The organism is Modestobacter sp. VKM Ac-2984, assembly GCF_026967985.1.
Lineage (GTDB): Bacteria > Actinomycetota > Actinomycetes > Mycobacteriales > Geodermatophilaceae > Modestobacter.
Genome location: NZ_JAPVBJ010000005.1, coordinates 82,564 through 194,230, shown reverse-complemented (window position 1 = coordinate 194,230; position 111,667 = coordinate 82,564). Strand labels below are relative to the sequence as shown.

At 73.3% G+C, this 111,667-nt stretch carries 107 protein-coding genes and 4 tRNA genes (1 of these 111 cut by a window edge); 26 read left to right on the top strand and 85 right to left on the bottom strand.

All coding sequences use genetic code 11. From position 1 onward, the window contains the following. From rplV to rpsL, 11 genes are all read right to left on the bottom strand, one after another. On the bottom strand, positions 1-410 hold the 5' portion of the coding sequence (gene rplV, locus O2W16_RS12595) for a 50S ribosomal protein L22 (protein WP_442928911.1). The gene continues 58 nt to the left of window position 1, outside the view; only the first 410 of its 468 coding nucleotides appear in the window; the start codon lies at positions 408-410; its stop codon lies beyond the left edge, outside the window. A 28-nt stretch (positions 411-438) separates the two neighbouring features. Continuing rightward, positions 439-720 (bottom strand): 30S ribosomal protein S19, encoded by a 282-nt coding sequence (gene rpsS / locus O2W16_RS12590; RefSeq protein WP_036334275.1) that lies wholly within the window; start codon positions 718-720, stop codon positions 439-441. 23 nt (positions 721-743) lie between these two features. Beyond that, on the bottom strand, positions 744-1,577 hold the full coding sequence (gene rplB, locus O2W16_RS12585) for a 50S ribosomal protein L2 (RefSeq protein WP_036334274.1): 834 nt from the start codon (positions 1,575-1,577) through the stop codon (positions 744-746). Positions 1,578-1,631: 54 nt separating this feature from the next. Then, positions 1,632-1,934: a 50S ribosomal protein L23 gene (gene rplW, locus O2W16_RS12580; protein WP_014742856.1), complete on the bottom strand. Its 303-nt coding sequence runs from the start codon at positions 1,932-1,934 to the stop codon at positions 1,632-1,634. Further along, the gene (rplD, locus tag O2W16_RS12575; protein ID WP_269159159.1) at positions 1,931-2,695 is read right to left on the bottom strand and encodes a 50S ribosomal protein L4; all 765 of its coding nucleotides are present in this window, start codon (positions 2,693-2,695) and stop codon (positions 1,931-1,933) included. Before rplD ends, rplW begins: the two co-directional genes overlap by 4 nt. Before the next feature lie 20 nt (positions 2,696-2,715). Then, on the bottom strand, positions 2,716-3,381 hold the full coding sequence (gene rplC / locus O2W16_RS12570; protein WP_269159158.1) for a 50S ribosomal protein L3: 666 nt from the start codon (positions 3,379-3,381) through the stop codon (positions 2,716-2,718). A 14-nt stretch (positions 3,382-3,395) separates the two neighbouring features. Further along, the gene (gene rpsJ / locus O2W16_RS12565) at positions 3,396-3,701 is read right to left on the bottom strand and encodes a 30S ribosomal protein S10 (RefSeq protein WP_014742859.1); all 306 of its coding nucleotides are present in this window, start codon (positions 3,699-3,701) and stop codon (positions 3,396-3,398) included. A 119-nt stretch (positions 3,702-3,820) separates the two neighbouring features. After that, positions 3,821-5,014: an elongation factor Tu gene (gene tuf / locus O2W16_RS12560; RefSeq protein ID WP_269159157.1), complete on the bottom strand. Its 1,194-nt coding sequence runs from the start codon at positions 5,012-5,014 to the stop codon at positions 3,821-3,823. 94 nt (positions 5,015-5,108) lie between these two features. Further along, the gene (gene fusA, locus O2W16_RS12555) at positions 5,109-7,208 is read right to left on the bottom strand and encodes an elongation factor G (protein WP_269159156.1); all 2,100 of its coding nucleotides are present in this window, start codon (positions 7,206-7,208) and stop codon (positions 5,109-5,111) included. A gap of 87 nt (positions 7,209-7,295) precedes the next feature. Next, a complete protein-coding gene (gene rpsG, locus O2W16_RS12550; RefSeq protein WP_269159155.1) occupies positions 7,296-7,766 on the bottom strand; it encodes a 30S ribosomal protein S7 in 471 nt (156 codons plus the stop codon). Beyond that, positions 7,766-8,140: a 30S ribosomal protein S12 gene (gene rpsL, locus O2W16_RS12545; protein ID WP_036334266.1), complete on the bottom strand. Its 375-nt coding sequence runs from the start codon at positions 8,138-8,140 to the stop codon at positions 7,766-7,768. Before rpsL ends, rpsG begins: the two co-directional genes overlap by 1 nt. Positions 8,141-8,781: 641 nt before the next feature. Here rpsL and O2W16_RS12540 point away from each other — a divergent pair. The 3 genes from O2W16_RS12540 to O2W16_RS12530 all read left to right on the top strand — a co-directional run bounded on the left by O2W16_RS12540 (position 8,782) and on the right by O2W16_RS12530 (position 11,200). After that, the gene (locus tag O2W16_RS12540; RefSeq protein WP_269159154.1) at positions 8,782-9,762 is read left to right on the top strand and encodes a hypothetical protein; all 981 of its coding nucleotides are present in this window, start codon (positions 8,782-8,784) and stop codon (positions 9,760-9,762) included. A 93-nt stretch (positions 9,763-9,855) separates the two neighbouring features. Further along, on the top strand, positions 9,856-10,071 hold the full coding sequence (locus O2W16_RS12535) for a hypothetical protein (RefSeq protein WP_269159153.1): 216 nt from the start codon (positions 9,856-9,858) through the stop codon (positions 10,069-10,071). Positions 10,072-10,159: 88 nt separating this feature from the next. Then, the gene (locus O2W16_RS12530; RefSeq protein WP_269159152.1) at positions 10,160-11,200 is read left to right on the top strand and encodes an LLM class F420-dependent oxidoreductase; all 1,041 of its coding nucleotides are present in this window, start codon (positions 10,160-10,162) and stop codon (positions 11,198-11,200) included. A gap of 112 nt (positions 11,201-11,312) precedes the next feature. Here the strand turns inward: O2W16_RS12530 and O2W16_RS12525 are convergent, their stop codons facing one another. The 9 genes from O2W16_RS12525 to O2W16_RS12485 all read right to left on the bottom strand — a co-directional run bounded on the left by O2W16_RS12525 (position 11,313) and on the right by O2W16_RS12485 (position 23,692). Continuing rightward, positions 11,313-15,212 carry a DNA-directed RNA polymerase subunit beta' gene (locus O2W16_RS12525; RefSeq protein ID WP_269159151.1) on the bottom strand — a complete coding sequence of 1,300 codons (3,900 nt, stop codon included), beginning with the start codon at positions 15,210-15,212 and terminating at the stop codon, positions 11,313-11,315. 96 nt (positions 15,213-15,308) lie between these two features. Next, positions 15,309-18,818, bottom strand: coding sequence for a DNA-directed RNA polymerase subunit beta (gene rpoB, locus O2W16_RS12520; protein WP_269159150.1), 3,510 nt, complete (start codon positions 18,816-18,818; stop codon positions 15,309-15,311). A 602-nt stretch (positions 18,819-19,420) separates the two neighbouring features. Then, positions 19,421-19,810, bottom strand: a complete 390-nt coding sequence (gene rplL, locus O2W16_RS12515; protein ID WP_269159149.1) for a 50S ribosomal protein L7/L12 — start codon at positions 19,808-19,810, stop codon at positions 19,421-19,423. A 17-nt stretch (positions 19,811-19,827) separates the two neighbouring features. Then, positions 19,828-20,460 carry a 50S ribosomal protein L10 gene (rplJ, locus tag O2W16_RS12510; protein ID WP_269159148.1) on the bottom strand — a complete coding sequence of 211 codons (633 nt, stop codon included), beginning with the start codon at positions 20,458-20,460 and terminating at the stop codon, positions 19,828-19,830. A 328-nt stretch (positions 20,461-20,788) separates the two neighbouring features. Beyond that, entirely contained in the window at positions 20,789-21,508 is a 720-nt protein-coding gene (gene rplA, locus O2W16_RS12505; protein WP_269159147.1) for a 50S ribosomal protein L1, read from the bottom strand. Positions 21,509-21,635: 127 nt separating this feature from the next. After that, positions 21,636-22,064, bottom strand: a complete 429-nt coding sequence (gene rplK / locus O2W16_RS12500) for a 50S ribosomal protein L11 (RefSeq protein ID WP_036334253.1) — start codon at positions 22,062-22,064, stop codon at positions 21,636-21,638. Positions 22,065-22,151: 87 nt separating this feature from the next. Next, positions 22,152-23,048: a transcription termination/antitermination protein NusG gene (gene nusG / locus O2W16_RS21680; RefSeq protein ID WP_269159146.1), complete on the bottom strand. Its 897-nt coding sequence runs from the start codon at positions 23,046-23,048 to the stop codon at positions 22,152-22,154. A 40-nt stretch (positions 23,049-23,088) separates the two neighbouring features. After that, complete coding sequence (secE, locus tag O2W16_RS12490; RefSeq protein WP_269159145.1) at positions 23,089-23,553, bottom strand: preprotein translocase subunit SecE; 465 nt, start codon at positions 23,551-23,553, stop codon at positions 23,089-23,091. Positions 23,554-23,616: 63 nt separating this feature from the next. Then, positions 23,617-23,692: transfer RNA gene (locus O2W16_RS12485), tRNA-Trp, on the bottom strand. Between the two features lie 226 nt (positions 23,693-23,918). Here O2W16_RS12485 and O2W16_RS12480 point away from each other — a divergent pair. Further along, entirely contained in the window at positions 23,919-25,172 is a 1,254-nt protein-coding gene (locus O2W16_RS12480; protein ID WP_269159144.1) for a pyridoxal phosphate-dependent aminotransferase, read from the top strand. 14 nt (positions 25,173-25,186) lie between these two features. Here the strand turns inward: O2W16_RS12480 and O2W16_RS12475 are convergent, their stop codons facing one another. The 8 genes from O2W16_RS12475 to O2W16_RS12440 all read right to left on the bottom strand — a co-directional run bounded on the left by O2W16_RS12475 (position 25,187) and on the right by O2W16_RS12440 (position 31,966). Beyond that, on the bottom strand, positions 25,187-25,609 hold the full coding sequence (locus O2W16_RS12475) for a MaoC family dehydratase (protein WP_269159143.1): 423 nt from the start codon (positions 25,607-25,609) through the stop codon (positions 25,187-25,189). Beyond that, the gene (locus tag O2W16_RS12470) at positions 25,606-26,052 is read right to left on the bottom strand and encodes a MaoC family dehydratase N-terminal domain-containing protein (RefSeq protein WP_269159142.1); all 447 of its coding nucleotides are present in this window, start codon (positions 26,050-26,052) and stop codon (positions 25,606-25,608) included. The genes O2W16_RS12475 and O2W16_RS12470 overlap by 4 nt, the downstream gene beginning before the upstream one ends. Positions 26,053-26,083: 31 nt before the next feature. Further along, entirely contained in the window at positions 26,084-26,248 is a 165-nt protein-coding gene (gene rpmG / locus O2W16_RS12465; protein ID WP_014742879.1) for a 50S ribosomal protein L33, read from the bottom strand. A 114-nt stretch (positions 26,249-26,362) separates the two neighbouring features. Beyond that, positions 26,363-26,436, bottom strand: a tRNA-Met gene (locus O2W16_RS12460). A 58-nt stretch (positions 26,437-26,494) separates the two neighbouring features. Continuing rightward, a tRNA-Thr gene (locus O2W16_RS12455) sits at positions 26,495-26,567 on the bottom strand. Between the two features lie 102 nt (positions 26,568-26,669). After that, positions 26,670-29,108 (bottom strand): putative bifunctional diguanylate cyclase/phosphodiesterase, encoded by a 2,439-nt coding sequence (locus tag O2W16_RS12450; RefSeq protein WP_269159141.1) that lies wholly within the window; start codon positions 29,106-29,108, stop codon positions 26,670-26,672. 540 nt (positions 29,109-29,648) lie between these two features. Then, positions 29,649-31,688: a hypothetical protein gene (locus O2W16_RS12445; RefSeq protein WP_269159140.1), complete on the bottom strand. Its 2,040-nt coding sequence runs from the start codon at positions 31,686-31,688 to the stop codon at positions 29,649-29,651. Continuing rightward, positions 31,685-31,966 carry a hypothetical protein gene (locus tag O2W16_RS12440; protein WP_269159139.1) on the bottom strand — a complete coding sequence of 94 codons (282 nt, stop codon included), beginning with the start codon at positions 31,964-31,966 and terminating at the stop codon, positions 31,685-31,687. The genes O2W16_RS12445 and O2W16_RS12440 overlap by 4 nt, the downstream gene beginning before the upstream one ends. 165 nt (positions 31,967-32,131) lie before the next feature. Here O2W16_RS12440 and O2W16_RS12435 point away from each other — a divergent pair, with 165 nt between their 5' ends. Then, positions 32,132-32,569: a pilus assembly protein TadG-related protein gene (locus O2W16_RS12435; protein ID WP_269159138.1), complete on the top strand. Its 438-nt coding sequence runs from the start codon at positions 32,132-32,134 to the stop codon at positions 32,567-32,569. Positions 32,570-32,616: 47 nt separating this feature from the next. On the opposite strand, the gene O2W16_RS12430 is transcribed toward O2W16_RS12435, so the two are convergent. Beyond that, positions 32,617-32,698, bottom strand: a tRNA-Tyr gene (locus O2W16_RS12430). Positions 32,699-32,787: 89 nt separating this feature from the next. Between O2W16_RS12430 and O2W16_RS12425 the strand changes: the two genes are divergently transcribed. Beyond that, complete coding sequence (locus tag O2W16_RS12425; protein WP_166754900.1) at positions 32,788-33,279, top strand: YajQ family cyclic di-GMP-binding protein; 492 nt, start codon at positions 32,788-32,790, stop codon at positions 33,277-33,279. Positions 33,280-33,316: 37 nt separating this feature from the next. Here O2W16_RS12425 and htpX read toward each other — a convergent pair whose 3' ends face one another. After that, the gene (gene htpX / locus O2W16_RS12420) at positions 33,317-34,180 is read right to left on the bottom strand and encodes a zinc metalloprotease HtpX (RefSeq protein ID WP_269159137.1); all 864 of its coding nucleotides are present in this window, start codon (positions 34,178-34,180) and stop codon (positions 33,317-33,319) included. Positions 34,181-34,392: 212 nt separating this feature from the next. Between htpX and O2W16_RS12415 the strand changes: the two genes are divergently transcribed. Both O2W16_RS12415 and O2W16_RS12410 read left to right on the top strand, forming a co-directional pair. Continuing rightward, on the top strand, positions 34,393-36,366 hold the full coding sequence (locus O2W16_RS12415; protein WP_269159136.1) for a 2-oxoacid:acceptor oxidoreductase subunit alpha: 1,974 nt from the start codon (positions 34,393-34,395) through the stop codon (positions 36,364-36,366). Then, positions 36,363-37,502 carry a 2-oxoacid:ferredoxin oxidoreductase subunit beta gene (locus tag O2W16_RS12410; RefSeq protein ID WP_269159135.1) on the top strand — a complete coding sequence of 380 codons (1,140 nt, stop codon included), beginning with the start codon at positions 36,363-36,365 and terminating at the stop codon, positions 37,500-37,502. Before O2W16_RS12415 ends, O2W16_RS12410 begins: the two co-directional genes overlap by 4 nt. 69 nt (positions 37,503-37,571) lie before the next feature. On the opposite strand, the gene pdxR is transcribed toward O2W16_RS12410, so the two are convergent. Beyond that, entirely contained in the window at positions 37,572-38,939 is a 1,368-nt protein-coding gene (pdxR, locus tag O2W16_RS12405; protein WP_269159134.1) for a MocR-like pyridoxine biosynthesis transcription factor PdxR, read from the bottom strand. Positions 38,940-39,032: 93 nt separating this feature from the next. Here pdxR and O2W16_RS12400 point away from each other — a divergent pair, with 93 nt between their 5' ends. After that, positions 39,033-39,731 carry a pyridoxamine 5'-phosphate oxidase family protein gene (locus O2W16_RS12400; RefSeq protein ID WP_269159133.1) on the top strand — a complete coding sequence of 233 codons (699 nt, stop codon included), beginning with the start codon at positions 39,033-39,035 and terminating at the stop codon, positions 39,729-39,731. On the opposite strand, the gene O2W16_RS12395 is transcribed toward O2W16_RS12400, so the two are convergent. The 23 genes from O2W16_RS12395 to O2W16_RS12285 form a co-directional block, all read right to left on the bottom strand. Then, complete coding sequence (locus O2W16_RS12395) at positions 39,715-40,899, bottom strand: PQQ-dependent sugar dehydrogenase (RefSeq protein ID WP_269159132.1); 1,185 nt, start codon at positions 40,897-40,899, stop codon at positions 39,715-39,717. The genes O2W16_RS12400 and O2W16_RS12395 overlap by 17 nt on opposite strands. Before the next feature lie 48 nt (positions 40,900-40,947). Beyond that, entirely contained in the window at positions 40,948-42,024 is a 1,077-nt protein-coding gene (locus tag O2W16_RS12390) for a polyprenyl synthetase family protein (RefSeq protein ID WP_269159131.1), read from the bottom strand. An 81-nt stretch (positions 42,025-42,105) separates the two neighbouring features. Beyond that, positions 42,106-43,650 carry an NADH-quinone oxidoreductase subunit NuoN gene (gene nuoN / locus O2W16_RS12385; protein ID WP_269159130.1) on the bottom strand — a complete coding sequence of 515 codons (1,545 nt, stop codon included), beginning with the start codon at positions 43,648-43,650 and terminating at the stop codon, positions 42,106-42,108. Then, positions 43,650-45,314 (bottom strand): NADH-quinone oxidoreductase subunit M, encoded by a 1,665-nt coding sequence (locus O2W16_RS12380; RefSeq protein ID WP_269159129.1) that lies wholly within the window; start codon positions 45,312-45,314, stop codon positions 43,650-43,652. The genes nuoN and O2W16_RS12380 overlap by 1 nt, the downstream gene beginning before the upstream one ends. A gap of 40 nt (positions 45,315-45,354) precedes the next feature. Beyond that, positions 45,355-47,271: an NADH-quinone oxidoreductase subunit L gene (gene nuoL, locus O2W16_RS12375; protein WP_269159128.1), complete on the bottom strand. Its 1,917-nt coding sequence runs from the start codon at positions 47,269-47,271 to the stop codon at positions 45,355-45,357. A gap of 19 nt (positions 47,272-47,290) precedes the next feature. Next, a complete protein-coding gene (gene nuoK, locus O2W16_RS12370) occupies positions 47,291-47,590 on the bottom strand; it encodes an NADH-quinone oxidoreductase subunit NuoK (protein ID WP_166754891.1) in 300 nt (99 codons plus the stop codon). After that, positions 47,587-48,507, bottom strand: a complete 921-nt coding sequence (locus O2W16_RS12365; protein WP_269159127.1) for an NADH-quinone oxidoreductase subunit J — start codon at positions 48,505-48,507, stop codon at positions 47,587-47,589. Before O2W16_RS12365 ends, nuoK begins: the two co-directional genes overlap by 4 nt. Then, complete coding sequence (nuoI, locus tag O2W16_RS12360) at positions 48,504-49,172, bottom strand: NADH-quinone oxidoreductase subunit NuoI (protein WP_269159126.1); 669 nt, start codon at positions 49,170-49,172, stop codon at positions 48,504-48,506. Before nuoI ends, O2W16_RS12365 begins: the two co-directional genes overlap by 4 nt. Continuing rightward, a complete protein-coding gene (gene nuoH / locus O2W16_RS12355) occupies positions 49,165-50,604 on the bottom strand; it encodes an NADH-quinone oxidoreductase subunit NuoH (RefSeq protein ID WP_269159125.1) in 1,440 nt (479 codons plus the stop codon). Before nuoH ends, nuoI begins: the two co-directional genes overlap by 8 nt. Beyond that, the gene (locus O2W16_RS12350) at positions 50,601-53,120 is read right to left on the bottom strand and encodes an NADH-quinone oxidoreductase subunit G (RefSeq protein ID WP_269159124.1); all 2,520 of its coding nucleotides are present in this window, start codon (positions 53,118-53,120) and stop codon (positions 50,601-50,603) included. Before O2W16_RS12350 ends, nuoH begins: the two co-directional genes overlap by 4 nt. After that, positions 53,120-54,445 carry an NADH-quinone oxidoreductase subunit NuoF gene (gene nuoF, locus O2W16_RS12345; RefSeq protein ID WP_269159123.1) on the bottom strand — a complete coding sequence of 442 codons (1,326 nt, stop codon included), beginning with the start codon at positions 54,443-54,445 and terminating at the stop codon, positions 53,120-53,122. The genes O2W16_RS12350 and nuoF overlap by 1 nt, the downstream gene beginning before the upstream one ends. A gap of 1 nt (position 54,446) precedes the next feature. Further along, complete coding sequence (gene nuoE / locus O2W16_RS12340) at positions 54,447-55,451, bottom strand: NADH-quinone oxidoreductase subunit NuoE (RefSeq protein WP_269159122.1); 1,005 nt, start codon at positions 55,449-55,451, stop codon at positions 54,447-54,449. Next, complete coding sequence (locus tag O2W16_RS12335; RefSeq protein ID WP_269159121.1) at positions 55,448-56,770, bottom strand: NADH-quinone oxidoreductase subunit D; 1,323 nt, start codon at positions 56,768-56,770, stop codon at positions 55,448-55,450. The genes nuoE and O2W16_RS12335 overlap by 4 nt, the downstream gene beginning before the upstream one ends. Then, positions 56,767-57,486: an NADH-quinone oxidoreductase subunit C gene (locus O2W16_RS12330; RefSeq protein WP_269159120.1), complete on the bottom strand. Its 720-nt coding sequence runs from the start codon at positions 57,484-57,486 to the stop codon at positions 56,767-56,769. Before O2W16_RS12330 ends, O2W16_RS12335 begins: the two co-directional genes overlap by 4 nt. Beyond that, positions 57,483-58,151 carry a NuoB/complex I 20 kDa subunit family protein gene (locus O2W16_RS12325; protein WP_442928910.1) on the bottom strand — a complete coding sequence of 223 codons (669 nt, stop codon included), beginning with the start codon at positions 58,149-58,151 and terminating at the stop codon, positions 57,483-57,485. The genes O2W16_RS12330 and O2W16_RS12325 overlap by 4 nt, the downstream gene beginning before the upstream one ends. 66 nt (positions 58,152-58,217) lie before the next feature. After that, on the bottom strand, positions 58,218-58,580 hold the full coding sequence (locus O2W16_RS12320) for an NADH-quinone oxidoreductase subunit A (RefSeq protein WP_373286324.1): 363 nt from the start codon (positions 58,578-58,580) through the stop codon (positions 58,218-58,220). A gap of 254 nt (positions 58,581-58,834) precedes the next feature. Then, entirely contained in the window at positions 58,835-58,987 is a 153-nt protein-coding gene (locus O2W16_RS12315) for a hypothetical protein (RefSeq protein WP_269159119.1), read from the bottom strand. Between the two features lie 155 nt (positions 58,988-59,142). Continuing rightward, positions 59,143-59,505: a hypothetical protein gene (locus tag O2W16_RS12310; protein ID WP_269159118.1), complete on the bottom strand. Its 363-nt coding sequence runs from the start codon at positions 59,503-59,505 to the stop codon at positions 59,143-59,145. A gap of 60 nt (positions 59,506-59,565) precedes the next feature. Continuing rightward, the gene (locus O2W16_RS12305) at positions 59,566-60,492 is read right to left on the bottom strand and encodes a hypothetical protein (RefSeq protein WP_269159117.1); all 927 of its coding nucleotides are present in this window, start codon (positions 60,490-60,492) and stop codon (positions 59,566-59,568) included. A gap of 274 nt (positions 60,493-60,766) precedes the next feature. Continuing rightward, positions 60,767-61,630 carry a hypothetical protein gene (locus O2W16_RS12300; protein WP_269159116.1) on the bottom strand — a complete coding sequence of 288 codons (864 nt, stop codon included), beginning with the start codon at positions 61,628-61,630 and terminating at the stop codon, positions 60,767-60,769. A 258-nt stretch (positions 61,631-61,888) separates the two neighbouring features. Continuing rightward, positions 61,889-62,953, bottom strand: a complete 1,065-nt coding sequence (locus tag O2W16_RS12295; protein ID WP_269159115.1) for a NosD domain-containing protein — start codon at positions 62,951-62,953, stop codon at positions 61,889-61,891. A gap of 53 nt (positions 62,954-63,006) precedes the next feature. After that, complete coding sequence (locus O2W16_RS12290) at positions 63,007-64,722, bottom strand: right-handed parallel beta-helix repeat-containing protein (protein WP_269159114.1); 1,716 nt, start codon at positions 64,720-64,722, stop codon at positions 63,007-63,009. After that, entirely contained in the window at positions 64,719-65,978 is a 1,260-nt protein-coding gene (locus O2W16_RS12285) for a glycosyltransferase (RefSeq protein WP_269159113.1), read from the bottom strand. The genes O2W16_RS12290 and O2W16_RS12285 overlap by 4 nt, the downstream gene beginning before the upstream one ends. A gap of 343 nt (positions 65,979-66,321) precedes the next feature. Here O2W16_RS12285 and O2W16_RS12280 point away from each other — a divergent pair, with 343 nt between their 5' ends. Continuing rightward, positions 66,322-67,641 carry a UDP-glucose dehydrogenase family protein gene (locus tag O2W16_RS12280; protein ID WP_269159112.1) on the top strand — a complete coding sequence of 440 codons (1,320 nt, stop codon included), beginning with the start codon at positions 66,322-66,324 and terminating at the stop codon, positions 67,639-67,641. 52 nt (positions 67,642-67,693) lie between these two features. After that, positions 67,694-68,572, top strand: coding sequence for an aminoglycoside phosphotransferase family protein (locus tag O2W16_RS12275; RefSeq protein WP_269159111.1), 879 nt, complete (start codon positions 67,694-67,696; stop codon positions 68,570-68,572). A gap of 243 nt (positions 68,573-68,815) precedes the next feature. Here the strand turns inward: O2W16_RS12275 and O2W16_RS12270 are convergent, their stop codons facing one another. The 3 genes from O2W16_RS12270 to O2W16_RS12260 all read right to left on the bottom strand — a co-directional run bounded on the left by O2W16_RS12270 (position 68,816) and on the right by O2W16_RS12260 (position 70,811). Then, complete coding sequence (locus O2W16_RS12270; protein WP_269159110.1) at positions 68,816-69,418, bottom strand: hypothetical protein; 603 nt, start codon at positions 69,416-69,418, stop codon at positions 68,816-68,818. Between the two features lie 304 nt (positions 69,419-69,722). Continuing rightward, complete coding sequence (locus O2W16_RS12265; RefSeq protein ID WP_269159109.1) at positions 69,723-70,082, bottom strand: hypothetical protein; 360 nt, start codon at positions 70,080-70,082, stop codon at positions 69,723-69,725. A gap of 12 nt (positions 70,083-70,094) precedes the next feature. Further along, positions 70,095-70,811, bottom strand: coding sequence for a demethylmenaquinone methyltransferase (locus tag O2W16_RS12260; protein WP_269159108.1), 717 nt, complete (start codon positions 70,809-70,811; stop codon positions 70,095-70,097). Positions 70,812-70,849: 38 nt separating this feature from the next. On the opposite strand from O2W16_RS12260, the gene O2W16_RS12255 reads away from it, so the two are divergent. The 3 genes from O2W16_RS12255 to O2W16_RS12245 all read left to right on the top strand — a co-directional run bounded on the left by O2W16_RS12255 (position 70,850) and on the right by O2W16_RS12245 (position 75,273). Continuing rightward, a complete protein-coding gene (locus O2W16_RS12255; protein ID WP_269159107.1) occupies positions 70,850-72,124 on the top strand; it encodes an isochorismate synthase in 1,275 nt (424 codons plus the stop codon). 113 nt (positions 72,125-72,237) lie between these two features. Then, complete coding sequence (locus O2W16_RS12250; RefSeq protein WP_269159106.1) at positions 72,238-74,952, top strand: putative bifunctional diguanylate cyclase/phosphodiesterase; 2,715 nt, start codon at positions 72,238-72,240, stop codon at positions 74,950-74,952. Positions 74,953-74,967: 15 nt separating this feature from the next. Next, positions 74,968-75,273 carry a hypothetical protein gene (locus tag O2W16_RS12245; RefSeq protein ID WP_269159105.1) on the top strand — a complete coding sequence of 102 codons (306 nt, stop codon included), beginning with the start codon at positions 74,968-74,970 and terminating at the stop codon, positions 75,271-75,273. Here the strand turns inward: O2W16_RS12245 and menD are convergent. Further along, entirely contained in the window at positions 75,270-77,012 is a 1,743-nt protein-coding gene (gene menD / locus O2W16_RS12240) for a 2-succinyl-5-enolpyruvyl-6-hydroxy-3-cyclohexene-1-carboxylic-acid synthase (RefSeq protein WP_269159104.1), read from the bottom strand. The genes O2W16_RS12245 and menD overlap by 4 nt on opposite strands. Next, complete coding sequence (locus tag O2W16_RS12235; protein ID WP_269159103.1) at positions 77,009-77,971, bottom strand: o-succinylbenzoate synthase; 963 nt, start codon at positions 77,969-77,971, stop codon at positions 77,009-77,011. The genes menD and O2W16_RS12235 overlap by 4 nt, the downstream gene beginning before the upstream one ends. A 135-nt stretch (positions 77,972-78,106) precedes the next feature. Between O2W16_RS12235 and O2W16_RS12230 the strand changes: the two genes are divergently transcribed. Genes O2W16_RS12230 through O2W16_RS12215 form a run of 4 tightly spaced genes read left to right on the top strand, consistent with a single transcriptional unit; the run spans position 78,107 to position 81,415 of the window. Continuing rightward, positions 78,107-78,808 (top strand): CDP-alcohol phosphatidyltransferase family protein, encoded by a 702-nt coding sequence (locus O2W16_RS12230; protein ID WP_269159102.1) that lies wholly within the window; start codon positions 78,107-78,109, stop codon positions 78,806-78,808. Continuing rightward, on the top strand, positions 78,801-79,358 hold the full coding sequence (locus O2W16_RS12225; RefSeq protein WP_269159101.1) for a hypothetical protein: 558 nt from the start codon (positions 78,801-78,803) through the stop codon (positions 79,356-79,358). The genes O2W16_RS12230 and O2W16_RS12225 overlap by 8 nt, the downstream gene beginning before the upstream one ends. A gap of 27 nt (positions 79,359-79,385) precedes the next feature. Then, complete coding sequence (gene menE / locus O2W16_RS12220) at positions 79,386-80,546, top strand: o-succinylbenzoate--CoA ligase (RefSeq protein ID WP_269159100.1); 1,161 nt, start codon at positions 79,386-79,388, stop codon at positions 80,544-80,546. Beyond that, positions 80,546-81,415: a 1,4-dihydroxy-2-naphthoate polyprenyltransferase gene (locus O2W16_RS12215; RefSeq protein WP_269159099.1), complete on the top strand. Its 870-nt coding sequence runs from the start codon at positions 80,546-80,548 to the stop codon at positions 81,413-81,415. Before menE ends, O2W16_RS12215 begins: the two co-directional genes overlap by 1 nt. 61 nt (positions 81,416-81,476) lie before the next feature. On the opposite strand, the gene O2W16_RS12210 is transcribed toward O2W16_RS12215, so the two are convergent. Together O2W16_RS12210 and O2W16_RS12205 are read right to left on the bottom strand one after the other, a co-directional pair. Continuing rightward, the gene (locus tag O2W16_RS12210) at positions 81,477-81,800 is read right to left on the bottom strand and encodes a DUF4229 domain-containing protein (RefSeq protein WP_269159098.1); all 324 of its coding nucleotides are present in this window, start codon (positions 81,798-81,800) and stop codon (positions 81,477-81,479) included. Continuing rightward, positions 81,793-82,305: an Lrp/AsnC family transcriptional regulator gene (locus O2W16_RS12205; protein ID WP_269159097.1), complete on the bottom strand. Its 513-nt coding sequence runs from the start codon at positions 82,303-82,305 to the stop codon at positions 81,793-81,795. Before O2W16_RS12205 ends, O2W16_RS12210 begins: the two co-directional genes overlap by 8 nt. A 54-nt stretch (positions 82,306-82,359) precedes the next feature. Between O2W16_RS12205 and O2W16_RS12200 the strand changes: the two genes are divergently transcribed. Beyond that, positions 82,360-82,614, top strand: coding sequence for a hypothetical protein (locus O2W16_RS12200; protein ID WP_269159096.1), 255 nt, complete (start codon positions 82,360-82,362; stop codon positions 82,612-82,614). Positions 82,615-82,734: 120 nt separating this feature from the next. On the opposite strand, the gene O2W16_RS12195 is transcribed toward O2W16_RS12200, so the two are convergent. From O2W16_RS12195 to O2W16_RS12130, 14 genes are all read right to left on the bottom strand, one after another. Next, positions 82,735-83,121: a hypothetical protein gene (locus O2W16_RS12195; protein ID WP_269159095.1), complete on the bottom strand. Its 387-nt coding sequence runs from the start codon at positions 83,119-83,121 to the stop codon at positions 82,735-82,737. 149 nt (positions 83,122-83,270) lie between these two features. Continuing rightward, complete coding sequence (ccsB, locus tag O2W16_RS12190) at positions 83,271-84,245, bottom strand: c-type cytochrome biogenesis protein CcsB (RefSeq protein ID WP_269159094.1); 975 nt, start codon at positions 84,243-84,245, stop codon at positions 83,271-83,273. Continuing rightward, entirely contained in the window at positions 84,242-85,894 is a 1,653-nt protein-coding gene (gene resB / locus O2W16_RS12185) for a cytochrome c biogenesis protein ResB (protein WP_269159093.1), read from the bottom strand. Before resB ends, ccsB begins: the two co-directional genes overlap by 4 nt. Next, positions 85,891-86,775: a cytochrome c biogenesis CcdA family protein gene (locus O2W16_RS12180; RefSeq protein WP_269159092.1), complete on the bottom strand. Its 885-nt coding sequence runs from the start codon at positions 86,773-86,775 to the stop codon at positions 85,891-85,893. The genes resB and O2W16_RS12180 overlap by 4 nt, the downstream gene beginning before the upstream one ends. A gap of 3 nt (positions 86,776-86,778) precedes the next feature. After that, entirely contained in the window at positions 86,779-87,354 is a 576-nt protein-coding gene (locus O2W16_RS12175) for a TlpA family protein disulfide reductase (protein ID WP_269159091.1), read from the bottom strand. Continuing rightward, positions 87,347-87,982, bottom strand: coding sequence for a histidine phosphatase family protein (locus O2W16_RS12170; RefSeq protein ID WP_269159090.1), 636 nt, complete (start codon positions 87,980-87,982; stop codon positions 87,347-87,349). The genes O2W16_RS12175 and O2W16_RS12170 overlap by 8 nt, the downstream gene beginning before the upstream one ends. Before the next feature lie 73 nt (positions 87,983-88,055). Continuing rightward, positions 88,056-89,420, bottom strand: coding sequence for a glutamate-1-semialdehyde 2,1-aminomutase (gene hemL, locus O2W16_RS12165; RefSeq protein ID WP_269159089.1), 1,365 nt, complete (start codon positions 89,418-89,420; stop codon positions 88,056-88,058). A gap of 106 nt (positions 89,421-89,526) precedes the next feature. Further along, a complete protein-coding gene (gene hemB, locus O2W16_RS12160; RefSeq protein WP_269159088.1) occupies positions 89,527-90,558 on the bottom strand; it encodes a porphobilinogen synthase in 1,032 nt (343 codons plus the stop codon). Beyond that, entirely contained in the window at positions 90,555-92,114 is a 1,560-nt protein-coding gene (locus O2W16_RS12155; RefSeq protein ID WP_269159087.1) for a uroporphyrinogen-III synthase, read from the bottom strand. Before O2W16_RS12155 ends, hemB begins: the two co-directional genes overlap by 4 nt. 88 nt (positions 92,115-92,202) lie before the next feature. Next, a complete protein-coding gene (gene hemC, locus O2W16_RS12150; RefSeq protein WP_269159086.1) occupies positions 92,203-93,141 on the bottom strand; it encodes a hydroxymethylbilane synthase in 939 nt (312 codons plus the stop codon). Next, positions 93,138-94,556, bottom strand: a complete 1,419-nt coding sequence (locus tag O2W16_RS12145; protein WP_269159085.1) for a glutamyl-tRNA reductase — start codon at positions 94,554-94,556, stop codon at positions 93,138-93,140. The genes hemC and O2W16_RS12145 overlap by 4 nt, the downstream gene beginning before the upstream one ends. Further along, positions 94,553-95,242 (bottom strand): redox-sensing transcriptional repressor Rex, encoded by a 690-nt coding sequence (locus O2W16_RS12140; RefSeq protein WP_269159084.1) that lies wholly within the window; start codon positions 95,240-95,242, stop codon positions 94,553-94,555. Before O2W16_RS12140 ends, O2W16_RS12145 begins: the two co-directional genes overlap by 4 nt. 265 nt (positions 95,243-95,507) lie before the next feature. After that, positions 95,508-95,768 carry a glutaredoxin family protein gene (locus O2W16_RS12135; RefSeq protein WP_269159083.1) on the bottom strand — a complete coding sequence of 87 codons (261 nt, stop codon included), beginning with the start codon at positions 95,766-95,768 and terminating at the stop codon, positions 95,508-95,510. Next, complete coding sequence (locus tag O2W16_RS12130) at positions 95,761-97,479, bottom strand: AMP-binding protein (protein ID WP_269159082.1); 1,719 nt, start codon at positions 97,477-97,479, stop codon at positions 95,761-95,763. Before O2W16_RS12130 ends, O2W16_RS12135 begins: the two co-directional genes overlap by 8 nt. A 157-nt stretch (positions 97,480-97,636) precedes the next feature. Between O2W16_RS12130 and O2W16_RS12125 the strand changes: the two genes are divergently transcribed. Together O2W16_RS12125 and O2W16_RS12120 are read left to right on the top strand one after the other, a co-directional pair. Continuing rightward, complete coding sequence (locus O2W16_RS12125; protein WP_269159081.1) at positions 97,637-98,299, top strand: sigma-70 family RNA polymerase sigma factor; 663 nt, start codon at positions 97,637-97,639, stop codon at positions 98,297-98,299. An 83-nt stretch (positions 98,300-98,382) separates the two neighbouring features. Then, positions 98,383-99,294: an HAD family hydrolase gene (locus O2W16_RS12120; RefSeq protein WP_269159080.1), complete on the top strand. Its 912-nt coding sequence runs from the start codon at positions 98,383-98,385 to the stop codon at positions 99,292-99,294. A gap of 239 nt (positions 99,295-99,533) precedes the next feature. On the opposite strand, the gene O2W16_RS12115 is transcribed toward O2W16_RS12120, so the two are convergent. The 5 genes from O2W16_RS12115 to proC all read right to left on the bottom strand — a co-directional run bounded on the left by O2W16_RS12115 (position 99,534) and on the right by proC (position 103,417). Further along, positions 99,534-100,442: a lysophospholipid acyltransferase family protein gene (locus O2W16_RS12115; RefSeq protein WP_269159079.1), complete on the bottom strand. Its 909-nt coding sequence runs from the start codon at positions 100,440-100,442 to the stop codon at positions 99,534-99,536. Then, positions 100,435-101,565, bottom strand: coding sequence for an NAD-dependent epimerase/dehydratase family protein (locus tag O2W16_RS12110; RefSeq protein ID WP_269159078.1), 1,131 nt, complete (start codon positions 101,563-101,565; stop codon positions 100,435-100,437). Before O2W16_RS12110 ends, O2W16_RS12115 begins: the two co-directional genes overlap by 8 nt. Positions 101,566-101,575: 10 nt before the next feature. Further along, the gene (locus O2W16_RS12105; RefSeq protein ID WP_012854759.1) at positions 101,576-101,674 is read right to left on the bottom strand and encodes a 30S ribosomal protein bS22; all 99 of its coding nucleotides are present in this window, start codon (positions 101,672-101,674) and stop codon (positions 101,576-101,578) included. Positions 101,675-101,930: 256 nt separating this feature from the next. Continuing rightward, on the bottom strand, positions 101,931-102,284 hold the full coding sequence (locus tag O2W16_RS12100; RefSeq protein WP_269159077.1) for a helix-turn-helix domain-containing protein: 354 nt from the start codon (positions 102,282-102,284) through the stop codon (positions 101,931-101,933). Between the two features lie 302 nt (positions 102,285-102,586). After that, positions 102,587-103,417, bottom strand: coding sequence for a pyrroline-5-carboxylate reductase (gene proC / locus O2W16_RS12095; RefSeq protein ID WP_269159076.1), 831 nt, complete (start codon positions 103,415-103,417; stop codon positions 102,587-102,589). A gap of 72 nt (positions 103,418-103,489) precedes the next feature. Here proC and O2W16_RS12090 point away from each other — a divergent pair, with 72 nt between their 5' ends. Beyond that, entirely contained in the window at positions 103,490-104,035 is a 546-nt protein-coding gene (locus tag O2W16_RS12090; protein WP_269159075.1) for a type 1 glutamine amidotransferase domain-containing protein, read from the top strand. A 9-nt stretch (positions 104,036-104,044) separates the two neighbouring features. Here the strand turns inward: O2W16_RS12090 and O2W16_RS12085 are convergent, their stop codons facing one another. Together O2W16_RS12085 and O2W16_RS12080 are read right to left on the bottom strand one after the other, a co-directional pair. Further along, positions 104,045-105,049 carry a hypothetical protein gene (locus tag O2W16_RS12085; RefSeq protein WP_269159074.1) on the bottom strand — a complete coding sequence of 335 codons (1,005 nt, stop codon included), beginning with the start codon at positions 105,047-105,049 and terminating at the stop codon, positions 104,045-104,047. Continuing rightward, the gene (locus O2W16_RS12080; protein ID WP_269159073.1) at positions 105,049-105,993 is read right to left on the bottom strand and encodes a Ppx/GppA phosphatase family protein; all 945 of its coding nucleotides are present in this window, start codon (positions 105,991-105,993) and stop codon (positions 105,049-105,051) included. Before O2W16_RS12080 ends, O2W16_RS12085 begins: the two co-directional genes overlap by 1 nt. Before the next feature lie 89 nt (positions 105,994-106,082). Here O2W16_RS12080 and O2W16_RS12075 point away from each other — a divergent pair, with 89 nt between their 5' ends. Then, positions 106,083-106,922, top strand: a complete 840-nt coding sequence (locus O2W16_RS12075) for a hypothetical protein (RefSeq protein WP_269159072.1) — start codon at positions 106,083-106,085, stop codon at positions 106,920-106,922. Here the strand turns inward: O2W16_RS12075 and O2W16_RS12070 are convergent. After that, complete coding sequence (locus O2W16_RS12070; protein ID WP_269159071.1) at positions 106,818-107,903, bottom strand: helix-turn-helix domain-containing protein; 1,086 nt, start codon at positions 107,901-107,903, stop codon at positions 106,818-106,820. The two genes, O2W16_RS12075 and O2W16_RS12070, sit on opposite strands and share 105 nt — an antisense overlap. A gap of 81 nt (positions 107,904-107,984) precedes the next feature. Between O2W16_RS12070 and O2W16_RS12065 the strand changes: the two genes are divergently transcribed. Further along, positions 107,985-108,209 carry a hypothetical protein gene (locus O2W16_RS12065; RefSeq protein WP_269159070.1) on the top strand — a complete coding sequence of 75 codons (225 nt, stop codon included), beginning with the start codon at positions 107,985-107,987 and terminating at the stop codon, positions 108,207-108,209. Positions 108,210-108,219: 10 nt separating this feature from the next. Next, complete coding sequence (locus O2W16_RS12060; RefSeq protein ID WP_269159069.1) at positions 108,220-108,438, top strand: DUF3072 domain-containing protein; 219 nt, start codon at positions 108,220-108,222, stop codon at positions 108,436-108,438. A 269-nt stretch (positions 108,439-108,707) separates the two neighbouring features. On the opposite strand, the gene O2W16_RS12055 is transcribed toward O2W16_RS12060, so the two are convergent. Both O2W16_RS12055 and O2W16_RS12050 read right to left on the bottom strand, forming a co-directional pair. Then, on the bottom strand, positions 108,708-109,388 hold the full coding sequence (locus tag O2W16_RS12055; protein ID WP_269159068.1) for a response regulator transcription factor: 681 nt from the start codon (positions 109,386-109,388) through the stop codon (positions 108,708-108,710). Further along, positions 109,385-110,689, bottom strand: coding sequence for a sensor histidine kinase (locus tag O2W16_RS12050; RefSeq protein WP_269159067.1), 1,305 nt, complete (start codon positions 110,687-110,689; stop codon positions 109,385-109,387). Before O2W16_RS12050 ends, O2W16_RS12055 begins: the two co-directional genes overlap by 4 nt. Positions 110,690-110,949: 260 nt before the next feature. Here O2W16_RS12050 and phoU point away from each other — a divergent pair, with 260 nt between their 5' ends. Next, positions 110,950-111,618, top strand: coding sequence for a phosphate signaling complex protein PhoU (gene phoU / locus O2W16_RS12045; RefSeq protein ID WP_269159066.1), 669 nt, complete (start codon positions 110,950-110,952; stop codon positions 111,616-111,618). Positions 111,619-111,667: the final 49 nt, after the last annotated feature.

Here is a 111,667-nt window from a genome sequence, read left to right as displayed (position 1 = left end):
CCGGTCTCCCGACGTGCCTTGCGCGACCGCAGGGCCAGCTCAGCGCTCGAGCTCACCTCGGCCACCTCGACGGTGATGTGGCTGGTCCGCTTGTTGATGCGGAACGCCCGGCCCTGGGCGCGCGGACGGATCCGCTTGAGCGTGGGGCCCTCGTCGACGAACGCGGCGCTGACGACCAGCGCTGCGGGGTCCAACTGCAGGTTGTGCTCGGCGTTGGCGACCGCGCTGGCGACGACCTTGGCCACCGGCTCACTGGCGGTCTGCGGCGTGAAGCGCAGCAGTGCCAGGGCCTCGTCGGTCGGCAGGTAGCGGATCATGTCCACCACCCGGCGGGCCTTCATCGGGGTGACGCTGACGAACCGGGCCGTGGCCCGGGCGACCGGCGTCTCCTGTCCCAACTGGGAAGTCATCTGGGTCTCTTCTCTACCTGGTCGTCGCTCAGCCGCGCCGCGACCGGCGGTCGTCCTTGACGTGCCCACGGAAGGTGCGCGTGGGCGCGAACTCGCCGAGCTTGTGCCCGACCATCGCCTCGGTGACGAACACCGGGACGTGCTTGCGGCCGTCGTGCACGGCGATCGTGTGCCCGAGCATGTCGGGGATGATCGTCGAACGCCGCGACCAGGTGCGGATGACGTTCTTGGTGCCCTTGTCGTTCTGGACGTCCACCTTGGCGAGCAGGTGGTCGTCGACGAACGGGCCCTTCTTGAGGCTGCGTGGCATGTCTGTCGGACTCCTCTACCCGCTCAGCGCTTCTTGTTCGTGCGCCGGCGGCGCACGATCAGGGCATCACTGGCCTTGCGCTTGCGCGTACGGCCCTCCGGCTTGCCCTTCGGGTTGACCGGGTGCCGGCCACCGGACGTCTTGCCCTCACCACCACCGTGCGGGTGGTCCACCGGGTTCATGGCGACACCGCGGACGGTCGGGCGCTTGCCCTTCCACCGCATCCGGCCGGCCTTGCCCCAGTTGATGTTCGACTGCTCGGCGTTGCCGACCTCACCGATGGTGGCGCGGCAGCGGACGTCGACGTTGCGGATCTCGCCCGAGGGCATCCGCAGCTGGGCGAAACGACCCTCACGGGCGACCAGCTGGACGCTCGTGCCGGCCGAGCGCGCGATCTTCGCCCCGCCACCGGGCCGCAGCTCGATGGCGTGGATGACCGTGCCGACCGGGATGTTGCGCAGCGGCAGGTTGTTGCCCGGCTTGATGTCGGCCGCCGGGCCGCACTCGACCGTGTCGCCCTGCTTCAGCTTCGCCGGGGCGATGATGTAGCGCTTCTCCCCGTCGGCGAAGTGCAGCAGCGCGATGCGCGAGGTGCGGTTCGGGTCGTACTCGATGTGCGCGACCTTGGCCGGCACACCGTCCTTGTCGGCCCGGCGGAAGTCGATGAGACGGTAGGCCCGCTTGTGCCCACCGCCCTGGTGACGAGCAGTCACACGCCCGTGGACGTTGCGCCCGCCACGACCGTGCAGCGGTCGGACCAGCGACTTCTCGGGATGGTCGCGGGTGACCTCGGCGAAGTCGGCGACGGACGAGCCGCGGCGGCCCGGCGTCGTCGGCTTGTACTTACGGATGGCCATGGTTCCTCAGAGTCCCTGTCTGTTCTCTCTGGTCCGATCGGTGGTCACCGGCGCTCAGGCGCCGGGTCCACCGAAGAGCTCGATGCGGTCACCGGGGGCAACGGAGACGATGGCGCGCTTGGTGTCCTTGCGCTTCCCCATCACAGCGCCCTTGGAGCGCTTCCTCTTCCCCTGGCGGTTGATCGTGTTGACGGCGAGGACCTTCACGTTGAAGACCTGCTGCACAGCGATCTTGATCTGGGTCTTGTTCGCGTCGGGCCGGACGATGAACGTGTACTTGTTCTCGTCCAGGAGCCCGTAGCTCTTCTCCGAGATGACCGGGGACAGCAGCACGTCCCGGGGGTCGCGGACGCTCATGCCTTCTCCTCGGTCGTGTCGGTCGTGGTGGCCGGCGCGATCGAGGGCACGTCGCCGTCGATCTCGTGCGTCTCCAGGTCGGGGAGCTCGGCCGAGGAGGCCGCGCCCTTGCCGCCGCGGGCCGGGCCGGTGACGTACTCGTCCAGCGCGGTCTCGGTGAAGACGACCTCGTCGGACACCAGCACGTCGTAGGTGTTGAGCTGACCGGCCTCGATCAGGTGGACCCGCGGCACGTTGCGCAGGCTCACCCAGTTGAGGACGTCGTCCCGGTCGAGGACGACCAGCACGCGCTTGGCGGTGCTGATCGCGTCCAGGACCTTCAGCGCGGCCTTCGTCGAGGGGGCGTCCCCCTCGACGAACGCCGAGACGACGTGCACGCGGCCGTCCCGAGCCCGGTCGGAGAGGGCACCGCGCAGGGCGGCGGCCTTCATCTTCTTGGGCGTCTTCTGCTCGTAGTTGCGCGGCTGCGGGCCGTGCGAGATGCCACCGCCGGTGAACTGCGGCGAGCGCAGCGAACCCTGACGGGCACGACCGGTGCCCTTCTGGCGGTACGGCTTGGCGCCGGTGCCGCTGACCTGGGCGCGCGTCTTGGTCGAGTGCGTGCCCTGGCGGGCCGCGGCCAGCTGGGCCACGACGACCTGGTGCAGCAGCGAGACGTTGGCCGGGGCGTCGAAGAGCTCGCCGGGCAGCGTGACGCTGCCGGAGGTCTCCCCCGCCGGCGTCCGGACGTCGACCTGCCGGTCGGACCGGGTGTCGGTCACGCCAGCGGATGTCGATGTGGTCACTTCGCGTCACTCCCTACGGGGCCACCCTTGACCGCGGAACGGACGAGCAGCAGCCCGCCGCGCGGACCGGGAACGGCGCCCTTGATGAGCACCAGGCCCTTCTCCGTGTCGACCTGGTGGACCTTCAGCGACAGCGTGGTCGTGGTGACCGCGCCCATGCGTCCGGCCATGCGCACGCCCTTGAAGACGCGACCCGGGGTGGAGGCCCCGCCGATCGAGCCTGGGGCGCGGTGCTTGCGGTGGGTGCCGTGACCCGCGCCGAGGCCCTTGAAGCCGTGACGCTTCATGACGCCGGCGGTGCCCTTGCCCTTGCTGGTGCCGATGACGTCGACCTTGGCCACGTCGGAGAAGACCTCGGCGGTCAGCTCCTGACCGACCGTGTAGTCAGCGGCGTCCTCGGTGCGCAGCTCGACCAGGTGCCGGCGGGGCGTGACCCCGGCCTTGGCGAAGTGCCCGCCCTCGGGCTTGTTCACCTTGCGGGGGTCGATCGCACCGAAGCCGAGCTGGACGGCCGAGTAGCCGTCCTTCTCGGGAGTGCGCACCTGGGTGACCACGCACGGGCCCGCCTTGATGACGGTCACCGGCACGATGCGGTTGTTCTCGTCGAAGACCTGGGTCATCCCCAGCTTCTCGCCGAGGAGACCACGGAATGTGCTCGCCATGTCTGGGACAGCCCTTACTGGATGTTGACGTCGACCGAGGCCGGCAGGTCGATGCGCATCAGCGCGTCGACCGTCTTCGGCGTCGGGTCGAGGATGTCGATGAGCCGCTTGTGCGTACGCATCTCGAAGTGCTCGCGCGAGTCCTTGTACTTGTGCGGCGAGCGGATGACGCAGTACACGTTCTTCTCCGTCGGCAGCGGCACTGGGCCGACGACGCGCGCTCCGGTCTTCGTCACCGTGTCCACGATGCGCCGAGCCGAGGCATCGATGGCCTCGTGGTCGTAGGCCTTCAGCCGGATGCGGATCTTCTGTCCCGCCATCGGTTGTCTTCGCTCCTGCCGATCGGTTGTGAAAGTACAAGTGGGTCTGCTGACCCTGGGTCGGTTTCCCCGACCCGGCTGACGGGCGGCGGCCGATCCGGCCGCCGCCCGTCAGGGTGTCACTGGTTGATCTTGACGACCCGACCGGCGCCGACGGTGCGGCCACCCTCGCGGATGGCGAAGCGCAGGCCCTCCTCCATGGCGATCGGCTGGATCAGCTCGACCGACATCTCGGTGTTGTCGCCCGGCATGACCATCTCGGTGCCCGCAGGCAGCGTGACGACGCCGGTGACGTCCGTGGTCCGGAAGTAGAACTGGGGACGGTAGTTGTTGAAGAACGGCGTGTGGCGGCCGCCCTCGTCCTTCGAGAGGATGTAGACCGAGCCCTCGAAGTTCGTGTGCGGGGTGATCGAACCCGGCTTCACGACGACCTGGCCGCGCTCGACGTCCTCGCGCTTGATGCCACGCAGCAGCAGACCGACGTTGTCACCGGCCTGACCCTGGTCGAGCAGCTTGCGGAACATCTCGACGCCGGTGACGGTCGTCTTGGTCGAGGTCGGGCGGATGCCGACGATCTCGATCTCCTCGGAGACCTTGACGATGCCGCGCTCGACGCGACCGGTGACGACCGTGCCACGACCGGTGATCGTGAAGACGTCCTCGACGGGCATGAGGAACGGCTTGTCGATCTCACGCTCGGGCTCGGGGATCGCCGTGTCGACGGCGTTCATGAGCTCCATGAGCTTGTCGCCCCACTCGGCGTCGCCCTCGAGCGCCTTCAGCGCCGAGACGCGGACCACGGGGACGTCGTCGCCCGGGAACTCGTACTCGGACAGCAGCTCACGGACCTCCAGCTCGACGAGCTCGAGGATCTCCTCGTCGTCGACCATGTCGGCCTTGTTCAGCGCGACCACGATGTAGGGGACACCGACCTGGCGGGCCAGGAGCACGTGCTCCTTGGTCTGCGGCATCGGGCCGTCGGTGGCCGCGACCACGAGGATGGCGCCGTCCATCTGCGCCGCACCGGTGATCATGTTCTTGATGTAGTCGGCGTGCCCGGGGCAGTCGACGTGCGCGTAGTGCCGGTTCTCGGTCTGGTACTCGACGTGGGCGATCGAGATCGTGATGCCGCGGGCCTTCTCCTCGGGCGCCTTGTCGATCATGTCGAAGGCGGACGCCTCGTTGAGGTTCGGGAACTTGTCGTGCAGCACCTTGGTGATCGCCGCGGTCAGCGTCGTCTTACCGTGGTCGATGTGCCCGATGGTGCCGATGTTGACGTGCGGCTTGGTCCGCTCGAACTTGGCCTTGGCCACTGGGATCCTCTCTCCGTGTCTTCGCAGTCGTGCTCGTGTCTGGGGTGGTCCGTGCTCGGGGGGCGGGCCCGGGGTACCCGGGCCCGCCGTCCCGTTACTCGCCGGTCGCCTTGGCGATGATCTCCTTGGCAACGTTGGCCGGGACCTCGGCGTAGGTGTCGAACACCATGGTGTAGCTCGCCCGCCCCTGGGTGCGGCTGCGCAGGTCGCCCACGTAGCCGAACATCTCCGACAGCGGCACCAGGGCCCGGACGACGCGAGCGCCGGAGCGCTCCTCCATCGCCTGGATGGTCCCGCGGCGGGAGTTCAGGTCGCCGATGACGTCGCCCATGTTCTCCTCAGGGGTGACGACCTCGACCGCCATCATCGGCTCCAGCAGGGCCGGGCTGGCCTTGCGGGCAGCCTCCTTGAAGGCGATCGAACCGGCGATCTTGAAGGCCATCTCCGAGGAGTCGACCTCGTGGTACTGGCCGTCCAGGAGCGACGCCTTGACGCCGACCATCGGGTAGCCGGCGAGGATGCCGTACTGCATGGCGTCCTGCATGCCGGCGTCGACCGACGGGATGTACTCCCGCGGGATGCGCCCACCCGTGACCTTGTTCTCGAACTCGTAGGTCGCCGAGTCGCCGCTCATCTCCAGCGGCTCAAGGGCGATCTGCACCTTGGCGAACTGGCCGGAGCCACCCGTCTGCTTCTTGTGCGTGTAGTCGTAGCGCTCGACGGCCTTGCGGATCGTCTCGCGGTAGGCCACCTGCGGCTTGCCGACGTTGGCCTCGACGCGGAACTCGCGCCGCATGCGGTCGACCAGGATCTCCAGGTGCAGCTCGCCCATCCCGGAGATGACCGTCTGACCGGTCTCCTCGTCCAGCTTGACCTGGAAGGTGGGGTCCTCCTCGGCCAGCTTCTGGATCGCCGTGCCGAGCTTCTCCTGGTCGCCCTTGGTCTTGGGCTCGATCGCCACCGAGATGACCGGCGCGGGGAAGGTCATCGACTCGAGGATCACCGGGCTCTGCGGGTCACAGAGGGTGTCGCCCGTGGTCGTGTTCTTCATCCCGTTGACGGCGACGATCTCGCCGGCGCCCACGCCCGCGCGCTCTTCGCGCTTGTTGGCGTGCATCTGGTAGATCTTGCCGACCCGCTCCTTGCGGTCCTTGGTGCTGTTCAGCACCGGGGAACCCGCGTCGAGCTTGCCGGAGTAGACCCGGATGTAGGTCAGCTTGCCCAGGTGCTGGTCCGTCTGGATCTTGAAGGCCAGTGCGGAGAACGGCTCGTTCTCGTCAGCGTGCCGCAGGACCTCGGTCTCGCCGTCCAGCGCGGTGCCGACGATCGACTCGACGTCCAGCGGGCTGGGCAGGTAGTCGACGACCGCGTCGAGCAGGGGCTGCACGCCCTTGTTCTTGAACGCCGTGCCGGTGAGCACCGGGTTGACCTGGCCGGCGATGGTGGCCTTGCGGATCGCGGCCTTGAGGCGCTCGGGGGCGATCTCCTCGCCGCCGAGGTAGTCCTCCATCAGCGAGTCGTCGAAGTCCGCGATGTTCTCGAGCAGCTTCTCGCGGTACTCGGCGGCCTGGTCGGCGAGCTCCGCCGGGATCTCCTCGATGGAGTAGTCCTCGCCCATCTTGGTCTCACCGCGCCAGGTGAGTGCGCGCATGAAGACCAGGTCGACGACGCCGATGAAGTCGGCCTCGGCCCCGATCGGCAGCTGCAGCACCAGCGGGTTGGCCGCGAGGCGCTCGATCATCATCTCGACGCAGCGGAAGAAGTCGGCACCGGTGCGGTCGAGCTTGTTGACGAAGCACATGCGCGGAACGCTGTACTTCTCTGCCTGCCGCCAGACCTGCTCGGTCTGCGGCTCGACGCCGGCCACACCGTCGTAGACGGCGACCGCCCCGTCGAGGACCCGCAGCGACCGCTCCACCTCGACGGTGAAGTCGACGTGACCCGGGGTGTCGATGATGTTGATGTCGTGATCGGCCCAGGAGCACTTCGTCGCGGCGGACGTGATCGTGATGCCGCGCTCCTGCTCCTGCTCCATCCAGTCCATCGTGGCCGCGCCGTCGTGGACTTCACCGATCTTGTAGTTGATACCGGTGTAGAAGAGGATCCGCTCGGTCGTGGTCGTCTTGCCGGCGTCGATGTGCGCCATGATCCCGATGTTGCGGGTCTTGGCGAGTTGGGCCTCGTTCTGGGCCATTACGTCACTCCTCTTCTGTCTCGTCCGTGCGCGGCGCCCGGGGGTCGCCCGGGTCCACCGCGGGCAGCGGCTGCTGAGGGACTGTCGTCACCAGCGGTAGTGCGCGAAGGCCTTGTTCGACTCGGCCATCTTGTGCGTGTCCTCGCGGCGCTTGACCGCGGCACCGAGACCGTTGCTCGCGTCCAGCAGCTCGTTCATGAGGCGCTCGGTCATCGTCTTCTCGCGGCGCGCCCGGCTGTACTGGATGAGCCAGCGCAGGCCGAGGGTGGTGCTGCGGGAGGGGCGGACCTCGATCGGCACCTGGTAGGTGGCACCACCGACGCGGCGGCTGCGCACCTCGAGGGCGGGCTTCACGTTGTCCAGCGCACGCTTGAGCGTGACGACCGGGTCGGTGTCGTTCTTCGCCCGGACGCCCTCGAGGGCGCCGTAGACGATCGCCTCGGCGATGGAGCGCTTGCCGTCGACGAGCACCTTGTTCACCAGCTGGGTCACCAGCTGGGACTGGTACACCGGGTCGGCGACGAGCGGACGCTTCGGCGCGGGGCCCTTGCGCGGCATTAGCTCTTCTCCTTCTTCGCGCCGTAGCGGCTGCGAGCCTGCTTGCGGCCGCGGACGCCCTGGGTGTCCAGCGATCCGCGAATGATCTTGTACCGGACGCCGGGGAGGTCCTTCACCCGGCCGCCGCGCACGAGCACCATCGAGTGCTCCTGCAGGTTGTGGCCGACGCCCGGGATGTAGGCGGTCACCTCGACGCCACTGGTGAGGCGGACGCGAGCGACCTTGCGCAGCGCCGAGTTCGGCTTCTTCGGCGTCGTCGTGTAGACGCGCGTGCACACGCCGCGGCGCTGAGGGGATCCCTTCAACGCCGGGGTCTTGGTCTTCTCGACCTTGTCCTCGCGGCCCTTGCGGACCAGCTGCTGGATCGTGGGCATGGGTGGCCTGGATCTCCTGCCTGCGCTGGGTCGTGCTGTGGATGTGGTGCACTGCTGTGGTGTGCCCGGTCGCCCGGCCCTTCGAGTCTGCCCGCGACCCACCCTCCGACCCCCGCGTTCGGGCGTGTCGCCCTTCGCGAGAACCGGTCAGTTGATCGAACCGGACTCATCGCCCCTCGCGACTCGGCACCGGCCACACCACCTTGCAGTGGGCCCCGTCTGTGACGGGAGTGGCCCCCAGCATCCGGTCGATCCGAGGACCGATGGACACCCAGGTGCACCGCGAACGGGAGCAGGCCCAGTCATCCTGGGCACAGCTGACCACAGTACCCGGCCCGGCCGGACCGGTCAAAGCCGGGTCGACTTGTGGGCTGCGCACCGGGGTCAGCCGGTCTGTCCTGCACCAACTGGCGGCGTACCGGGCACATTCCCGGGCGCTGGCACGCAGCTGCCCGAGGGGTCGTGCCGGCAACGTACCCGAATCGGACGGCGGCGGGCAGGTGCACCGACACCCGTGGGGCGGCACGTCCCGCGTCGCTTCTGTCGGACTCCCGCCCTACGGTCGGTGCTGACCCGCTCACGTCCCGCACCCAGTCCATCCGGCACCCGGTCATCGGTGCCCCTGCCGCCCGGAGGTAGCCGTGCTCCCCGACAACGCCCGCGAACTGAAGGCCCGGTTGTCCAAGCGGCTGAGCGAGGTACCGCCGTCCAGCGTCGTCGCCAGCTCGGTCGACGGGCCTGGTCGGTGGAGCGGGGTCGCCCTGGGCCTGACCCCGGTCACCGGGGGTCAGGTGCACCTGGCGATCCGGCTGATCGAGCCGGCCGACGCCGAGGTGGTGCTCGCCGGGCTGGACGCCGGCGCCCGGGACGAGGTCGACGTCCGGGTCATCGGCCCGGTCCGGCCACTGAGCTCCCCCACCTCCGAGGAGCTGCGCAGGCGCGGCCGTCCGTTGCGGCCAGGATCGTCGATCAGTCATCGGGACGTCACCGCCGGGACCCTCGGCGGGTTCGTCCGGCGCGCCGGCCGGGACGAGCTGCTGGTGGTGAGCAACAACCACGTGCTGGCCAACAGCGACGCGGCCACGGAGGGGGACCCGGTGCTCCAGCCAGGCGTCGCCGACGGCGGCCTCGAGACCGACCGGATCGGCGAGCTGACCTCCTTCGTCCGGTTCCGGAGCCGGCCGGGGAACCTCGTCGACGCCGCGGTCGCCGCCCTGGACCCGGGGATGGCCGTCGATCCCGCCGGCTACCCCGGGGGCCCGCTCTCCGCCGTGGTCGCTGCCGCGGACGAGACCGACCCCGAGGAACTGGTGGAGAAGGTGGGGCGCACGACCGGCCACACCCACGGACGGATCACCGCCGTCGAGGTGGACGGCGTCGGGGTGCAGTTCGACGACGTCGTGCACACCTTCGACGACCAGGTCGAGATCGAGGGCCTCACCGGCGCCTTCAGCGCGGGCGGCGACAGCGGGTCGGTGATCTGGCGCAGCCGGGACCGCGCCCCGCTGGGGCTGCTGTTCGCCGGGTCCACCACCGGCGGCAGCGCCGGGGGTGGCGTCACGTTCGCCAACCCGCTGGCCACCGTGCTGCGCGAGCTCGACGTCGAGTGGTTCGCGGGCTGAGTCGAGGAGCCCGCGGGCCGGGGAGCCCCGGAGGGAGGGCACCGGCGGCCCTTGCCCTGTCCTGATCCTGCGGGGAAGGGCACCATGGGTGGCATGACCGACCGCGCCTCCGCCCGGGCTGCCAAGAACGCACTGGCCTCCCGCTTCGCCTCCGACCCCGGTGTCGCCGGGGTCGGGCTCGCGCGGCAGGCCGCCGACTACGTGGTGCGGGTCGACCTGACCGAGCCGGGCGCCGGCGCCCGCGTGCCGGCCGACGTCGACGGCGTACGGGTCGTCACCCACGTGATCGGCACCGTCCGCGCCCTCTGAGCCGCCCCGGGGCCCCGCTCCCCCGCCAGGCCGTTACCGTCGCGGCACGTGGCACCGACGAGGGTGCCGCGAACGCCGAGGAGGGCGCGTGCGCATCGGGATCCAGGCCAGCTACGCCGGTGACTTCAAGCAGACCGCGGAGGAGATCCGCGACCTGGAGTCCGCCGGGCTCGACGTCGCGATGTGCGCGGAGGTGTACACGTTCGACGCGGTCAGCCAGCTGGGCTACCTCGCGGCCGTGACCGACCGGGTCGAGCTGATGAGCGGCATCCTGCCCATCTACAGCCGCACGCCCGCGCTGATCGCGATGACCGCGGCCGGCCTGGACTTCGTGTCCGGCGGCCGGTTCACCCTCGGGCTCGGCGCCTCGGGCCCGCAGGTCATCGAAGGCTGGCACGGGCTGCCGTACGACGCCCCACTGCAGCGGACGCGCGAGATCGTGGAGATCTGCCGCCAGGTGTGGCGCCGCGAACGGCTGGAGCACGACGGCAAGAAGTACCAGGTGCCGCTCCCGGCCGACCAGGGCACCGGCCTCGGCAAGCCGCTGAAGCTGATCAACACCCCGGTGCGGCCGCAGATCCCGGTGCTGCTGGCCGCACTCGGGCCGAAGAACGTCGAGCTCGCCGCGGAGATCGCGGAGAAGTGGGAGCCGATCTTCTTCCACCCAGAGCGCGCTGCCGACGTCTGGGGCGCCTCGCTCGAGGCGGGCAAGGCCAAGCGGGACCCCTCGCTGGGCGAGCTCGACGTCGTCGTCGGCGTGCCGGTGGCGATCGGCGAGGACGTCGACCACCTGGTCGAGGCGGTACGGCCGGGGATCGCGCTGTACGTCGGCGGCATGGGCGCCAAGGGCAAGAACTTCTACAACGACCTGGCCCGCCGGTACGGCTACGAGGCCGAGGCCGAGGCCATCCAGGAGCTGTACCTGTCCGGACGGAAGGACGAGGCGGCCGCCGCCGTCCCGGAGGACCTGGTGCGGGCTACCTCCCTCATCGGGTCGGAGTCCTACGTGGCCGAGCGGATCGCCGCGTTCGCGGAGGCGGGGGTGACCACGATCAACCTGCAGCCCCTCGACGACAGCCGTGAGGGCCGACTCCGCACGGTCGAGACGATGCGCCGCCTGGCCGGCTGAACCCTGGCGAACCGGGGACACCCGGCTCCTTGCGTCACGTGACGCGGCAGGACGCAGAGAGGCCCCGCACGCCGGCTGGCGTGCGGGGCCTCTCTGTCACTCACTCAGCGCATCAGCGCCAGTCGTACTCCTCGAGCCGGACGGCCTCGCCCGTGCCCTGACCGAAGACGTCGGGGCTGTAGTACTGCCCGTCGTCGTAGCCGGCCATGGTGTAGACGGCGGCGCGCGCCTCCTCGGTCGGCTCGACCGTGATGTTCCGGTAGCGGCTGATGCCGGTACCGGCCGGGATCAGCTTCCCGATGATCACGTTCTCCTTGAGCCCGAGCAGGCTGTCGCTCTTGCCCTGGATGGCGGCGTCGGTGAGCACCTTGGTCGTCTCCTGGAAGGAGGCGGCCGACAGCCACGACTCCGTCGCCAGCGACGCCTTGGTGATCCCCATCAGCACCGGACGGGCCGAGGCCGGCTCGCCACCCTCGGCGACCACCCGACGGTTCTCCGTCTCGAACAGTGTCCGCTCGACCAGCGCACCGGGCAGGAACTCCGTCGCGCCCGAGTCGATGATGGTCACCCGCTTCAGCATCTGGCGGATGATCACCTCGATGTGCTTGTCGTGGATCGACACGCCCTGGCTGCGGTAGACCTCCTGGACCTCGCGCACCAGGTGCAGCTGCACCTCACGCGGGCCCATGATCCGCAGCACCTCGTGCGGGTCGACAGCACCCTCGGTCAGCTGCTCGCCGACCTCGACGTGCCCGCCGTCCTCGACCCGCAGCCGCGAACGACGCGACAGCTTGTCGTAGACGACCTCGTCCGAACCGTCGTCCGGGTTGATGGTGAGCTTGCGGAACTGGTCGCCGTCCTCGATCCGGACGGTGCCGGCCAGCTCGGCGATCGGGGCCTTGCCCTTGGGGACACGGGCCTCGAAGAGCTCGACCACACGCGGCAGACCGTGCGTGATGTCGGCACCGGCCACACCACCGGTGTGGAAGGTGCGCATGGTCAGCTGCGTACCCGGCTCACCGATCGACTGGGCGGCGATGATCCCGACCGCCTCGCCGACGTCCACGAGCTTGCCCGACGCCAGCGACCGGCCGTAGCAGGTGGCGCAGGTGCCCAGCAGCGACTCGCAGGTGAGCACGCAGCGCACCTTGACCTCGGAGACACCGGCGTCGACGAGCTGAGCGATCAGCACGTCGCCCAGGTCCGCCCCGGCCGGGGCGATCTGGGTGCCGTCGGCAGCGACCACGTCAGCGGCCAGTGCACGGGCGTAGACGCTCGTCTCCACGTGGGCGTCACGGATGACCGTGCCGTCCACCACGGTGCCGATCGGCATGATCACGCCACGCTCGGTGCCGCAGTCCTCCTCGCGGATGATGACGTCCTGCGAGACGTCCACCAGCCGGCGGGTGAGGTACCCGGAGTCGGCGGTCCGCAGCGCGGTGTCGGCCAGGCCCTTGCGAGCACCGTGCGTGGAGATGAAGTACTCCAGCACCGACAGACCCTCCCGGAAATTGGCCTTGATCGGCCGCGGGATGATCTCGCCCTTCGGGTTGGCCACCAGGCCACGCATGCCGGCGATCTGGCTGATCTGCATCATGTTGCCGCGCGCGCCGGAGTTGACCATGACCCAGACCGGGTTGGTGGTCGGGAAGTTGTCGACCATGGCCTGGCTGACCTCGGCCCGGGCCCGCGTCCAGATCTCGATGAGCTCGGAACGACGCTCGGCGTCGGTGATGACGCCGCGCTCGTACTGCCGCTCGATCTTGCGGGCCTCGTCCTCGTGCCGCTCCAGGATCGCGGCCTTCACCGGCGGGGTGACGACGTCGTCGATCGCGATCGTCACGCCCGACCGGGTCGCCCAGCGGAACCCGGCCGACTTGAGGGCGTCCAGCGTCGCCGCCACCTGCACCTTCGGGTAGCGCTCGGCGAGGTCGTTGACGATCGCGCCCAGCGCCTTCTTCGGCACCTGGTAGTTGACGAACCGGTAGTCCTCCGGCAGGGCCTCGTTGAAGAGGACCCGGCCCAGGCTGGTGGAGACGACGGCCGGCCGGCCGGGCTCCCAGCCCTCGGGGGCCTCCCACGGGTCGTTCGGGCCGCTGTCGACGCCGAAGACCTCGTCGAGGCGGATCAGGACCCGCTCCTGCAGCCCGAGCACGCCCTTGTCGAAGGCCATGACGGCCTCGGCGGTCGTGGAGTAGGACTTCGGCCGCTCGCCCTCCGGCACCTCGACCGTCCCGGAGAGGGAGGTCAGGTGGTAGAGGCCCAGCACCATGTCCTGGGTCGGCGCGGTGATCGGGCGACCATCGGCCGGGCTCAGGATGTTGTTGCTGGACAGCATGAGGATGCGGGCCTCGGCCTGCGCCTCGGCCGACAGCGGCAGGTGCACCGCCATCTGGTCACCGTCGAAGTCCGCGTTGAACGCGGTGCAGACCAGCGGGTGGATCTGGATGGCCTTGCCCTCGACCAGCTGGGGCTCGAAGGCCTGGATGCCCAGACGGTGCAGGGTCGGCGCCCGGTTCAGCAGCACCGGGTGCTCGGTGATGACCTCTTCGAGGACGTCCCACACGACCGGCCGCGCGCGCTCGACCATCCGCTTGGCGGACTTGATGTTCTGCGCGTGGTTGAGGTCGACCAGCCGCTTCATGACGAAGGGCTTGAACAGCTCCAGCGCCATCTGCTTGGGCAGGCCGCACTGGTGCAGCTTCAGCTGGGGGCCGACGACGATGACCGAACGGCCGGAGTAGTCGACACGCTTGCCCAGCAGGTTCTGGCGGAACCGGCCCTGCTTGCCCTTGAGCAGGTCGCTCAGGGACTTCAGCGGACGGTTGCCCGGACCGGTGACCGGCCGGCCACGACGACCGTTGTCGAACAGCGCGTCCACGGACTCCTGGAGCATCCGCTTCTCGTTGTTGACGATGATCTCCGGCGCGCCCAGGTCGAGCAGTCGCTTGAGCCGGTTGTTCCGGTTGATCACCCGGCGGTACAGGTCGTTCATGTCGCTGGTCGCGAAGCGGCCACCGTCCAGCTGCACCATCGGGCGCAGGTCCGGCGGGATCACCGGCACGCAGTCCAGCACCATGCCCATGGGCGAGTTCTGGGTCTGCTGGAACGCCGCGACGACCTTCAGCCGCTTGAGGGCCCGCAGCTTGCGCTGACCCTTGCCGCTGCGGATGGTCTCGCGCAGCGAGACGGCCTCGGCGTCGAGGTCGAAGCCGGCGAGCAGCTTCTGCAGCGCCGCAGCGCCCATGCCGCCCTCGAAGTACTCACCGAAGCGGTCGCGGAGCTCGCGGTAGAGGCCCTCGTCGGCGATGAGCTGCTTGACCTCGAGCTTGCGGAAGGTGTCCATCACCTCTTCGAGGCGGTCGATCTCCCGCTGGGCCCGGTCGCGCAGCTGGCGCATCTCGCGCTCGCCACCCTCGCGCACCTTGCGGCGCACGTCGGACTTCGCACCCTCGGCCTCCAGCTCGGCGAGGTCGGCCTCCAGCTTCTGCTGGCGGGCCTCCACGTCGGCGTCGCGGCGACCCTCGAGGTTGGACTTCTCGGCGCTGATCTCGGCCTCGACGGTCGGCAGGTCGCGGTGACGCGCCTCGTCGTCGACGGAGGTGATCATGTACGCAGCGAAGTAGATGATCTTCTCGAGGTCCTTGGGCGCCAGGTCGAGCAGGTAGCCCAGGCGCGAGGGGACGCCCTTGAAGAACCAGATGTGGGTGACCGGCGCGGCCAGCTCGATGTGGCCCATCCGCTCACGACGCACCTTGGCGCGAGTGACCTCGACGCCGCAGCGCTCGCAGATGATGCCCTTGAAGCGGACCCGCTTGTACTTCCCGCAGTAGCACTCCCAGTCCCGGGTGGGACCGAAGATCTTCTCGCAGAACAGACCGTCCTTCTCCGGACGGAGAGTGCGGTAGTTGATGGTCTCGGGCTTCTTCACCTCGCCGTGTGACCACTGGCGGATGTCGTCACCGCTGGCCAGACCGATGCGCAGTTCGTCGAAGAAGTTGACGTCGAGCACTCGATGTACCCCTTTCCGGGGCTAGTTCTTCGCTTCTAATCGATGAGGGTGTGGGGCCGGCCGGCCCGGACTCGGTCAGGGCCGGCCGGCGGCCGATCAGACGTCTTCGACGGACGACGGCTCGCGACGGCTGAGGTCGATGCCCAGCTCCTCCGCGGCCCGGAAGACCTCGTCGTCGGTGTCACGCAGCTCGATCGCGTTGCCGTCGCTGGAGAGGACCTCCACGTTCAGGCAGAGCGACTGGAGCTCCTTGAGCAACACCTTGAAGGACTCCGGGATGCCCGGCTCCGGGATGTTCTCGCCCTTGACGATCGCCTCGTACACCTTGACGCGGCCGAGGATGTCGTCGGACTTGATGGTGAGGAGCTCCTGCAGCGCGTAGGCGGCGCCGTAGGCCTGCATCGCCCAGCACTCCATCTCACCGAAGCGCTGACCACCGAACTGCGCCTTACCACCCAGCGGCTGCTGCGTGATCATCGAGTACGGGCCGGTCGAGCGGGCGTGGATCTTGTCGTCGACCAGGTGCAGCAGCTTCAGGATGTAGACGTAGCCCACCGAGATCGGCTCGGGGAAGGGCTCCCCGGAACGGCCGTCGAACAGCCGCGCCTTGCCGGTCTCCTTGACCATCCGGTTGCCGTCGCGGTTCGGGATCGTCGAGCCCAGCAGGCCGATGATCTCCTCCTCCTTGGCGCCGTCGAAGACGGGGGTCGCGGTGCGGGTGCCCGGGGCGGCCTGGCGCGCAGCACCAGGCAGCTTTGCCGCCCACTCCGGGGTGCCCTCGACCTCCCAGCCGGTCTTGGCGATCCACCCGAGGTGGGTCTCCAGCACCTGGCCGACGTTCATCCGGCCGGGCACGCCCAGCGGGTTGAGCACGATGTCGACCGGCGTGCCGTCCTCGAGGAACGGCATGTCCTCCTGCGGGAGGATCTTGGAGATGACGCCCTTGTTCCCGTGGCGGCCGGCCAGCTTGTCGCCGTCGCTGATCTTGCGCATCTGGGCCACGTAGACCCGGATGAGCTCGTTCACGCCGGCGGGGAGCTCATCGCCGTCCTCGCGGGAGAAGACCCGGACGCCGATGACCTTCCCGGACTCACCGTGCTTGACCTTGAGGCTGGTGTCGCGCACCTCGCGGGCCTTCTCACCGAAGATCGCCCGCAGCAGCCGCTCCTCGGGGGTCAGCTCGGTCTCGCCCTTGGGCGTGACCTTGCCGACGAGGATGTCGCCGGGGACGACCTCGGCACCGATCCGGATGATCCCGCGCTCGTCGAGGTCGGCGAGAACCTCCTCGGAGACGTTCGGGATGTCCCGGGTGATCTCCTCGGCACCGAGCTTGGTGTCGCGGGCGTCGACCTCGAACTCCTCGATGTGGATCGAGGACAGGACGTCGTCCTGCACGAGGCGCTGCGACAGGATGATCGCGTCCTCGTAGTTGTGGCCCTCCCAGGGCATGAAGGCGACGAGCAGGTTCTTGCCCAGCGCCATCTCGCCCTCGTCGGTGCACGGGCCGTCGGCGACGACCTGACCGACCTCGACCCGCTGGCCCTCTTCGACCACCGGGCTCTGGTTGATCGAGGTGCCCTGGTTCGAGCGCTGGAACTTCAGCAGCCGGTAGGTCTGCCGGGTCCCGTCGTCGGCCATCACGGTGACGTAGTCGGCGGTGGAGTCCTCGACCACACCGGCCTTCTCGGCCACCACGACGTCACCGGCGTCGACGGCGGCACGCAGCTCCATGCCGGTGCCGACCAGCGGGGCCTCGCTGCGCAGCAGCGGGACCGCCTGACGCTGCATGTTCGCGCCCATCAGGGCGCGGTTCGCGTCGTCGTGCTCGAGGAACGGGATCATCGCCGTCGCGACCGAGGTCATCTGCCGTGGCGAGACGTCCATGTAGTCGACGTTCTCCGGGGCGAGGTCGGTGGTCTCCCCGCCCTTGGTGCGGACGAGGACCAGGTCCTCGGCGAACCGGCCCGACGCGTCCAGCGGCGAGTTGGCCTGGGCGACGACGAAGCGGTCCTCCTCGTCGGCGGTGAGGTAGTCGATCTGGTCGCTGACGGTGCCGTTGACGACCTTGCGGTACGGCGTCTCGATGAAGCCGAAGGGGTTCACCCGGCCGAAGGAGGACAGCGAGCCGATCAGGCCGATGTTCGGGCCCTCAGGGGTCTCGATCGGGCACATCCGGCCGTAGTGGCTCGGGTGTACGTCGCGGACCTCCATGCCCGCACGCTCACGGGACAGACCACCCGGGCCCAGCGCCGACAGGCGGCGCTTGTGGGTCAGGCCCGCGAGCGGGTTCGTCTGGTCCATGAACTGCGAGAGCTGGCTGGTGCCGAAGAACTCCTTGATGGAGGCGACGACCGGCCGGATGTTGATCAGCGTCTGCGGCGTGATCGCCTCGACGTCCTGGGTGGTCATCCGCTCGCGGACCACGCGCTCCATGCGGGAGAGGCCGACCCGGATCTGGTTCTGGATCAGCTCACCGACCGTGCGCAGGCGACGGTTGCCGAAGTGGTCGATGTCGTCGACGCCGTGGTCGGGCTCGCCGGCGTGCAGACGCACGACGTACTCGATGGTGGCGACGATGTCGTCCTCGGTGAGCGTGGAGGTGCCCTTGGGCACCTCGACGCCGAGCTTCTTGTTCACCTTGTAGCGGCCGACCTTCGCCAGGTCGTAGCGCTTCGGGTTGAAGAAGAGGTTCTCCAGCAGCGCCTGCGCCGACTCACGCGTCGGCGGCTCGCCCGGACGCAGCTTGCGGTAGATGTCCAGCAGCGCCTCGTCCTGGCCGGCGAGGTGGTCCTTCTCCAGGGTGGCCAGCATCGTGGGCGACCACTGGAAGTGCTCGCGGATGCGGTCCTCGGTCCAGCCGAGGGCCTTGAGCAGGACGCTGACCGGCTGGCGGCGCTTGCGGTCGATCCGGACGCCGACGGTGTCGCGCTTGTCGACGTCGAACTCCAGCCACGCACCGCGGCTGGGGATGACCTTGGCGCTGTAGACGTCCTTGTCCGACGTCTTGTCCAGGCTCTTGTCGAAGTAGACGCCGGGGCTGCGGACCAGCTGGGAGACGACGACGCGCTCGGTCCCGTTGATGACGAACGTGCCCTTGCTCGTCATCACCGGGAAGTCGCCCATGAACACCGTCTGGCTCTTGATCTCGCCGGTGGTGTTGTTCATGAACTCGGCGGTGACGAACAGCGGCGCCGCGTAGGTCATGTCCTTGTCCTTGCACTCCTCGAGCGACGCCTTGACGTCCTCGAAGCGCGGGTTGGAGAAGGACAGCGACATCGAGCCGCTGAAGTCCTCGATCGGGGAGATCTCCTCGAGGATCTCCGCCAGCCCGCCCACCGCGCCGGCCTGGTCCTCGGGAGCGAGGGTGGCCCGCCACGCCGGGCTCCCGACCAGCCAGTCGAAGGAGGCGGTCTGGAGCGCGAGCAGGTCCGGGACCTCGAGCGGCTCGCGGATCTTGGCGAACGAGACGCGCAGCGGCGCGCCGGGGATCTTCTGGTGGTCGGTGCCGCCGGTGCGGGGACCGGGCTGCACGTCGACCGCGGTGGTCGGGGTGCTGCTGGACTCGGTGGTGCCGGGGGTGATGCTGGTGGGGCGAGAGCCTGCCAAGATGCGTCCTTTCGAGGACCTCACGACGTGCGGGCGGTGGGTGCAGTTCGTCCTGGGTCGTCGTCGTTGTCGGCGAGGCTGACCGCGGATGCCTGCCCCGTCGGTACGGTCAACACGGGGTTCCCCGGAGCCGTTCCCGGGCACCCCTCGTGACCCGTCTCGGCGGGCTGGCAGTCAGAGGGCAGCGCAACAGGAGACCCTACCCCTGCTCAGCGCCGGTGTCCACGTCGGGCCGCCGCAGCGGCCGGGGACCCACCCACGAGGGGTGGCCGGTGCCCACCCGGCCCGGGAGCACTGGGCTCCGGAGGCGGAGCGCAGCGCCGCGGGATCGGGGGCGAGCGAGGCGAGTGCGCTGCCGATGATGCCAGTGCGGCAGCCCAGCGGGAACTGCCACGCCGGGACCTGTGGGTGAACGACGCGCCTACGGACACCCGGCCGCAGGCGACCGGCCACCCCGCCAGGGCCGACCTGGACGCACGACAGGGGCCGACCCACCGGAGTGGATCGGCCCCTGTCGTCAGTGCGGGGTGGTGCTACCCGGCCGCCGCGGGGGCCGGGGTGGTGCTACCCGGCCGCCGCGGGGGCGGCGGCCGGGCGAGGGGTCACTTGACGGTGACGGTGGCGCCGGCGCCCTCGAGGGCGGCCTTGGCCTTCTCCGCAGCGTCCTTGGCGACCTTCTCCAGGACCGGCTTCGGCGCGTTGTCGACCAGGTCCTTGGCCTCCTTGAGGCCGAGCGAGGTCAGGCCGCGCACCTCCTTGATGACCTGGATCTTCTTGTCACCGGCGGACTCGAGGACGACGTCGAACTCGTCCTGCTCGACCGGGGCCTCGGCGGCAGCGCCGCCACCGGCGCCACCGGCAGGCGCAACGGCGACCGGGGCAGCGGCGGTGACGTCGAAGGTGGTCTCGAACTCCTTCACGAAGTCCGACAGCTCCAGGAGGGTCATCTCCTTGAAGGCGTCGAGCAGCTCGTCAGTGGAAAGCTTGGCCATGGTGTCTCCTTGGGGGGTCAGTCGGTGCTGGCCGCGGAGTCCGCGGCAGCACTCTCGTCGGTGGTGGCCGGGGCGGCCTGGGTGGTGTCAGCAGCAGAGTCGGCGGGAGCAGCGTCGTCCGAGGCGGGAGCGCCCTCGGCCGGCTTCTTCTCCTTGAGGGCCTCGGCCAGTCGGGCGACCTGCGACAGCGGGGCCTGGAACAGCCCGGCTGCCTTGGTGAGGTTGCCCTTCATGGCGCCGGCCAGCTTGGCCAGCAGGACCTCACGGGACTCGACGTCGGCGAGGCGGGTGACCTCGGCTGCGTCGACCGTGCGGCCCTCGACCACGCCGCCCTTGATGACCAGCAGCGGGTTGGCCCGCGCGAAGTCACGGATGGCCTTGGCGGCCTCGACCGGGTCGCCCTCGATGAAGGCGATCGCGGTGGGGCCGTTGAGCAGCGGGGCCAGGTCGGAGTGACCGACCGAGTCCGCTGCCCGCTTCGTCAGGGTGTTCTTGACGACGGCGTAGCTGCTGCCCGCACCGAGGGAACGACGCAGCTCGGTCAGCTGCGCCACGGTCAGCCCGCGGTACTCGGTGAGCACGGCCGCGCTGGACTTCTGGAACCGCTCGGTGATCTCTTCGATCACCGCGGCCTTCGCCTGCGTGGGCATGGGCCTCCTCTCGTCTGTCGGGCGACCACCGGCGACGAGCGCCCGGGGAGATCGGGCCCGGAGACGAGGAACGCCCCGGCGCAGAGCGCACGGGGCGAGGGACGATCACGCTGCAGGGGCCGTGAGCCCGTGCCGTGACACGTTCGTCGAACCGTCCACCTGCGCGGGTCGTCCGGTGATCTCCGGACCTTCGATCGCACGCGGACGTGCGACGACCAGCGGTCTTGGGGGGAACAGCGGCAAGAGTACACGCCACCGCGGGCCCGGACGCACGAGGGCCCCGCAGCGCCGTGCGCTGCGGGGCCCTCGTGGAGACGGGGTCCGTCGATCAGGCGGAGGGCTCGTCCACGGTGAGGTTGCGGGTGCGGTTCGGGTCGACCTGGATGCCCGGGCCCATGGTGGTGGAGACGGTGACCTTCTTCAGGTACCGACCCTTGGCCGCCGACGGCTTGGCCCGCAGCACCTCGTCGAGGGCGGCGGCGTAGTTCTCCACCAGCTTGGCCTGGTCGAAGGACGCCTTGCCGATCACCAGGTGCAGGTTGGCCTGCTTGTCGACGCGGAAGTTGATCTTCCCGCCCTTGATGTCGTTGACGGCCTTGGTGACGTCGGGGGTCACCGTGCCCGTCTTCGGGTTCGGCATCAGGCCACGGGGGCCGAGGATGCGGGCGATCCGACCGACCTTCGCCATCTGGTCCGGGGTGGCGATCGCGGCGTCGAAGTCCAGGAAGCCGCCCTGGATCTGCTCGATCAGGTCGTCGGAGCCCACGACGTCGGCGCCGGCGGCCTCGGCCTCGGCTGCCTTGTCGCCGGTCGCGAAGACGATGACGCGCGCGGTCTTGCCGGTGCCGTGCGGCAGGTTGACCGTGCCGCGGACCATCTGGTCGGCCTTGCGGGGGTCGACCCCGAGCCGGATGGCGACCTCGACGGTCGCGTCGTACTTGGTGGTCGAGGTCTGCTTGGCCAGACCGGCGGCCTGCAGCGGGCTGTACAGCGCGTCCGCGTCGACCAGCTCAGCGACCTTGCGGTAGTTCTTGCCGTGCTTTGCCATGGTGGTTCTCCTTCCCCCCGGATCGGGGGTCGCGTGGTGCGCGGGCCTGGCGAGGCCCTCCCACGAGTGCTGGCCGGGTCCGCGTGGACCCGGGTGGTGCAACGCCGCCGTCAGACGGCGGCGACCGTCACTTGACGGTGATGCCCATCGACCGGGCGGTACCGGCGATGATCTTCTCGGCCTGCTCGAGGTCGTTGGCGTTCAGATCGGCCATCTTCGTCTGCGCGATCTCGCGGACCTGGTCGCGGGTGACGGTCGCGACCTTGGTCTTGTGCGGCTCACCCGAGCCCTTCTCCACACCGGCGGCCTTCAGCAGCATGCGCGCTGCCGGGGGCGTCTTGGTGACGAAGGTGAACGACCGGTCCTCGAAGACCGAGATCTCGACGGGGATGACGCTGCCGCGCTGCGCCTCCGTCGCGGCGTTGTACGCCTTGCAGAACTCCATGATGTTGACGCCGTGCTGACCGAGGGCGGGGCCCACGGGCGGCGCGGGGGTGGCCGCACCGGCGTTGATCTGGAGCTTGATGACCGCGGTCAACCGCTTCCTGGGGGGCATGACTTCCTTCTTCGTAACGGGATGGAACGGCCCCGTCGCAGGGCCCCGAGGCGAGTTTACGAGCGACGGGGGGCGACGGGTCCTTGATCAGATCTTGGTGACCTGGGTGAACGACAGCTCGACCGGCGTCTCGCGGCCGAAGATGGAGACGAGCACCTGGAGCTTCTGCTGCTCCGGGTTGATCTCGTTGATGGTCGCCGGCAGCGTCGCGAACGGACCGTCCATGACGGTGACGGACTCGCCGACCTCGAACTCGACCTCCGGCGCGGGGCCGGCGCTGGGGGCGGCCTCGGTCGCGGAGACCGGCTTGGCGGTCGTCGCCGGGACCAGCAGGTTGACGACCTCGTCGATGCTCAGGGGCGAGGGCTTGGAGGTGGCCCCGACGAAGCCGGTGACGCCCGGGGTGTTCCGGACGGCACCCCAGGACTCGTCGTTGAGGTCCATCCGGACCAGCAGATAGCCCGGCAGCTTCTTGCGGTTGACCTGGGTCCGCTTGCCGTTCTTGATCTCGGTGACCTCCTCGGTGGGCACCTCGATCTGGAAGATGTAGTCCTCCATGTCCAGCGACGTGATCCGGGACTCGAGGTTGGTCTTCACCTTGTTCTCGTAGCCCGCGTAGGAGTGGATCACGTACCAGTCGCCGAACTGCCCGCGCAGCGTCGAGCGCAGGGCCTCCGCCGGGTCCTCGTCCTCTGCGGCCGCGGCCTCGAGGGCCTCGCTGACGGGCAGGTCGTGGTCGGGGGCCGGCTCGGGCGACGGGTCGGCGGCCAGGGTGGCCGGCTCCCCGGTCTCGACGTCGGGGACGACGTCGGCGGCGTCGGTGCTGGTGTCCTGGTCGGCGGTGTCGGTCGATCCCTCGGCGGACCCGGTCTCGCCGGCGCCCGTCTCGAGGTCGGCGCTGCCGCGCACGTCCGCACGCGCGTCGTCGAGGTCGGTGCCCTCGACGGCGCTGTCGGTCTCGAAGGGCTCGCGGGGGTCAGTCACAGGGTCTCTTCCTTGTCGGGTGCGGTGCAGGCGCGGACGGTCAGCCGAAGACGGCGAGCACGCCCTGGGCGAAGAGGAGGTCCAGGCCGGCGACGATCGCGACCATGACGGCCACGAAGATGATCACCACGGTGGTGTAGGTGATCAGCTCCTTGCGGCCGGGCCAGATGACCTTGCGCAGCTCGGCGACGACCTCGCGCAGGAACCGCCCCAGGTTCCGCTTCTCCTTCAGCTCCGCGGCGCGTGCCCGCTCGGCGTCGGCCCGGGTGCGGGTGCCCTCCCCCGCGGGTCCGGCGTCCGGCGTCCGGTCGGCCGGACGGCGGGAGGACCGGGACCGGCGCTGGGTGGGGGTGGCGACGACCTTGTCCTCGTCGGACTCCGCATCGTCGGCGACATCGGCCTCGGCGGCCTCGAGCGCAGCCGCGTCGTCCACGCCCGGCGTCTCGGCGTCGAGCTGCTCGGCGTCGACCTGCTCGCCGTCCGGCTCGCCGTCCTTCTCGCTCACAGCGCCTCGCTCACGTCGGTCCGGCTCACTTCGGTCGGCTCATCTCGGTCGGTCGTCAGGTCGTGGCAGGGGTGACAGGACTTGAACCTGCAGCCTGCGGTTTTGGAGACCGCTGCTCTGCCAATTGAGCTACACCCCTAGGGATCGCCGGGTCCGCGTCGCGGCGCGGCCCGAGTCTCGACGTGACCCCCCGAAGAGGGCCTCCGGGGCACGCCGGTGGCGGGGTCCCGCAGGCCCCAGGTCGTCGAGTGTACGGGACCCACCCGACCAGGAGCGAACACGGGAGGCGAGGCCCCACACGGGGCCCCCGCACGGGGGCGCTCGGACGGGGCCGGGCGCACCGCCGCGTCTGCCACGATCGGATCATGCTGACCGCCCCTGCGCCCGGGTCCGATCCCGCCGAGCCGGCGCCACCGGCGGAGCGGCGGGTCTCCCGGCGGGTCGGTGCCGTCACCTCCTCGACGACGATGGCCGCCGACGCCCGCGCCAAGGCGCTGCGGGCGGACGGGCGGCCGGTGGTCAACCTGGCCGCGGGAGAGCCGGACCACGCCACGGCCGACCACGTCGTCGCCGCGGCCGTCCGGGCGGCCCGGGATCCCGCGATGCACCGGTACACCCCGGTCGGGGGCCTCCCGGAACTCCGGCAGGCGATCGTCGCCAAGACGCTGCGCGACTCGGGACTGACCGCCCGGCCCACCGACGTCCTGGTCACCGCCGGGGGCAAGCAGGCGGTCGCCCAGGCGCTGGCGACGCTGCTGGACCCCGGCGACGAGGTCCTGCTGCCGACGCCGCACTGGACGACCTACCCGGAGGCGATCCGGCTGGCCGGCGGCGTCCCCGTACCCGTGGTCGCCGACGAGGCCAGCGGGTACCTCGTCTCCGTCGGGCAGCTGGAGGCGGCTCGCACCCCGCGCACCAAGCTGCTGCTGTTCAGCTCCCCGGCCAACCCGACGGGCGCCGTCCACCCGCCCGAGGAGGTCGCCGAGATCGGCCGGTGGGCGCTGGCGGCCGGCCTCTGGGTGGTCACCGACGAGATCTACGAGCACCTGACCTACGACGGGACGACGGCGGCGTCACTGCCCGCCCTGGTCCCGGAGATCCAGCCGCGGTGCGTCGTCGTCAACGGGGTGGCCAAGGCTTACGCGATGACCGGCTGGCGGGTGGGCTGGCTGATCGGTCCGGCCGACGTGGTGGCCGGTGCGACGGCCCTGCAGTCGCACTCGGCCGGACACGTCTCGAACATCGCCCAGGCCGCCGCGGTGGCCGCGCTGACCGGCGACCAGTCCAGCGTGGCGGAGCTGCGGGCCGCACTCGACCGGCGCCGCCGGACCGTGGTGGGGATGCTCCGGGAGATCCCGGGGATCGCCTGTCCCGAGCCCCTGGGCGCCTTCTACGTCTACCCCGCGGTGACCGCACTGCTCGGCCGGTCGATCGCCGGCCGCACCGTCACCACGAGCGCCGAGCTGGCCGAGCTGCTGCTGGAGCAGGCCCAGGTCGCCGTCGTCCCCGGCGAGGCCTTCGGGACGCCGGGGTACCTCCGGCTGTCCTACGCCCTGGGGGACGACGACCTGGTGGAGGGCGTCCGCCGGATGCAACAGCTCCTCAGCTCTGCCGACTGAGGCCCGGCGGGCGATCAGCCGAGCGCGACGACGGCGCGGGCCAGGGACAGGACCTTCTCGCCACCACTGGTCACGGTGAGGTCGATGCGCACCCGGTCGCCCTCGAGGAGCGCGGCGACCCGGCCGCGCACGGTGAGCTCGGCACCGAGCTCGTCGTCGGGGACCACCACCGGCCGGCTGAAGCGCACCTGGTAGTCGACGACGGCACCCGGGTCGCCGGCCCAGGCGGTGACCGCGCGGACGGCGAGCCCGGCGGTGAGCATCCCGTGCGCGATGACGCCGGGGAGGCCGACCTCGCGGGCGACCCGCTCGTTCCAGTGGATGACGTTGAAGTCACCCGAGGCGCCCGCGTAGCGCACCAGATCGGCGCGGGTGACGCGGGAGGTCTGCTCGGGCAGCTCGGTGCCGACCTCGACGTCGGCCGGGCGGGGGCTCACGCCGTGCCCCGGGCGACGAGCATGGAGCGGGTGGTGCAGACCGGTTCGCCGTCCTCGGTGGCCAGGTCGACCCGGGTGGTCAGCATGTCGTTGCCGGCCACCGTCTTCACCGCGTCGATCGTGGCGGTCGCGACCAGCCGGTCGCCGGCCCGGATCGGGCGGTGGTGGGTGAACCGCTGCTCGCCGTGGACCACCCGGCTGTAGTCGAGCCCGACGTCCGGGTCCTCGACCACGACGTCTGCCGCACCGAGGGAGAGCACGATGGCGAAGGTCGGCGGGGCGATGACGTCGGGGTGGCCGGCGGCGCGGGCGGCGGCCGGGTCGCGGTAGACCGGGTCGGGGTCGGCCAGCGCCGTGGCGAACTCCGCGATCTTCTCGCGCCCGACCTCGTACACGGCAGAGGGCGGGTAGCTGCGCCCGACCAGTCCTGCGTCCAGCGTCATGCTCCCCGCCCTCTCCTCGCGACCGCTGCGGTCAGCGCGTCTCGCGGTGGACCGTGTGCTTGCGGTCGGTGGGGCAGTACTTCTTCAGCTCGATCCGGTCGGGGTCGTTCCGCCGGTTCTTGCGGGTGATGTAGTTGCGGTTCTTGCACTCCTGGCAGGCCAGGGTGATCTTCGGACGAACGTCGGTGGCTGCCATGAGCGCATCCTCGCCTTGTCGGTGGTCGAGAGTTCCTCGACGCGTCGGGGTGGTGCCCGCGTCCGGCGGATGCCGAACACGACGACGGACCCCGTTCCCGGGGTCCGTCTGGGGTAGCGGTGACCGGACTTGAACCGGTGACACAGCGATTATGAGCCGCTTGCTCTACCAGGCTGAGCTACACCGCCAGGCGACCGTGCGGCCCGGTCTTCCGACTGGACCGGCGGTCAGGCATTCGATCGTACGAGCCCCTTTACGGAATCGAACCGTAGACCTTCTCCTTACCATGGAGACGCTCTGCCGACTGAGCTAAAGGGGCGTTGCTCCGAAGAGCCGTGCAGAACTGTACCTGATGCCCTTCGGCCTCCCTGCAGGGGCCCGCCGCGAGCCTGCGAGCGGTGGGGTACAGGGAGGTCCTTTCTCAGGTCCGGACGAACAGCCGCCGGTGGGTGGCCCCCGGCGCGGCGGCGCGGACGCCGGTGCGGGCCAGCAGCCAGCCCTCCAGCCGGTCCTCGGGCAGCGGCCGGCTGACCAGGAAGCCCTGCAGCTTGTCGCAGCCCATCTGGGTCAGCAGGTCCCGGGTCATCTCGTCCTCGACGCCCTCGGCGACCACGCGCAACCCCAGGTTGTGCGCCAGCTCCACGATCGACCGGGCGATGAAGGACTCGTTCGAGCTCGTCGACATGCCCAGCACGAAGGACTTGTCGATCTTCAGCTCGTCGATCGGCAGCAGCCGCAGCTGGGACAGCGAGGAGTAACCGGTGCCGAAGTCGTCCATGGACAGCCGCAGGCCCAACGCGTGCAGGTCGGCCAGCACCGTGCTGTTGCGCACCGTGTCGTCGACGACGCTGCCCTCGGTGAGCTCCAGGGTCAGCAGTTCACCCGGGACACCGTGGCGGCGCAGCGCGCGACGGACCCGGTCGACGATGTCCGGCTCTGCGAGGCAGTGGGCGGAGAGGTTGACCGCGACCGACAGCGCGATGTCCTGGTCCAACCACCGCCGGCAGCGGTCCAGCGCACGGTCCAGCACGTGGTCGGTGAGCAGGCCGATGCGGCCGATCTGCTCGGCCAGGCTGATGAAGTCGTCCGGCGAGATGTCCCCGTAGCGGGGGTGTGCCCAGCGCACGAGCGTCTCCACCGAGACGATGTCGGCGGTGCGGGTGTCCACGATCGGCTGGAAGACCACCGAGATCTGCCCGTCGGAGATCGCGGTCTCCAGCTCGGCGCCCAACTGGAGGCGGCGCAGGCTCTGCTGGTCCAGGACCGGGTGGTAGGTCGCCACTCCCCCGGAGCCCTGTGCCGCGAGCAGCGCGACGTCGGCCCGCTGGATCAGCGTGCCGGACTCCGACCCGTGGACCGGCGCCGCGGCCACCCCGATGGTCAGCCCGACCTCCAGGTCGAGCCCGGCGACCCGGGCGCGGGTGGAGGCGGCCTCCCGCAGCCGGCGGGCGGCCCGCTCGGTGGCGGCCAAGGACAGACCGGGCAGCAGGACGGCGAACTGGCCGCCCTCCATCCGGGCGACGACGGCCTGCGGCGGCGCGTGCTCGCGGAGCAGCCCGGCGGTGACCAGGAGCAGCTCGTCGCTGGCGGCGTGCCCGAGGGTGTCTGTGACGTCGGTGTAGCCCTCCAGGGCTGCGAGCACCAGCCCCGCGCGGGCGGTGGCGGGCTCGGCCAGCAGGAGCGCGTCGATCTCCCCGCCCAGGCGCTGCCGGTTGGGCAGCCCGGTCAGCCGGTCGTGGTCGCCGTCGTGCCGGATCTGACTGAGCAGCTGTTGCTGGCGGATCGCGGCGTTGACGTGGGTCAACATCGACTCCAGCGCACTGCGGTCCCCGTCGGCGAAGGTCACCACGTCGCTGCGCCGGTCACAGACCTCGAGGTACCCGGGCTCACCGGCTGCCGTGACCACCGGTGCGCCGAGCACCTCACGTGCACCGCGCCTGTTGAGTGCGACCAACTCCTGGGGGTCCGCCCGTACCGCCGACAGCAGGAGGGGGCCGCTGGCCTCGGCGGCGAGAGCGCGACGACGGATCAGGTCGTCTGGATCGCCCGGCCCGTCATACCAAGCGACGTCCCCATCGGCGGCGTCGACGACCAACTGGGGACCCTCGTCCAGGTACGGCGGTAGCCACAGCGCCACCCGGTTGGCGTTGAGCAGCTCCCGTACCGCTCGAACGATGTCTCGGGTGCCATCCTCGTCCGGGCTCACGAGTTCGACTCGCCGTGCGAAGTCGTAGACCTGCTGGACCGTCCGACGGTCGCGCTGCGCCCGGGTCCCCTGCCGGAAGATCGCCACCACACCCAGCACCAACGGCACGATCAGCGCCCACCCCCACGGGGTCTGCCGAGTCAGCAACAGCGCGACCACGCCGACGACGACGCTCAGCGGCGCCACGGCGAGCGCCGGCACCATGCCCAGCAAGAGCCCCCAGCCAGGAAAGCCGCCAGCCAGGGATATCGCCAGGCAGGTGAGCAGCATCCCGACGACCGTCGCACTCACCAGGGCGAACGCCAGGAACAGCCAGCTCAGTGGTTCATCGAGGTCCAACTGCGGCAGCAAGGAGAGCACCAACAACGCGGTGCAGACCTCCACCACAGCGAGGGAGAGGTTGAACCCGATCTTCGGCAACGGCAGGGACTGACGCGCCAGGACGACCGCCACGGCCCCGACCCGGGCGACGGCCGTCCAGACGCCGCCGACCTCGACCAAGCCCACGAGAAGGGCGACCTCCGAGGGGGACACCGAGAAGGTCTGCCGCCGGAACTCGATGTCCAGCTGAACCGACTCGGTGAGCAGGAAGGCAGCGAAGAGTGCCAGAACCGCCCACACCGGCGGAGTCGTCCAGGCATGCGGCAGCGTCAACGCACCCAGTGTGATCGCCGTTGCGCAAGCAACAGCGAAGATCATCTCCGGGCGTCGGAGTTGTGCGGGCCGCGTGATCTCCGCGGCCGGGCGTACCGAGGACTCGGCCAACGTGAGCCCGTCTGTCGGGAGGCGGTGTCGATCGAAGGTAACAGCGGCTCCCGACCCGGGGTAGCAGGCTCACCCGATGGAGCACGTCGTCCCGGGCGAGTCCCGGACCGGTCAGGTCACCCGCTCAGCGACTCCAGCGCCACCCGCGAGACCAACGCCAGCCGCGGTCGGCGGCGGCGGAACGGACGACAGCGGGCGTGGCGGTGCTGGACATGACGTCTCCTGAGGGCACGGAAGGACTCGGGGATCGCGGCAGCCGCCCACGCGGGGGCAGAGCGTCGTCCGGCACAGACCGCAATGAAGAGACTGCAGCCGGTCACCCACACGCGCAAGATGCAACACGACCGGGCTAATGATCTTCGTTGTGTCGCCACTTTGAGTGATGAACGATCTGCTCAGAGTCACATTTGGGTGGCCCCCGAACGGGTGTCAGCGTGGTGGACGGGGTTCCGGGAGCTCTGCGCGGGGCAGGTCGTCGAGCCGGTCCCACAGCGAGGGCTCCGGAGGCCCCGGCGAGCCGAGCACGGCGGCGACTCGTGAGAATCCGGTCCGCGCGGCCGCCCCGACTGCGCCGGGGGCCAGCGGCTCCTCCCCCAGCAGCCCGATGGCGTCCCGCTGCGCGCCCTCGGCCGTGCGGACCCGGCCGGTGTCCGGTCCCATCCGCACCTCGCCGTCCGCGCCGACCGCGATCGCTGCCAGGTCCAAGCCAGCACTGAGCGGGTCCCCCCGGGGCCCGCGGAGGAAGAAGCTGGGCACGGTCACCCCGAGCGTCCACAGCAGCTGCCGATCGATGGCCGCCTCGTGCTCCTGGCTGTACGCGAGCCCGTACCGGAGCCGCTGCGCGTGCTCCTGGACCGCCACGGTGGCACCGACGAGCTCCGCCGACGACGACACAGGTGCGTCCGCGGCCCTCAGCGCGGCGTGCACGGCGGCGACCACCGGCTCGCTCCGGGCCTCCTCCACGAGCAGGAGCGTCAGCCCGCGCAGCGCGGCGTCGGTCGACGCGTCCAGGTGCCCCTCCGGGCCGCCGTCGCGCACGGCCGCCTCCAGCACCGGCAGCACGACGCCGACCTGTCCGGCCACCAGTCCGCTCACCTCCGTGCCGATCCGGGCGAGCGTCTCCTGGTCGACGAGCACCTTGTCCGGTGAGTCCGGGGCCAGTCCCCGGCCCAGTGACTGCAGCGCCGCCCCGGCCGCCGTCGCCGCACCCGGGCCGGCCGCGGCGAGGGTGACGACCGCAGCCAGGTCCCCGGCCCCACCCGGCCAGGGCCGGCTCAGCAGCGTCGTCCAGGCGGCCGGGTCGGCGAGCAGCTCGCCGGCAGCAGCCCGGTCGCCGGCGTGGCGCAGCACGGTCAACGCCGCCGCCACGGGGTCGGCAGCTGACGCGCCGACCCGGGCCGCCGCGCCGGCCCCTTGCGCTGCCTCGCGGGCCAGGAGCTGGCGCCCCCAGGACGCGGCGAGGGCGGAGGCCCCGGCCGCACCCCGGCCCGCCAGGGCGCCCAGCACCGTGCCCATCCCGACCGCCAGCACGTCGACCGCACCGTCGGGGTCCGCCGGCGCCAGCCGCAGGTCGCCCAGGGCGCGACGGGCCGGGCTCCCTGCGGCCGCCCCACCGGCCACCGAGCTGAGCGTTCCCGCCAGCAGGTCGGCCAGCGCGTCGAGGGAGCCGTCCCGCGCGCCCAGCACGGTGAGCAGCCAGCGGAGGCCGTCGGCGCCGAGCCGCCCCACCACGGCAGCTGCGAAGGCAGGGCTCGCCGCGTGGCCGGACCAACCGGCGGCCACAGCGTCGAGCCGCTCGGCCGTGCCCGGCCGGAGGAGGTCCGCCGCTGCCTCCCTCCCCAGCGCGGCGAACGCGCCGTCCCCCCACCCCGGCATCCGCCCGGCGAGCCAGGCGGTGACCCCTGCGGCGTCCCCCAGGCGGGCGGGCCCACCCAGCGGCGCGGCGACCGCGGCGAGCACCGCGGCGACGGCCGTGGCGTCGGCGGCCAGGTCGTCCAGCAGTGCCCGGTGCTCGACGGCCCGGTCGGCGTCGTCGGCAGCGACCGCGGCGCTGAGGTCGGCGGCCTCGTCCCGGCCCGGACCGGGGACACCGCCGTCCCACGCCGGCCCCACCAGCACGGCGAGCCGGGACCCGGCCCTCGCGAACTGCTCGCGCTGATCGGTGCGCAGGACCGCGATCCGGGACAGCACGGTCAGCCAGAGCTCGCGGTGGTCACCGAGCCGGGCGGCCGCCGTCGCCAGCGCACCGTGCAGCTCCCCGGCCACCGCCCGCGCCGTGGCGACCTCAGCGGTCAGCGCCGCCGCATCGGCGCCCTGCCAGCCGGAGTCGACGGTGGCCGCACCCAGCAGGTGGACCGTCGTCCCCGCCGCGAAGCCGGCCGCGGCGAGCTGGTCGAGGGCGTCCCCCAGGGCAGCCGGGGAGCCCGGCGGGTCGGGGAGCCCCACCGGCGTGGGGAGCAGCCCACTCACCGGGGCACCGCCGTACCGAACCCGGGCAGCAGCCCGGCGTCCACCTGCTGCCAGGAAGCGGCGGCCGTCGTCACGGCGCTCCGCAGCCAGGCGAGCTCGCCCGCCAGGCAGCCACCGGCGACCGCCACCGTCTCGCCGAACCCGGCCACGACCGGGCCGAGCGGCCCACCCACCCCCGCACCGTCGCCGGCCGCACCGACCTGGGCCGCCCGGGCCGATGCGGCGTCCAGCACCCCGGCCAGCTCGTACAGCCGTGCCGGGACCACCTCGATGACCATGCCGGGCAGTCTCGCGGCCGGGCGGCGTCCGCAGCAGCCGTCGTCCACAGGGCCGGTGGCGTCGCAGGCCGGGTGGGGCACCGTCGTCCACACCGTCCACAGGCTCCGTCCACAACCGGTGGACGACGGCGGAGCACCGGTGCGGGCGACCTCTACGCTGCGCGCGTGCACACCGGCCGGCCCGACCCACGCGACCCCGAGGCCGGATCGACCCTGCCGTTCGTGCTGGTCTGCTGGCTGGTGGGCGCGCTGATGGTCTTCGGGGCGATCGCCGCCTCGGACGCCTTCCTGGAACAGCAGGAGGTCCAGTCGATCTGCGACGGCGCGGCGCTGGCGGCGGCGAACCAGGCCGACGAGGCCGCCGTCTACACCCGCGGCGTGGGCACCGAACTGCCGTTGACCCGCGCTGCGGCCGAGGCGGCAGTGGCCGACCAGCTCGGTGACGCCGGCGTCGCCCTCGACTCGTGGTCGGCGGCGACCGACGGGGCCGAGGTGACCGTGCGGTGCAGCCGCTCGGTGCCGATCGCCTTCGGCTGGCTGTTCCTGGCCGGCGAGCCGCTGGAGCGGACCGCGGTCGCCAGCGCCCGGGCGCCGACCGCGTGAACGAGGACGGCCCCCGACCGCGTGGTCGGGGGCCGTCGTACCAGGTGTGGCGGGTGAAGGATTCGAACCTTCGTAGGCTAAGCCGACGGATTTACAGTCCGCTCCCATTGGCCACTCGGGCAACCCGCCGTGGTGGTACCGGGAGAGCTTACAAGACGGGGGACGACGTCCTCGCCGGGTCCCCGGCGGCGCGTCGTCCCCACTGAGGAGGAACCGACATGGCCGATGCGTCCTTCGACGTGGTGAGCAAGGTCGACCGGCAGGAGGTCGACAACGCCCTGAACCAGGCGGGCAAGGAGCTGTCGCAGCGGTTCGACTTCCGCGGCGTCAACGCCACGATCGCCTGGGCCGGCGAGGAGGCGGTGGCCCTGCAGGCCGACACCGAGGAGCGGGTGGCCGCGGCGCTCGAGGTCTTCAAGGAGAAGCTGGTCAAGCGGGGCATCTCGATGAAGGCGCTGGACGCCGACGAGCCGCAGTCCTCGGGGAAGGTCTACAAGATCTCCGCCCGGATCCAGCAGGGGATCGCCTCGGACAAGGCCAAGGAGATCGCCAAGGCCATCCGTGACGAGGGCCCCAAGGGCGTGCAGGCGCAGATCCAGGGCGACCAGCTGCGGGTCAGCGGCAAGAAGCGCGACGACCTGCAGGCGGTCCAGCAGCTGCTGAAGAGCAAGGACTTCGAGATCGCCCTGCAGTTCGACAACTACCGGTGAGCTGAGGGACGGCCCCCGCGCCGCGGCGAGGGGGCCGTCAGCCCAGCTCTCGGGCCATCTGCTGCAGCCGGGCGATGCGCTCGGCCATCGGCGGGTGGGTGGCGAACATCGACGCCATGCCCTGGCCGCGGAACGGGTTGGCGATCATCAGGTGGCTCTGGGTGACCAGCCGGTCGTCCTGCGGCAGCGGCCGGGCGGCGACCCCGCGCTCGAGCTTGGACAGGGCGCTGGCCAGCGCCAGCGGGTCGGAGCTGAGCTGCGCGCCGGAGGCGTCGGCCTGGTACTCCCGGCTGCGGCTGACCGCCATCTGGACCAGGCCGGCGGCGACCGGGCCGAGGAAGACCAGCAGCAGGCCACCGAGCCCGCCGCCCTGGCGGTCCTCGGACCGGCCACCGAACAGCGAGGCGAACATCGCCATGTGCGCCAGGTAGGTGATCACGGTGGCCATCGCACCGGCGACCGAGCTGATCAGGATGTCGCGGTTGTAGACGTGGGACAGCTCGTGGGCGAGCACCCCGCGCAGCTCCCGGCGGTCCAGCAGTTCCAGGATCCCCTGGGTGCAGCAGACGGCGGCGTTGCGCGGGTTGCGACCGGTGGCGAAGGCGTTGGGCTGGTTCGTGGGGCTCACGTACAGCCGGGGCATGGGCTGGCGGGCCTCGGTCGCGAGCTCGCGCACGATCGCGTAGAGCTGCGGGGCCTGCGTCTCGGTCACCGGGAAGGCGCGCATGGCCCGCAGCGCCAGCTTGTCGGAGTTGAAGTACGCCCAGCCGTTGACGCCGAGCGCCACCACCAGGGCGATCAGCAGCCCCCCGCGGCCGAAGAAGCTGCCGACCAGCAGGATGACCCCGGCCATCAGGCCGAGGAGCACAGCCGTCTTCAGTCCGTTGTTCCAGCGTTGCACGAGCGGTAGAACGCCCCCGGCCCGATCCCCGTTCCCCCGGCACCCCGGGCGCAGCCGGTGAGGTGAGCCCACCCTGTGTGGCTTGCCTCACGTCGGCGTCCGAGCCGGTCCAGCGGCGCGCCGCGCACGTAGCCTGGCGGGTCGGAGGTACCTCACACATGACTGGCACCAACCCCGGAATCAGCCCCGCCGCCAACGGTGTTGCCCCTGGCATGCACCCCGCCGTGGACCCCGCCATCGACGCTGCCGCCCACAGCTCCGCCCCCGGCGGACTGGTGAAGAGCGTCGTCGAGCTCGATCGTGTCGTCATCCGGCTCGCCGGGGACTCCGGCGACGGGATGCAGCTCACCGGTGGGCGCTTCACCAGTGAGACGGCCTCGTTCGGCAACGACCTCTCGACGCTGCCGAACTTCCCCGCCGAGATCCGGGCGCCGACGGGCACCCTCCCCGGGGTCAGCAGCTTCCAGCTGCACTTCGCCGACCACGACATCATGACCCCGGGCGACGCGCCCGACGTGCTGGTCGTGATGAACCCGGCCGCGCTCAAGGCCAACCTGATGGACCTGCCGGGTGGCGGTCTGCTCATCGCCGACTCCGACGAGTTCACCCCGCGGAACCTGGCCAAGGTGGGTTACGCCAACAACCCGCTCGAGGACGGCTCGCTGGAGAAGTGGCAGCTGGTGAGCGTGCCGCTGACCTCGATGACCACCGATGCGCTCGCGGACTCCGGCCTGGGCAAGAAGGAGGCCGAGCGCAGCAAGAACATGTTCACCCTCGGCCTGCTCAGCTGGATGTACCACCGGCCCACCGAGGGCACGATCCGCTTCCTGGAGCGGCAGTTCCGGCGCAAGCCGCAGATCGCCGCGGCCAACATCGCCGCCTTCCGGGCGGGGTTCAACTACGGCGAGACCACCGAGGCCTTCGCGGTCTCCTACGAGGTCAAGCCGGCTCCGATGGCCCCGGGCAAGTACCGGCACATCTCCGGCAACCAGGCGCTCTCCTACGGCCTGGTCGCCGCCGGCCAGCGCTCGGGCCTGCCGGTGTTCCTCGGTGCGTACCCGATCACCCCGGCCAGCGACATCCTGCACGAGCTGTCCAAGCACAAGGCCTTCGGCGTGCGGACCTTCCAGGCCGAGGACGAGATCGCCGGCATCGGCGCAGCCCTGGGCGCCTCCTTCGGCGGGGCGCTGGGCGTCACGACGACGTCCGGCCCGGGTGTGGCGCTCAAGGCCGAGACCATCGGCCTGGCCGTGATGACCGAGCTGCCGCTGCTGATCATCGACGTGCAGCGCGGCGGCCCCTCCACCGGGCTGCCCACCAAGACCGAGCAGTCGGACCTGCTGCAGGCCCTCTACGGCCGCAACGGCGAGGCGCCGGTGCCGGTCATCGCGCCCCGGTCCCCCGGCGACTGCTTCGACGCCACGCTGGAGGCCGCGCGGATCGCGCTGACCTACCGGACGCCGGTGATCCTGCTGTCCGACGGCTACCTGGCCAACGGCGCCGAGCCGTGGTCCATCCCGGCCACCGACGAGCTCCCCGACCTGCGCACGGAGTTCGCCACCGAGCCCAATGGGCCGGACGGTGAGTTCCTGCCGTACCTGCGCGACCCGGAGACGCTGGCCCGGCCGTGGGCGGTCCCCGGGACGGCGGGGCTGCAGCACCGGATCGGTGGGCTGGAGAAGGCCGACAAGACCGGCAACATCTCCTACGACCCGGAGAACCACGACTTCATGACCCGCACCCGGCAGGCCAAGGTCGACGGCATCGCCGCCTCGATCCCGGCCACCGAGGTCGACGACCCGGCCGGCGACGCCCGGGTGGCCGTCATCGGCTGGGGCTCCACCTACGGCCCGATCGGCGCGGCCTGCCGACGGATCCGGGCCTCCGGCCGCTCGATCGCCCAGGTGCACCTGCGTCACCTCAACCCGCTGCCGGCCGACCTGGGTGAGATCCTCGCCCGGTACGACCGCGTCGTCTGCCCCGAGATGAACCTCGGTCAGCTGGCGATGGTGCTGCGGGCGAAGTACCTGGTCGACGTGCACAGCCACACCCAGGTGCGCGGGCTGCCGTTCCGCGCCGCCGAACTGGCCGCCGTGTTCCAGGACGTCATCGACGGGACCACCGGGACGGTCGCCACCCTCGACACCGGCTCCGACACCCCTGCACAGACGGGAGCGGCACTGTGACCGCCATCCACTCCGCCAACACCGAGTCCACCAACGCCCACGTGCACGACCTCGGCATGCCCGCCGGGGGGCCGGACGTCACCACGATCTCCGGCGCCATCGACGCCTCGATCGCCGCGAACGGTGAGAAGCAGACGGCGCTGAAGGCCAAGGACCTCAAGACCGACCAGGAGGTGCGCTGGTGCCCCGGGTGCGGTGACTACGTCATCCTCAACGCGGTCCAGAGCTTCCTGCCCAGCCTCGGCATCGCCCGCGAGGACATGGTCATCGTGTCCGGCATCGGGTGCTCCTCGCGCTTCCCGTACTACATGAACACCTACGGGATGCACTCGATCCACGGCCGCGCCCCGGCCATCGCGACCGGCCTGGCCGCCTCCCGCCCGGACCTCTCGGTCTGGGTCGTCACCGGCGACGGCGACGCGCTGTCCATCGGCGGCAACCACCTGATCCACACCCTGCGCCGCAACGTGAACCTGACGATCCTGCTGTTCAACAACCGGATCTACGGGCTCACCAAGGGCCAGTACTCGCCGACCTCGGAGGTCGGGAAGGTCACCAAGTCCACCCCGATGGGCTCGCTGGACCACCCGTTCAACCCGGTGAGCCTGGCGCTGGGCGCGGACGCGACCTTCGTCGGCCGCGCGATGGACTCCGACCGCAAGGGCCTCACCGACGTCCTGCGGCAGGCCGCCGAGCACCAGGGCACGTCGCTGGTGGAGATCTACCAGAACTGCAACATCTTCAACGACGGCGCGTTCGAGCTGCTCAAGGACCCGAACACCGGCCCGATGTGGACGATCCCGCTGGTGCACGGCGAGCCGCTGGTCTTCGGCCCCGGTGGTGCCTCCTGCGTCGTGCGGGACGACTTCGGGGGCCTGCGGATCGCCGAGACCAACCAGGTCGACGCCAGCCAGATCGTGGTGCACGACGCGCACCGCGACGACCCGTCGTACGCCTTCGCGCTGTCCCGGCTGTCCACCCAGGACCTGCGGTACAGCCCGATGGGCGTCTTCCGGTCGGTGGCCAAGCCCACCTACGACCGGATGATGGCCGACCAGCTCGAGGACGCCGCGGCCCAGGACCCCGCCGATCTCGACGCCCTGCTGGCCGGCGGCGACAGCTGGACCGTGCAGTGACGTCCTGATCCTGGAGGATCAGACCCACAGCGGACCCGTCCCCCACCCCGGGGGCGGGTCCGCCGTGGTTCACCCGCCGCGCAGCAGCTCGGTCAGCTCCGGCAGCGCGCGGGTGAGCTCGGCGCGGGTCGGCGCAGCCCAGCCCAGCACCAGGCCCGATCCGTTCTCCGCCGGGCCGAGCCAGTGCCGGGACAGCGGGTCCAGGGCGAGGCCGCGCGCCGCGGCGGCGGCGAGCACCGCCGCCTCGGTCGCCAGGTCCGGCAGCGGGACGACGACGTGCGCCCCCGCCGCATCGCCCAGGGCGCTCCGGCCCGCGGCGGTCACGGCCGCCAGCACCTCGTCACGACGGGCGTGCAGCTCCCGCCGAAGCCGACGCAGGTGCCGGGAGAGGTCACCGGAGGCGGCCAGCGCAGCCACCACCCGCTGCCCGGCCCGGGCGGGGCGGGTGCCGGTCGCCGTCCGGCGGGCGAGCAGGCCGTCCCGCAGCACAGGTGGGGCCACCAGCCAGCCGACGCCGAGGGTCGGGCTGAGCACCTTGCTGGTGGTGCCCAGGTGCACCACGACGTCCGGGGCGAGCGCGGCGAGCAGCGGCAGCGGCGCGACGTCGTAACGCAGCTCGCCGTCGTAGTCGTCCTCGATCACCCAGAAGCCCTCGGCGCGGGCCCGGGTCACCAGCGCCGTCCGCCGGGGAGCGGCCAGCCGGGCGCCCAGCGGCCACTGGTGGGCCGGCGTGCAGTAGACCGCGGCCAGGCCCCGGGGCACCGCGGCGACGACCAGGCCGTCCGCGTCCACCGGCAGCGGGACGACCTCCACCTGCGCGTCGCGGAGTGCGCCGACGGCGCGTTGGTAGCCCGGGTCCTCGACCCCGACGCGGGACCCGGCGGGCAGCAGCCGGGCCACCTCCCCGACGGCGGCGGAGGTGCCCGCGGTGGCCAGCACGTCCTCGGCCGCGGCCGGCAGCCCGCGGTGGCGGAGCAGGTGCTCGACCACCGCGGCCCGGTAGCCGGGCGCACCGGCCGGGTCGGGCCACCCGTCGGGCTCCTCGTCCCCGGCCGCCCGCCAGGCCCGGCGCCACGCGGCCCGGTCGAGCACCTCCAGGCAGGGCCGGCCCGCCCGCAGGTCGACCACCACCGGGGCAGGGCTGCGGACGGTCGCCGGGGTGGCCGCGGCCGGTGCGGGCGGGCTGGGCGCGCCGACCACGAAGGTGCCCGCCCCGCGCCGGCCCTGGACCCAGCCCTCGGCCAGCAGCTGGTCGTAGGCGGCGGCGGTGACGGTGCGGCTGACCGCCAGCACGGTCGCCAGCTCCCGGGTGGAGGGCAGCCGGTCCCCGGCACGCAGGCTGCCCTGCGCGGTGACCGCGCGCAGGGCGTCGGCCAGCTGCACCGACAACGGCACCCGGGAGGTGCGGTCCAGCGGCAGCGGCGGGATGTCGACCACGGGCACTCCCCTCGGGGCCATCTGGGAGTGGCCTGCCGAGATCGTAGGGGAATGGCCCTTCGGAGAGGCCACTTGGGCCCGCACGATGGTCCGGTGACCAGCGCACCCACCGACCAGCTCCCGCTCTCCCCCACCGCCCGCAGCACCGTCCGCCGGGGAGCCCGGCGGGCCCGCACCGACCGGGCCGAGCTCTACGCGGTGCTGGATGCCGGGCTCGTCGGTCACCTGGGCGTCGTGCTCGACGGCGCGCCGGTGGTGCTGCCCACCGGGTACGGCCGGGTCGGCGACACCCTGTACCTGCACGGCTCCACCGGGGCGGCCACGCTGCGCGCCGCCGCGACCGGCCAGCCGGTGGCCTTCACCGTCACCCACCTGGACGGCGTTGTCTACGCGCGCTCGTCGTTCCACCACTCGATGAACTACCGCTGCGCGGTGGTGCACGGCACCGCGCAGCTGGTCACCGACCCCGCGGAGCGGCTCCGTGCCCTCGCGGCGCTGACCGAGCAGCTGGCGCCGGGCTCCTGGACGGCGACGAGGCAGCCGGACCGCCGGGAGCTGGCCGCCACCGCCGTCCTGTCGCTGGACCTCACCGAGGCGAGCCTGAAGGTGCGCTCCGGCCCGCCCGGGGACGACGAGAGCGATCTCGCGGGCGACGCCGGACCGTCACCGGTGTGGGCCGGGGTGCTGCCGCTGCGCACCGTGCTCGGGGAGCCGGTGCCCGACCCGCTGCTCCCGGCCGGGGTGCCGGTGCCGGCGCGGGTGCGGGACCGGTCGCTCAGCTCGCCGGGGTGACCCGGAGCACCTGGTCCTCGCCGCCGCCGTTGTCGGTGGTCACGTACAGCGCGCCGTCCTGCCCCTGCTCGGGGGTGCGGATGCGGCCGTAGGTGTCCTCGAGCTCGGGCAGCCGGAAGGACTCGACCAGTTCGCCGTCCTCGGTCAGCCGCAGCGCGAGGACGCCGGTGTCCTTCTGCACGCCGATGAGCAGCAGCCCGTCGTAGTCACTCCACTCCGCGCCGTCGAGGAACGTCGCCCCGGACGGGGCGATGGTCGGCTCGCCGGAGGACCACACCGCGGGCACGTCGCCGGGGGCGGTCATCGGCACGCTCTCGTCGTAGACGCCCGCCCCGACCGGGTCCCAGCCGAAGTCGGCGCCCGGCTGGAGCAGGTTCACCTCGTCGTCCCGGTCGGGCCCGTGCTCCACCGAGTACACCTGGTCGGAGTCCGGCCGCACGGCCAGGCCCTGGACGTTGCGGTGCCCGTAGGTCCAGATCCGGTCGGCGGCGTCGGCGTCGTCGGCGAACGGGTTGCCGGGGAGGGCCTCCCCGGTCTCCGGGTCGATCCGGAGCACCTTGCCGGCGAGTGAGCCGAGGTCCTGGGGGGCGGTCCCGAGGGCGTTGTCCCCCGTCCCGACGAAGAGCGCGCCGTCGGGGCCGAACTCGACCCGGCAGCCGCCGTGCCGGCCGCTGTCGGCGTTGACCGGGATGCCGCCCAGCAGCGGGTCGGCGACCCGGGTGGCGGTGGTCCACGCCTCGTCCACGGTCCAGGCGATCACCTGGATCTCCGGTGCCTGGACCCCGGCACCGTCGGCGGACTGCACGCCCTGGCAGGTGTAGAAGCGCCGGTTGTCGGCGAAGGCCGGGTCCAGGGCCAGGCCCATCAGGCCGGTCTCCCCGTCGGCGAACAGGTCGTCGAGGTCCGCGTCCAGCCGGCGCACCTCGCCGTCGGGCAGCACCGCGGTCAGGCCGCCGGCGCGCTCGTCGACCAGCAGGGTGCCGTCCGGTGCCTGGGCGACGTCCCAGGGATGGTCCAGCCCGTCGGCGACCACCTCGACGTCCAGCTCGGGGGCACCGGCGGGTGCCGACACCGGCGCCGGACCGGCCGCGCCGGCGCCGCTGTCGGTGGCACCGCAGGCGACGAGCAGCAGGAGCGGTGGCAGGGCCACCCAGGAGCGTCGGGTCATCCTCCCCAGGATGCCCCCGATCCGGCCGTGCGGCTCAGGTGGTGGGGTTCAGCTGGTGCGGGTCACCACGTACGTGCACAGCCCGGACAGCGCCTCCCGCACCGGACCGTCGGGCACCGCGGACAACCGGCTCCGGGCCCGGTCGGCGTATTCACCGAGCACCGCGGTCGCGCGGGCGAGCGAGGTCGAGCTGCGCAGCAGGGCGAGCGCCTCGGCGTGCTCGGCGTCGTCGACGACCGGGCCGGCCACCAGCTCGCGCAGCCGGGCCTCGGCCGGGTCGTCGCCGGCCAGGGCGAACAGCACCGGCAGGGTGGCGATCCCCTCGCGCAGGTCGGTGCCGGGCAGCTTCCCCGACGTGCCCCCCTCGCTGACGATGTCGATCAGGTCGTCGGAGAGCTGGAAGGCCACCCCGACCTCCTCACCGAACGCGGTGAGCGCGGTGACCAGCTCGGGGGCGGCGCCGGCGAACGAGGCGCCGAAGCGGGCGGAGGTGGCGACCAGCGACCCGGTCTTGTCGGCCAGCACCCCGAGGTGGTGGGCGACGGCGTCCTCGCCCGGCCGGGCGCCCACGGTCTCCCGGAGCTGGCCGGTGACCAGCCGCTCGAAGGTCTGCGCCTGCACCCGGACCGCCTCCGGGCCGAGGTCGGCCAGCAGGTCCGAGGCCCGGGCGAAGAGGAAGTCGCCGGTCAGGATGGCGACGCTGTTGGTCCAGCGGCTGTTGGCGCTCGGGGCGCCCCGGCGGACGGAGGCCTCGTCCATCACGTCGTCGTGGTACAGCGTGGCCAGGTGGGTCAGCTCGCAGACGACGGCGGCGTCGACGACCTCGGGGGCGTCCGCGTCGCCGAGCTGGGCGGCGAGCAGGGCCAGCACCGGCCGGAACCTCTTCCCGCCGGCGGCCATGAGGTGCCCGGCGACCTCGTTCACGAACGCGTGCTCGCTGGCGACCGAGGAGGCCAGCCTGGCCTCCACCCGCGCGAGCCCGTCGGACAGGGCCACACCCAGCTCGCCGTCGGGCAGCCAGGGGCCGATCGTCGAGGCCGGGCGGGCGGGCCGGTGCCAGGTCGGGCCCGCGCGCTGGGGGTCGAGTCCGCCGCCCTGGGGGCTGGTGGTGCCGGCTCCGGTCATCAACCGACGAAGATAGCCGTCGTCCACAGGCCTCGGCCCACCGGCCCGCTCCACCCCAGCCGCCCGGTCCACCGGCCCCGATCAGCCGACGAAGACCGCCGCCGACTCGGCCAGGTCCAGCACCGACCCGGGCAGGACGCCGAGCACCAGCGTGGCCGCCGCGGTGATCGCCAGCACGATCGTCGTCGGCAGCCCGGGGACGCCGACCGTGGGGCCGTCGGGTGCCGGGTCGGAGAAGTACATGAGCACGACCACCCGCAGGTAGAAGAACGCCGCGATCGCACTGGCGACCAGGGCGGTGACGACCAGCGGCCAGGCCCCGACCTCGATCGCGGCCCGGAAGACGGCGAACTTGCCGGTGAACCCGCTGGTGAGCGGGATCCCGGCGAGGGCCAGCAGGAAGAAGGTCATCAGGGCGGCCACGAGCGGGGAGCGCTGGGCCAGGCCGGCCCACTGGGAGAGGTGGGTTGCCTCGCCGTCGCCGTCCCGGACGAGGGTGATCAGCCCGAACGCGCCGAGCGTGGTGAGGCCGTAGGCGAGCAGGTAGAACATCGTCGCGGCCAGCCCGTAGCCGGTGCCGTCCGGGCCGAGCCCGATGACCCCGGTGAGCAGGAAGCCGGCGTGGGCGATCGAGGAGTAGGCCAGCATCCGCTTGACGTCGGTCTGGGTCAGTCCGAGCACCGCGCCGACGACCATGGAGACGATCGCCAGGCCGTAGATCAGCGGCCGCCAGGTCCAGTCGGCGGTGCCGAAGGCGACGTAGAGCAGCCGCAGCACCGCCCCGAAGGCGGCGACCTTGGTGGCCGCGGCCATGAAGGCGGTCACCGCCGTGGGTGCGCCCTGGTAGACGTCGGGGGTCCAGCTGTGGAACGGCGCGACGCTGGCCTTGAACATCAGCCCGACGACGAGCAGCCCCAGCCCGAGCACCATGAGGGCGCTCCCGCCCTCGGTCACCACGGCCACCCGGACGTCGGACAGCCGCACGCTGCCGGTGGCCCCGTAGACGAGGGCGAGCCCGTACAGGAAGAACGCCGAGGCGAAGGCACCGAGCAGGAAGTACTTGACCGCCGCCTCCTGGGACAGCAGCCGCCGGCGGCGGGCGAGCCCGCACAGCAGGTACAGCGGCAGGCTGAGCACCTCCAGCGCCACGAACATGATCAGCAGGTCGTTGGCGGCGGTGAACAGCATCATGCCGCCGATGGCGAAGGTGGCCAGCGGGTAGACCTCGGTCTGCACGCGCTCGGAGGTGGCCAGCTCCCGGTCCCGGACGCTGCCGGCCGGCACCGCGGCGGCGGCGACGAACGCCGACCGGGCCGGGTCCAGGGCGCGCTCGCTGAACAGCAGCACCGACAGCGCCCCCAGGACGGCGATCGTCCCCTGCAGGAACAGGGCCGGTCCGTCGACGGCCAGCGCCCCGGCCGCGGTGACGTCCTGTGTGCCGGCCAGCAGCACCGTGGCGACGAGGGCCCCGATCGTGCCGACGAGGGCGATCGCCACCTGCACGGGGTGGCGCACCGCCCGGGGGGCGAACGCCTCGACCAGGACGCCCACCGCCGCGGCGCCGAAGACGAACAGCAGTGGCGCGAGCGCCGCGAACGACAGCTCCGGTGCCTCGATGGCGCCCATCAGTCGGTCCCCCCGGTCCCGGTGCTGCCCGGTGCAGCCGGCGTGCTGCCCCCGGGGTCGACACCGATGTCGATCATGGTCGCCTCGACCGCCGGGCTGATCAGCTCGATCAGCGGTTGCGGGTACACCCCGAGCACCAGGATCAGGGCCACCAGCGGCGTGACGACGGCGATCTCCCGGCGGGACAGGTCGCGGACCGCCAGCACCCGGGCCCGCACCGGCGCCTCCAGCACCGCGGTCGCGCCTGTCCCGCCGGAGGCCGGTCGCACGGTGTCGCCGTCCCCGGCGTCGTCCTCGTCGACCAGGAGCACGCCGCGCGGCGGTCCGTGCATCACCCGCTGGTACATCAGCAGCACGTAGAGGGCGGCCAGCACGATGCCGACGGTGGCGATGATCGTGAAGACCGGGCGGGTCGGGAACGCCCCGATGAGCACGAGGAACTCGCTGACGAAGCTGTTGGTGCCCGGCAGCGCCAGCGACGCCAGGCCGGCGAGCAGGAAGACGCCGGCCAGCAGCGGCGCCTTGGCCGCCAGCCCGCCGTAGTCGCGGATCTGCCGGGAGCCGCCGCGGGCGATGACCATGCCGACGACGATGAACAGCAGGCCGGTCGCGATGCCGTGGTTGAACATGTAGAGCACCGCACCGGTCGCCGCCTCGGTGGTGAAGGCGAAGATGCCCAGCGCGATGAAGCCGAAGTGGGCGATCGAGGTGTAGGACACCAGCCGCTTCATGTCGCTCTGCCCGACGGCCAGCAGCGCCGCGTAGATGATCCCGGCGACTGCGAGCACCAGCACCCAGGGAGCCAGGTCCCGGGAGGCGTCGGGGAACAGCGGCAGGCAGTAGCGGAGGAAGCCGAAGGTGCCGACCTTGTCGAGCACGCCCACCAGGAGCACGGCGCCGCCGATGGGCGCCTCGGCCCCGGAGTCGGGCAGCCAGGTGTGGAAGGGCACCAGCGGCGCCTTGATCGCGAAGGCGAGGAAGAAGCCGGCGAACAGCAGCTTCTGCACGTTCGGGTCGATCTCCAGCTGGCGCAGCGCATCGAAGGCGAAGGTGCCCTCCCCCAGCTGGGAGTTGCTGACCACGTACAGCCCGATCACCGAGGCGAGCATGACCAGCCCGCCGAGCAGGCTGTACAGGAAGAACTTCACCGCGGCGTACTGCCGGTTCGGGCCGCCGAAGCTGCCGATCAGGAAGTACATCGGGACGAGCATCGCCTCGAAGAAGACGTAGAACAGGAAGACGTCGGTGGCGGCGAAGACCCCGACCATCAGCGACTCGAGCAGCAGCAGCCAGGCCCAGAAGGCGGTCATCGACCGCGCCGGGCGGCCCGGCCGGGGCGGCGGGGTGTCCCGCCACGAGGCGCCGACGACGACCGGCACCAGCACGCCGATCAGCAGCAGCATCGACAGCGCGATGCCGTCGACGCCGAGGGCGAACTCGACCCCGAAGTCGGGGATCCAGGCCACCGAGGTGGTCAGCTGGAACCGCTCACCGCCGGGGTCGAAGGCGATCGTGGTGAGCACGGCGAGCAGCAGGACGAGCAGGCTCACCGCCAGGGCGAGCTGGCGGGCCAGCGCCTCCCGGGCGGCCGGCAGCGCCGCGACCACCGCCGCACCGACCGCCGGGACGGCGATCATCAGGACCAGCCAGGGGACGTCGCTCACGGCTGGGCCGCCTCTCCGCGGGTGGGGGTGTCAAGGGTGGTCATGCCGTCACCGCGAGCAGCGCGCCGGCGACCAGCACCGCGCCGCCGAGGATGCCGAGGGCGTAGCTGCGGACGAACCCGGTCTGCACCCGCCCCAGCCGGGCCGATCCGCCGCCCAGGGCCGCGGCCGCGCCGTTGACCGCGCCGTCCACCCCGCGGGCGTCCAGCCAGACCAGCGCACGGGTCAGCCACATCCCCGGGCGCATGACCAGCGACTCGTTGACCGTGTCGGCGTAGAGGCCGCGGCGGGCGGCGGTGACCACCGGTGAGACGCGGACCGGCGCCGTCGTCGGCACCTCGCGTCGACCGACGTACAGCCAGGCCGTGAGCGCCCCGAGGGCGACGACGACGGTGACGACGATGCTGACCACCAGCGGCGACACCAGGTGCGCGGCCTCCTCCGGTTCCCCGAACACCGGCTCCAGCCAGCCGCTGAGCGGGAAGACCGCCACCAGCAGGAAGCCCGCGGCGACCGACCCGACGGCGAGCAGCACCATCGGCGCCGTCATCGACGGTGGCGCCTCGTGCGGGTGCACCCCGTCCTCCCACCGGGGCGTGCCGAAGAAGGTCATCAGCATCAGCCGGGTCATGTAGAAGGCGGTGAGCCCGGCGCCGAGGACGGCGACCCCGCCGAGCACCCAGCCCGACCAACCGCCGCGGTCCAGCGCGACCTCGATGATCGCGTCCTTGGTCCACCAGCCGGAGAGGAACGGGAAGCCGATCAGCGCCAGGTACCCCAGCCCGAAGGTGACGAAGGTGATCGGCAGCCGCCTGGCCAGGCCGCCGAAGCGGCGCATGTCGACCGAGTCGTCCATCGCGTGCATCACCGAGCCGGCGCCGAGGAACAGCCCGGCCTTGAAGAACCCGTGGGCCAGCAGGTGCGCGATGGCGGCCGCGTAGCCGACCGGGCCCAGCCCCACGGCCAGGAACATGTAGCCGATCTGGCTGACCGTGGAGTAGGCCAGCACCTTCTTGATGTCGTCGTGGGCGCAGCCGGCGATCGCCCCGATCAGCAGGGTGACCGCCCCGACGGCCAGGACGACGGTGCGCGCGGTGGGCGTGGCGTCGTAGAGCGGGGCGCTGCGGGCGATCAGGTAGACCCCGGCGGTCACCATCGTGGCGGCGTGGATCAGCGCCGAGACCGGGGTCGGGCCCTCCATCGCGTCGGGCAGCCAGGCCTGCAGCGGGAACTGGCCGGACTTGCCGCAGGCGCCGAGCAGCAGGAGCAGCCCGATCGCGGTGACGGTGCCGCCGGCGAGCAGTCCGACCGAGCCGAAGACGCCGGCGTAGGACGTCGTCCCGAGCTGGGCGAACATCAGGAAGATCGCCAGCGCCAGGCCGACGTCCCCGACCCGGTTCATCAGGAAGGCCTTCTTGGCCGCCGTGGCCGCTGCCGGGCGGGTGTGCCAGAACGCGATGAGCAGGTAGGACGCCAGGCCGACGCCCTCCCAGCCGACGTAGAGGGCGACGTAGCTGTTGCCCAGCACCAGCAGCAGCATCGCCGCGACGAACAGGTTGAGGTAGGCGAAGAACCGGCGGCGGCCGGGGTCGTGCGCCATGTAGCCGATCGAGTAGACGTGGATCAGCGCGCCGACCCCGGTGATCAGCAGGACGAACACCGCTGACAGCGGGTCCAGCAGCAGCCCGGCGGTGACGTCGAGGCTGCCGGTCTCGATGAAGGTGAACAGGTCCAGGCTCACCGCGCGGCCGGCGCGCTCGGTCAGCGCGACGGTGCAGGCCACGGCGAGGGCGAAGGCGGCGACCACGGTGCCGGTGGCCAGCAGGTGACCCCACCGGTCGGTGCGCCGCCCACCCAGCAGCAGCAGCGCAGCGCCGGCCAGCGGCAGCACGATCACCAGCCACGTGACGGACAACAGCCCGTCGACCGGCACCGACGCAGGCACGACCTCGTTCACTCCTGGCTCCCCGTTCCGCTCAGTACTTCAGCAGGTTGACGTCATCGACGGAGGCCGAGCGGCGGGTGCGGTAGATCGACATGATGATGGCCAGGCCGACGACCACCTCCGCGGCGGCGACGACCATCACGAACAGGGCGATGACCTGCCCCTCGACCGTCCCGGTGCTCCGGGCGAAGGTGATCAGGGTGAGGTTCACCGAGTTGAGCATCAGCTCGATGCACATGAAGACCACGATCGCGTTGCGCCGCACCAGCACACCGACCGCGCCGATCGTGAACAGGATCGCGGCGAGCACCAGGTAGTTCGTGATGGTCATCGGGGAGCGCCCTCTCCGCTGCCGGGGACCGGGCCGGTGGTGCCGCCGCCGATCGTGCCGAGCGCCGCGTCGGTGCCCCCGGCGTGTGGCAGCCCCTCTCGCTCGGCGCCGACGCTGCCGGTGCGCGGCAGCTCGTCGACCTGCACGGGCTCGACCCCGGTGGCGAAGCTGCTCGGCGCGGGGCTGCCGTCGGGGAGCCGGCCGGGCGCGGCGATGGAGTTGGCCCGCGCGTAGACGCCGGGCCCGGGCAGCGTCTGCGGCCGGTCGGTGAGGAACCTGGCCCGGGAGCGCTCCTTCTGGCTGCGCGCAGTGCCGGGCTCCCGTTCGGCGTGGGTGAGCAGCAACGCCCCGACGGCGGCCACGATGAGCAGCGCGCCGGTGACCTCGAAGGCCAGCACGAACCGGCCGTAGAGCACGGCCGCGATCGCCTCGACGTTGCCGGCGGCCGGCCCGCCCACGGTGCCCTGCACCGCCGTGAGCCCGACCACGGGCAGGTCCTCGGTGGCCCGCGCGACGCCGGCGCCGACCAGCCCGGCGAAGCCGATGCCCAACAGGATCGCGGCCACCCGCTGCCCGCGCAGCGTCTCGACCACCGAGTCCGACGTCTCCCGGCCGACCAGCATCAGCACGAAGAGGAAGAGGATCATGATCGCGCCGGTGTAGACGATGATCTGCGCCGCACCCAGGAACGGCGCCTCCTGGACGACGTAGAAGACGCCCAGGCTGAGCATCGTGGCGACCAGCCACAGCGCGGAGTGCACGGCGTTGCGGGACAGCACCATGCCGAGCGCCCCGGCCAGGGCGACCGGGGCCAGCACCCAGAAGACGATGGTCTCCCCGGTGCCGATGACCACCCCGGTGTCCGCTGCGGCGGCCCCGATCTCCAAGGCCGCGACCTCCATGGCCAGCACACTCATGCCCGCTCCCCGATCACCGGCTCGGCGTCCGATCCGGGCTGCGGCGCCCGCACGTAGTAGTCCTGCTCGTTCTCGCCCAGCCGCATCGGGTGCGGGGGCTGCTCCATCCCGGGCAGCAGCGGGGCCATCAGCTGTTCCTTGGTGTAGATAAGCGCCTGGCGGTCGTCGTCGGCGAGCTCGAAGTCGTTGCTCATCGTCAGCGACCGGGTGGGGCAGGCCTCGATGCACAGCCCGCAGAAGATGCAGCGCAGGTAGTTGATCTGGTAGACGGCGCCGTAGCGCTCACCCGGGGAGAAGCGGGCGTCCTCGGTGTTGTCCCCGCCCTCGACGTAGATGGCGTCGGCCGGGCAGGCCCAGGCGCAGAGCTCGCAGCCCACGCACTTCTCCAGGCCGTCGGGGTGCCGGTTGAGCACGTGCCGGCCGTGGTAGCGCGGCTTGGTCTGCTTCGGGACCTCCGGGTACTCCTCGGTGGTCACCTTCTTGAACATGGTGGCGAAGGTGACGCCGAACCCCTGGGCGGGCCCGGGCAGCCAGCTGGACCGCTTGCCGGGGGCCGTGTTGGACTGCCCCTCGGAGGACTGCCGGGCGATGGCCGTGCCCTCCCGCCGGGCCGGGCTGGCGCCTGACGTCGGCTCGGTGGGGGGCGGCGGGGTGGGCTCAGACATCGTCGGTCTCCTCAGGCGTGGTCGAGCTGCTGCGCCGGCCGGTGCCGACCACGGTCCCGGCGCCGACGGCCTCCCGGCGGCGCAGCCGCGGGGAGGGCGGGACGACCAGGTCCATCGGGGGCACCGGGAACCCGCCGGAGGCCCGGTCCCGGTCCCGGGGGTCCAACACCTGCGGCTCGGCCGGCGCCGGCCCGCCGGCGGCGGCCTCGCGTGCGGCGACCCGGGTGTCCCGGTTGCGCATCCGGGAGGCCAGCAGCAGCCCGCCCAGCAGCACCAGCGCGATCGGCACCCCGACGAAGACGGCGACCTGACCGGCGTCCAGGTCGGACTCCCGGGCGACGGCGCGCAGCGTCGCCACGACGAGGATCCAGACCAGCCCGACCGGGACCAGCACCTTCCAGCCGAAGCGCATGAACTGGTCGTAGCGGAGCCGGGGCAGCGTGCCGCGGAGCCAGACGAAGAAGAACAGCGCGACGACGACCTTGGCGAAGAACCACAGCAGCGGCCACCAGCCGGTGTTGGCGCCGTCCCAGATCGAGATCGGCCAGGGCGCCCGCCAGCCGCCGAGGAACAGCGTGGCGGCCAGCGCGGAGACGGTGACGATGTTGATGTACTCGGCCAGGAAGAACAGCGCGAACTTCAGCGACGAGTACTCGGTGTGGAACCCGCCGACCAGCTCGCTCTCGGCCTCGGGGAGGTCGAAGGGCGCCCGGTTGGTCTCGCCCACCACGGCGATGACGTAGATGACGAAGGAGACCGGCAGCAGGACGGCGAACCAGCTGGGCCCGGTGAACTCCAGCCCGAAGAAGGACAGCTCGGTGCCGTCGGCCTGGGCGGCCACGATCTCCGAGGTCGACATCGAGCCGGCGTAGAGGAAGACCGCGACGATCGACAGGCCCATCGCGATCTCGTAGCTGATCATCTGCGCCGCGCTGCGCAGCGAGCCGAGCAGCGGGTAGGTCGACCCGGACGCCCAGCCACCGAGCACGATGCCGTAGACGCCCATCGCGGAGGCGGCCAGCACGATGAGCACCCCGATCGGGGAGTCGACGAGCTGCAGGGGTGTGCGTTCGCCGAAGATGCTGACCGTCGGGCCGAGCGGGATGACGGAGAAGGCCAGGAAGGCCGGGACGGTGGCGATGACCGGCGCCAGGAAGTACACCGGCTTGTCGGCCAGCGCCGGCATGATGTCCTCCTTGAACGCCAGCTTCAGGCCGTCGGCGAGGCTCTGCAGGTAGCCGCGCGGCCCGACCCGGTTGGGGCCGATCCGCTGCTGCATCCGGGCGACGACCTTCCGTTCGAAGACGATGGCGAACAGCGTCATCAGGACCAGCACCCCGAAGATGCCGACGATCTTGATGAGCACGATCCACCAGACGTCGTTCCCGAAGTCCTCCAGCGTCGGCTGGTCGGCGGCGGCGAAGACGGTCACTCCTGGGCTCCCCGCAGGCTCGAGAGGGACGTCGCGCCGGCCGGGGTCGGCGGCGGCCCGGCGAGCCGGACGACGGCACCGGGGCCGGCGCCGAGCTGGGCGCGGACCTCGCTGCCCGGGGAGCGCATCGGCAACCAGACCACCCCGTCGGGCATCTCGACCAGCCGCACCGGCAGGGTGACCGCCCCGGCCGGACCGGTGACGGTGAGCGGGTCGCCGTCGGCGAGGCCGAGCCGGCGGGCGGCGTCCTTGCCCAGCCGGGCGACCGGGGGCCGGGCGGTGCCGGCCAGTGCCGGCTCCTCCCGCTGCAGCGTCCCGGTGTCGACCAGCTGTCGCCAGGAGGCGAGCACCGCCTCGTCGTCGGCGAGCTCCGGCAGCGGTGCCGGGGCGACGTCGGCGCCGGTGCCGGCGGGTGCCTGCGCGGCGCCGCCGAGGGCGGTCAGCTGGGCGCGGACCTCGGTCACCGAGCCCACCCGCAGGTCGATGCCGAGGTGCTCGGCCAGGCCTTGGAGCACCCGGCCGTCGGTGAGCTGCCCGGTGCCGTGCAGGGTCGCGTCGAACGGGCGGACCCGGCCCTCCCAGTCCAGGTAGCTGCCGGCCTTCTCCGGGGCGGCGGCGACCGGGAGGACGACGTCGGCGTGCGCGGTGACCGCGGTCGGGAACAGCTCCAGGCTGACCACGAACCGGGCGCTCTGCAGCGCCTGCTCGGCGAGCAGCGGGTCGGGCAGGTCGGCGGGGTCGACGCCCCCGACCAGCAGCCCGGCGAGGGCGCCGTTGCGCACGGCGGTGAGGATGCCGGTGAGGTCGCGCCCCGGGGTCGCCGGGACGTCGGCGCCCCAGCGCTGGGCGACGGCGGCCCGGTCGGCGGCGTTGGCGACGGTGCGGCCGCCGGGGAGCAGGGTGGGCAGCGCGCCGGCCTCGACCGCGCCTCGCTCCCCTGCCCGGCGGGGCACCCAGCCGATCCGGGCGCCGGTCTCGGCGGCGAGGGCGCTGACCGCGGAGAACCCGCCGGGCAGCTCGGCCAGCCGCTCGCCGGCCAGGATGACGGCGCCCGGGCGGAACAGCGCGACGGCCGCGTCGGCCAGCACGCCGTCCACCGGGTTGGCGGCCAGGTCGCGGAGCAGCTGGGCCTCCTGGCCCGGGACGGTGGTCAGCACGGTGGCCTGCAGCTTCTCCGCGGCCCGGGTGCCGAAGGGGGCGACGTCGAACACCTGCATGCCCGCCGTCCGCACGGCCCGGCGCAGCCGCAGGAAGACGATCGGCGACTCCTCCTCCGGCTCGAAGCCGACCAGCAGCACGGCGGGGGCGGCGGTCAGGTCGTCGTAGCTGACCGCACCGGCCCCGGGCGCGGTGCCGGCGACGTGCGCGGCCAGGAAGTCCAGCTCCTCGGCGGAGTGCGCACGGGCCCGGGCGTCGACGTCGTTGGTGCCCAGCGCCACGCGGGCGAAGGCGGCGTAGGCGTAGGCGTCCTCGACGGTCAGCCGGCCACCGGGCAGCACCCCGACCCCGCCGGCCGCGCGCGCGGCCCGCAGCCCCTCGGCCGCGGCGGCCCAGGCCTCCGGCCACGAGGCCGGCTGCAGCTCACCGTCCCGGCGGACCAGCGGCGTCATCAGCCGCTCGTTGCTGCTGGCGTAGCGGAAGGCGTAGCGGCCCTTGTCGCAGTTCCACTCCTGGTTGACCGCCGGGTCCTCCCCGGCCAACCGCCGGGTCACCGTGCCGCGCCGGTAGTCGGTGCGCTGGGCACAGCCGCTGGCGCAGTGCTCGCAGACGCTGGGCTCGCTGCGCAGGTCGAACGGGCGGGCGCGGAACCGGTAGGTGGCGCTGGTCAGCGCGCCGACCGGGCAGATCTGGGTGGTGTTGCCGGAGAAGTAGGACTCGAACGGCTCGTCCTCGTAGATCGCCACCTGCTCCAGCGCGCCGCGCTCGAACAGCTCGATGAACGGGTCGCCGGCCACCTGCTGGCTGAACCGGGTGCAGCGCGCGCAGAGCACGCAGCGCTCGCGGTCCAGCAGCACCTGGGAGCTGATCGGCAGCGGCTTGGGGTAGGTGCGCTTCGTCTCGACGAACCGGGACTCGCTGCGCCCGTTGCTCATCGCCTGGTTCTGCAGCGGGCACTCCCCGCCCTTGTCGCAGACCGGGCAGTCCAGCGGGTGGTTGACCAGCAGCAGCTCCATCGTGCCCTGCTGGGCCTTGTCCGCGACCGGGCTGGTGAGCTGGGTCTGCACCACCATGTCCGGGGTCACCGGGGTGGTGCAGGAGGCCACCGGCTTGCGCTGCCCCTCCACCTCCACCAGGCACTGCCGGCAGGCGCCGATCGGGTCGAGCAGCGGGTGGTCGCAGAACCGCGGGATCTGCACGCCGATCTGCTCGGCGGCCCGGATGATCAGCGTGCCCTTCGGCACGGCGACCGGGAAACCGTCGATGGTGCAGTGCACGGCGTCGGGTGGGGTGTGCGGACCGGGCGCGCCCGGCGGCAGCGCCGGCGCGGGCTCGGGGGTGGCTGGGGTGAGGGTCATCAGGCTGCTCCAACCGGCTCGAGCCGCAGCGAACGACCGAGGCGGGCCTGCTCCTCGGCCGGCAGCAGCGCGACGTAGTCGTCCTTGAAGTACTTCAGCGAGCTGGCGATGCAGCTGGTCGCACCGTCGCCGAGGGCGCAGAACGAGCGGCCCAGGATGTTGTCGCAGGTGTCGGTGAGCAGGTCGAGGTCGGCGGCCCGGCCCTGCCCGTGCACCAGCCGCTCCAGGATCTGGACCAGCCAGTAGGTGCCCTCCCGGCAGGGGGTGCACTTGCCGCAGCTCTCGTGCGCGTAGAACTCGGTGAACCGCAGGGTCGCCTCGACGATCGAGTCGGTCTCGTCGAAGACCATCAGCGCGGTGGTGCCCAGCATCGAGCCGGCCTTGGCCACCGAGTCGAAGTCCAGCGGGACGTCGAGGTGCTCCGCGGTGAAGTACGGGGTCGAGGAGCCGCCCGGCGTCCAGAACTTCAGCTCGTGACCGGGCCGGACGCCGCCGGCCATGGCCAGCAGCTCGCGCATCGTCGTCCCCATCGGGGCCTCGTACTGGCCGGGGTGCACCACCCGCCCCGACAGCGAGTAGATCTTCGGGCCCGGCGACTTCTCCGGGCCCATGCTCTTGAACCACTCGGCGCCACCGCGGACCACGTACGGCACGCTGGCCAGCGTCTCCACGTTGTTGATCACCGTCGGGGAGCCGTAGAGGCCGGCGACGGCGGGGAACGGCGGCTTGAGCCGGGGCTGCCCGCGGTAGCCCTCCAGGGAGTCCAGCAGCGCCGTCTCCTCGCCACAGATGTAGGCGCCGGCGCCGGCGTGCACCACCAGCTCGAGGTCGTAGCCCGACCCCAGCACGTCGGTGCCGAGGTAGCCGGCGGCGTACGCCTCCTGCACGGCGGCCATCAGCCGGCGGTGGGCGTGCACCGCCTCACCGCGGACGTAGATGACGGCGAAGCGCGAGCGGATGGCGTAGGCGGTGATGATCACGCCCTCCACCAGCGAGTGCGGGTCGGCCATCATCAGCGGCAGGTCCTTGCAGGTGCCCGGCTCGCCCTCGTCGGCGTTGACCACCAGGTACTTCGGCGCCGCCGCCGGGCCGGTCGGGGTCTCCCCCGGCTTGGGCTGCGGGATGAAGCTCCACTTCATCCCGGTGGGGAAGCCGGCGCCGCCGCGGCCGCGCAGTCCGGAGTCCTTGACCAGCGCGACGACGTCGTCCGGCGCCATCTCCAGGGCCGAGCGGAGGGCGCGGTAGCCGTCCAGGCGTTCGTAGGTCTCCAGCGTCCAGGAGCGGGGCGCGTCGAAACGCGCGGTGAGGACGGGGGTCAGGGGCATCTCAGGCCTCCCGTTCGATCGAGCTGTTCTGCCCGGCGCCGGAGCGGGTGGGCGGGGTGTCGGTGCCCTCGCGGCCGCGCTCGGCCGGCTGTCGGCCGGCGGGCTCGGGGGTGTCCGGGTGGTGCTGCGCCGCGCCGGCCCGCTCGGCCGGGGTGTCGGCGGAGGCGACGGCGGTGTCGGCGGCCTGCTCGGACGGCGTCTCGCCCGGCGCTCCGGCGGGTTCGACGTCCGGCTCGGGTGCCTGCTCGGGCTGGGCGTCGCCCATCGGCGGCGCGGACTCACCGCGCTCGGCGGCCAGCCGCACCCCGACCAGCGTCGGTCCACCGGCCGACGGGCCGTCGATCGCCGCCCGCTCGGCCTCGAGGTCGGCGTGCTGGGAGAAGCCGGCCAGCTGGCGGGAGACACCGCGGAAGTCGGTCAGCGGCGCCCCGCGGGTGGGCGGCGGCTTCTCCCCCATCCGTAGTGCGGTGACCAGCGCCCGGGCCGACTCGACGTCCTGCTGGTCGTAGAACTCGTAGTCGACGGTGACCACCGGCGCGTAGTCGCAGGCGGCCAGACACTCGGCGTGCTCGAGGGTGACCGAGCCGTCGGGCGCGGTCTGGTCGTGGCCGACGCCGAGGTCGGCGGAGACGGCGTCGTAGATCCGCTGCCCGCCCAGGACGGCGCAGAGCGTGTTGGTGCAGACGCTGACCAGGTGCCGGCCGGTCGGATGCCGCTTGTACATCGTGTAGAAGGTCGCGACCGCGCCCACCTCGGCCTTGGTCAGCCCGAGCAGCCGGGCGCAGAAGCCGACGCCCTCGGGCGAGACGTAGCCCTGCACCGACTGGACCAGGTGCAGCATCGGCAGCAGCGCCGACCGCTCCTGCGGGTAGCGGGCCATCAGCTCGCGGGCCTCGGCCTCGGTCTGCTCGGTCAGCGGCGGCAGGTCCGGGGCGGCCGGCTCGACCGGGCTGGAGTCCAGCCCGGTGACCGCCGTCCCCTCCTCCGACCCCGGCAGTGCGCTCATCTGTCGACGCCCCCCATCACGGGGTCGATGGAGGCGATCGCGGCGATGACGTCGGCGATCATGCCGCCCTCGCTCATCGCCGCGGTGGCCTGCAGGTTGACGAAGCTGGGGTCACGGACGTGCACCCGGAACGGGCGGGTCCCGCCGTCGCTGACCACGTGGTAGCCGAGCTCCCCGCGGGGGGACTCGATGGCCGTGTAGACCTGGCCGGCCGGCACCCGGAAGCCCTCGGTGACCAGCTTGAAGTGGTGGATCAGGGCCTCCATCGACTGGCCCATGATGTGCCGGACGTGGTCCAGGGAGTTGCCCATCCCGTCGGCGCCGAGGGACAGCTGCGCCGGCCAGGCGATCTTCTTGTCCTCGACCATCACCGGCCCGGGCTCCAGCCGGTCCAGCGCCTGACCGATGATCTTGATGGACTCGGTGATCTCGCCCATCCGCACCAGGTAGCGGCCCCACGCGTCGCAGGTGTCGGCCGTCGGCACCTCGAAGTCGTAGGTCTCGTAGCCCAGGTACGGCTCGACCTTGCGCATGTCCCAGGGCAGCCCGGCCGCGCGGAGCACGGGCCCCGTGACGCCGAGGGCCACGCAGCCGGTGAGGTCCAGGTAGCCGACGTCCTTGAGCCGGCGCTGCCAGATCGGCTGACCGGTGAGCAGCCGGTGGGTGCCCGCGACCCGCTCGGGGAGGACGGCGAGCAGCTCCCGCACGGACTCGACGGCGCCCTCGGGGAGGTCCTGCGCCAGCCCGCCGGGGCGGACGTAGGCGTGGTTCATCCGCAGCCCGGTGATCTCCTCGAGCACGTCGAGGACCAGCTCCCGCTCCCGGAAGCCGTTGGTCATGCCGGTGAGCGCGCCCATCTCCATGCCGAAGGTGGCCAGCGCGACCAGGTGCGAGGCGATCCGGTTGAGCTCCATGACCAGCACCCGGATGGTCTGCGCCCGGGGCGGCGCCTCGATGCCGAGCAGCTTCTCCACGGCCAGGCAGTAGGCGGTCTCGTTGAACAGCGGGGCCAGGTAGTCCATCCGCGTGACCAGGGTCGTGCCCTGGGTCCAGGTGCGGTACTCCGTCGTCTTCTCGATGCCGGTGTGCAGGTAGCCGATGACGACGCGGGCCTGGGTGACGGTCTCGCCCTCGAGGTCGAGCACCAGCCGGAGCACCCCGTGGGTCGAGGGGTGCTGCGGGCCCATGTTGACCACGAGCCGCTCGTCGTCGTGGGTGTCGGCGCCGAAGGTCTGGTCCCAGTCGCCGCCGGTGACCGTGTAGACCCGGCCCTCGGTGGTCTCCCGGGAGCCGGCGTACGGGTCGCTCGTCGTCGTCATCGGTAGCTCCGGCGCTCGTCGGGCGGGGGGATCTGGGCGCCCTTGTACTCGACCGGGACGCCGCCGAGCGGGTAGTCCTTGCGCTGGGGGTGGCCCTCCCAGTCGTCGGGCATGAGGATCCGGGTCAGCGCCGGGTGGCCGTCGAAGACGATGCCGAACATGTCCCAGGCCTCCCGCTCGTGCCAGTCCGCCGTGGGGTAGACGGAGCTGACCGACGGGACGTGCGGGTCCTCGGCGGTGACGGCCACCTCGAGCCGGACCCGGCGGCGGTAGGTCATCGAGGTCAGGTGGTAGACGACGTGCAGCCGGGGCCGCTCGGGCGTCGCGGCCGGGCCGCCGCTGTCGGCGTAGTCGACGCCGGAGACGCTGCTGCACAGCTCGAAGCGCAGCGACTCGTCGTCCCGCAGCGCCTGGACCAGGGTGAGCAGGTGCTCGCGGGCGACGAAGTACGTGATCTCGCCCCGGTCGACCAGGACCCGGTGGACGGCGGCGGCGTACGTGGCCGCGCCGACGGCGTCGATCAGCGCGTCGGTGACCTCGTCGAACCAGCCGCCGTAGGGCCGGTCGGTGGTGTGCAGCGCGACGGCGCCGCCGGGCTCGACCCGGACGAGGCCGCCGAAGCCGGAGGTGTCGCCGCTGCCGGTGACGCCGAAGGCGCCCTTGCGGAAGCCCCCGCCGGGCTCGGTCGCGGCCCCGAAGCCGGCCTCGTCGCTCATCGGTCCGCTCCGGGCAGGGCGACGGCGTTGCCTCCGCGCTGCTCGATGGCGAACTGGCCGGTGCGGCCCTCGGCGGCGGCCTGCTCGTAGGCGCGCTTCGCCGCCGGGTCCGCCCGGACGCTGGAGGGCATCGCCAGGTGCAGCTCCGGTGCCGTGCCGTTGGCGCGGGCGGCGGCCTGCTCCCGGGCGCGCTTGGCGCCCAGCGGCTGGTGCTGGATCTTGTGGTGCAGCTTGAGGATGGCGTCGGTGAGCATCTCCGGCCGCGGCGGGCAGCCGGGCAGGTACATGTCCACCGGGACGATGTGGTCGACGCCCTGCACGATCGCGTAGTTGTTGAACATGCCGCCGGAGCTGGCGCAGACGCCCATGGCGAGCACGTACCGCGGCTCGGGCATCTGGTCGTAGATCTGCCGGAGGACCGGGGCCATCTTCTGGCTGACCCGCCCCGCCACGATCATCAGGTCGGCCTGGCGCGGGGAGGCGCGGAAGACCTCCATGCCGAAGCGGGCCAGGTCGTAGCGGCCGGCGCCGGACGCCATCATCTCGATCGCACAGCAGGCCAGGCCGAACGTGGCCGGCCAGAGCGAGGACTTGCGGGTCCAGTTGACGAGCTTCTCGACGCTGGTCAGCAGGACGCCGCTCGGGAGCTTCTCCTCCAGGCCCATCTCAGCGCCCCCCGTCCGTCGTCGGTCTCGTGTCCGTCGGTCCTGTGTCGGTCGGTCCTGTGTCGATCAGTCCCACTCCAGCCCCCCGCGGCGCCACTCGTAGACGAAGGCGATGAAGACGGTGCCGATGAAGACCGCCATCGCGCCGAGGCCCCACAGGCCCAGCGCGTCGTTGGCGACGGCCCACGGGTAGAGGAAGACGATCTCGATGTCGAAGACGATGAAGAGCATCGCGGTGAGGAAGTACTTGACCGGGATCCGTCCGCCGGTGAGCGGCTGGTCGACCGGTTCGATCCCGCACTCGTAGGCCTGCACCTTCGCGCTGTTGTAGCGGCGCGGGCCGATGAACGGTGCTGCGGTGACCGAGAAGAGCGCGAAGCCCGCGGCGAGCACGAAGAGCCCGACCAGGGGCACGTAGTTCGACAGCATCAGCAGCCCCCGTGACAGGCGTTCCGCGGGACGGTGGGGGGCGTGCACGACCTCGGGCGGACCACTGCGACGACCTCCGCTCACATCCGACGACCGGGCGACCCCTTGTGAACTGCTTCACCCTGTGCTTGTGAACTGGTTCACAAGGTCGAGTGGCCGAAGCCTATGCCGAAGGGGTGTCGGAACACCAGGACCCCCGGTGATCGAGTTCACACCGGGGGTCCTGACAGGCCGTGAGAGCGCAGGTCAGCGGCTCACAGCGGCCCGGGGGCCGGGGCGGGCGGCGGCGCGGTGGGGTCGGTCGGGTCCGGGCCCGGGACGGGCGCCGGGGCCGGCGGGGAGATCGGGTCGGTCGGCGACGGGGACGGCGAGGGCGGCTGGGGCTCGGGGGTGGGCGGGATCGTCATGCCCCGGAGCCTGCTCCTCCCGAGGCGGACAGGGAACGCCGTCCGCTCCGGGCGCAACACCTCGCCGGCCGGCCCGGGCGGCGCTCACCGGGTGACGAGCTGTGCACGTCTGGTCCGGGCACCAGGCGTCGACATCTCGACACTCGGCGTCCGGGTCAGCGCGTCCACGAGGCGTCCGGCCGTCTGTCGACCCACGAGACCACGGCGGCGGACACCAGCAGGAGCGCAGGTACCAGGAGGTACAGCCCACCACTCAGCAACGTGACCAGCCCCCACGCGGCGGACACCAGCCCGAGCGCAGCGACGACCGCAGGGGCCAGCACCGTCCCGCGGACGCGCTCGACCCGCAGGGCGAGCGCCGCGCAGGCCGCAGGTGGGCCGAAGACGAGGAAGAAGACGGCCGACCCGCTGATCTCCCACACCCGGGGACCCAGCCAGACCGCGAGGCCGAGGACGCCCAGGAGTGAGACGACGATCAGCGCCCGGGCTCCCGGAGACGGGACGGCTTGGCGAACCACATCACCACCTCCTCGTTCTCGGTCCGCGGCGAGGTCGCGTCCAGACGACGACGTCGCAGGTCAGTCGACCATGAGGCCCAGCTCGTCGACGCAGCCGCCAGCGCTCCCGTGGTCCAGCCGACCGGCGCAGGAGGACCCGTACCACTCGTAGACGTCCCCGACCGGGGAGGCGAAGTAGAGGGCGTCGCAGGCCGCCATGTCGCCGGCGTAGCAGCTGCGTGCATCGGCGTCCGCCGCGCGGAGGTACGGCTCGTCACCGGCGGACGGCGGGGCCAACGGCTCGCCGCCCCGGTAGAACTCCAGCCCCCACGGGCTGTCGCCCTGGTAGCTGGCGCCTGCGTCGACCTCGGCGTCGCCCAGCAGCCCGGGGGGCAGCGACCGGCCCAACAGGCCCAGCAGCACCGTCACCGCGGCGAGCGCGCCGATCGGCAGGAACACCGCCCAGCCGGCCCGTCCGGTGCTCCGGACGGGCGGGCTGGTCCGTCCTCCCTGCTCCGGCGACCAGTCCGGCCGCTGGCCAGTGATGCGCTCAGCGTGCAGCCAGCGGCCCACCGACGGCGCCAGGACCAGCCACACCCGCAGGACCAACCACCCGAGGTACAGCGCTACGGAGGCGATCAGCCACCCGCTGACCAGGTCGACGAGGTCGCCGGCGACGCCGGGCAGACCGGTCTCGACGTCCTCGGCCTCCGGCCACCGGACCAGGGCCCAGACGAGCCCACCCAGGACCAACACCAGCTCCGACAGGGTGCCCACCAGCACGAAGAGCCGCCCGACCCCACGGATCAGCTGCACGCCGCCGAAGAGCAGGAGGGCGGCGAGCGCACAGCTCAGCAGCTGCCCGGCGAGCCACCAGGCCCGGTCACCGCCCTCGGGCACGCCCAGCACCACGGCCACGGAGTCGGCGAGGAGCACCACCGACAGAGCTGCTGCAGCTGCCTGGAACCCGAACACCGCAGCCGCCACCGCCGCCGCCGGACGCCGCACGGGGATCCTGGGCGGCGGTGCCACCGGAGGCGGCCCGGACGGCGACCCTCCGATCGGCGCTGCACCGGACGCCGGCGTCCCGGTCCCCGGGGCCTGGTCACCCGACCGGTCCCGCGAAGGCTGGTCGCCCGCTCCACCGTCACCTGCTGGGCGGTACGCGTGACTCATCGGCGTGCGAACCCCGTTCCTCGTCGACGGCGCCACCGCCGTCCGGCTGATCAGGGTGGTCAGTGATCATCTGCGGGTCAAACCGGTGGGGCCCGAGGTCACCCGATCAGTTGATCCGGCGACCCGACAACGTCACACAGCCGCCCTCGACCTCCTCGGTGAGCCGGCCACCGCAGGTCGAGCCGTACTGCTCGTGGACGCCCCCCACGACGCTCTCCCAGTACAGGTCGTCGCAGGCAGCCATCGACCCGGCGAAGCAGGCCTCCGCGCCCGGGGCGAGATCCACCGCCCAGCCCGGCCAGCCGGGCTCCGGTGGCTCGGTCGGCAGGCGGAGGAGCTCACCCGAGGAACGCACGTCGACACCGGTCGCGTGGAGCCGGTCAGCGAGCGCCGCGGCGCCCGGGTCCCCGGCGACCGCGACCACGACGACCGTGGCCAGGGCGAGCGTGGCGACCGGGGCGAGCACGGCGATGAGCAGCCGGCCGCCGGTGCGACCGGCGGGGAAGACCCGTGGCGCCTCGGCGGAGCCCGCCAGCCACCGGCCGACCGACCGGTGGTGCGCCGACCCCGTCTGCACCAGCGCCAGTAGAAGGGCGAGCAGGAGGCCTGCTCCGGCGACCAGGGGCGAGGACTCCTCCGTCCAGCGGCCCTCGCCCGACCACCAGGCGATGGTGACCAGGGTGACGCCCACCTCCAGCCAGCTGCCCGCCAGCAGGAGCGTGCGCCCGGCGCCCCGCAGCAGGCAGACGGCGCCCAGCAGGAGCAGCGCGGTCAGCGCCGCGGTCAGGACGACGCCGACGATCGTCGACGACCGCTCGGCGGAGGCGGTCCCCAGCCCGGTGGCCGCCTCGGCCAGCACGGTCACCAGTGACAGCAGGAGCAGCCCGGCGGAGACGAGGGCCAGGACTGCGGCCGTCAGCGCAGCTCCGGGACGGCGACGCGCCGGTGCCTGGCCCCGCGGCTCCCCCATGGCGGCTGCGGGCCAGGCGACGGGGGCAGATCCACCTGCCCCCCAGAGGTGGCTCATCGATGCAGCACGCCTTCCCGGGAGGGGACGACGACCGTCGTCCGGCGGCTCAGCATCGTGATCGGACCCGGCTGGGTCAACGACCCTGCACCCGTGTCCACCCAGGTGGGTGGGGTGTTCCTGGTGGGGCGCGCGAGCCGGGCAGCGGGCTCCCGGAGGCGCCGTCCGGGCGGGGTCGGCCACCGACCCCGCCCGGCGCGGTCAGGCCCTGCCGCAGTCGATGTTGCTGATCCCCTGGTCGGCGCCACCGGCGTCGTTGTCGCAGCTGACCCGGTTGTTCTCCCGGATCGTCCGGGGACCGGCGACGTTGATCATGTAGCCGTCCCCGTCGACCGACCCGGTGTTGCCGGTGAAGACGTTGCCCCGGCCCCAGCCGTCGACCACCTCGTGCACCTGGAAGCCGTCCACCGGCGCCGCGGTGCCGGTGTTGTCCGCGACCGTCCAGTCGTTGCCCTTGACGTCGACCCAGGAGTCGGCCTCGACCATGTCCGAGCCGTCGAAGCTGTTGCCGCGGAGCATGCCGCCGGTCGTGCCCTCCTTGATGTCCACCGCCTCTGCGGTCGTCCCGGCGATGTCGTTGCCATCGACGACGTTGCGATCGCTGCGGTCCGGCTCGCAGTCACTGATCTGACACCAGTTGCTCTCGGCCGTGCCCACGTAGATGCCCTCGCCGAACTGGGGTTTGCGGAGCCCGGTGTCCCGGATGGTGTTGCCCACGACGACGTTGTCGGTGCTGTGGGTGCGCAGGTGGATCGCCTCGTCGCCCATCGAGGTCACCAGGAGGCCCTCGATCCGGTTGCCGACCCCCGCGTCGACCATCACGCCCTTCTGCCCACCGGTCACCGTCAGCCCCGTGACCCGCCAGTGGTCCGCACCGCTGAGGTGCAGGGTGTAGTTGCCGTCGATCTCACCGCCGTCGAGGACGGCGCCCCGGCTGCCGCACAGGTGGATCGGGGCGTCCACCGTGGCCTCCGCGGTCGCCACGAAGTTCCCCTCGTACCGGCCGTCGGCCAGCCGGATGACCTGCCCGGCCGTGGCGTCGTCCAGCGCGCGCTGCAGCTGCGCCCCGGTGCTGACGTCGACGACCTGGGCGCCCTCGCACCCGGCGACCGCTGCTGGAGGGGGCGTGGCCGGCGTGGACGCCCCCGACGGAGCGGGCGCGGCGGTGTCGGCGGGCGCCGGCGCCGCCTCCGGGTCGTCGCGGTCGGCGGAGGAGCAGGCGCCGAGCAGGACCAGGGCCCCGAGCAGCGGGACGAGTCGGCGCATCCGGCCACCGTAGGCCGTCGCCACGCCGCCACCCCCCGGCGCCCGCCGCCGGGTCAGGACCGGCCCCCGGCGGTGCGGCGGCCGACCTCGACCCGGGCCGGCGGCTGCCACTCCCGGCGGATGTCGTCCCCGTACGGCTTGGTGCCGGGCGCGACCGCTGAGCGCCGGGCCCGGATGCCGAGCAGCACGGGCACGCCCAGGACCAGGACCCAGAGGAGCAGCATCGGGTGGTTGGGGATGAACGTGGACCAGTACGTCCAGTTGTCCCGGTCCCGGGTCCAGCCCCCGACGTCGTTGGTGGCGAGGTCGATCGACACGCCCTCGGCCACCCGGTAGACGTCCAGCCCGCTGGGCCCCCGGCCGCCGATGGTGTTCTCCTCGACGGTGGAGCCGGCCGAGGCACCGACCACCGAGATGGCGTGCGAGGTCGCCTCACGGACGTTGTTGTCGACGACGTCCACGGCTGCGTCCCGCACGCGGATGGCGGTCTCGGAGCCGGACACCTTGTTGCCGGTCACGGCGGCCTCTCCCCCGCTCACGGTGATCCCGAACCGGTCGTTGCCGGAGACGGTGCTGCCCTGCACCGCCGTGGGCGCCGCCGTCCCCACCAGCACGATGCCGTCGGTGTTGTCGGCGACCCGGGTGCCGGTGATGGTCACGTCGTCGCCGTCGACCACGCGCAGCCCGGCCTTGCCGTTCTCCCGGAAGACCCCGCCGTCGACGTGGACCTCGCCGTAGGCGCGCAGCGAGGCGCCGCCGGCGGACCGGCCGTCCGACAGCGGGGTGCCGCTGAAGAAGATGCCGTAGGCGGCGTTCTTCTCCGCTGTCACGTCCGTGTAGGTCACCGACTCCGAGCCCTGGTCGGCGGAGAAGCCGTGCCGCCCGTTGCCGCGCGCCGTCGAGTCCTCGATCACCGTCTGCGCGGTGCTGCGGTGCAGGGACAGCCCGTCGACGGCGTTGTCGGAGAAGTCCGAGCCGATCACGGTCAGCTCCTCGGCCTTGGAGGCGAAGGCGCCGTAGTGGTTGTCACGGAACGTCGAGCCCATGATGGCGCCGGTCGCCTCCGTGCTGGAGCTGCCCGTCCACGCGACCCCGCTGGTGCGGCCGGACCAGAAGCCCAGGTCGCTGACGGTCACGTGGCGCAGCTCCATCGCACCGCTCGCGTCGCGCACGTAGGCGCGGCCGTCGACGGGGCTGGGGTCCGGGCCGCGCTTCCTGCTGCTCCAGCTGGTCACCGTGAGCGGCTGCCCGTCAGCACCGGCGAGGGTCATGTCGGCCTTCCAGGCGACCAGGGAGACGAAGCCCGAGATCCCGCTGCGCAGCCGGAGGGTCGTTCCCGGGGCATCGATGATCAGCCGCGCGCCGGGGGCCACGAACACGTGCTCGGTCAGCAACACGACCCCGTCCGGCTGGACCTCGGCGGCGCCCAGCTCGATGAGGTCCGACAGCCCGTACGCCAGGCCACCGGCGGTCAGCACGAGCGTCCGGGTGCCGTCGTGCTCCTGCACGTAGGGCGGCGAACCCGGCCGGATGGAGCCGACGATCGTCAGCAACCGCTCGTCCTCGGCGGTGAGGATGGCGCTCTGCCGCTCGGCCGCGACGCTGGACACCGGGGCCGCGGCGGCGGCCGGCGCCACGGTCGTCCCGGCCTGTGCCGACGGGTCGGTGCCCTCCAGCGGGCCCCAGACGACGGCCACGCCCAGCACGGCGGCGACCGCTGCGCTGACGGTGAGCAGCCGGGTCACCGTGCCCACCTCCCGCCCGCTCACGCGGTCACCGCCGCGACCGGGGCGGCCGAGGAGGTGCTGACGAGGCTGGCCTCGTCCTGGCCCTCGCCGCCGGTGAGGCCTGCATGCCGGGTGAGCCAGCCCTGCTTGTTCATGGTGAGCAGGGCGTAGGTCTTGATCGGCAGGGCCACCAGGACGATGACCAGGGCGACGAGCGGCAGGATCGCGATGTCGCTCGGCCGACGCCGCAGGTGGCTGATGCTGCGGATCGCACGGCCGACGAACACCCAGGTCAGCGACAGCGCCAGGGCGATCCAGCCGCGGTCGCTGAAGCTCGAGGCGACGACGTAGAAGACGGCCGCGAACATCGTCACCGGCGTGAACAGGATCTGCAGGACGGTGATCTGACTGACCAGCGGCACCCGCCACAGCCAGCCCTTCCACGCCGCGGTCAGGTAGCAGCGGTAGGAGTTGCGGCTCCAGCGGATCCGCTGCTTGCAGAAGGCACGGAACGTGCTGGGGAACATGGACAGCGCACGGGCGCTGTCCTGGTGCACCGTCTTGTAGCCGCTGGCCAGCACCAGCCAGGTGAGCCGGCCGTCGTCACCGGCGATGCACCGCCGCCCCAGGAAGAACTCGTGTTCGAGGTTCTCCAGGACCGGGAGCACGGCGGCGCGCCGGTAGGCCGCCGTCCGGCCCGAGACGCACACGACCGCGCCGGCCCGCGAGGTGGCCGGCACGTAGTCCAGGTAGCGGAGGTCGATGATCCAGTCCGCGACGCGACGCCAGATGTTCGAGGTGGGCAGGTGCACGTTCTGCCGGGTGCCCACCGCGCCGACCTCGGGGTCGACGAACGGCATCTGGACGGCCTCGAGCAGGCCCGACTGCCAGTTCGTGTCCGAGTCGCAGAGGACCACGACCTCACTGGTGGCTGCTCGGATGCCGACGCCGAGCGCCGACCGCTTGCCCTCGTGCGCGAACGAGATCACCGTCAGCCGCGGGTCCTCGCGGGCGGTGAGGCGGGCGAACGCCTCCGCGTCCTCGACGTCCAGGACGACGATGACCTCCGTCGGGTCCTGCCCGAGCCAGGTGTCCAGGCACCGGTCGAGCACGTCCGGGTCCTCCCGGAACGACGGGACGACCACGGAGGTCGTGGTTCGGAAGTCGTTCACCAACGACCGGTAGCCGGCGGACATGATCTTGCGGATCAGCCAGATCGACCAGGACAGGACGCCGACGACTCCGATCGGTAGCGCGGCGTACCAGTTCTCGGTGAGGAAGGTCAGGACGTCGACCACTCTCGGCAGCTCCCTGTGCTCAGGACTGTGGAGCACTCCCGACCAGCCGGCAGTCCACTCCAGCAGTGCCGATCAGGGCGCATGTCGGGCGGTCGGGTGCCCACTCCGCCGGAGGTCATGCAGAAGAGTGTGTTAACTCTCGGTGACGTCGCAGACCGTCGCTTTTCACTTGCAAGGGGTGATCAGCAGCGCGTCTGGGTGAGGATGCCCATGATCGCCCAAGTGGCGCAGTCACGCTGGGTAGCCCTAGCGTGCGTTCGGAGCCGGCGGCCGCAGCGTCCGTGCCGCCCAGCGGCAGGACACGTGTGCCGGCATCCGACGCCCCCTCGACACCAGGAGACCCATGAAGATCGCCGTCATCGGTTGTGGCTACTTGGGCGCCGTGCACGCGGCGTCGATGGCCGAGCTCGGGCACGACGTCGTCGGCGTCGACGTCGACCAGTCCAAGGTCCACGCACTGCAGCGGGCGAAGGCGCCGTTCTACGAGCCGGGGTTCGAGGAGCTGCTGAGCAGCTCGCTGGAGTCCGGGCGGCTGCGCTTCAGCTCCGACATGGCCGACGCCGCCGGGTCGGCGGTGTACTTCGTCTGCGTCGGGACGCCGCAGCGGCGCGGGGAGTACGCCGCGGACATGCGCTTCGTGGAGGCCGCGGTCGAGTCGCTGCTGGACGTGCTGGAGCCGGGGGAGCTGGTCGCCGGGAAGTCCACGGTCCCGGTGGGCACCGCAACGAGGCTGGCCGAGATGGTCGAGGGCAAGGTGCCGGGGGCGATGCTGGCCTGGAACCCGGAGTTCCTGCGGGAGGGCTTCGCGGTGCAGGACACGCTGCACCCGGACCGGCTGGTCTACGGCCTGCCGGCCGGCGCCGACGGTGAGACGGCGCGGGCGATGCTGGACGAGGTCTATGCCTCGATCGTGGCGGCCGGTACTCCGCAGGTGGTCACCGACTACGCGACGGCGGAGATGGTGAAGACGGCGGCGAACTCGTTCCTGGCCACGAAGATCTCCTTCATCAACGCGATGGCCGAGCTGTGCGAGGCCACCGGCGCCGATGTGAAGCAGTTGGCGGATGCGATCGGGCACGACGACCGGATCGGCCGCAAGTTCCTCAACGCCGGCCTCGGCTTCGGCGGTGGCTGTCTGCCCAAGGACATCCGGGCGTTCATGGCCCGCGCCGGTGAGCTCGGTGCCGACCAGGCGCTGACGTTCCTGCGCGAGGTCGACAACATCAACATGCGCCGCCGGATCCGGATGGTGGACCTGGCCCGTGAGGTCTGCGACGGGTCGCTGGTCGGCAAGCGGGTGGCGGTGCTGGGAGCGGCGTTCAAGCCCAACAGCGACGACATCCGCGACTCCCCGGCACTGAATGTCGCCGCGCAGCTGCAGCTGCAGGGTGCCGCGGTGCGCGTGACCGACCCGGCGGCCGGGGACAACATCCGCCGCAGCTGGCCCCAGCTGGATGCCGTGGACACCCCCGAGGAGGCCGCCGACCGCGCCGACGCGGTCCTCGTGCTCACCGAGTGGCAGCAGTACCGGGACCTGGACCCGGTGTCCTTCGGGAAGATCGTCGGGCAGAAGCGGATGCTGGACGGCCGCAACGCACTCGACCGTGACCGCTGGGTCGCCGCGGGCTGGACCTACCGCGCGCTGGGCCGCCGCGCCGGCTGACCGGGCCGGGGAGTCGACGGCCCGGGCAGGCCGGGACAGGCACGGTGATCCGATGAGCACTCCGCGCATCGACGTCCCGCTGGTGCGCCGGCTGGTCGAGAGCCAGTTCCCGGAGTGGGCGCACCTCCCGGTCGTCCCGGTGCGGCCGGGCGGCTGGGACAACCGCGCGTTCCGGCTCGGTGCGGAGATGCTCGTCCGGCTGCCGAGCGCGGCGGCCTACGCCGGCCAGGTGGACAAGGAACAGACCTGGCTCCCTCGCCTGGCGCCGCGGCTGCCGCTGCCGATCCCCGTGCCGCTCGGCCAGGGGGTTCCCGGGGCGGGCTTCCCGTGGCCGTGGTCGGTGTACCGCTGGCTGGAGGGGACCGACGCATCCGCTGCGCCGGTCGCTGACCTCAGCACGTTCGCCACCGACCTGGCCGGCTTCCTCGCCGCCCTCCAGCAGGTGGACCCGACCGACGGGCCACCGGCCGGGTCGCACAGCTGGTTCCGCGGCGCCCCGCTCAGCCACTACGCGACCGAGACGCACGCGGCGATCGAGGCGCTCGGCGACGCGATCGACGGCCGGGTGGCCACCGCCGTCTGGGCGGCTGCGACCGCGACCTCCTGGGACCGGCCGCCACGCTGGTTCCACGGCGACGTCGCGGCCGGCAACCTGCTCGTGCGGGACGGCCAGCTGGCCGCGGTGCTGGACTTCGGCACCTGCGGGGTGGGCGACCCGGCGTGCGACCTCGTCGTCGCCTGGACGCTCTTCTCCGACCGGAGCCGGGCCGCCTTCCGGGCCGGCCTTGACCTGGACGAGGGCACCTGGGCCCGCGGCCGCGCCTGGGCGCTGTGGAAGGCGGTGATCGTGTACGCCGGTGCAGCAGAGACCAACGCGGTCGAACGGCAGCGCGCCGGCGACGTGCTGGCGGCCGTGCTGGCCGACGGCTAGACCCGGGTGCAGCGGTGCAGCGCGACGACACCGCCACCGCCGGTCAGGTCGCTGGCCCCGTGGACGGTGGCACTCAGGCGAGGCGGCTCCTCCGGTCGCCGGTACATCCACCGATCCCGGGACCCGTCACCTGCCCGCGAAGACACGCTGAGCCGGTGGCGGCGCGCCCGTTGGCACCGCCCCCGGCCCGCGTCGATCGGTCCGCGCCTCGGCACGGACGGACGGTCGTCGAGACCTGTCAGGTCACTCCTCGGCCTGCTCCTGGAGCACCTCGACCTCGCTCGCCACGATGGCCGGCTGGCCCTCCGCGGTGCCGAAGAAGGCGTCCGGGTCCTCGAAGAGCTCGTCCTCAGCGATGCCGAAGTCCTGCTCGAAGGTGGCCCGGTCGATCATCGCGACCGTCCCGCTGATCTGCACGACGTCGTTCACGTCCAGCCCCTCCGGCGGCTGGGCGGCGAGCACGGCGATCGACGGCCCGCTCTCACCGGCGATCCGGAATGCGCTGCCGACATCGGTGGTCGTGAACAACTCGGAGACCTCGGCGCTGACGGTGACCTGCTGACCGACGATGCCTGCCTCTTCGCCAGCACCGGCACCGGCCCCGGCTCCGGCTCCGGCTCCGGCCCCGGCCCCGGCCCCGGCCCCGGCCCCGACGCTGTCCTCCAGCGCCCCGAGCCGCTCCTCGAACTCTCCCAGCTGGTCCTCGATGCCCGTCAGGTCGTCGGTCGTGACGGCCCCAGCCTCGGGGCCGGCCGAGTCATCGCTGCAGCCGGTCAGCGCGATCGCCGAGGCAGCGGCGATCGCGGTGGTCAGGCGCGCGGTACGGCCATGGGTGAAGGTGCGCATCGTCGTTCTCCTCAAGGAGGGTGTGTTCTGACGGATGTCGGCGGACTCTTCACGTCCACCGCGACTTCCGACGTACCCGCGGACCGGCGCAGGGAGCCTGGGGCCGTCGCCTCGTTACGGGATCGTCACCTCCAGGGACGGTCGGCTTCCGGATGCACCAGGACGTCGGGTTCTCCACCACCGTCCGTGCTCATCCCCCACCCGTGCTGCCGGCGCAAGCGCTCGACCTCCGCGGACCTCGACCTCCGCCTCGTCAGATGACAGGCGGAGGTCGAGGTCCGGCCGGTGAAGGGCGCGCCCTCGATCAGTCCCGTGACCGGGTGACGGGTCTCGGCTGCCTGGCGATCCACGAGACCACCGCAGCGACCAGCAGGAGGAGCGCCGGCGCCAGGAGGTGCAGCCCGCCGGCCAAGCCCGTGAACAACGCCCAGGCGACGGACACCACTCCGAGCCCAGCGACCGCCGCAGGGGCCAGCACCGTCCCGCGAACGCTCTCGACCCGCAGGGCGAGAGCCGCGCAGGCCGCAGGTGGGCAGAAGACGAGGACGAAGACGGACGGACCGCTGATCTCCCACACCAGCCGCCCCTGCCAGGCTGCGAGGCCGAACATGCCCAGGAGCGAGACGACGATCAGCACCTGGGCGCCACGCGAGGGAGCGCCCATGAGCAGCCGTCCCTAGACCCGGGTGCCGCGGTGCAGGGCGACGACGCCGCCGGTCAGGTCGCGCCACGCGACGTCGGCCCAGCCGGCGCCCTGCAGCCACCGGGCCAGTTCCGGCTGCGGGGGCCAGGCGCGGATCGACTCGGCCAGGTAGACGTAGGCCTCCGGGTTGCTGCTCACCGCCCGGGCGATCGCCGGCAGGGCCCGCATCAGGTACTCGGTGTAGACGGTGCGGAACGGGGCGAACGTGGGGCTGGAGAACTCGCAGACCACCAGCGTGCCGCCGGGCCTGGTCACCCGGGAGAACTCGCGCAGCGCGGCCTGCGGGTCGGCGACGTTGCGCAGGCCGAAGGAGATGACGACGCCGTCGACGCTCTCGTCGGCCAGCGGCAGCGCCATCGCGTCCCCGGCCACCTTCGGCACCGGCCGGGACGCCCCGGCGCGCAGCATGCCCTGGGAGAAGTCGCAGGCGATCGCGCGCACGCCCCCGGCGGCGAGCTCGACGGTGGAGACCCCTGTCCCTGCTGCGACATCGAGCACGGTGGCGCCCGGTCGCGCACCCAGCGCCTCGCGGGTGGCCCGACGCCAGCCGGCGTCCAGCCCGGCGGAGAGCACCGTGTTGGTCAGGTCGTACCGGCCGGCGACCCGGTCGAACATCGCCGCGACCTCCGCCGGCCGCTTGTCCAGCCCGGCTCGCGTCCCTGCTGCCCCAGCCCGTTCCCCGGTCGCCACGGCGGCGACGCTACCTGCGCGCCTCCTACCCTGGAGCGGTGACCACGGCAGCCGCACGCACCGCGACCAGCGCGGCGGCGGTCACCACCACCCCGCTGGGCACCCGGCGCACGCCGCTGCTGACCCTGCTCCCCCGCGACGGTGCGCTGGCCTGGGTGCGCCGCGGCGAGGGCCTGGTCGGCTGGGGCGAAGCCGACCGGTTGGAGGTCTCCGGCCCCGGTGCGCTCACCGAGGCCGCCGACTGGTGGGCCCGGCGCTGCGCGGACACCGAGGTCCACGACCCGGTCGGCGTCCCCGGCTCCGGGCCGGTCCTGTTCGCCTCCGTCGCCTTCGACCCGACGGTGGGGACGTCGGTGTTCGTCGTCCCCGAGGTCGTCGTGGGCCGGCGCGACGGGTGCACCTGGGTGACCGTCACCGGCGACGCGGACGACGAGGAGCTCACGGTCGTCGAGACCTCGACGCAGCACGCGGCCACCTCGATCGGCCGGCTCGCCTACGCCGACGGGGCCCTGGACCCGATGGCCTGGTGCGGCGCCGTCGCCGCCGCGGTCGCCCGGATCGACGCCGGTGAGCTGGACAAGGTGGTGCTGGCCCGTGACCTGCTGGTCACCGCCGACCGCCCGCTGGACCCCCGCCGCCTGCTGCTGCGCCTGGCCGAGCGGTTCCCGGACACCTGGACCTTCGCCGTCGACGGCCTGCTGGGCGCCACCCCCGAGCTGCTGCTGCGCCGGACCGGCCGGGAGCTGGACGCCCGCGTGCTGGCCGGCACGGCCCCGCGGGGCGCCGGGGCGGAGGACGACCGGCTGGCGGCGGGCCTGGAGACCTCGGTCAAGGACCACGCCGAGCACGCCTACGCCGTCGACTCCCTCGCCGACGCGCTCCGGCCGTTCGTCGACGAGCTCGTCGTCCCCGAGCAGCCGATCGTGCTGACCCTCCCCAACGTCCGGCACCTGGCCAGCGACGTCCGCGGTCGCCAGCGCGATGACGACGCGACCGGGCTGCTGGAGCTGGTGGGCGCCGTGCACCCCACCGCCGCGGTCTGTGGCAGCCCGACCGACACCGCCGCCCGGGTGATCGCCGAGCTCGAGGGGATGGACCGGGGCCGCTACGCCGGGCCCGTCGGCTGGCTGGACGCCCGCGGCGACGGCGAGTTCGGGCTGGCCCTGCGCTGCGCGGAGCTGACCGGTGCCGACGGCGGACGGCAGGCCCGGCTGTTCGCCGGCTGCGGCATCGTCGCCGACTCCGACCCGATCGCCGAGCTGGCCGAGACCCAGGCGAAGTTGGCCGCCTTCCAGGCCGCGCTCGAGGACTGAGGTCTCCCCCGGAGGAGGCAGCACCCCCGGCCGGGTGCCGCTCTGGGGTCAAGACGTCCCGCCTGCGGCCCGACAGTGTCCAGAACGGGACACCGACAGGGGGACGACGGGACATGGACAGCACGACGGCGAACGGTGGCGGCCGCACGGCGGCGGCCGCGTGGCTGTCGCTGGCCGCTGCCCTGGTCGTCCTGGTGGGCGCCACCGGCGGCGAGACCGTGTCCTCGGCCGTCTCCCTGGTCGTCAGCATCACCGCCGCGGTCGCCGCCTGGCTGGGCGTCCAGCGGTGCCGCCCGGGCCCGGCGGCCCGGTGGGTCGCGGTCGCCGTCTCGCTCAACGCCCTCGGTGACCTGCTCTGGCAGCTGCACGCGTGGCTGGCCGACTCCCCACCGGACGTCTCCGTCGCCGACGCCGCCTACCTGGCCTCCTACTGCGCCCTCGGGGCCGCCCTGGTGGTCTACGCCGGGGACGGCGACCCCCACCCGCGGGCCCGGTTCCACGCCCTGCTCGACGGCGCGGCCGTGCTGGTGGTCGCCCTGCTGGTGGTCTGGCAGAGCTCGGTGCACTCGACGCTGACCGACGCCAGCCTGCCGCTGGGCACCCGGGTCATCTGGGCGGCCTACCCGCTGCTGGACGCGGTGGTCCTCGGCCTGGTCGTGCGCGGCATGGTCGTGCAGTCACGGGTCGGGGTGCCGGCACTGCTGCTCGGACTCGGCGCCACCGCCTGGCTCGCCTCCGACCTGGCCTGGCTGTTGCTGGCCGCCCCGGACACGGTCAGCGGCTGGCTGGACGCCGGCTGGCTGATCGGTGCGGCCGCGTTCGCCACACTGCCCTGGAGGGACCGCTCGGACCTCCCAGCCGGCCCGACGGTCACACCCGCCACGGCCGGGACCGGACGCTGGCGGATGACCCTGGCCTTCCTGCCGCTGCTGGTGCCCGGTGGCTTCGAGCTCCGGGCCTGGCTGGCCGGCGAGAACATCGACCCGCTGCCCGGCCTGCTGGCCACCGCCACGCTGACCGTGCTGATCATCGTGCGCGCCCAGCGGCTGCTCACCGACCAGGACCGCGCCCGGGCCGAGGTCCACTCCCTGGCCCGGCGGTACGAGGCGCTGGCGGTGACCTCCTCCGACGCGGTCGCCGTCGTCGACCGAGACGGGCGGCTGACCTCGGACTCCCGGTCGCTGGCCGAGCTGCTCGGGCGCCCCGGCTGCACCGGGCGCTCGCTGCCCCAGCTGCTCGGTGGCATCGGCATCGACCCCGCCGACGTCATGACCGCCCTCGACCGGGCCCGGCTCACACCGGGTGAACCGGTCGAGCTGGACCTGCTCGGCGCCCACCCCACCGGCGGCACGGTGTGGCTGGGCGGTCGCGCCGTCGACCTGCGGCACGACCCGGACGTCGGCGGCATCGCCGTCAGCGTCTACGACATCACCCCGCGCAAGCTCGCCGAGCAGGAGCTGGCCCACCAGGCCTTCCACGACGGGCTGACCGGGCTGGCCAACCGTTCGCTCTTCCTCGACCACACCGAGCAGGCGCTGCGCCGGGCCGGCCGCACCGGCAGCCCGCCGATCGTGCTGTGCCTGGACCTGGACGGCTTCAAGGACGTCAACGACAGCCTCGGCCACCTGGCCGGCGACGACCTGCTGCGCACGGTGGCCACGCGGCTGCAGGGGGTCGTCCGGGCGGCGGACACCGTGGCCCGGCTGGGTGGCGACGAGTTCGCCGTCCTCCTCGACGACACCCGGGGTGGCCTGCCGGTCGCCGCCTCGCTGGCCGAGCGGCTGCTGCAGGTCCTCGGCGAGCCGGTGCTGCTGCACGGCCACCGGGTGACCGTGGCCGCCAGCATCGGGATCGTCGCCGCCGAGCCCGACGCGACCCCGCTGTCGCTGTTCCGCGACGCCGACATCGCGATGTACCGGGCCAAGGCCGCCGGCCGCGCCCAGTGGGTGGTGTTCGACCCGTCGATGCGCGCCGCGGCGCTGGAGCGGATCGAGCTCGAGCGGGAGCTGGGCGGGGCCCTGGCCGCCGGCCAGCTGCGACTGGTCTACCAGCCGGTCGTCGACCTGCAGACCGAGCAGGTGGTCGGCTTCGAGGCGCTGCTCCGCTGGCAGCACCCCACCCTCGGCGCGATCGGGCCGGACCGGTTCGTCCCGATCGCGGAGGACTCCGGGCACATCCTGCCGATCGGCCGCTGGGTGCTGGCCGAGGCCACCGCCACCGCCGCCCGCTGGCAGCGCGCCCACCCCCGGTCCACGCCGCTGTCGATGGCGGTCAACGTCTCCGCGCGGCAGCTGGCCGGCGGCACCCTGGTCGAGCACGTCGCCGAGGCGCTGACCTCCAGTGGCATCACGCCGTCGTCCCTGGTCCTGGAGGTCACCGAGACCGCGCTGGTCACCGACCCGGACGCCGTCGCCGAGCGGCTCTGCGAGCTGCGCGCGCTCGGCACCCGGCTGGCCCTGGACGACTTCGGCACCGGCTACTCGTCCCTGAGCTACCTGCGCCAGTTCGACGTCGACGTGCTCAAGATCGACCGCTCGTTCGTCAGCCTGCTCGACGGCTCCGCCGACGACGCGGCGATCGTGCACGGGTTGGTCCAGCTGGGCCGCACGCTGCGGCTGGAGGTCGTCGCCGAGGGCGTGGAGACCGAGGCCCAGCGCGACCGGCTGCGGGCCGAGCGCTGCGACCTGGCCCAGGGCTGGCTGTTCGCCAAGCCGCTGGAGGCCGAGGAGGCGGAGCTGTTGCTCCTCGCCCAGGCCTCGGCCGCACCGGCGCTCCCCCGACCGCGGCCCGCGACCACCGCCGGCGAGCTGCCCGTCGCCCAGGCCTGACCACTACCGTGAGGCATGACCGAGTGGCCGGAGCAGAGCGAGGGCATGGACACCCGCCTGATGTCCGGGGTCGCTGACCGCCGGCTGACCGTCTGGGGCTGGTTCGACAGCCACAGCGGCACTGCCCCGGAACCCGGTCCACACGTCGCACTGCACGGGATCCCGCAGCTCGGCGGTCCAGCCGCCAGCCTCGTCGTCCACCTCGACCAGCTGCCCGCACTCATCGCCGCGCTGACCGACGTCGGCACGCGGCTCGGTGCCGCCTGGGAGCGCGAAGGAGCCGAGCACCTCGCACAGGTCACCGATGCCCAGGAGTCCTAGCCGAGCGCGGTGACCGCGGCCGCGCGCACCCGGGTGGCCAGGGCCGCCTCGGCCGCGGCGTCGGTGCGGACGACGACCACCCGCGGCCCGCCCGCGCCGAGCGCGGCGACCAGCTGCGCCGGGTCGCTGACCGGGGTCGCCGCCCAGCCGAGCGAGCGCGCCACCGCCACCAGGTCCCGGCCGTGCGGGGTGCCGAACACCCGCCGGTAGCTGGCGGCGTACTGCGGCCGCCCGGGTTCCAGCTGGGCGAAGATGCCGCCTCCGTCGTTGTCCGGGACGACGACGGTCAGGTCCGGCCGGGGCTCCCCCGCCCCGGGCAGCAGCCCGGTCAGGTCGTGCAGGAACGTCAGGTCCCCCATCAGCGCGAACGCCGGCCCGCCGCCGGCGCCCTGGTGCGCGAGCGCGGCCCCGACCGCGGTGGAGATGGTGCCGTCGATGCCGGCGACCCCGCGGTTGGCCAGCACGGTCAGCCCCAGGCGCGGGACGGCGACCCGGTCGACGTCCCGCACCGGCGTGGAGGAACCGAGCACCAGCAGCGCACCGGCCGGCAGCGCCGCCACCAGGTCCCGGGCGAGCCGGGCCGCGGTCAGCCCGCCCGTGGGGGCGTCCAACTCGGCGTCGACCGCAGCCCCGACCTGCCGAGCGGCCTGCGCCCACTGCGCCGACCACTCCCCGCCGGCCTGCGGTCCGGGGTCGCGCAGCGCCAGGCCCGGGTCCAGCCGGGCGCTGCCGACGACGGTGCTGCCCCGGCCCGGGTCGGCCCAGCGCGGCGTGGGCCCGTAGGTCTCCACGGTGACCGCCGGGTCGCCCAGCAGCGCGTTGACCGGTCGGGAGAGCGTGGGCCGGCCGACGACGACCACCCGGTCGGGCCGGTGCGCGGCCAGCCAGTCCGCGGCCCCCAGCAGCAACGCCGACCCGCGCAGCGCCCCGCTCGCCCCCCAGGCACCGCTGCTGGGCTCGGCCAGCACCGGCCAGCCCCGCTGGTCGGCGACGACGGCGGCGGCCCGCCCGATCGCGGACGGGGCGTCCCCGGCGACCAGCAGGGTGCGACCGGCCGGCGCGCCGCCAGTCAGCGTCGCGGTCCGCACCCCGTCCTCGGCCGAGACCGCCCAGGGCGCACCGTCCGGGCGCCCGGCGAGGTCACCCGAGGGCAGCGCCGGCTGCTGGCCGGTGCCGCTGTCGTCGGGCATGAGCGGCTCGCGCAGCGCCAGGTTCAGGTGCACGGGGCCGGGGTCGTCGGACAGCGAGCCCCGGGCCACGAGCAGCGCCTTGGCGACGACCGACCGCCAGTACCGGTTCTGCGCCGCCTCCCGCCCCGGTTCGGGCACCCCGACGTCCAGTGCCCAGCGCACCGCGCCGCCGTAGAGGCCGACCTGGTCGATCGTCTGGTTCGCGCCGGTGGCCCGCAGCTCCGGCGGGCGGTCCGCGGTCAGCGCCAGCAGCGGCACCCCGCTCTCGTGCGCCTCCAGCACCGCCGCGTGCAGGTGCGCGGTCGCCGTCCCCGAGGTGGTGAGCACCGGCACCGGCCGGCCGCTGGCCTTGGCCAGCCCGAGGGCGAGGAAGGCCGCCGTCCGCTCGTCGATCCGCACGTGCAGCCGCAGCCGGCCCGCGGTCTCGGCGTCGGCCAGCGCGAGCGCCACCGGCGCGGAGCGGGACCCGGGGGCGAGCACCGCGTCGGTGACCCCGCCCCGGACCAGCTCGTCGACGAGCACCCGGGCGAAGGCGGTGGCCGGGTTCACGGCGCCGTCACCGCAGCCAGCCGGGCGCGCCAGCGCTGCTCGACCGCCGGGTCGGCCGCGGTCTCGGCCAGCCGGTCGGGCTCCGGACGGCGCACCGGCAGCGCCCCGTCGACCGGGAGGAGCGGCTCGCCGGTGACGTCGGCGGTGAACAGCGCGACGGTGGCCAGCCCGCACGCGAAGGGCAGCTCCGGCAGCGCGGCGGCCAGCGCGACCCCGGCGGCGATCCCGACCGAGCTCTCCAGCGCCGAGGAGACCACGCACGGCAGGCCGTGCGCCTCGGCGACCGCCAGGGCCGCCCGCACCCCGCCCAGCGGCTGCACCTTCAGCACCACGACGTCGGCCGCCTCGCGCAGGTCGACCGCCCGCGGGTCGGCGGCGCGGCGGACCACCTCGTCGGCGGCGACCCGGACGTCGACCCGCCGGCGCACGGCGGCCAGCTCGGCGATCGTGGCGCAGGGCTGCTCGGCGTACTCCAAGCCGACCCGGTCCAGCTCGCGCAGCCGGGCCACCGCGGTGTCGACGTCCCAGGCGGCGTTGGCGTCCACCCGGATCGCCCCGGCCGGGCCGAGCGCGTCGCGCACCGCCTCCACCCGGGCAAGGTCGTCGGCGGCGGACTGGCCGGGCTCGGCGACCTTCACCTTGGCGGTGGCGCACCCCGACGCCGTCACGATGGCGTGCGCCCGCTCCGGCCCCACCGCCGGCACCGTGACGTTGACCGGCACGCTGGCGCGCAGCGGCTCGGGCCAGCCGAGGACGGCGGCCTCGTGCGCCGCGGCCCACCAGCGGCGGCTCTCGGCGACGTCGTAGTCCCAGAACGGGGAGAACTCCCCCCAGCCGGCCGGGCCGCGCACCAGCACCCCGTCGCGGACGTCGATGCCGCGGAAGCGGGTGCGCATCGGCACCGACCAGACGTGCACCTCCAGCGCCGTCGCTGCGGCGTCGGGAGGGGCGGTGACCACGGCCGACAGCGTAGGCGGGCGGGCGGGACACCCGGGGGCGGTCCTGGTGCGCGGGCCAACCGACCCCTAGCGTGCAGTCGCAGCGCCGCCCTGCCGACCGGAGAGCCGGCGCACCCGAGACCCGGAGGTCCCCTCGTGGCCCACTCGACGGCTGCACGGACCGTCCCCGCCGACCGCAGCCCCCGCGGCCCCGGACTGCCGGTGCGGTGCGGCGTGCGCGGCTGTGCCTGCGAGGACCCGCGCCAGCTGCTCAACGCCGCGAACCTGGTCACCGTCGTCCGCACGCTGGCCTCCCTGGCCATGGTGACCACCGCCGCCGTCCAGGAGTCCTGGCCGTGGCTGCTGGCCGCCTACCTGACCTACTGGATCGGTGACTCCGCCGACGGCAACGTCGCCCGGTGGCGGGACCAGGAGACCCGCTTCGGTGCGGTGTTCGACGTGGTCTGCGACCGGGTCAACTGCATCAGCTGCGCCCTCGTGCTGCTGATGTTCATCGACGCACCGTGGCCGGTGGCCGTCTTCCTCTTCCAGTTCGTCGTGGTCGACCTGCCGCTCACCCTGCTGCCGATGCGCTGGCCGGTGCTCTCGCCGAACTACTTCTTCCTCGTCGACCGGCTGGCCTGGACGTTGAACTGGCACGTGGTCGCCAAGGTCACCAACACGACCCTGCTGGTGCTGCTGCTGGTGTTCGTGCCCGACCAGCGGGTGGCCCTCGTCGCCGCCTCGGTGGTGCTGGTGATCAAGGTCTGGTCGCTGGGCCGGGTGCTGCGGCTGCCCCGGCCGACCGACCTGGTGCACGTCGCGCAGCCGACCTCGGGCGCCGCCGCCCGTGCTTGACGCCGGCACGATCGGGCTGATCGCGCTCGGCCTGGTGGTCGGTGCGGTCTCGGCCGTCACGCCGTTCCTGCCGGTCGAAGCCTACGTGATCGGCCTGGCGGTGACCCACTCCCCCACCGTGGCCGTCGCCGGTGCGGTGGCCGCAGCGCTCGGCCAGACCGTGGGCAAGGTGCTGCTCTTCTCCGCGGCCCGCGGCGCGACCAGCTCCCGCTGGCTGGAGCGGCTCCGCGAGCGCGGGGCGGAGGAGGCGGCGGAGATCGCCGCCGCCGAACAGGCCGGGGAGCCACCGCCCGGCGGGCCGGTGAAGCAGGCGCTGCGGCCGGTGGGCCGCTGGCTGAAGCGGGTCAACGCCCGCGGCGTCGCGCTGCTGTCCGGCCGCTGGGGGCCGGGGGTGGTGCTGCTCAGCGGTTCGGTGGGCGTCCCGCCACTGCTGGCGATCGCCTTCTACGCCGGGACGTCGAAGATGAGCCTGCGGGCCTTCGTGGTCACCTGCCTGGTCGGCCGCGCGATCCGGTTCGTCGTCCTGGCGCTGGTGCCCGACCTGTTCTGAGCGCGGACCGCCGTAGCCTGACTCCTCGTGCACCGGCAGCTGACCCTCGTGGCCGCACCGCCGCCCGAGGCGGCCGCGGCGGTGCTCGACACCGTCTGGCCGGCGGTGCGGTCCAGCCTGGACGGCGACCGGCCGCTGGCCGTGCTGCCCGCCGGCACCGGCCCGGCCGACGCCGCGCGTGCCGTGCTCCGACCCGACGAGCCGCTGGAGCCCGGCACCGACCTGGTGGTCGTCACGTCCGGGTCGACCGGCGGCGGCAAGGGCGTGCTCCTCTCCGCGGCAGCGCTGCGGGCCTCTGCGGCCGCCACCGCCGACCGGCTCGGCGGCCCCGGCAGCTGGCTGCTGGCGCTGCCGACCTCGGCCATCGGCGGGCTGCAGGTGCTCGTCCGCACCGCGCTGGCCGGCCGGGAGCCCGTCGTCCTCAGCCGGGGCGAGTCACTCGCGGCAGCCACGACCCGGCTGCCGGCCGGTGACCGCCGCTACGTCGCGCTGGTGCCCACCCAGCTGCGCCGGTACCTGGCCGAGGAGCCGGCCGCCCTGGCCTCCTTCGACGGCGTGCTGATCGGCGGCGCCGCCACCGACCCCGCCCTGCTCGCCGCCGCCCGCGCCGCCGGCGTCCAGGTGCGCACCGCCTACGGCATGAGCGAGACGGCCAGCGGCTGCGTCTACGACGGGGTGCCGCTGGCCGGGGTGTCCGTGCGGGTCACCGACGGGATCGAGCTCGCCGGCCCGGTGTTGGCGTCGGGCTACCGGCTCGACCCGGCGGGCACGGCGGCCGCCTTCCGCGACGGCTGGTTCCGCACCCGGGACGCCGGCTCGCTGGACGGCGCCGGGCGGCTCACCGTGCACGGCCGACTGGACGACGTCGTGATCAGCGGCGGGGTCAACGTCGCCCCCCAGGGGGTCGAGGCGGCGCTGCGCGAGCACCCGTCGGTCACCGACGCCGTCGTCACCGGGCTGCCGGACCCGGAGTGGGGGCAGCGGGTGGTCGCCGCCGTCGTCGCCGCACCCGGCGCCACCCCCGACCTGGCCGAGCTGCGGTCCTGGGTCGCCGCCCGGCTGGGCGCGGCCGCCGCCCCCCGCGAGCTGAGGGTCGTCGACGCCGTGCCCACCCTGCACACCGGCAAGCCCGACCGCCGGGCCGTCGCACGCACGCTGATCACACGCACGCCGAGAGGAACCGACTGATGGCGACCCCCGCCCAGTGGCTGGAGGGCGCCCGCCCCCGCACCCTGCCCGCCGCCCTCGCCCCGGTGCTGGTCGGCTCCGGCGCCGCGGCCGCGCTCGACGGGTTCCGGCTGGTGCCGGCGCTGCTGGCCCTGGTCGTCGCGCTCGCCCTGCAGGTGGCGGTCAACTACGCCAACGACTACTCCGACGGCAAGCGCGGCACCGACGCCGACCGGGTCGGCCCGATGCGCCTGGTCGGCTCCGGCGCGGCCACCCCGCGCCAGGTGCTGACCGCCGCGATGGCGTCCTTCGCGGTCGCGGCGGTGGCCGGCCTGGCGCTCGCGGCGGTGTCCAGCTGGTGGCTGGTCGCCGTCGGCGCGGTGAGCATCCTCGCTGCCTGGACCTACACCGGCGGCCCGATCCCCTACGGCTACCGGGCGCTGGGCGAGGTCTTCGTCTTCGTCTTCTTCGGCCTGGTCGCCGTGGTGGGGACGACCTTCGCCCAGACCGAGTCGCTGGACGGCCTGGCGTTCGCCGCCGCGGTGCCGATCGGCCTGCTCTCGGTCGCGCTGCTGGTGGTCAACAACCTGCGGGACGTGCACGGGGACGCCGCCGTCGGCAAGCGGACCCTCGCGGTGCTGCTCGGCGAGGCCCGCACCCGGGTGTTCTACGCCGGCCTGCTGGGCGGCGCCTTCCTCGTCATCGCCGGCATCGGCGTCGTCCGGCCGTGGGCGCTGCTGGGCCTGTTGGCCGCCCCGCTGGCGGTCCCGCCGGTGCGCCTGGTGCTGGGCGGCGGCCGCGGACCGGCGCTGATCGGCGCGCTGAAGGCCACCGGGCAGCTCACCCTGGTCACCGGCGTCCTGCTCGGCCTCGGCCTCGCCCTCAGCTGACGAAGGGCCCTGCTGCCCCCCACCACTCGCAGGCTCGCGGCGGGCCCCTGCAGCAGGGCCGTCAGCCGTCGTCGGCGGCGGAGCCGCGGAGGTCGGCCCGCAGCTGCTCCTTGCGGGCGTTGCGGGCCACCAGGGCGCTGGTGAGCTGCTGACGCACCCCACCGAGCACCAGGTAGGACACCGGCATCGCCAGCAGCACCCCGAACAGGAAGCCCGGCGTGCCGGGCAGCCCGAGCACCCACAGCAACCCGATCAGCGCGGCGGCGATCGCCAGCCGCCCGAGGGTGTAGATCGCCAGCCACCGGGCGACCCCGCCCTGGCTCGGCACCCCCTCATCGGTGCCGCCGGGCACCGACGCCCCGCCGGTCCTCGTCTGTTCAGCCACGACGGCCCTCCCACTTGGTCGACAGCACCACGGTCGTCCGGGTGCGTGCGACGCCCCGGATCCTGTTCAACGCACTGATGGTGTCCTCGAGTGCCCGGATGTCGGGAACCCGCACCTTGAGGACGTACCCCTCGCTGCCGGCCACCCGCCAGCAGTCCTCCACCGACGCCAGCTCCGCCATCGCCTCTTCCAGGCCCGTGTCGTCGACCTGGTCGCTCTCGATCACCCCGACCAGGGCCGTGACGCCGAGCCCCACCGAGGCCGGGTCGACCACGGCCTGGTAGCCGGTGATGACGCCGGCGGCCTCCAGCTTGCCGACCCGCTCGTGCACCGAGGGGGCCGAGAGCCCCACCTGCCGGGCGAGCTCGGCGTAGCTGGCGCGGCCGTTGGCACGCAGCAGGCTGATCAGCTGCTCGTCGACTGCGTCGATGTCGCCCTCCGGCTCCTCAGGTGCACGCCCGCAGGGCGCTGGCGCAGGGCCCGCCCCGGTCGGGCAGGAGATCACCGGGTCCGAGTATCGCCGCGGTCGTACATTGGTGGTGATGAGGGGGGTGGCCCGATGGTCTTCCTGGTGATGTTGGTGATCGCGGTGGCCGTGGTCGTACTGGTGATGCGCGCTGCGTCGGCGCAGGACGGTGGCCGAGGAGGGTCCGGCGGCATCGGTCGTCCGGAGCGTCCGACCCGCGGGCCGCGCCCGCCCAAGGCACAGCGGCCCACCCGGCCGGTGGCCCCCGACGACGACCCGGAGTTCCTGCGCGAGCTCGAGCGGCGCGCCCAGCGGGCCCAGCGGGACGACGGGACGACGGCCGCCTGACCTGACCCGCGGGTCGCCTGGCCCGCACCCGGACAGACAACGAGTCGCCGGCCGTCCAGGGCCGGCGACTCGTTGCTCCAGGGGCGTCCTGCTCAGGCAGCGCGACTCAGGAGAAGCGGCTCAGGCGGCGTTGCTGCCCGACGGCGTGGGTGGCACTGCAGGGCCGCCACCGAACCACCGACGCCAGCTCAACCGCCGCCGTGCCAGCCGTCCGTGCCGGGCCGCCGGGGCCACGGGCAGCGCCGCCACCGTCGTGTCGGTCGCCGTGGTGCCGGCAGCCGTGACGTCGCTCGCCGCAGTGTCATCTGCCGTGGTGTCGTCCGGCCACCCGAGACCGGAGCCCTCGCCGGGCTCACCGGGCCATCCCAGGCCGCCGTCCTGCCGGCTCTCGGCCAGGTCGAGCGCGGGGCGCGGCTGGGGCGGCGCCACCGGCGCCGTCCGCTGCGACAGCGCGGCCGCGACGATCGGGTCGACGGGCGCACGACTCCCGGCCGAGTGCCTACCCACGGTGAGCTCCACCGCTCTCAGTCATGCGGTCAGGATGCCACGGCCCGCACCGCAGGGCGCGTCATCGCCCGCGCAGCCCACCTAGTCTCACTCGAAGGTGACGGTGGGTGATCGGCCAGCGGCTCAGCAGCGGCCCCCCAGGAACAGGGTCAGACGCCGCCGTAGCTGTGCAGGCCGGTCGACACCAGGTTGACGAAGAGCAGGTTGAAGATCATCACCACGAGGCCGACGATGTTGATCCACGCCGAGGGGCGCCCCCGCCAACCGGCCGTGGTGCGCGCGTGCAGGTAGGCCGCGTAGACGATCCAGGCGATGAACGCCCAGGTCTCCTTCGGGTCCCAGCCCCAGAACCGGCCCCAGGCGCTCTCCGCCCAGATCGCCCCGGCGATGACCGCGAAGGTCCAGATCGGGAAGCCGAAGACGGCGGTGCGGTGGGCGGTGCGGTCCAGCGCCGCCGCCGTGGGCAGCCGGTCCAGCAGGGACGGTGCGGCGGGGGCGGCCGTGCCGGCGCCGGCCGCGACCGTGGCGTCCCGCCGGGTGCGCACCAGGTAGAGCACGCTGGCGATGCCGCTGACGAAGAAGATGCCGAAGCCGATGGTGGCCGTGCTGACGTGGATCGCCAGCCAGCTCGACCGCAGGGCGGCGACCAGCGGGCCGGCCTCGGCGTAGAGGAACAGCCCGATCAGCACCATCGACAGCACCACCGGCGCCAGCAGGAAGACGCCGATGTGCCGCAGGGACGGCGCCCGCACGGCGAGCACCAGGTAGGCCACCACGGCCACCAGCACGACCGCGGTGGCGAACTCGTACATGTTGCCCCAGGGCAACCGGTCGGTGGCCATGCCGCGGGCGACGAGGACACCGGCGTGGGTGACCGCGCCCAGCCCGGTCAGCACCATCGCGACCAGGCCCAGCCGGCGGGCCCGCTCCGGCTCCGCGGCCGGGGTCGCGGCCGACGCCCCGACCGGCGGCACCGCAGGACCGCCGGCGGCCACGAGCTCCCGGGACTGCCGCGACCGGCCGAAGGCCAGCTCGGCGCAGAACGCGACCACGGCCAGGGAGTACAGCCCGACGCTGACGGAGAACAGGGTGTCGGACAGTGCGGCCAGCGACTCGTCGATCACGACGGCGGTGCCTCCTCATCGGGTACCGGCCCGTGTCCACGGGCCGGTGGGGTGTTCGCCGGGGCGTCGGTGCGGTCGGTCAGAGCCTCCTGCACGTCCTCGGTGAACGCGGTGAAGCGGGGACCGGTGTCAGCGCTGCCCCGGGTCAGCGAGCCGATCGACAGCACGGTACCCCCGCCGTCCGGCGCGGGGCCGGAGCGGGCGAACACGCGCTCCCGGCGCACCAGCAGCATGCCGAGCAGGCCGACCAGGACGGCGATCGACGCCCCCAGCACCCACACCTGGCCGGGGTCGTGCGAGACCTGGATGGCCGCGAACTCCTTCAGGCCGCTGAAGGTGACCACGGTGCCGTCGGGCAGGGTCGTCGACTCCCCCACGGCGAGGTTCGTCCGGGCCTCCCTGGTCAGCAGACCGCGGTCGATCTGGTCACGGTCCAGCGCGTAGACCGACTGGGGCACGCCGGAGTCCAGCCCCAGGTAGCCGGTGTAGACGTCGATGCCGACCTTCGGGTCCAGCGGCCGCGGGTCGACCGAGGTGAGGAAGCCGGCCTCCAGCCGACCGGTGGGGGCGAGGAACCCCTCGATCGCCAGCTGCTCGGTCGAGCCGGCGCCCAGGTCGGGCACCTTCAGCACGCCCTGGCTGAGCATCGTGCCCAGGTCGGCGGGGAGGAACGGCGCGGACAGGTCGGTGAACGTCTGACCGTCGGGCCGGGTGATGCTGAAGACGGGGCTGAAACCGTGCCCGGTGACGTAGACCCGGTCCCCGCCCACCCGCAGCGGGTCGTTGACCCCGATGGTGGTGCTCACCGCGTCGGCGCCGTCCAGCTCCCAGCTGATGTCGGCGGTGTAGGAGGCCGCGGTGAGGTTCTCCTCGTACTGGGCCTCGAAGTCGTCCAGGTCCACGCACAGCCGCGAGAGGTCCTCACCGTCGACCAGCGGCCCGGACCGGTGGGTGTCGTACTGCTGGAACGCGTTGCAGAAGCCCTGGCCCTCGGTCACCAGGATGCTGCCCTCGTAGCCCCACAGCTTGCCGCCGGCCAGGCCGAGCAGCAGCGCCAGCAGCGAGAGGTGGAACAGCACGTTGCCGGTCTCCCGGAGGTAGCCCTTCTCCGCCGACACCTCCGGACCGGACCGGCCCTCCCGGCGGATGACGCGGAACCGGCGGACCCGGAGCTCCTCCTCCACCACGTCCAGCGCGACCGGGCCGGCCAGCGGCGTGCTCAGCTCGGCCGACTCCGGCAGCCGCTGGAGGTGCCGGGGCGCCGTCGGCGGCGGGGTGAACAGGGAGCGGCCGTGCTCGATCGCCCGCGGGACGACGCAGCCGATCAACGAGATGAACAGCAGCAGGTAGATCGCGGCGAACCAGGGCGAGCTGAAGACGTCGAAGAGGTAGAGCCGGTCCAGCCAGGGTCCGATCGTGGGGTACTCGGCGAGGTAGCCGGCCACGTCGCTCCGGGAGAGGGAGCGCTGTGGCAGCAGCGAACCCGGGATCGCCGCCAGCGCGAGCAGGAACAGCAGCATCAGCGCGGTGCGCATGGCGGTCAGCTGCCGCCACCAGCGCAGCAGCCGGCCCAGCACCCGGCGGCCGGGCGAGGGCGGGGACGGCTGGCTGGCCGGCGCGGCCGGACGCGGCGGGGCGGTCGTCGTCACAGCGGGGCCGACTCAGCCAGCCCGGTGGCGGCGAGCCAGCCGCGCAGCCAGATCATCAGCTCGGTCCAGGCCCCGGTGACCAGCATCAGGCCGACCCCGATCAGCACGATCCCGCCGACCCGGGTGACCGTGCGCGCGTTGCGGCGCAGGAACGACATCGCGCCCACGGCCCAGCGGGCACCCAGCGCCACCAGCACGAAGGGCACGCCGAGCCCCAGGCAGTAGGCGAGCCCCAGGAACGCACCGCGCCCCACGGTCGCCTCGGTGAAGGCCAGGCTCTGCACCGCCTGGAGGGTCGGGCCCAGGCACGGGGTCCAGCCCAGGCCGAAGACCACACCGAGCAGCGGTGCGCCGGCCAGGCCCACCGCGGGGCGGGTGTTGATCCGGGCGGTGCGCTGCAGGAACGGCAGCCACCCCAGGAAGCCGAGCCCCACCACGATCGTGACCAGGCCCATCACCCGGGTGATCACGTCGTTGTACTCCAACAGCAGCCGGCCGAGCCCGCCGAAGGCGCTGCTGATCGCCACGAAGACCACCGTGAAGCCGAGCACGAACAGCACCGAGCCGAGCACCATCCGGCCGCGCGAGGCCCGCTCGTCGACCGGCCGGACGGCGGTGGCCACCGAGGCCCCGGAGGCCACGCCCGCCGAGGTCCCGTCCACCGAGGCCCCGCCCGCCGCCGGTCCGCCCACCGGGGGTGCGCCGGCCGGAGCCGCCGTCCGCTGGGCGCTGCCCACCAGGCCGGTGACGTAGGAGAGGTAGCCGGGGACCAGCGGCAGCACGCACGGCGAGGCGAAGCTGATCAGCCCGGCCAGCGCCGCCACCGCGGCGGCGACCAGCAGCGGCCCGTCACCGATCAGCTCCCTGATGGCCTCCACCATGGGTCAGGCCTCCCCGGTCAGCTGGGCGATCACGGTGCGCAGGTCGTCCTGGCGCACGGCACCGGTGTACACCGCTGCGACGCGACCGGCACGGTCCAGCACGATCGTCGAGGGGATGGCGCTGGCCGGGTAGTCGCGGAAGGCCAGCGCCACCTCACCGCGCGGGTCGTGCAGCGAGGGGAAGGTGATCCCCTTGCTCTCCACGAAGGCGGTGGCCAGCTGCTCCTCGTCCTTGACGTTGAGGCCCAGGAACTGGACGCCGTCGTCCCGGACCTCGGTGTAGACCTCCTGGAACTCGGGGCTCTCCACCCGGCAGGGCGCACACCACGAACCCCAGAAGTTGAGCACCGCGACGTCGCCGGCCAGCTCCGCGGAGTCGAACTCCCCACCCTCGAGCAGCGTGCCGGAGAACTCCGGGGCGCTGGCCCGCTCGGCCTCGGGGATGACCTCGGCGTCCGGCGTGGCCGCCTCGAAGCGGAACTCACCGCCGTTGGTCACGTCGACCGCCTCGCCCCCGGCGCTGCAGCCCGCGGTGAGCACGGCGGCCACCGCCAGCGCGGCGGCCAGTCGGCTACGCACCGGGCACCTCATCCGGGTCGGTGGGCCCGGCCGGCTCGGCGTACTCCAGCCGGACCAGCCGGTCGCCGTCGTAGGTGAGCGAGGTGACGCTGGCCAGCCCGCACTCCCGCCGCCGCGGGTCGTGCAGGTAGCGGCGGCCCTCCAGGTGCAGCCGCACCGTCCAGACCGGCAGCTGGTGGCTCACGCAGACGGCGGCGTGCCCGCGGGCGGCCTCCCGGGCGGAGTCGACCGCGCCGAGCATCCGCGCGGCGATCTCCTGGTACGGCTCGCCCCACGACGGGGTCCACGGGTTGCGCAGTCGCCACCAGTTGCCCGGGTGTCGCATCGCCCCGTCACCGACGCCGAACGTCTTGCCCTCGAACGAGTTGCCGGCCTCGATCAGCCGCTCGTCCGTGGCGATCTCCAGCCCCAGCGTGTCGGCGATCGGGCGCGCGGTCTGCTGCGCGCGCTCCAGCGGGCTGGCCACCAGGTGCGTGACGTCGCGGTCGGCGAACCAGGCGGCCGCGGTGCGGGCCATGCCCTCGCCGACCTCGCTCAGCAGGTAGCCCGGGAGCCGGCCGTAGAGCACGCCGGCCGGGTTGTGCACCTCGCCGTGCCGCATCAGGTGGACGACGGTCGTCTCGCTCACGAGCTCTCCTCGCTGGCGCTCGTCGTGCGCGTTCGCGCCGCTGCTGTGCACATTGGTTCGCTCGCACGCTCGCTCACGGCTGCAGCTCCAGGGTGTCCTTGGCCTCGGGCGAGGCGGCGCCGCCAGCGGCGGCCGCGGCGGCCGAGGCGGCGGCGGGCAGCGCGGCCAGCACGTGCTCCAGTGCTTCGTCGTCCAGGGCGGCGCTGACGAACCACGCCTCGAACGCCGAGGGCGGCAGGTAGACCCCGCGGGCGAGCATCGCGTGGAAGAAGGCGGTGTGCGCGGCGACGTCCTGGCTGCGGGCGTCGTCGTAGTCGCGCACCTGGCGCTCGTCGGGCACGAAGAAGACCGAGAACATCGAGCCGGCCTGCTGCACCCGGTGGTGCACCCCGGCGGCGAAGAGCGCCGCGCTGGCGGCACCCCGCAGCAGGGCGGCGACGGAGTCGCACCGCTCGTAGACCTCGTCGGTGCACAGCCGCAGGGTGGTCAGCCCGGCCGCCACCGCGACGGGGTTCCCGGCCAGCGTGCCTGCCTGGTACACCGGCCCGGACGGGGCCAGCTGCTCCATCACGTCGGCGCGGCCACCGAACGCCGCGGCCGGCATGCCGCCGCCCATGACCTTGCCGAAGGTGAACAGGTCGGCGTCCACCGGGTCCAGGCCGTACCAGCCGGCACCCGAGACGCGGAACCCGGTCATCACCTCGTCGACCAGCAGCAGCGCCCCCGAGGCCGCGGTGATCCGGCGGAGGTGGCCGTTGAAGCCGTCCAGCGGCGGGACGACGCCCATGTTCCCGGCGGCCGCCTCGGTGACCACACAGGCGATCTGGTCGCCACGCTCGGCGAAGACCGCCTCCACCGCGGCGACGTCGTTGTAGGGCAGCACGATCGTGTCGGCCGCCGCGCCGGTGGTGACGCCCGGGGTGTCCGGCAGGCCGAGGGTGGCGACGCCGGAACCGGCCGAGGCCAGCAGTGCGTCGACGTGCCCGTGGTAGCAGCCGGCGAACTTCACGACCAGCGGCCGGCCGGTGTACCCGCGGGCCAGCCGCACCGCGGAGAGGACCGCCTCCGTGCCGGAGTTCACCAGCCGCACCCGCTCGACCGGGGCCACCCGGGAGACGATCTCCTCGGCCAGCTCCGCCTCGGCGGCGGTGGGGGTGCCGAAGGTGAACCCGTTGCGGGCCGCGGCCGTGACGGCGGCGACCACCTCGGGGTGTGCGTGCCCCAGGATCATCGGGCCCCAGGAGGCCACCAGGTCCACGTAGCGGCGGCCGTCGACGTCGGTCAGCCACGGACCCGAGCCCGAGGCCATGAACCGCGGGGTGCCCCCGACGGCCCGGAACGCACGCACCGGCGAGTTGACGCCACCGGGCGTCACCCGGCCGGCCCGCTCGAACAGCTCTGCCGACACCGGGGCCTCGTACGGGTAGGGCTCAGTCACGGTCCCACTCTCCCAGGTTCGTCTGTGTGCACGGATCCGGTGATGGAACGGCCGCCCTTCAGGGGCCCGCGCCGAGCTTGCGAGGCGTGGGGGGAAGGGTGGTCCTTCAGCAGCGCAACCAGCGGGCGGCCTCGACCGCCCAGTAGGTGAGCACCGAGCCCGCGCCGGCCCGTCGGATCGCGGTGAGCGTCTCCAGGACCGCCCGCTCGCGGTCGATCCAGCCGTTCGCCGCAGCCGCCTCGACCATCGCGTACTCACCACTCACCTGGTAGGCGCTGACCGGCACGTCGACGGCGTCGGCCACCCGGGCGACGATGTCCAGGTAGGGCCCGGCCGGCTTGACCATGACCGCGTCGGCGCCCTCGGCGATGTCCTGCGCCACCTCGCGCAGCGCCTCGTCGGTGTTCGGCGGGTCCATCTGGTACGTCGAGCGGTCGCCGAACTGCGGTGCACCCTCGGCTGCCTCGCGGAAGGGCCCGTAGAAGCCCGAGGCGTACTTGGCGGCGTAGGCCAGGATCGGCGTCTCGGTGAACGCGGCGCTGTCCAGCCCGGCCCGGATCGCCGCGACCTGGCCGTCCATCATCCCGCTGGGGGCGATCACGTGCGCCCCGGCCTGGGCCTGGGCGATCGCCACGGCGGCGTACCGGTCCAGCGTGGGGTCGTTGTCCACGACCATCGCCCCGCCCTGCCCCCGGAGCCCACCCCGCGCCGGGGTCACCACACCGCAGTGCCCGTGGTCGGTGTACTCGCACAGGCACAGGTCGGCCATCAGCACCAGCTCGTCACCGAGGTCGGCCCGCAGCTGCTGCAGCGCCGCGTTGACCACGCCGTCGGCCGCGTCGGCCTGGGAGCCCACCGGGTCCTTGTCCGCGGGGATGCCGAACAGCATCAGCCCGCTGATCCCGACCTCGGCCGCCTCCGCGGCGGCCTTCCGCAGCGACTCGGGGGTGTGCTGGACGACGCCCGGCATGGAGCTGATCGGCACCGGCTCGCTGATGCCCTCCTTGACGAACACCGGCAGCACCAGGTCGGCCGGGGCCAGCCTGGTCTGCGCCGTCCACCGGCGCATCGCCGGGGTCGAGCGCAGCCGACGTCCCCGGGCGAACCCGGGGTTCGTGCCGCCCTGGCCGGAGGTCACGGGGTCTCCCCGGCCTCCGCCTCGGCCCGGCGGGCCTCGGCGAACGCGGCGAGCGCGTCGACGAGCGGACCGACGGCCGCGGTCTCCGGCTGCACGTCCACCCGCAGGCCGAACTCGGTGGCGCTGGCCGCGGTGGCCGGGCCGATCACCGAGACGACGGTGCGGGCGTGCGGCTTGCCGGCGATGCCGACCAGGTTGCGCACGGTCGAGGAGGAGGTGAAGCAGACCGCGTCGAACCCGCCGCCCTTGATCGCCTCACGCACCGCGGCCGGCGGCGGCGCCGCCCGCACGGTGCGGTAGGCGGTGACGTCGTCGATCTCCCAGCCGCGCTCCTTGAGCCCGGCCGCCAGGGTCTCGGTGGCGATGTCGGCCCGGGGCAGCAGCACCCGGTCGATCGGGTCGAAGACGTCGTCGTAGGGCGGGAAGTCGGCCAGCAGGCCCTCGCTGGACTGCTCGCCGCTGGGCACCAGCTCCGGGACGATGCCGAACTCGCGCACCGCGTCGGCGGTCTGCTGCCCGACGCAGGCGACCTTGACCCCGGCGAAGGCTCGGGCGTCCAGGCCCAGCTCGGTGAACTTCTCGCGCACCGCGCGGACCGCGTTGGTCGAGGTGAAGACGATCCAGCCGTAGCGGCCGGTGACCAGGCCCTTGACCGCACGGTCCATCTGCGCGGGGCTGCGGGGCGGCTCGACGGCGATCGTCGGCACCTCCACCGGCACGGCCCCGTAGGCGCGCAGCCGCTCGCTCATGTCGCCGGCCTGCTCCTTGGTGCGGGGCACCAGCACCCGCCAGCCGAACAGCGGGCGGCTCTCCCACCAGGAGAGCTTGGCGCGCTTGTCGACCACGGAGCCGACGGTGACGACGACCGGGCCGGCCAGGCTGTCCAGCCCGGCGGACTTCTCGGCGACGGCGGACAGCTTGGCGGCGATGCTCTTCTGCGCCGTCCCGGTGCCCTGGGTGGTGACGACGACCGGCGTGTTGCCGGACAGGCCGCCCTCGACCAGGCCGGCCGCCGCGGTGGCCACCTGGTCGGCGCTGGCCTGCAGCACCAGCGGGCTGCCGGTGCCGATCGCGGCGGCGGCGAGCGCCGCCAGGTCGACCGGGGCGTCGACGGAGCGGAGGTCGGCCTGCACCGAGCTGGCACCCAGCGGGACGCCGGCGTAGGCGGGCACGGCGGTGCCCACCGCGACGCCGGGGACGACGTCGAACGCGACGCTGGTGCGGGTGACCGCCAGCGCCTCCTTGACGACGGCGTCGCTGGTGAACGGGTCACCGGCGATCAGCCGGACGACGACGCTGCCGTTCTTGGCCGCGGCCACCGCGGACTTGGCCACCTCGGCCGGCTCGCCGCTGACCGTGGTCAGCTCGAGGTCCGGGTGCGCCTCCAGCAGCGCCTCACGGACGGCGGCGGAGACCTCGGGGTCGGCCAGCACCGTGTCGGCGCCGGCGATCGCGGCGCTGGCCCGGACGGTCAGCAGCTCCGGGTCACCGGGCCCGGCGCCCACGAAGACCACCGTGCCCTTGCCGTTGCCGTTCTGCTTGCGTGAGCGCGTCATCGCGTGCTCCTGTTCCTGCCCCCGGAGGGGGTCGCTGCGGGTGGTACGGGACGGATGGGGCGGGGGGCGTGGCCCCCGCGGGGGGAGGTCACCGGCTGGCTGCCATCAGGGCAGCCGCGCCGCGGTCCAACAGCTCGGCGGCCAGCTCGCGCCCGAGGGACTCGGCCGCGGCGGCCGGGCCGGTGATCGAGCCGCGGACGCCGTCGCTGCCGTCGAGCGCGGTGACCGACGCACGCAGGTAGAGCTCCGCGGCGCCGTCCTCGCCCTCGGCGAGCTCGGCGTGCGCGGCCACCGGCGCGCTGCAGCCGGCCTCGAGGGCGGCGAGCACCGCGCGCTCGGCGGCCACGCAGTCCCGGGTCGCGGGGTCGTCGAGCACGGCGAGCAGCTCCCGGACCCGGGTGTCGTCACTGCGGCACTCCACGGCGAGGGCGCCCTGCGCCGGGGCGGAGAGCACCTGGATGGGGTCGAGCACCTCGGTGACCGCCGACAGCCGGTCCAGCCGGGCCAGCCCGGCCCGGGCCAGGACGACGGCGTCCAGGTCCCCGGAGGTGACCCGGCCCATCCGGGTGTCGACGTTCCCACGGATCGGCACGACCTCCAGGCCGAGGCCGAGGGCGCGCAGCTGGGCCATCCGCCGGGGCGCACCGGTGCCGACGCGGGAGCCGGCGGGCAGCTCGCCGAGGGTGAGGTCGTCGCGGGCGACCAGCACGTCGCGCGGGTCCTCGCGCGGCGGGACGGCGGCCACGGTCAGGCCCGGGGCCGGCGCGGTCGGCAGGTCCTTGAAGCTGTGCACCGCGAGGTCGACGGTGCGCTGCAGCAGGGCGTCCCGCAGTGCGGTGACGAACACGCCGGTGCCGCCGAGCAGGGTGATCGCCTCGGTCGACCGGTCGCCGTAGGTGCTCACGTGCACCAGCTCCACCGGCACGCCGGTCGCGGCGGTGAGCGCGTCGGCGACGTGCTGGGACTGGGTGAGCGCGAGCTGGCTCGCCCGGGTTCCCAACCGCAGCGGCTGCTCCGCGGCGGTCATGCGGCACCGCCGGGGCGACCGTCGCTGGTGACGTCGATCCGCGGGTCCAGCGCGGACAGCGGGGTGCCGGCCGGCAGCTCCGGGTCGACGGTGACCGCATCGGAGAGGCTGGTGCGCTCCCCGTCGGTCGCGCCGGACAGCCCCAGGCCGAACAGCGCGCGCAGGGCGTCGGCGTAGTCGGTGCCGCCGGGGGCGCCGGCCAGCTCCTTCACCCGCACGGTGGGCTCGTGCAGCAGCTTGTCGACCACCCGGCGCACGGTGCGGGCGATCTCGCTGCGCGCCTTGGCGTCCAGGTCCGGCAGGCGGGTGGAGAGGCGGAGCAGCTCGGCGTCGACCACCTCGGCGGCCTGGCTGCGCAGCGCGGAGACGGTCGGGGCCACCGCGGCAGCCTGCCGCTCGGCGCGCAGCAGCGAGGTCTCCAGCTCCACCAGGGCGTGCGCGGCGGCGATGTCGTCGGCGGCGACGGAACCGGCCACCGGCTGGCCGGGGTGCGCAGCGCGCTCGCCCTGCAGCATCGCCAGGTCCACCACGTGCACGCCGGGCAGGGCGGCGACCGCGGCGTCGACGTCGCGCGGGAGGGCGAGGTCGACGATCACCAGCGGCCGGCCGTGCCGGCCGGTGAGCGCCTCCTCCACCAGGTCGGTCCCGATGACGGTGCCGGTCGCGCCCGTGCAGGTGACCAGGACGTCGGCCGCGGCCAGCTCGTCGGGCAGCCGCGCCAGGTCGGCCTGCCGGCCGCCGATCGTGTCGGCCAGCCGGGCAGCGCTGGCCGGCGTCCGGCTGCTGACCGTGACCGCCGCGCCCCGCCGGGCCAGGGTGGTCGCCGCCAGGGCGCCCATCGACCCGGCACCGACCACCAGCGCCGGCCGGCCGCTGAGCTCACCGAGGGCCTCGGAGACCCGGTCCAGGGCGACCGAGACCAGGGAGGCGCCGGCCCGGTCGATACCGGTCTCGGCGTGCACGCGCTTGCCCACGCGCAGCGCCCGCTGGGCGATCGGGTGGAGCTCGCGCCCGACCGTGCCCTCCTCCTGGGCCAGGGCGTAGGCGGCGCGCAGCTGCCCGAGCACCTGGGTCTCCCCGACCACCATCGAGTCCAGGCCCGCGGCGACGGTGCACAGGTGCCCGATCGCCTGGTCCTCGTAGTAGACGGTGACGTACGGGGAGAGCTCCTCCACCGTCGCGCCGGCGTGCCGGGCGAGCACCCGGCTGACGTCGGTGATCCCGCCGTGGAAGCGGTCGACCTCGGCGAACACCTCGATCCGGTTGCAGGTGGCCAGCACGATGGCCTCGGACACGTGGTCGCTCTCGACCAGCTCGTGGAGCGTCTTGACCTTGTCGTCGCCGGTCATGCTCACCTGCTCGAGCAGGGCGACCGGCGCGGTCTGGTGGCTGATGCCGACGGCGAGCAGGCTCATCGGGCACTCCCCTGGGCCGCCCGCAGCGGGGCCACCAGCGGCGGCGTGCCGTGGCGCTGCTGGTCCAGGAAGGCCAGCACCTGCAGCTCCACGGACAGGTCGACCTTGCGGACGTCGACACCCGCAGGCACCGTCAACGCCACCGGCGCGAAGTTCAAGATGCTCCTCACCCCGACCGAGACCAGTCGGTCGCAGACCGACTGGGCCACCTCGGCCGGTGTCGTGATGACCCCGATGGTCGCCTGGGTCTCGGCGACGACGGCCTCCAACTCCGCGACCGGGCGGACCGGGAGACCCCCGACCCGGCGCCCGACGGCCGCGGGGTCGGTGTCCAGCAGGCCGACGAACTCGAAGCCCCGGCTGGCGAACCCGGCGTAGTCGGCCAGCGCCGACCCCAGCCGGCCGATCCCGATCAGCACGCAGGGCCGGGAACGCTCCCCGCCCAGGGCGTCGGTGAGCCGGTCCCGCAGGCCCGCGACCGAGTAGCCGACCCCACGGACACCGCAGGGACCCAGGTAGGACAGGTCCTTGCGCAGACCGGCGGGGTTCACCCCGGCCGCCGAGGCCAGCTCCCCGGAGGAGACGTGACTGCGACCGCCGTCGGCGAGACCGGCCAGCACCCTCAGGTACACGGCCAGCCGGGCAACGGTGGCCTCCGGGATGATCCGGGGCCGCGACTGGGGCACGGGCAGACTCCACAGCGATCCGAACGCACTCCCGGCCGGGCCGGGGGACGATCGGGGGACTCAGACACTTCAGGGCAGACGGGCGCATCGGCACCCGGCAAACGCCACGGTAACCGCTTGTGAACGCCTGAACAAAGTCGTCGGGAGCATCCCCGCAGGTGGTGGCCCCCTGCTGTGGCGAGGACCACGCCCGCGCACACCCGGACGGGTGCCCGCCGCCGGCCGGCTGCGGGCGACGTCCCACCCGGTCGTGGGACCCCCCGGATCAGCTGGGCGCGGGGATCCCCAGGTCGCGGCGCAGCCGGGGGACGTCGACGGTGAAGTGGCTGTGCTCCCGGCCGTCCAGCAGCACCACCGGCACCCGGTCGCCGTACTCGATCCGCAGCTCCGGGTCGGTGTCGACGTCGACCAGCGTGACGCCCAGGCCCGCCTCCCCGCCGATCCGGGTGAGCGTCTCCGCGGCGATGACGCACAGGTGGCAGCCCTCGCGGGTCAGCAGCTGCAGCCGGGGCGCCGGCTCAGTCATCGGACGCCCCCGCCGCGGCCGACGGCTCGGCGTCCGGCGCCGCCGCGGCCGACGGCTCCGCGTCCGGCGCTGCCGCGGCCGACGGCTCGGCGTCCGCCGCTGCCGCGGCCGACGGCTCGGCGTCCGCCGCTGCCGCGGCCCGCTCGAGCCCGAGTTCGCGCAGCCGGGCCCGGCTGACCTTGCCGGCCAGGGAGTGCGGCAGCTCGGGGACGAAGTGCACGGCCACCGGGACCTTGAACCGGGCCAGCGAGCGGCCGGCGTGCTCGCGCAGCTGCTGCTCGGTCACCTCCGCGCCCGGGGTGCGGACGACGACGGCGTGCACGGCCTCGCCGCGGCGCTGGTCGGGCACGCCGATCACCGCGCTCTCGGCCACCTCCGGGTGCTCGCACAGCACCCGCTCCACCTCACCCGGGTAGACGTTGAACCCGCTGACCAGCACCAGGTCCCGGCGCCGGTCGACCAGCTTGAGGTCGCCCTGGACGTCGCGGTAGGCGATGTCGCCGGTGAGCAGCCAGCCGTCGGCGTCCGGGCCATCGGCCCCGTCGGGCCAGTAGCCACCGAAGAGGTTGGGGCCGCGGACGCAGATCTCCCCGGTCTCCCCGTCGGCGTCCTCGTCGCCGAACGGGTCACCGAACACGTCGGCCCGCACCCGGCTGCCCGGGTCCGGGCCCGCGGTCGGCCCGCCGGCGGTGTCGCGCAGCACGAGCTCCACGCCGGGCAGCGGACCGCCGATGCACTCCGGCTTGGGGCGCCCGGTCGCCAGCGTGCTGGCCAGCACCGGGGCGGCCTCGGTCAGCCCGTACCCCTCCCAGACGGTGACCGCGGCGCGGGTGCGCATCGCCTCGAACAGCGCGCCGGGCATCGGGGCGGCGCCGCAGCTGGCCGTGCGGACGGCGGCGAACCCGCGGCGGAGCACGGCGTCACTGCCGGCCGCGTCGGCCACCGCCAGCCAGGCGGCGTACATCGGCGGGGCACCCGGCACCGCCGACACCTCCTCGGCGGCCATCAGCGCCAGCGAGCCCGCGGGGTCGAACTCGTCCAGCAGCACCGCGCAGGCACCGGTGGCGGCCACCAGCCCCCAGCCGCTGTTGAAGCCGTAGACGTGGAACAGCGGGAGGGCCAGCAGCACCCGGTCACCGGCGCGCACCGGCGGCGGCTCCAGCGCCAGGCACTGCCGCTGGTTGGCCAGCAGCGCCGCGTGGGTCAGCATCGCGCCGCGCGGGCGGCCGGTGGTGCCGCTGGTGTAGGCCAGCAGGGCCAGCGCGCCCGGGTCGTCCGCCTCGGCCGGCGGCGGTCCGTCGGCCGACGGGGGCCCGACGCACACCGGGACGCCGGCCAGCTCCGACCGCTTCCCCGCCACGACGAGCAGCCGGGCGCCGGAGTCGGTGAGCAGGTGCGTGACCTCCGGATCGGTGTAGGCGGTGTTGACCGGGACGACGACCAGCCCGGTCCGCAGCGCGCCCATCACCGCGACCACCCAGTCGACCCCGTTGCGCAGCTGCACCGCGACCCGGTCGCCCGGGTGCAGCCCGCGCTCGACGTACCCCGCGGCCGCCCGGTCGACCAGTGCGTCGACCTCCGACCAGGTCAGCCGGCGCTCGCCGTGGACCAGCGCCGGGGCGTCGCCGTGGGACGCGGCCGCGCGGCGCACGAGCGCGTCGAGGGAGCGCACCTCGCCGTCCGGCTCGTGCGGTGCTGGGTCGACCGGCACGACGGACCTCCGCAGGGGCAGCCGCCGTCTCGGACGGCGGGGACGTGGACGCAGCGGCACGATGTTGTCACCATGGGCCGTGGACCGCACCGTCCGTGGCTGCGTGGCGGCCGAGCCGTCCGGCTCGGTCCCGGGATGGAGGAGGTCCGACCGCGACATGACCACCCTCCCGCCCGTCCCGGCCTGCGCGTCCCCCGCCGTCGGAGCCCCGGCCCAGCCGCGGCTCGTCCCGCAGCCGCGCCGGGGCGGTGAGCCGACCCCGGCCGAGTCCGAGGTCTGGGAGCTGGTGCGCCGGGCGCAGGCGGGTGACGCGGACGGGTTCGGGGAGCTCTACGACCGGTACGCCGACGTCGTCCACCGCTACCTGCGCCACCGGGTCGCCGACCCGGCCACGGCAGAGGACCTCACCAGCGAGACGTTCACCCGCGCCCTGCGCCGGATCGACTCGCTGACCTTCCAGGGCAGGGACGTCGGGGCCTGGCTGATCAGCATCGCCCGCAACATCGCGCTGGACCACGTGAAGAGCGGCCGGAACCGGCTGGAGGTGCTCACCGCCGACATGCGCGACGCCGACCGCGGCACCGCCGGGCCCGAGGACGCCGTGCTGCAGCGGCTGGCGAACGTGCAGCTGCTGGCCGGCGTCCGGCAGCTGTCCGCCGATCAGCGCGAGTGCGTGACCCTGCGGTTCTTCCAGGGGCTGTCGGTGGCGGAGACGGCCACGGTCATGGGCCGCAAGGACGGCGCGGTGAAGGCGCTGCAGCACCGGGCGGTGCGCCGGCTCGCCGCGCTGCTGCCCGACGGACCGGCCATCGGAGGGTGACCCGGCGCTAGGGTCGCAGTGACGGTCGGCGAGGCGGCGGCCAGGGCGTGCCGGTCGGAGCGACACCGGGAGGGTGGTGCGGGATGGTCCGAGTCCCCTTCCGGGGCCGTCACGCCCGCACCCCCGTGGAGCTGGAGGACGACGAGGCCCGCGCGCTGGTGGCGGGCGCCGCCTCGGCCGCCGCGGCGGAGACCGAGGCCACCGCCCCCACACCCGATCGCACGGCGGCGGCGTTCTTCGACGTCGACAACACGATGATGATGGGCGCCTCGCTCTTCTGGTTCGCCCGCGGCCTCGCCGCCCGCAAGTACTTCACCAGCCGCGACGTCGCCTCCTTCGTCTGGCAGCAGGCCAAGTTCCGGGTCGCCGGGAGCGAGAGCGCGACCGACATGCACACGGTCCGCGACAACGCCCTGGCGTTCGTGGCCGGTCGCGAGGTGCAGGAGATCGTGGCGGCGAGCGAGGAGATCTACGACGAGCTGATGGCCGACCGGATCTGGTCGGGCACCCGCAACCTCGCGCAGCAGCACCTCGACGCCGGCCAGCGGGTCTGGCTCGTCACCGCCACCCCGGTCGAGCTGGCGTCGATCATCGCCCACCGCCTGGGCCTCACCGGCGCGCTGGGCACCGTCTCCGAGATCATCGACGGCCGCTACACCGGCCGATTGGTCGGGGAGATGATGCACGGCGAGTCCAAGGCGCAGGCCGTGCGGGCGCTCGCCGAGCGGGAGGGCCTCGACCTGGCCCGCTGCACCGCCTACAGCGACTCGACCAACGACCTGCCCATGCTCACCCTGGTCGGCAGCGCGGTCGCGGTGAACCCGGACTCCGAACTGCGCGCCGTCGCACGCTCCCGCGGCTGGACGGTGAAGGACTACCGGACCGGTCGCAAGGCCGCCAAGATCGGCGTGCCGACGGTCGGCGCGGCCGCGCTCTCCGGCGGCGTCGTCGGCGGCCTGATCTCCCTGCGCCGCCGCAACCACTGGCCGTTCTGATCGTCATCCTCCGGATGACACCGCGGCCAATTGCCGTGCCCCACTCCGCTGAGCCGCTTGCCGGCTCACCTCGGGGGACCCTGCGGGCCCCCGCTCGGTGTGCCCGCGACTTCGTCGCGTCTCCTGCCCCGCCGGTCGGTGCCGTGCCCGGGCTGCTTTGAGCCGCTGCCTGCACTCCTCTGGGGGCCTCCGGCCCCCGTCGTCGTGCTCCCGGCTGCGCCGGGACTGCGAGTTCTGCTCTAGCTGAAGACGCTGCGGCGCTGGAGGAGGAGGCGGTAGAGGGAGTGCTGGATGGTCTCGCGGACCTGGTCGGTCAGGTTGAACACGACCATCGGGTCGTCGGCGGCGGCCGGGCCGTAGGACGCCGTCTCGATCGGCTCGCCGAAGGCGATGAACCACTTCGACGGCAGCGGGACCGCACCGAGCGGGCCCAGCAGCGGGAAGGTCGGGGTGATCGGGAAGTAGGGCAGCCCGAGCAGTCGGGCGGCGATGCGGGCGTTGCCGATCATCGGGTAGATCTCCTCGGCCCCGACGATCGCGCACGGCACGATCGGGGTGCCGGTGCGCAGCGCGGCGCTGACGAAGCCCCCGCGACCGAACCGCTGCAGGGTGTACCGCTCGTGGAACGGCTTGCCGACGCCCTTGAAGCCCTCGGGGAAGACCCCGACCAGCTCCCCGCTGGACAGCAGCCGCTCGGCGTCCTCGTTGCAGGCCAGCGTGACGCCGAGCTTGCGCGCCAGGGACCCGATGAAGGGCACCTGGAACACCAGGTCGGCGCCGAGCAGCCGCAACCGGCGGGCCGCCGGGTGCTCGTCGTGCAGCGCCACCGTGGCCATCAGGGCGTCGACCGGCACGGTGCCCGAGTGGTTGGCCACCACCAGGGCGCCGCCGACGTCGGGCACGTTCTCCAGCCCCTGGGTCTCCACCCGGAACCAGCGGTGGAACCAGGGCCGCAGGCCCGGCAGCAGGACGTGGTCGGTGAGGTCGGGGTCGAAGCCGAACTCGTCGGTGTCGTACTCCCCGGTCAGCCGGCGGCGCAGGAACTCCAGGCCACCGGCCAGCTGCTCGTCCCAGCCCGGCTCCGCCGCCGGCGGCGGCGGGGGCTGCTCGTCGTCGGGGCGCAGCGGGATCACCCGCGCCTCAGGCATCGCGCACCGCCCGCAGGCCCGGCACCGACGGCGCAGCACGGCGGCGTCCGGCGGTCACGCTGTCGAGGACACCCTGCACGGCGTGCGCGCCACCGGCGACGGTGCTGAGGACCGTCCGGGCGGAGGCGGCGACCTCCTCGACGAGCTCGGGGCGCACCACCGGGGGGAGGCTGCGCCCGTAGTCGGCGAGGGCCTCGGCGGTGCTGTGGCGCGGCACGTAGCCGAACTCCTCGCGGAGCACCCGGGTGTCGATGACCCGGCCGAAGTTCAGGAAGCGCATCTGCTCCGGCGACCAGTCGACCATCCGGGCCCAGCGGGTCGTCCGGCCCAGGGAGCCCATCGCGGGCTCCGGCAGGGGCAGCGGGACACGGCCCAGCCGACGGATCGCCTGGGAGAGCAGCACGGTCCCGTCGGCACCGGCGTTCACGGTGCCGACGAAGTCACCGGTGGCGGCGCGGGTGAGCACGGCCACGGCGTCGTCCTCGTGCAGGAGCTGCAGCCGGGCGTCGTACCCCAGGGCGGTCGGGACGACGGGCATCCGGAGGAAACCGGACAGCAGGGAGTCGATCCGCGGGCCGATGAGGTTGGTGAACCGCAGCACGGCCACGCCCACGTCGGGACGGCGGCGGGCGAAGGCCCGGACGTAGCCCTCGATGTCGAGGCTGTCCTTGGCGAAGCCACCCCCGGGCACCCGGCGGGCCTGCATCGTCTCGGTGAAGACCGCAGGGTCCCGGGAACTGGCGCCGTAGACCGCACTGGTGCTCTTGAGGACCAGTCGGCGCACCGCAGGAGACCGCTGGCACGCGGCCAGCAGCTGCATGGTGCCGATGACGTTGAGCTCCTTCATCGACACCCGCCCGCCGGCACCGGCCGGCGTGGCGCTGATGTTCATGTGGACGACGGTGTCCACCGACGCCGACTCGATCACCTTCCCGATCAACGGGCTGCGGATGTCGGCGCGGACGAACTCGACCCGCCCGAGGCGACGCAGCACCTCGGGACGCGGGGGGACGGTGTCCACCCCGATGACCCGGACGATCGCCGGGTCAGAAGCGAGCTCGGCCGCCAGCGCGCCGCCCAGCCACCGACTGACGCCGGTGACGAGGACGACCGCGGGCGGCACGAGCGTCAGCTCACTTCTTGTTGCGCCGCTGGACGCGGGTCTTCTTGAGCAGCTTGCGGTGCTTCTTCTTCGCCATCCGCTTGCGGCGCTTCTTGATGACCGAACCCATGTCCCGCTCCCGACGTCGTCTTCGCTCGGCGGCCGGGGGTGGTGACCGGGGTGGTCACGCGGATCCGTGGTCCGGGCGCCGGGCGAGGTGATCAGCTCGTGCGCAGCCCGCCTCCTGGGAGGCGGTACCGCTCAGCGCCCGAGAGTACCCGGCCCGACACGACGGGCGGGGACGCCCGCCCGTGACGTGCTGGAGCGGCCGCCTCGCAGGGGCCCGCCGCGAGCTCGCGAGCGGTGGGGGGCGAGGGGGTCCTTCTTCAGGCGATGTCGGTGTAGGCGTCGCGCAGGTACTCGTGCACGGCGCGCTCGGGCACCCGGAAGGACCGGCCGACGCGGACGGCGGCGAGCTCGCCGCCGTGGACGAGGCGGTAGACGGTCATCTTGGAGACCCGCATGAGGGCGGCGACCTCGGCGACGGTGAGGAACGAGACGGCGGCTCGGGGCGCGGGGACGGCGGCCGGGCGGCCGATCGGCATGGCGGCCGGGTGGGCCGCGGGGACCGGGCGGGCCATGGAGGCGGCCGAGATCGGCCGGCCCATCTGGCGGGGTGCCGGGACGCCCGGACGGACGGTCTGGACGGCGGCGCGCTGGGGCATGGTCATGTCGGTCATCTCCGGTCTCGCTCCATGTGCGGCCACCGGCTTCCCCACCGATGAACAGAACGCTCATGTGCTGGAACAGAGCGTAAGGGGACCGGAGTGACAGAAGCGATGGGTGAAACGAACAGGCGGACCGGTCCGTCCTGGGCACAAGTGGACAGAGACACCGCGTGACACACCGGTCACGGCGTGTTGTCCCCAAGTCGACTTGCTCCACCAGGCAGGTTCTCCACAGATTCCTGTGGAAAACCACATGCGTGTGATTCAGCCGAGTGCGGATGGGACGGACGGTGCTCCCGCCGGCGTCCCGGGGGTCAGGAGGTGCGGCCGAGCTCCACCGAACGCAGGTGTGCCGCCTCGATCGCGGCGATCAGGGCAGCCCGCACGCCGTGCCGCTCCAGCTCGCGGATCGCGGCGATCGTCGTCCCACCGGGGCTGGTGACCGCCTCGCGCAGCTGGACCGGGTGCTCCCCGGAGTCGCGCAGCATGACCGCCGCGCCGTAGGCGGTCTGCACGATCAGGTCGGCGGCGACCGAGCGGGGCAGGCCGAGCAGGATGCCGGCGTCGATCATCGCCTCGACGAGGAAGAAGAAGTACGCCGGCCCGCTGCCCGACAGCGCCGTCACGGCGTCCTGCTGGTTCTCCGGCACCCGGCGCACCTGGCCCACCGGCAGCAGCAGCGCCTCCGCCTCGTCCAGGTGCGCCTCGGTCGCGTGCGCCCCGGCCGAGAGCACGCTCATCCCGGCGTCGACGAGGGCGGGCGTGTTGGGCATGACCCGCACGACCGGGGTGCCGGCCGGCAGCGCCGCCTCGATCCGGCTGGTGGGCACCCCCGCCGCCACCGAGACCACCAGGTGCTCGGGGGTCACGTGCGGCCCCAGCGCCGCCAGCAGCACGTCGATGTCCTGCGGCTTCACGGCCAGCAGCAGCACCCGGGCCCGGGTGGCCGCCCCGGCGAGGTCGGTGGTGCCGACGCCGTACCGGGTCGTCAGCTCCGCGGCCCGCTCCGGGCTGCGCTCGACGACCAGGAGCTCCTGCCCGCCCCCGGCCTGACGGACCAGCCCGGCGAGCAGGGCCTCCCCGATCTTCCCGCCGCCGATGACGGCCAGCCGTGCGTCGGGACCTGCGTGCCCTGCATCGCTCATGTCCGCGACCGTAGCGCCCGGCCGGGCGCGCCCGGGCGTGTGTGCCCGGAGGGGCCGGGGTAGCGGCCTGTCATGTCCGGAGAACTGAACGGCAAGCGGGTGGCGGTGCTCGCCACCGACGGTGTGGAGCAGGTGGAGCTGGACCAGCCCTGGCAGGCACTGGTGGACGCCGGTGCCCGACCGGAGCTCGTCGGACTCGAGGCCGGCACCATCACCGCCTACCAGCACATCGACAAGGGCGACACCAAGGACGTCGACGTCGCGGTGGCCGACGCCGACCCGGGCAGCTACGCCGCGCTCGTGCTGCCCGGCGGCGTGATCAACGGCGACTTCGTGCGCGCCGACCAGGGGGCCGTCGCCTTCGTGAAGGCCTTCTTCGACGCCGGGAAGCCGGTGGCTGCGATCTGCCACGCCCCCTGGGTGCTCGCCGAGGCCGACGTCGTCCGTGGCCGCCGGATGACCTCGTGGCCCTCGCTGCAGACCGACCTGCGCAACGCCGGCGCGGAGTGGGTCGACCAGGAGGTCGTCGTCGACGGAAACCTGACCACCAGCCGCAACCCCGACGACCTGCCGGCCTTCGGTCGCACGCTCGTCGAGCAGTTCGCCGCGGCGGGCTGACCGGGCAGGTCAGCTGCTGGCGAGCAGCCCCGCGGCGGGGGCGATCACCAGCACCGTCCCGGCCAGCAGCAGCACCGCCAGCAGGCGGACCGGCAGCGCCCCCTGACCCCGGCGCTGCCGGTACGCCGCCACCCCCGCGACCAGGCCGGTCACCGTCGCCGGCGCCGCGACGAGGGCGACGTAGGGCAGCAGCTCCCACAGCACGGTGAAGGCGAAGTAGACGCCGATGCCGGCGGCCAGCGCGACCACCATCTCGCCGGCGAACCGCGCCCAGGCCAGCACGCTCTCCCGGCCGGTCAGCGGCTCCTCGTCGGCCTGGGCCGCCGATCCCCTGGCCGCGTCGGCCTGGGCCTGGGAGACGACCGGGATGGGGCCGGTGACCGGGTGGTCGGCGCCGCGCCGGGCCGCGCCGGTGGCGCCACGGGCCGTCGCGCCCGTGGAGCCCGTCGGCTTGGCGGTGCTGTGCGCGGCGGTGTGCGAGGTCGTCGGGCTCGCCGCCGGGATGGCGGCGGTCGAGGGCCCGGTACCGAACAGCGGCTCGCCGCCGGGACCGGTCGGGGTGGCGTCGGACTTCCGCCGGCCGGGACGTGCCCCCGGGGGCGCCGCCGCGTCGGCGCGCCCGGCCGGCGGCCGGGCCGCCGGTGCCGGGGTGGCGGCCGGTGGCTGCGGGCTCAGCAGGCCGGCTGCCGGCCGGGCCGTCGGTTCGGGCGCCGGCGTCCAGACCGGGACCGACGCAGCCCGCTCCGGGGCCCGCTCCGGGGCCCGCGCCGGGGAGCGCGGCGGGGTGGCGGCCCGGCCGTTCGACGCGGCCGAGGGTGAGCGTCCCGGCGGCTCTGCCTGGGACTGACCGGACCCGGTCTCCACCCGCGCCGAACGGCCGGTGGCCCCGGTGTCGTCCGAGGACTTGCGTCGCCGGCCGGGGCGGGTGCCGAGCTCGCTCTCCAGACCGTGCTCGCGCAGGATCTCCGCGAGCGAGCGGACGCTGTACTCCCCCGACGGGTTGGGCTGCGTCATCACGCTCCTTCCAGCTGGTCCAGGCGCCGCAGGATGACGCCCTCACGCAGCGCCCACGGGCAGATCCGCACGAACGGTACGTCCACGGCCCGCATCGCGGCCTGCGCCACGACGGCGCCGGCCGGGACCTGGTGCGCGCGTTGCGCGGACACGCCCTGCAGCTCGGCCAGCGCCGTGCACTCGATCCGGGAGACGAAGCCGATCACCTGGGACAGCCCGGTGGCGGTCAGCTCTCGGGGTGCGCGGAGCCCGGCGGCGGACGGCGCCGCGCCGGCCAGCCGGGCCAGTGTCCGGAAGGTCTTGGACGTGGCGGCCACCAGGTCGGGCGTTCCCGCGCCGCGCAGCTTCCTGCCGACCGGGCTGAGGACGTCGGTGGCATGCTCCGCCAGCTCGGCCAGCGCCGACAGGTCGGGTCGGCCCCCGGTCTCGGAGTCGGGCAGGAACCGCCGGGTCATCCGGCCCGCGCCCAGCGGGACCGAGAGCGCGACGTCGGGGTCCTCGTCGACACCGGTGGCCAGTTCGAGGGAGCCGCCGCCGATGTCGAGCACCAGCAGCCGGCCGGCGCTCCAGCCGAACCACCGCCGCACGGCCAGGAAGGTCAGCCGGGCCTCGTCCTCACCGGTGAGGACCTGCAGGTCGACGCCGGTCTGCTCGCGGACCCGGCGCAGCACCGCCGCCCCGTTCTCCGCCTCCCGGATCGCCGAGGTGACGAAGGCCAGCAGCTCGTCGCACCGCTGCTCGGCCGCCTGCTGCTTCGCCTTCTGCACCGCGTGCAGCAGGCCCTTCTCCCCCGCCTTGGACAGCTTGCCGTCCGGGCCGACGTGCTCGGCGAGCCGGAGGACGGAGCGGTCGTCGTGCATCGGGGTGGGGTGGGCACCGCGGTGTGCGTCGACCACCAGCAGGTGAACGGTGTTCGAGCCGACGTCCAGCACCCCGAGTCGCATGCCCGAGAGTGTGCCTGGCCCCCTCCAGAGGCTCGCACCGAGCGGAGCGAGGTGTGAGGGGGAGGGGGTCCTTTCACTAGGCTGCGCCGGTGGACCCGAGCACAACCGCCGACGCCCCTCCCGAGGTCGGCCTGGACTTCCCGCGCGAGTGGATCGAGTTCCTGGACCCGGCCGATCCCGAGCACCTCGTGCGGGCCGACCTGACTTGGCTGACCAGTGCCTGGACCTGCGTGTTCGGGCGCGGGTGCGCCGGTGTGGTGGCCGGTCGCGCCGAGGACGGCTGCTGCAACCACGGGGCCTTCTTCACCGACACCGACGACCTCACCCGGGTCGAGGAGTCCGTCGGCGAGCTGACGCCGGCGGACTGGCAGCGGCACCCCGGCACGCCCCCTGGCCGGGACGACTGGACCGAACCGGACACCCTGACCGAGCCAGCGCCGGGCGAGGCCGCCGAGGAGGCGCTGCGGACCCGGGTGGTCGAGGGGGCCTGCGTCTTCCTCAACCGGCCGGGGCACCCCGCCGGAGCCGGGTGCGCACTGCACGCCCTGGCGCTGCGGCAGGGCCGCCACCCCCTGGAGACCAAGCCCGACGTCTGCTGGCAGCTGCCGGTGCGCCGGGAGCAGGAGTGGGTCGACCGCCCCGACGACAGCCGGGTGCTGGTCTCCACGATCGGCGAGTTCGACCGGCGCGGGTGGGGTCCCGGTGGGCACGACCTGCACTGGTGGTGCACCGGCTCCCCGACCGCGCACGTCGCCGCCGAATCGCTGGTGGAGACCTACGGCCCGGAGCTCACCGCGCTGCTCGGCCCGGCCGCGTACGCCGAGCTACGCCGGCTGACCGAGGCCCGCCTGGACGCTGGGCTCGTCGCCCCGCACCCCGCCAGCCCCCGGCCGGTCCCGGTGGAGCTGCACCGGCGCCGTCCCGACTGAGGAGCCCGAGCGGACCCCGGCCCGGAAGGTCTGCCGGTAGGCCCGCGGGGAGACCCCGCGCCGCCGGGTGAACTGCTCCCGCAGGCCGGCCGCGGTGCCGAAGCCGACCAGCCGGGCGATCTCCTCGACCGGGGCGTCGCTGTCCTCCAGCAGCGCCTCGGCGGCGGCCAGCCGCTGACCGAGCAGCCAGGCGTGCGGCGTCGTCCCGGTGGTGGCCTTGAAGCGGCGGGCGAAGCTGCGCGGGCTCATCAGGGCGCGGCGGGCGAGCAGCTCGACGCTGATCTCCTCCGCCAGGTGCGCCCGGGCCCACTCCAGGACGACGCCCAGCAGGTCGTCCTCGCAGCGGGCGACCGGGGTGTCGATGTACTGCGCCTGCCCGCCGTCCCGGTGCGGGGGCACGACCATCTCCCGGGCCAGCGCGTTGGCGGCGGCGGCGCCCCACTCCCGGCGGACGAGGTGCAGCAGGGTGTCGACCCCGGCGGCGGTGCCCGCCCCGGTGATCACCTGGCCGTTGTCGACGTACAGGACGGCGGGGTCGACGCGGACCCGCGGGAACCGCGCGGCCAACTCGCCGGCGTACTTCCAGTGGGTGGACGCCCGCTGGCCGTCGAGCAGCCCGGCCCAGGCCAGCACGAAGGCCCCGGTGCAGTGGCTGACGACCATCGCCCCGCGGGCGTGGGCCGCGCGCATGCCGTCGAGCAGCTCCGCCGGCGGTTGCCGGTCGTGCTGCTCCCAGGCCGTGATCAGCACGATGTCGGAGACCGCCAGCCGGTCCAGCCCGTGCTCGATGAGCATCGCGAGCCCGGTGTCGGTCCGGAGAACGCCCGGTCGTTGCGAGACGAGCGCGAAGTCGAACCGCGGCAGGCCCATCGCGCGGCGGTCGTAGCCGAACACCTCGGCGGCCACGCCGATCCCGAAGCTGCCCACCATTCCGTCGGTGACCACGAGGCTGACGACCAGCGGGCGGTCCGATGTGCTCATGGGCACAGCATGGCAGGAACGGCGCGACCGTGGTCAGTCCTGCCACTCGTCCGTGTGCCCGTCGCCGAGCACGCTCGCCCCATGTTGCTGATCACCTGCCCCGTGACCCGGACCGACGAGCTGGTCGCCGACCGGCGGATCCGATCGGTCGCCAATCACCCCACGCACATCGCCGTCGCGGTCGACTGCCCGTCCTGCGGCGGCAGCCACGTCTTCCGGACCGGCCGACGGTGGGAGGACGACCGCGCCGAGCGTGCCGCCCGGGCCGCCACGGCTCGGGCTGCACGGGTCCGGGAGCCCGCGTAACTTCGAACACATGAGCGAAGCGAACACCACCGGTCCCGACAGCCCGCAGAGCACCGAGAAGGACCCCGACGACTGGGTGACCGGCGGCGAACCGGCCACCGGCGCACAGAAGAGCTACCTGAACACCCTGGCCCGCGAGGCCGGCGAGGACGTCCCCGACGAGGTCAGCAAGGCCGACGCCTCGAAGAAGATCGACGAACTCCAAGAAGAGACCGGCCGCGGCCAGTAGGTCCAGGCTGGCGAGCCGACCGGTGCGCCTGGACCAGCACGTGCGCCGGAGGCGGTGACGTCGGACGGCGGGCCCGCAGGGTCCACCTCCGACGTCACGGGCAACGGCTCACCGCAGGGCGAGCCCGCACCCGGCGCGGAGTCCGCGACGCCGGAGGCGGTCACGCCGGACGGCGGGCCCGCAGGGTCCACCTCCGGCGTGACGGGAAACGGCTCAGCACGAGGTGACCCGGCTCCTGGCCGCGGTGCGATCCGGAGGATCGCAATGTGTCAAGCCTCGAACTTGTACCCCAGCCCCCGGACGGTGACCAGGTAGCGCGGGTTGGCCGGGTCGGGCTCCAGCTTGGCGCGCAGCCGCTTGACGTGGACGTCGAGGGTCTTGGTGTCCCCGACGTAGTCGGCGCCCCAGACCCGGTCGATGAGCTGGCCGCGGGTGAGCACCCGGCCGGCGTTGCGCAGCAGCAGCTCCAGCAGGTCGAACTCCTTGAGCGGCAGTGACACCGTCTGGCCGTCGACGGCGACGACGTGCCGGTCGACGTCCAGCCGCACCGGCCCCGCGACGAGGGCGCCTTCGGCCGTCTGCTCGGTCTCGATGCCGCGGCGCAGCACCGCCCGCATCCGGGCGACGAGCTCGCGGGCCGAGTAGGGCTTGGTGACGTAGTCGTCGGCACCGAGCTCGAGTCCGACGACCTTGTCGATCTCGGCGTCCTTGGCGGTGAGCATGATGATCGGCACCGAGCTCTTGGCCCGCAGCGACCGGCAGACCTCCGTGCCCGACAGACCGGGCAGCATGAGGTCCAGCAGCACGATGTCGGCCCCGGCCCGGTCGAACTCGACGAGCGCGTCCGTCCCGGTGGAGGCCACGACGGTGTCGTAGCCCTCCCGCCGCAACATGTAGGACAGCGCGTCGGAGAAGGACTCCTCGTCCTCCACCACGAGCACTCGGGTCATGACCGTCCCTTCTGCAGGGCCCCGGAGGGTCCCTCGTCGGCTCCTGAGGAGCCCTGATCGGATGTCTGGCGGCTGTACAGCGGTGGGACCGGTGGCCGTTCGGGCGCACCGTCGTCGTCCATCGAGCCGTCGGCGTCGGTCGCCAGCGGGATGCGCAGGGTGAAGGTCGAGCCGAGCCCCTCCTCGCTCCAGACCGTCACCGAACCACCGTGGTTGGAGGCCACGTGCTTGACGATCGCCAGCCCCAGCCCGGTGCCGCCGGTGGCACTGGCCCGGGACTGGTCGACCCGGTAGAAGCGCTCGAACACCCGTGACCGGTCCGAGCGTGGGATGCCGATGCCCGAGTCGGTCACCGCCACCTCCGCGAAGCCCGACCGTGCCCGCGCGCCGACCGCGATCGTGGTGCCGCCCGGACTGTAGGCGACGGCGTTGGCCAGCAGGTTGGTCAGCGCGGTGGCCAGTTGCGCCTCGACCCCGCGGACCACGAGGCCGGGCTGGGCGGCGACGGCCAGCTGGATGTCCTTGGCGGCTGCGGCGGCGCGGGTCCGGTCCACGGCCTCGGAGACGACCGTGCCCACGGCGACCGGCACCAGCTCGGGCAGCGGTTCGGCACCCTGCAACCGCGAGAGGTCGATGAGCTCGCGGACCAGCCGGGCCAGTCGATCGGCCTCGTGGCTCATCCGCGCGGCGAAGCGCTGGACGGTCTCGGGGTCGTCGGCCGCACCCTGCACCGCCTCCGCCAGCAACGCGAGCGCGCCGACGGGCGTCTTCAGCTCGTGCCCGACGTTGGCCACGAAGTCCTTGCGGACCGCCTCGACCCGGCGCGCCTCGGTGACGTCCTGCAGCACGAGCGCGACCGGCCCGGCGGAGACGGCGGGGCCGGTCTCGAGCCGGATGCCGTGCACGGAGACCATCCGCGGCCCCGCGCCCACCAGGTCGCTGGACAGGGCGACGTCGGCCCGCTGGCTGCCGGTGACCTGTACGTCACGAGCCACCTCCACCAGCCCGGGGACCAGCAGCCGGTTGCCGCGGAGGATGCCCAGCGCCCGGGCGGAGGTGTTGGCCAGCAGGACCCCCTCGTCGGGTCCGAGCAGGACGACGGCCGGGTCCATCAGGTCGACCAGCCGCCGGCTCAGCGCGGCGTCGGCGGCCGTGCGCCGATCGGCGCGGTCGGCGGTCCCGCCGTCCTGGTCGTCCGCGGGCCGCCGCCGGGCGCGCGAGGACCGCACGACCAGTGCCGCCGACGTCGTCAGCAGCAGGCCGAGCACCAGGCCCACCAGCAGGGCGACCACCGGGTCCACGATGTCGATGCTAGACACGGCCACGGCCCGGACCAGCATCGACGATGATGATCACCCGGTCGGGGCGGAGGAGTTCACCACTGGGCCTCTGGCCGTTCACCTGGCGGCTTCCTCGGGCCGGGAAGCGGGTCTCTACCCTCGATGACACACGTGTCGCGACCGACGAATCCGCCGGCGGCGCGCACGCAGGGGGGCCGCGTCGTCCCGGGTCGCCGTCCCCCGGGTGCCGCTTGGACGCGGCGACGGGACGAGGAGGAACCGTGTTGCGAGAGAGCTACCGCGAGGAACTGGACGACATCAACGCCTGTCTGGTGGAGATGGCGAACTCGGTGGGCTCGGCCATGAGCACGGCGACGACCGCCCTGCTGGACGCCGACGTCGCCCTCGCCGACCTGGTGATCGCCGGCGACGATCGCATCGACGCCGTCCGGGAGAGCATCGAGGAGCGCTGCTTCACCCTGCTGGCCCGCCAGCAGCCGGTCGCCACCGACCTGCGGGCGATCACCACCGCCATGCGGATCGTCGGGGACCTGGAGCGGATGGGCGACCTCGCCGAGCACATCGCCAAGGTCGCCCGGATGCGCTTCCCGGAGCACGCGGTGCCGCAGGAGGTGCGGCCGGTCTTCCTGGAGGCCGGGCACATCGCGGAGAGCCTGGTGACCAAGGCGGGCACGGTCATCGCCAAGCGGGACATCGAGGCGGCCGTCGAGCTCGAGGCCGAGGACGACCAGATGGACAAGCTGCACAAGCAGCTCTTCCGTGAGCTGCTCGCCCCGACCTGGGGCCACGGCATGGAGTCGGCCATCGACGTCACGCTGCTGGGCCGCTACTACGAGCGCTTCGCCGACCACGCGGTCAGCGTCGCCCGCCGGGTGGTCTTCCTGGTCACCGGGGAGAAGCCGCTCCAGGCGGCGACCGACCCGGTCTGAGGTCCACCCGGACGAGAGACGGGGCCCGGGCGCGCACAGCGCCCGGGCC

What these genes read in the sequence shown, in the direction of transcription:
- rpsS (WP_036334275.1), bottom strand. Translation starts at nt 720, where the DNA reads ATGCCACGCAGCCTCAAGAAGGGCCCGTTCGTCGACGACCACCTGCTC.
- rplB (WP_036334274.1), bottom strand. Translation starts at nt 1,577, where the DNA reads ATGGCCATCCGTAAGTACAAGCCGACGACGCCGGGCCGCCGCGGCTCG.
- rplW (WP_014742856.1), bottom strand. Translation starts at nt 1,934, where the DNA reads ATGAGCGTCCGCGACCCCCGGGACGTGCTGCTGTCCCCGGTCATCTCG.
- rplC (WP_269159158.1), bottom strand. Translation starts at nt 3,381, where the DNA reads ATGGCGAGCACATTCCGTGGTCTCCTCGGCGAGAAGCTGGGGATGACC.
- rpsJ (WP_014742859.1), bottom strand. Translation starts at nt 3,701, where the DNA reads ATGGCGGGACAGAAGATCCGCATCCGGCTGAAGGCCTACGACCACGAG.
- fusA (WP_269159156.1), bottom strand. Translation starts at nt 7,208, where the DNA reads ATGGCCCAGAACGAGGCCCAACTCGCCAAGACCCGCAACATCGGGATC.
- rpsG (WP_269159155.1), bottom strand. Translation starts at nt 7,766, where the DNA reads ATGCCGCGCAAGGGCCCCGCGCCGAAGCGTCCGCTCGTCGCCGACCCG.
- rpsL (WP_036334266.1), bottom strand. Translation starts at nt 8,140, where the DNA reads ATGCCCACGATCCAGCAGCTGGTCCGCAAGGGCCGCGAGGACAAGGTC.
- O2W16_RS12535 (WP_269159153.1), top strand. Translation starts at nt 9,856, where the DNA reads ATGACCGACCGCGCCTCCGCCCGGGCTGCCAAGAACGCACTGGCCTCC.
- rplL (WP_269159149.1), bottom strand. Translation starts at nt 19,810, where the DNA reads ATGGCCAAGCTTTCCACTGACGAGCTGCTCGACGCCTTCAAGGAGATG.
- rplJ (WP_269159148.1), bottom strand. Translation starts at nt 20,460, where the DNA reads ATGCCCACGCAGGCGAAGGCCGCGGTGATCGAAGAGATCACCGAGCGG.
- rplA (WP_269159147.1), bottom strand. Translation starts at nt 21,508, where the DNA reads ATGGCAAAGCACGGCAAGAACTACCGCAAGGTCGCTGAGCTGGTCGAC.
- rplK (WP_036334253.1), bottom strand. Translation starts at nt 22,064, where the DNA reads ATGCCCCCCAGGAAGCGGTTGACCGCGGTCATCAAGCTCCAGATCAAC.
- O2W16_RS12480 (WP_269159144.1), top strand. Translation starts at nt 23,919, where the DNA reads ATGCTGACCGCCCCTGCGCCCGGGTCCGATCCCGCCGAGCCGGCGCCA.
- O2W16_RS12470 (WP_269159142.1), bottom strand. Translation starts at nt 26,052, where the DNA reads ATGACGCTGGACGCAGGACTGGTCGGGCGCAGCTACCCGCCCTCTGCC.
- rpmG (WP_014742879.1), bottom strand. Translation starts at nt 26,248, where the DNA reads ATGGCAGCCACCGACGTTCGTCCGAAGATCACCCTGGCCTGCCAGGAG.
- O2W16_RS12440 (WP_269159139.1), bottom strand. Translation starts at nt 31,966, where the DNA reads ATGGTCATCGAGGTGGTCCCGGCACGGCTGTACGAGCTGGCCGGGGTG.
- O2W16_RS12425 (WP_166754900.1), top strand. Translation starts at nt 32,788, where the DNA reads ATGGCCGATGCGTCCTTCGACGTGGTGAGCAAGGTCGACCGGCAGGAG.
- O2W16_RS12415 (WP_269159136.1), top strand. Translation starts at nt 34,393, where the DNA reads ATGCACCCCGCCGTGGACCCCGCCATCGACGCTGCCGCCCACAGCTCC.
- O2W16_RS12395 (WP_269159132.1), bottom strand. Translation starts at nt 40,899, where the DNA reads ATGACCCGACGCTCCTGGGTGGCCCTGCCACCGCTCCTGCTGCTCGTC.
- O2W16_RS12390 (WP_269159131.1), bottom strand. Translation starts at nt 42,024, where the DNA reads ATGACCGGAGCCGGCACCACCAGCCCCCAGGGCGGCGGACTCGACCCC.
- nuoN (WP_269159130.1), bottom strand. Translation starts at nt 43,650, where the DNA reads ATGGGCGCCATCGAGGCACCGGAGCTGTCGTTCGCGGCGCTCGCGCCA.
- nuoK (WP_166754891.1), bottom strand. Translation starts at nt 47,590, where the DNA reads ATGACCATCACGAACTACCTGGTGCTCGCCGCGATCCTGTTCACGATC.
- O2W16_RS12365 (WP_269159127.1), bottom strand. Translation starts at nt 48,507, where the DNA reads ATGAGTGTGCTGGCCATGGAGGTCGCGGCCTTGGAGATCGGGGCCGCC.
- nuoI (WP_269159126.1), bottom strand. Translation starts at nt 49,172, where the DNA reads ATGTCTGAGCCCACCCCGCCGCCCCCCACCGAGCCGACGTCAGGCGCC.
- O2W16_RS12350 (WP_269159124.1), bottom strand. Translation starts at nt 53,120, where the DNA reads ATGACCCTCACCCCAGCCACCCCCGAGCCCGCGCCGGCGCTGCCGCCG.
- nuoF (WP_269159123.1), bottom strand. Translation starts at nt 54,445, where the DNA reads ATGCCCCTGACCCCCGTCCTCACCGCGCGTTTCGACGCGCCCCGCTCC.
- nuoE (WP_269159122.1), bottom strand. Translation starts at nt 55,451, where the DNA reads ATGAGCGCACTGCCGGGGTCGGAGGAGGGGACGGCGGTCACCGGGCTG.
- O2W16_RS12335 (WP_269159121.1), bottom strand. Translation starts at nt 56,770, where the DNA reads ATGACGACGACGAGCGACCCGTACGCCGGCTCCCGGGAGACCACCGAG.
- O2W16_RS12330 (WP_269159120.1), bottom strand. Translation starts at nt 57,486, where the DNA reads ATGAGCGACGAGGCCGGCTTCGGGGCCGCGACCGAGCCCGGCGGGGGC.
- O2W16_RS12325 (WP_442928910.1), bottom strand. Translation starts at nt 58,151, where the DNA reads ATGGGCCTGGAGGAGAAGCTCCCGAGCGGCGTCCTGCTGACCAGCGTC.
- O2W16_RS12320 (WP_373286324.1), bottom strand. Translation starts at nt 58,580, where the DNA reads ATGCTGTCGAACTACGTGCCCCTGGTCGGGCTCTTCGTGCTCGCCGCG.
- O2W16_RS12315 (WP_269159119.1), bottom strand. Translation starts at nt 58,987, where the DNA reads ATGACGATCCCGCCCACCCCCGAGCCCCAGCCGCCCTCGCCGTCCCCG.
- O2W16_RS12300 (WP_269159116.1), bottom strand. Translation starts at nt 61,630, where the DNA reads ATGGGGGAGCCGCGGGGCCAGGCACCGGCGCGTCGCCGTCCCGGAGCT.
- O2W16_RS12295 (WP_269159115.1), bottom strand. Translation starts at nt 62,953, where the DNA reads ATGCGCCGACTCGTCCCGCTGCTCGGGGCCCTGGTCCTGCTCGGCGCC.
- O2W16_RS12280 (WP_269159112.1), top strand. Translation starts at nt 66,322, where the DNA reads ATGAAGATCGCCGTCATCGGTTGTGGCTACTTGGGCGCCGTGCACGCG.
- O2W16_RS12275 (WP_269159111.1), top strand. Translation starts at nt 67,694, where the DNA reads ATGAGCACTCCGCGCATCGACGTCCCGCTGGTGCGCCGGCTGGTCGAG.
- O2W16_RS12270 (WP_269159110.1), bottom strand. Translation starts at nt 69,418, where the DNA reads ATGCGCACCTTCACCCATGGCCGTACCGCGCGCCTGACCACCGCGATC.
- O2W16_RS12265 (WP_269159109.1), bottom strand. Translation starts at nt 70,082, where the DNA reads ATGGGCGCTCCCTCGCGTGGCGCCCAGGTGCTGATCGTCGTCTCGCTC.
- O2W16_RS12250 (WP_269159106.1), top strand. Translation starts at nt 72,238, where the DNA reads ATGGACAGCACGACGGCGAACGGTGGCGGCCGCACGGCGGCGGCCGCG.
- O2W16_RS12245 (WP_269159105.1), top strand. Translation starts at nt 74,968, where the DNA reads ATGACCGAGTGGCCGGAGCAGAGCGAGGGCATGGACACCCGCCTGATG.
- O2W16_RS12215 (WP_269159099.1), top strand. Translation starts at nt 80,546, where the DNA reads ATGGCGACCCCCGCCCAGTGGCTGGAGGGCGCCCGCCCCCGCACCCTG.
- O2W16_RS12200 (WP_269159096.1), top strand. Translation starts at nt 82,360, where the DNA reads ATGGTCTTCCTGGTGATGTTGGTGATCGCGGTGGCCGTGGTCGTACTG.
- O2W16_RS12180 (WP_269159092.1), bottom strand. Translation starts at nt 86,775, where the DNA reads ATGGTGGAGGCCATCAGGGAGCTGATCGGTGACGGGCCGCTGCTGGTC.
- O2W16_RS12155 (WP_269159087.1), bottom strand. Translation starts at nt 92,114, where the DNA reads ATGACGCGCTCACGCAAGCAGAACGGCAACGGCAAGGGCACGGTGGTC.
- hemC (WP_269159086.1), bottom strand. Translation starts at nt 93,141, where the DNA reads ATGACCGCCGCGGAGCAGCCGCTGCGGTTGGGAACCCGGGCGAGCCAG.
- O2W16_RS12145 (WP_269159085.1), bottom strand. Translation starts at nt 94,556, where the DNA reads ATGAGCCTGCTCGCCGTCGGCATCAGCCACCAGACCGCGCCGGTCGCC.
- O2W16_RS12135 (WP_269159083.1), bottom strand. Translation starts at nt 95,768, where the DNA reads ATGACTGAGCCGGCGCCCCGGCTGCAGCTGCTGACCCGCGAGGGCTGC.
- O2W16_RS12125 (WP_269159081.1), top strand. Translation starts at nt 97,637, where the DNA reads ATGACCACCCTCCCGCCCGTCCCGGCCTGCGCGTCCCCCGCCGTCGGA.
- O2W16_RS12120 (WP_269159080.1), top strand. Translation starts at nt 98,383, where the DNA reads ATGGTCCGAGTCCCCTTCCGGGGCCGTCACGCCCGCACCCCCGTGGAG.
- O2W16_RS12115 (WP_269159079.1), bottom strand. Translation starts at nt 100,442, where the DNA reads ATGCCTGAGGCGCGGGTGATCCCGCTGCGCCCCGACGACGAGCAGCCC.
- O2W16_RS12105 (WP_012854759.1), bottom strand. Translation starts at nt 101,674, where the DNA reads ATGGGTTCGGTCATCAAGAAGCGCCGCAAGCGGATGGCGAAGAAGAAG.
- O2W16_RS12100 (WP_269159077.1), bottom strand. Translation starts at nt 102,284, where the DNA reads ATGACCGACATGACCATGCCCCAGCGCGCCGCCGTCCAGACCGTCCGT.
- proC (WP_269159076.1), bottom strand. Translation starts at nt 103,417, where the DNA reads ATGAGCGATGCAGGGCACGCAGGTCCCGACGCACGGCTGGCCGTCATC.
- O2W16_RS12090 (WP_269159075.1), top strand. Translation starts at nt 103,490, where the DNA reads ATGTCCGGAGAACTGAACGGCAAGCGGGTGGCGGTGCTCGCCACCGAC.
- O2W16_RS12085 (WP_269159074.1), bottom strand. Translation starts at nt 105,049, where the DNA reads ATGACGCAGCCCAACCCGTCGGGGGAGTACAGCGTCCGCTCGCTCGCG.
- O2W16_RS12080 (WP_269159073.1), bottom strand. Translation starts at nt 105,993, where the DNA reads ATGCGACTCGGGGTGCTGGACGTCGGCTCGAACACCGTTCACCTGCTG.
- O2W16_RS12070 (WP_269159071.1), bottom strand. Translation starts at nt 107,903, where the DNA reads ATGAGCACATCGGACCGCCCGCTGGTCGTCAGCCTCGTGGTCACCGAC.
- O2W16_RS12065 (WP_269159070.1), top strand. Translation starts at nt 107,985, where the DNA reads ATGTTGCTGATCACCTGCCCCGTGACCCGGACCGACGAGCTGGTCGCC.
- O2W16_RS12060 (WP_269159069.1), top strand. Translation starts at nt 108,220, where the DNA reads ATGAGCGAAGCGAACACCACCGGTCCCGACAGCCCGCAGAGCACCGAG.
- O2W16_RS12055 (WP_269159068.1), bottom strand. Translation starts at nt 109,388, where the DNA reads ATGACCCGAGTGCTCGTGGTGGAGGACGAGGAGTCCTTCTCCGACGCG.